Raw genomic sequence first — 115,343 nt, 5'->3', positions numbered from 1 at the left:
GAATCCTTTTCCTTTGAGCCTGTCATCAGACAGTGCGTACCCTGCACAGATTGAGACGAGAACGGTAAGCATAGCAAATGAAACAGAGTATAAAACAGAGTTTCCAAAACCTCGGATCATGGCCGGATTAGAAAGAATTTTTATATACCCTTCTAATGACCAGTCCGAAAGGTTGAATGATAATCCTTTACTGAGCAGAACTGATGGATCCATAAAAGATGCAATCACTACATAAATCAAAGGAAGTACAATGATAAGTACGGCCAGTGTCAGGAAGATCGCGTTCAGCACGACGATAAAGCGATCTAATCCGGAATGTTTAATGGGCATAGCTTGTTGCTCCTTTCTTAGTAAAGACCTTCGCCCTCATTCAGTTTCTTCACGGTGAAGTTAACGGTGACGAGCAAGACGATGTTGATGATAGAGTTAAACAACCCTACTGCGGCTGAATAAGCATAATCGCCCGACTGCAAACCAATTTTATAAACGTAAGTCGGAATGATTTCTGAGGTTGGCAAGTTCATCGCCGTTTGCATGAGATAGGCTTTTTCGAAACCAATGGACATAATCCCACCAGCTGCAAAGATAAATACGATAGCCATAATTGGACGAATGGTTGGCAAATCGATATGGCGTATTCTTTGTAGAAGATTAGCGCCGTCAAGATTGGCTGCATTATGTAACTCAGGATCGACATTAGCAAGTGCTGCTACATAAATAATGGATGCCCAACCGGCTCCGGTCCAAATATCAGAAAGAATGTAGATCGAACGGAAGTACTCCGGACGAGACATGAACATGATTGGTTCACCTGTAAGCCACGTAAAAAACTGGTTAATCGGTCCCGTTGGGGACAAGAAGATAAACAACATCCCGACCACAACGACAACAGAAATAAAGTTAGGTGCATACAAGAACAACTGAATGTTCTTTTTGACGCCTGCACGGCGAATTTGATTTAACATCAACGCAAGCAGGATTGGAATTGGAAAACTCAGAATTAATCCGAAAAAACTTAATTTAAGCGTATTCATAAAGATAACTTCGAAGTTGGGGGATGACAGGAATTTCTCGAAGTTGTACAAGCCTACCCATTCACTCCCCATAATCCCTTTGATTGGGCTGAAATCTTTAAAGGCGATAATCGCACCATACATAGGACCGTATTTAAAAATCAGGGTCAGGATCACAGCTGGTGCGAGCAAAATATAAAGAAAGTAGTATTTCTTTAGATAGTCTAGTAAGGAGCTCTTATGTTTGGTCACCATTGTTCTGTGTTCAGCTTCTATTAGGTTTTGCAATGCCTTTACCTCCGTTCTTATCAATGTTTATATCTTGATGCAGTAAGGGCTTTCAATTGGCTTATGTCCTGCTGCTTTTACAATTTACCAAACACTTAATCGTTCGTCAATACATTTTGTAAAAATATTTATGTGCATATGACAAAATATTTTGTTCATAAATGACGCTTTCTATTTTACAAAATTACAAATACAGCCAATTTAAATAGGATTGTATACTTTAAAGTCAACATATTCTCATTAAAACGAAAACAAAACTACTTTTTTTGCACACTTATCCGCCGATAAAATGTAAACTAAATTGTGCATTTGTAAATATAATATTGCTATTTTGAGTAAACTAATATACATTAAAGAGAGTTGGAATCATGCCAAACAGTACACTATTTGTGGCGAAGGTTAAGAACAAGAATATAGAGGTGAAATACATAGATGGCCAGGGAAAAAGTAACCATACAAGACATCGCGGATGCTTTAGGAATCTCCAGAAATACAGCTTCCAAAGCCTTAAATGGAACGAATGGTATACCTGATGAAACCAGAAACAAGGTTATAAAGAAAGCGATAGAGTTAAAATATAAACAATTTGCTTTTATGGACACCGAGAGTGTTCAACCAAGAAATTCTGGAAACATCGCTTTATTAACAGAAAACTTACCTAACACTTCCCACTTTGGATCGAAACTGATCAGTGGCATGGAGAAACGAATCAGTGCAGAAGGATATAATTTATCCATGCACATTATAAGAGACATTGATCAGGAGTCCTTGTCTCTTCCAAATAATTTTGATGTCGCCAATGTAGACGGAATTATTTGTATTGAGTTGTTCAATTCCGAATATAGTAAGCTGATTACAAGTCTAGGCATTCCAACTATTTTCATCGACTGCTCTGCCGATATCTGCTACCCTGAATTCCAAGCAGATGTACTTCTCATGGAAAATGAACACAGCACATATCAACTTACAAAAAAGTTAATTGATGGCGGTTACACATCACTGGGATTCATCGGAGACTATAATCACTGTAGGAGTTTTAATGAAAGATGGGTGGGCTTTAATCGCGCATTGATAGAATCTGGGATTCAGCTTGATCTCTCACAATGTATTCTCGATGACGATCGACTATTTTTTTCGAGTCCGGAGTGGGCAGATGCTAAGCTAAGCCAAATCAATCAGCTTCCTTCTGCTTTCGTGTGTGCTAACGATTATATTGCGGTTACCTTTATGAAGTCACTCAAAAATATGCTTTCCATTCCTAATGACCTCGTCATTTGTGGTTTTGATAATGGTCCTGAATCAAGCATTGTAGAACCCCATCTCACCACTGTTCATATTTATAGTAATCAGATGGGTGTCAAAGCAGCTGAAATGCTACTTTCCCGAATTCATGATCCGAAGCAACCCTATCAGGTTTCTCATATTTATACCAAACTCATCCTAAGAGAATCTACACCTAATATCAGTTGATGAATTTAAAAAGAACCCAAGCGATTAAAAATTCCGTCGCTGGGGTTCTTTTTTTTCGTTGAATTGTTCCAATTACAATTTCCTGTATTTATAATCCCACAATTAGTTCAAGGAAGGATTGTATTCTTCATAAGAAAGAACAATATGCTCACTTTTTAGCAGACAATGCTCTATGATCGCCTTACGTTTCGCTTTCAGGACAATTTGTTCAATATCAGCAAAACTGCAACCGGAAAGACGTTCGCATGTTTCCTCCAGCAGCCCAGCTTCACTTTCAAAGTCATTAATTAACAGTTCGACATATTGACGCCTACTTGATTCATCCGGGTTAGCATAAATCATTTTTGTATCAAACCTTCGCCAAATAGCTCTATCCAGTTCATTTTCTAGGTTCGTCGCTGCTACAAAAATGCTGTTGTCACCAAAATCATCGAGACATTGCAGCAGTGTATTCACCGCACGAGCCATTTCTTTAACCTCGTCATTACTCTCCCGTGTTCTTGCAATGGCATCAAACTCATCCAGGAAAAGAACACAAGGAGATGCTTTGGCATACTCAAATATTTTCCGGATATTACTTCCAGTCTCGCCCAAATGACTGTGAATAATTGCATCAAGTCGAACCAGGATAAGTGGAAGCTCCAGCATTTGAGCCATATAAAATGCCGTCAGTGTTTTCCCTGTGCCCGGTGGACCATACATAACCACTTTATTGGGAATTGGAACTCGATGCTCTTCAAATCTTTCCCTCATACCTAAGATTGTGATGAATTCTTCGACAATCTTTCGATTCATATCGGGTAGGATCAGATGTCTAACCTTTTTGGCACATTCTTTGGGTGTATAATAGGTACCCATATCAATCCCTTTTGCTCTGGGTAGACGTTGATTGGTGCTGCTTTTATTCATTATTTATTGAAGCTCCTTTAAAATGGTTATTTTCAAGAAATCCAAAAGATCCTTTCTGAATCCAGTTCAACCTGCTCTAATTGCCGCTCGAAGTTCTCGTGAGGAACGATAGAGTCCGCTTGTGACCATTCATTATCCACAAATCAATTCAAATACACATTGTTTTTATTCGTAATTATTACGATTTAAAATATCATACTTTCTTTTTGTTTATAATGTCAACCAGTAGCACAAAAAAGAGCCTTTATAATTCCAAGGCTCTTTTAGGGTATATCTATTAAATCGGCCATCCAGGCAAAGCAGAAGTTCCAGCATCTTGCCTTCACATATTGTAAGTCCTGGCTAGCTTGGACTTAGCTCTGAGCCGGGTGAATTCCTTAGTTACCAGGATTACCGTCCACACTACAACCACAGAATCAATTACAAGCGAACCCCAATATACTCCGGAGACGCCTAACCATCTTGGCAAAACAAGCATCACTGGCACATAAAAAACAAGTTGTCTGGTGATGCCGATAACGGCTGCCGGCTTCCCTTTATTAATCGCAGGGAAAAAGGTCATGGCCATAAAAATGAGCGACAATAACGGCAGAACCGCCATGTTCAACCGGAAATATAACATTTCGCTGGTCTTAAAGATTTGATCCGGCAGCATTAGCCCCAGAATGGAAGCCGGCGAGATCATGGAAATTATCCAGAAAGGCAAAGTCAGCAGCATGGAAACGAGGGTGAATATTTTATAGGCTTTGATGGCGCGCTCATACTGTTCTGCTCCAAAATTTATGCCGATGACTGGCTGCAAGGCGCGCATTAATCCGAATATCGGCGTCAACAGGAAGGTGAATACACGAAAAACCACTCCATAAAATGCAATATCTGCTGTAGTCCCGTATCTCGACAGTGCATTAAATACTACAACAGCCTGTACCAGATTCATAAAGTTCATAATGAAAGAGGACATTCCCAGACCAATTATGGATTTGATTGTGGCAGCATCCCGATAGATTGCAAAGACATTCGTTCGGAATGAGGCAAATCCTTTGCCAAAATAAATCCATCCCAGCAAGGTGTAGACCAGCATCCCGATATTTGTAGCCCAGGCAGCACCCTCTACTCCAAAATCCAGCCAGGCTACCAGAATATAATTGGACAATACATCAACTGCCAGTCCAATGCCCATTACCACGGCTGCCGATTTCATTTTCCCTTCGGCACGTACAATCATGTTGGCAGCCAGTCCATAAATCCAGAAAAATGAACCAATCACCGTAATTCTAAAATAGCTGTCTCCAAGAGCCAGAGTTTCCCCTTCTCCTCCCATGATTCGCACCAGCTGTGTAGAGAAAAGCAAACCCAATACCATATAGATAAGCGTTACAAGGATGGACAGATAATTAACATTCCCCATCAAACGCTTCTGCATTTCTTTGTCCTGCCTGCCGAGGGCTAAACTTAAAGCAGAACCGGCACCCACCCCAATCAAGGAGCCCAGTCCCAAGCTGATCTGGGTTAAAGGATAAGCTACCGATACCCCAGCCAGTGCTTCCTCTCCGACAAATCTTCCCACAAATACAGCGGCAATAACCGCATTTAAGCCATAGAGGACCATTGCGATGATAGCGGGCCATGATAACTGGACCATAATATTCCAAAGATTACCGTTGAGAATAAAATGCGTCTGCTTGTCTTTGCTGTTGTTTATCTGTGTTACTGTGTTCATAATATGAATTTTCTCTCCTTCTTTTGACTGAATATGCAAAGTCCTCGTTCAAAAATTATACGGGACTCCTTGCATTAACTAGTCTATAAGACATGTTGGCTAGCAACTACCGCAAAAAGGATTGTTTCTATCTCATATAGGATTTTATCTTTGAATTTATATAAATTCCTCCGGAATAGCCCCCTCTCATTTCCATTCCTATTAAAAAACTGCAGCAGGAGTGGTCGCGGCTCCGCAAGTTTCCGGTACATGGTCAATTTTGAATGCTAGGCAATCATTTAGTCCCCCCTACTAACTCAACAAAAAAAGCAACTTCCCAGTTGGCAAGTTGCTTTTAAAAAACTCTTTTGTGATAAAGTAACGATGAAAAAAAACGATTGAAGTCAAAAACCGACCTAATAAGCAGCGAACGGATCCGCATTATTCGAAAGGAACTGAGCCCATGTGAATTTGAATTCAGGACTGCCTACAACACTTTCTGCTATATCACCTGGAACAAAAAACACAGTGAATCCTGCATTAGTCAAGTAGAAGTTATCCAGGTATGCATTAGAATCTTTAGTTAACTTATTGAACAGGTCAATAGAGTAGATAGAAGACTCAGTACCTTTTTGGACTTGTTCTTGAAGTGATTTCTTAATAACCTGACTGTAATTGCTGTTGGATTTCAGCAAATCTCCCAGCTTCATTGTCGTACCATCCTGCAGAGAGTAAGTAAGACCTGTTTGTGAGCCGCCTCCATGAGCTCCGCCGAGGTATTGATAATTGGTAAGCAGGAAGCTAATCACTCCATTTTGATTGTAAGTCACCTTGTAGGCCAGTTCGAAATCGTATGTCGCTCCTTCCGCTGGAGCACCAGACTTAGCCAGTTGTTTTTCCGAGGCATCTAGAAACTTCTGTGCCTGAGCTTTCACCGCTTTATTAATTGCCGCTTCGGCATTTTGATTCGCAAGCTGCGATACAACTGGATATACGATATTGATGGTTACATCCTTATGGGAATTAGAAGACTGGAGTTTACCGGCAGTTATAGTCAGTTCATTCATTCCTGCATTCGTGATATTGACAGTACGGGTTTGTCCGTTCCATTGGGCCAAATATCCGAAAGGTTCAACCAAGGCTTGCACTGCAACAAAAGAAGTTCCTCCGATTACCTGAGCTTCATATCTTTGTCCCAGACCGCTTCCATTTAACTTTACAAGTGCACTGTCGATATCCAATGAATAATTTACAGTATTCTCTCCCAGGGTAAGCTCTACACTATGATTTTTGTTATCGTATTTAACAGCTGCGCCTAATGCTTGCGCTGCGTCTTTAAGCGGAATGAGTGTATTACCTAATGGGCTTAGGAAAGCCTGAGTCCCGATTGCTTTACCTTTAACCTGAACATTCACCCTTGAGGTTATTGTTGCAGTAGTGGATGCAGCATGAACTGATCCGACAGACACGGGTAAAGCCGCCGCTGTGCCAACTGCAGCCAGTGCTGCTGACAATAGAAGTACGGACATCCGCTTTTTAGTTGTGAATTTTTTAACTTGAGTTTCCATTTTTGAAGATCTCCTTTTAGTCATTTTCTTACTATCACACTATAATCCCGTCATTTCCCGGATGGTTTACAGTATTTTCAGAAAAAGATTACAATTTTTACATGGAATTCGCTAATCAATGATGCATTGAAACCATTAAGGCAAATCCAAAAAGTGTCCAGTCATTTAGCACATGCACTATAAACGATGTCCAAATGTTTTTAGTCTTAATGTATGGATAGAGCAGAACAATCCGTACAATGCCGATACCGAGAATGGCTTGTGCAATATTCCAATTATAAGTTGGTAAATGGTATGCGCCAAAAATAATGGATACTACAATCCACGCTAAGATAATCGCAGACTTTCTGTTCAGTTTAAGTTTTTTTACTCCTAAGTACAAAATGACTAAGAATGGAAGGATCGTTATTAATTCTTCTCCAAAAAGCATCGGGAGCATTGTCAGGAACGTCGTAATTGTATCGGAAAAATTACCATTGAATCCTTCACTCACTGGATTTGCACTAAAATTAAATAATTTCGTAATAATAAAACCAACACCATAGGTCACAATAAGATTTACAATGTACGTCCCAAGAATTAATATAATATCTTTAGCAACTAATTTTCTGAAAAGTAATGTCCACTGACTCCGTGCAACAAAGATAACTGCTGCTAATGGGAAAATCACATTTATAAAAGGATGTCCATAAGTACCTCCAAACCCAATAAGAAACAATGCAAAACCTGCAGCAACAGCTATCAGAAATATTAGGCTGGTTTTCAAATTTAGAGTAGGGGATTGCAGTTCACTGTAGAATGGAAAATCATCATTTTTACGCTCAAATCTAAAAAAATTACTTTTACTCATCATTAATCAAATCCTTCCTGAAAATAATGAAAAGCTATACTCTCTGAATACTAAAACCAATGATGCGGAGAATAGAAATACAGTCAGCTGTTTTTTGTACTATCACACTATACCCCCATTTTTTTCTGAAACATTTACAAAATTTTCAGAAAAAAATTACAATATTTACACAAGTTTTAAATAAACTGAAATTAATTCATCGCTTAATTTTGCAAATTCATGAAAATGTTTTAAAAAAATGAATCTATTTCAGAAATAATTATGTTGTTTTGATAAAATAGACAGGTAATAATAGAATAAACAGTTCCCTTGTTAAAAAACTAAAAAGCGAGGTTTACCAATGTTATGGACCTGAAGCTGTTAAAAAAAATTAAAACGATAAATTTCTTCACATTCTTCTTTTTTTGGACTGTCATCTTTTTTGCTCTTGCGGATAAGCCACCACCTGCTGGTTTCTATGGGCTTATTGCCCTATTATTAGTTTATGGTATTTTACTTATTATCTATTTAAATGATTTTATTGAAAGCTTGATTAAGAAGCGAAGAGGAGTTTTTCTACTCAATTTGTTATATTTCTCCTTGGGAGGTTTTGCTTTCAGTCTCATTCTTTCAATTATTGTCATTAATCTTGTTTCAAATGTAGAAAATGAAGGATATCTAATCTCGGCATTCAGTTCAACCGTAATAGGATTCCTTAACGGGTTATGTTTTTATTTTTTCAACAAGCTGCTTGTGAAGAGGTACAACCTAATGATTGAGCAGAACCGCTCTGAATAAATAAAAAAGCCGAATTAGCTAAAGAATGACGTATCGTCAAAAAGCAACTTATCCGCAGATAAGTTGCTTCTTTATCATGTTCGCCTTATAGAACTCATGATACAGCTTCGGAGCCAAGGATATCGATAAGTGCATCAGGATTTCGTTTTCAATACAATGACCAGTGTTATTTTGAAGTGGCATACAAGAAAATGATGAGGCTCTGTAATTTAACGGATGGGTGTACATTGGAGCTAATTTTTCAGTCCTGTCAACGTGATTCCTTCTACGAAATATTTTTGACCAATCAGATAAAAAATGACGCCCGGCGCAAAGGACATACACGTAGCCGCCATCGTAAGCGACCAGTCCTGCTTTAGTTGGCCTCTAAAGGCGGTTAGTCCCAAGGCTATCGTATACTTATCGCTTGAGTTTATGTAAATCATCTGTTGAAGTAGATCATTCCATAAACCAATAAAGATAAATAATGCGACGACGATCATCGCAGATTTAATGGCCGGCATAATAATGCTGAACAAAATGCGGTAATATCCAGCGCCATCGATCGTTGCTGCTTGATCAAGCTCTCTCGGAATAGACATGATAAACTGCCTAATCAAAAAGATATTAAAAGCCCCGCCACCACAGAAATAAGGCAAAATCAACGGCAGATAGCTGTCATGAATTCCTAAGCCTCTCGTCCACCCAATATATAGCGGAATAAGTGTAACCATGGCAGGTAGAAGCATCGAACCGACACAAAGAGCCCAAATCAATTTTTTGCCCCGAAAACGCAGTCTTGCAAAGGCATAACCGCATAAAGTCGCTGTAAAGGTTCCTGCCAAACAGGCGGGTACAATAATAATCATAGTATTCCATAAATATTTCCAAAACTTAAAGATCTCTAGCGTTTCTGCATAGTTTGAAAACAACCAATTTCCTGGCAGCAGTGAAGGCGGATATTGGTATATCTCGGCATTCGACATGAGCGACGTGCGAAATATCCACCAGATTGGAAAGAGCACGAGTATAGTAAAAAAAATAACAACGACAAACGAGATCAGGTTCATCCATTGATTATTACGTTTTTTGCTCTTTAATCTTCCGTATGAGGCTACACTCATTTGTCATCGCCTCCTTCATTAAAGATCCATAGGTTGGAGGTTTTGAATAATACACCAGTAAAGCCTGCAAGAATAACAAAAATAACGGCTGTTGTCGCACAAGCATACCCCAATTTATAATTTACAAAAGCTTGATCATACATCAGATAAGTTAAAAAGCGTGAAGAATTACCCGGGCCGCCATTCGTTAATGAAAGAGCCGGCGTAACAATTTGGAGATTGGCAATCAAGCTCATTAGCAAATTGTAAAAGATAATGGGCGACATGCACGGTAAAGTGATATGCAAGAATCGTTTCCATCCATTCGCACCATCCATTTCAGCCGCTTCATGGTAGACGACCGGAACATTTTGCAGCCCAGCTAAGAAAATAACAATTAAGTTACCTGACAGCCAAACCGAAATCAAGGATAGGGATGGAATGACATAGCTGGAATCCGCGATAAAAGAAACTTTGTTCAAACCCATCTCAGAGAGAATAAAGTTAAAAAATCCAAAATTAGCTTCGTATAACCAGGACCATCCTACATATATTGCGGCTGCCGGCAAAACGTACGGTACATAGAACACAGCCCGGAAAAACCCTCTTGCCGGAATTTTACGATTCAGTAGCATCGCAATAAAAAGTGAATAAATCATGCCTCCAACTACCGATAAGACGGCAAAGTAGACCGTAGCGATAATCGAATCTTTAATATAAGGATCAGTGGTAAATAGATTAATATAATTCTCGAAGCCAACAAATTTGGGGTCTGAAAGTCCCGTCCAATTCGTTAAGCTGATCCCGAGCACCCCAATAAGAGGTAGATACGTTAAAAAGATCAGCCCAATGAAGGCAGGGATCAATAATATATACGCGGCTCGTGCCTCACCTGCATGAATACGTGAACGACGTTTCGGAGATTTATTAATCATTTCCATCTCTATCTCCCCACCTGAAGATCATAATATGGCCGCCGCGTGTGTGAGCTTGGCAGCGGCCAGTCTTTTACGAACTTTACTAATTGCCTGAATGGGCTGCTTTCAACGCATCGAGATTTTTAGAAATAGCATCCTTAGCGGTCGTCTTTCCAGTCCATACATCCCCTAGAACCGACCCGAGCAAGGTGTTAAACTCTGTCGTATGATTCGTATAGAACCACGCTGCGGGCTTCACAGCAGGTGATTGCGCATAGTCGACTACTGCAGATTTATATTCGTCATAAACAGGGAAGTTAGGATTTTCGACCCATTTACGGGTAAGGGTCTCATCCGTGTACCACTTCTCCAGCGTCGGCATCCAGATCCCCGAGCTAATGAGGCCCCAGTTATTTTCTTCTGAGTTGTACCATTTCAGCCATTCCATCGCTTCTTTTGGATGCTTAGTCTGGGAGAAGACGACATTGGCGCCACCCGTGTTGAGGGTAACCTTTTCCTTCATGTAAGGCAATACTGCAACGCCATAGTTCAAGCCTTCATTCTTGGCCGTATTCAGACTAGTTCCCACGTTCCACGCACCGTTAGTAGCCATGGCAACAGTTCCCGCGATGATGGTTCGTTGAATGCCATCATCAGTCTGTCCGACAGACAACGGAGCAACATGATCCTTCAAGTAAAGATCTGCAACCTTCTGAATTCCCTCTATACTGGCGTCTTCTCCAATTCTCACCTCAGTCCCATCACCCGAATAGAACCCTCCACCATTACCAAGCGCCCAGGTCTCAAGCTGCCATGGTAAGTTTTCAACGGATGCGCCAAACTGTACGATACTCTGCTCATTAAAGCCACTCTCATCAGGATGTTTACCATTTTTATCAAGGGTCAGCTTCTTTGCTGTTGTTACAAATTCGTCCCATGTCCACGCTTTGTCTAAAGCGGCTGGGGGATAGGGTACATTGGCCGTGTCAAACATATCTTTGTTGTAATAGAGGAGTAAGATTTCATTGGCAGCCGCGTAGGCTACGGTTTTCCCTTGATATTTGTAGGCTAAGCTATCCAGTGGTTTGCTGTCGCTTCCTTCGTACATTGTATTTACATCATTCAGCATGCCTTGGGTAGACCACTGAACGACCCCATCTTCTCTGAGCATCCCTGTATCAGGCAATTGCTCTGCCGTAGCCATTGTATTCAGCTTAGTCATGTAGTTTTCCCAAGGAATTGCTTGTACTTCTACTTCAATTCTGTCTTGAGAAGCATTAAACTTATCCGCCACTCCCTGGGTTACATTTCCCTCTTCCGCACTTCCCCACATCGAATAGATAATCTTGACCTTCTCCTCAGGCTTGGAGGTTGCGTTCTCAGATGCTTTGGGTGCATCAGATGCCTTGGTTGCTGTGTTTGTCTCGTCTTTCGCGCAGCCAATGACACTTAACGCTAGTGCAGTTGAAAGAATACCTACCCCGAATGCTTTACCTACTTTCATTTCCCTCTCCCCCTTCATAATTACATAGATATGTCTAACCGTTTGACCCCTTAAGTTATTGAGTTAAACGTTTAGTACCAACTTTTTTAATAATTTCAACCTTTGCTTGGAATCCGCAATTTCGGCCAGCAGATACGACTTTTAATATCGTAAATATTTTCAAAAAGTGGTATAGAGTCTTCATGAACTTGGGATGTTTTAATGAAGTAAGCGCTTTATTATTATTGTGTCATGATTTTCTATTAGGGAAAATAGCATTTTTCAACCTGATTTTTAAAAATTCCAACCTTTAAAGAATCATCTTTTTCATAAAAACGGCAGAATCAGCTGAACCAAAATATTCAATTGCAGTAACGACAATAAGCAGAGCCGTCCTCCTACCCCAATGGTAGAAGCACTGCTCTGCCTATTTAGCATTTATACACATATGCTGCTGTATGCAACAACGCCTTTTTTCTCTTCTCGAAACATAACTGCGTGAGATTTCCAGCTCCTTAGCAAATTCCCGCTATGTTATCGAATTTCTTGAGGTTGTGGCCACGAACCGAGGTCAAGAATGAAGGCGTCTCTTATTCGTTCCCCATCGTGCTGATGTCGATGACAAACCGGTAACGGACATCTGAAGCAAGCACACGCTCCCAGGCTTCATCAATCCGGTCAGCAGAAATGACCTCGATTTCAGAAGCAATATTATGTTCAGCGCAGAAATTAAGCATTTCCTGCGTTTCACGGATTCCGCCAATCATCGATCCGGCAAACGAACGGCGGTGGCCGATCAGCGAGAATACGTTAACTGCCAATGGATCAGCGGGCGCACCAACATTGACTAATGTACCATCCAATGCCAGAAGTGAAAGATAGGCATCAATATTAATTTGTGCGCTTACTGTATTCACAATAAGATCGAATGAACCGGCAAGCTGCTTAAATGTCTCCGGATCGCTGGTCGCATAATAATGATCCGCTCCTAATTGCAATCCGTCTTCCTTCTTCTTCAGTGACTGTGATAACACAGTAACCTCAGCTCCCATGGCATGAGCAATCTTCACAGCCATGTGTCCAAGCCCGCCAAGACCCACTACAGCTACTTTTTTGCCGGGAGCGGCTCCCCAATGGCGCAGCGGTGAATAGGTGGTGATTCCTGCACACAAAAGCGGTGCAGCCGCGTCAAGCGGAATAGCATCAGGAATCCGGACCACGAAGTCTTCTGTTACAACGATGTGCGTGGAATATCCGCCCTGAGTATAGTGACCGTGCCGGTCGATAGCTCCATAGGTGCCCGTATTTCCACTCAGGCAATACTGCTCCTCACCTTTTTGGCAATTACTGCACTCTCCACAGGAGTCAACCATACAACCTACCCCTACACGATCGCCAACTGCGTACTTTGTAACTTCGGAACCGACCTGGCTGACAATACCGGCGATCTCATGCCCTGGAACAAGTGGATACTTAACCGGTCCCCACTCCCCGCGGGCTGTATGAATATCCGAGTGGCAAATGCCAGCGTATTTAATCTCAATAAGAACATCGTGCGGCTGCAGATTCCGGCGTTCAATTGTAGTTAGCTTGAACGGGCCTTCCTGACTGAATGTAGCACGTGCATTAACCTTTATCATAGTGAAACCTCTCTTCTAGTTAATATAAAAAACTGTAACGCCGACTTTACAAAACCTATGTTATTACTTAAAGTTAACTCTAAGTCAAGCACAAAATATAATTAAGACTGGAGATAGATGATGAAGACATACTCCATTAGTGAAGTTGCAGAATATTTTAATATGACATCACATACCCTGCGTTACTATGACAAGGAGGGGCTTTTGCCTTTTATAGAAAGAACCCCCAGCGGGAAACGCGTTTTCAAAGAAACGGATATGGATGCTTTAAAAGTAATTGAATGCCTGAAGTCATCCGGGATGCCGATTAAGGAAATAAAACATTTCATTGAGTGGTGCTCTGAAGGGGACTCCACCTTGCAGCAGAGATATGACATGTTCCTGGAGCGAAAAGCTTCCGTAGAAGCACAGATGGAAGAATTAAGAAAAACGATGGAAGTCATAGAACATAAATGCTTCTACTACAAGACCGCCTTGGATAGCGGCACGGAAGATGTTCATAAAAAAAATAACATTAAGAGTGCATTTACTCATTAAAAATGGACCTTCAAATTACAGTAAAGGCGGGGCAGATTGATCTGCCCCGCCTTTCTTAATTTGGACGCTTTTTTGCCAGCAGCTTCTCCGTAAAATTCACATCAAAAAAATGAATAATGGGTCCCAAACCAAGTGCGGACACTAGAGTTCCTAAGCCTATAACGCCTCCTGCCAGGAAGCAAATCAAAGCACAAAGAGCATCCGTAAACATCCGGTGCCAAAAATAAGATATTTTCGGGACGTTATCCCTCATAATCAGGGACAGGCTGTCGTAAGGAGCGACTCCCACAGCCGATGTCTGATACAGGGATACCCCAAAACTGCATACCACCACGCCAATCGCTACGACGACCACCCGCTGCCATAACAGCTGAGGTTCGCCTAACAGAGATAGCCAAGTACTATGAAAGAACGTAGCGATATACCCCAAAAAGATTGCGTTTACAAAAGTCCCTGCTCCAATATACCTTCGTCCGGTGATGAATTCGATTACAAACAATACCAGGTTCAGCAAGATCAGAAAATTTGCATATGTTATACCCACGCACTCTGCAAGTGCCATCACCATGCCGCTAAAGGGATCATTCCCCATGCCGGACAGCTTAAAAATACTAATTCCCATGCCCAGAAATACATTGCCGATAACCATAATAATCAATCTTTTTTTATCCACGTTATAAAGATAACCCTTCATATTGCCCATCCTATTTTTCATATTAAAATTGCACCTTACAACAACCACGTCATTATATCATATATTCTATTGTTTGACGGTTATCTTTATTGATAGTATTCAATGATTTGGATAAGCAGATCGGTCAGGACTATATTGTTTTGATGGGAACTGAAAAAAACAAAAGCAACCCGTCCGCAGATAAGTCGCCTTTGTAAAACTTTAGTGTTAACGGATCTAACTTATGACTTTAAGCTCAGCGCTTAGCCTTTTAAAAATGATGATAAAGCTTCATAAGAGTATATTTCATTCCACCGGGTTCTATAAGTTAATTTCAGACTTCTCTACTTCATGCCATTGAAAAAGCATTAACACAGGAGGAATATAAATTGGCTGGCCCCAGCAATAAATCAAATCAGGTGTCAAATTCGCAAGCCATAGCTCCCCATTCTCATCTAGTTGCATTCTCCACTTTCCGCTGGCAACAACTTTTTCCTGCTCCATAAGGAAACGAGCCTCATCATATGAAACTTCAATTCCTTTATTGCGCTCTATGAAATCAAGGGCAGCTTGGTAATTACGTTCTTGCTCTTCTTCTTTTTCTGCAGTAAAAGCTGAATCGTATACCTCTGAGAAATCTAAGCCCTTAAGGTCATGGAGTTCCACTAGTTGTTTAAATGCGTCCGTTACAAAAAATTGAACGATAGCTGTTTCCTTTATTTTGAACAGTCTATAATCAACACTATCAATTACATTTGTGGTGTTAAGCAAAAACAACATCAAATCAGGATGAGCCAAGGGAAGTGTTTCGTCTTCTTCCGCAACAATTGGCTATCCGTAAATATCTCGAAAAATCATTGTACTTCCCCTTATTCTTGGTGTGCATGATTCTGGGTTCTCCTCCTTTTTTTCTCTGTATGATTGTACTGACAATAAGGTACCAAAAAATCTCCATTCAAAGAGAAAATCACGCCATTGATTCCATCGGCTGGTTCGCCAATTATTGATATTATCCCAACACTACCCAAGCAATCTGTCACTTCTCATTATTTTATTTGTGTTCAAAACTCCCCGTTCTTTGCCAATGATAAGAGTAGAAGAGTCTCCATTGCCAGCCAGCTAGAGGCCGACTCTATCCACCCCTTCAGCAAATGGTTCAAACAAATGTCTGGCTATCCGCCAGGCAAGTTTCGCAGCCGCAGCAGGATGATTTAATATAGAAAACGGCGCTGCATCAGTGCAGCGCCGCTGTACCATTTTCAAGTTTGATCACAGCATCCAACCAACCTCCCTGTAGGCCCTCCAAAGCGCCTGAAAAGATTGCAACTGTGCCAGGTGTCATTTCGTACAACGTGTCTAGCAGCAGGAAACGAATCTCGATATCCATGCCATAGAGAGGCTCATCCAGCAGCAGAAACCATGGATCAGCAAGCATCGCCTGAGCAATCATAAGCCGTTGCTTGTTGCCGCCTGACAACCGCTGAATGGGCGTTTTCCACTCGGCAGTAAGCCCGAGCCGTTCACATAGCTCACGAGATCGTTCCTCAATGGTTGCCCGTGGCATCAGCTTCATCTCACCCACATAACGCATGTATGCCTCGACGTTCATATTGTCATAGTACGCTGTCTGCTGTGGCTTGTAGCCCAGATAAGACTTGAAAGCATTCCCTGACAACGTCACGCCATGAAGCTGATAGGTAATCAGGCCGCGTACAGGCTGGTATAGACCAGCTATCGCTTTGAGCAATGCTGTTTTCCCACTGCCATTGGCGCCCTCCAGACCATACCAGCCTGGCGGCAAAGCCAGATTCACATCCCCTAGCAGCAGGTGACCATTATCTGCAAGAAGTTCAACCGCGGTAAGTTTTAGCTCAGCTCCTCGCACCACCCTCCCTCCTATCCATATTGCTTGTAATAATGCCGATGGCGCAGCAAAATACTTGTTATAACACCCAGCGCTATTGCCAGACTAACAGCAACAAGCTTGCTTGCAAGCCAGTGTTCGGACCCGTATTCGCTGAACAATTGAAATACGCCAAGCCTCTCGCCAGCGGAAAACTGGATGACGCCCACTGCGAGGACAACCGCGGTACCAGGCCATGTCCCGAAACGTAGCATTGCAGCCAGCGCTGCAAAAGCGCTCAGGCAGATCGGCAGTAATAGATCTGTGATCAGTAAAGTAGTGTTAGATCCGAATTCACCGCTGGTACCCGTCATAACGAGTATTCCATAAAACAACAGCGCTAGAAGGAGGTCATATAGCAGTATGGTTCCTATTCTGGCTACCATAAGCTGTACGGGTGTAACAGGAAAGGTCGCCTCAACCTCACTCATTGGCGTATGCATGGATCGGAGTGAATAGGCCACACTGGCTACAGGAAGCAACAGAATCGTAAATAAAAATACATCCGGCTTGGCAGAGCTACTGAACCATTCACTTGCTACCAGCCCCTCAACGACTGCTCCTATGCCAATCATAAGCGCTGATGTAAGCCAAAACAGCCAATGCATCGTCCTTACCTGAGCTGCCATGCGTTGCATAAGCCTTACTGGTAAAGATATAGCGACAGTTGCTTGCCGCCCAGGCCTGTCATGTCTTGCCACTCGCTTGGAAGAGGGTACAGCAACCGCCCACTCAGGCTGTGTGGCATATGTGGCGGCAAGCGCCAGCAGAGATTCCGTCTGCTGGCCGCTGGGACCATCGACGGTATAGCGATCCAGTTGGCTGAATACGGCTCCGATCTGGTCATGCTCCCATCGATCCGCTGCTGCTTCACCCTTTTCCTCTAGTTGCCGCTGCTCTTGCAATTCCCTGTGCAGTTGACTGTCGCGACTAGCCTTATCGGCGCTACCGGCTCCGGATATGTAACTCATCCTGATCCTCCCCTTTCTGCAATGTATGGGCCAGTCGCCTGAACGCCCGATACAGCTTGGACTTGACCGTTCCAAGCGGCAGTTCCAGCAACTCGGCTATTTCATCCAGCTTGAGCTCCTCATAAAAACGCAAAATAACAATTTGACGCTCCTCCTCAGGCAAAGCGCCAAGGGCAGCAATGACTGCTTCACGCTCATATTGCTTGTCTAAAAAAGACGCTACCGTATCCTTACCGCCATCTGCCGCATCATACACTCCGGTATCCTTAGCCGCTACTTCATAACGATAAGCTCCGGACTTCCATACATCACGGCACAGGTTCGTCGCAATTCGATAAATCCATGGTCGAAACCGTTCAGGCAACCGACCAGCTTGCAAAGCCGTGAATACTCTGACAAAACACTCTTGCACCAAATCTTCTGCGAGCTGACGCTTGCTGGTCAGTCGGTATAAATACGCATAGATGGTCTGATGATACCGATAGACGAACAACTCCAGCACGGCTGTATTCCCTTGCTTGTATTGCTCGAGCAGTTGCTCATCCGTAACAACAGCCCTGCTGTTCACTTGACTCTCTCCTTTCTCGCTCAGCACTATTGCCTGCACACGAGCCAACCTCTGCCTTTCCCCAATAGAAGCATACAGCAGAAAAGCAGTATTCCAGCTGCTGCAAATAATGCGATAGCGTTATGCGATTTATCTGTGAACCGGCTCACCGGCCAGACGGCTTGAAATAAATAGTACCGATTGAGCGGCATACTGGACATAAAATACTCCAGCAGCCACACCGTTGCCCCCACTCCTAGCCCGACAGCCATATTGCGCCCTAGCAGACTGCCCAATGCCGCCAGACCGCCAAGGAACATATTCACACTGAGGCTATGTTTAATTATGTAAGCTAGTTGTGCCGTACTTAAAACGATCGCCCAGCGGTCAATTGCCCAAAGCAACGCTGCTTCATAGATAACTAGCAATAGCGCAGCGACCGCTCCTCGCTCGGCGAACACGAGTAATTGTGAATATGGATAGCTGAAATGATGGGCAAAAGTACCCTCACTGAAATCATCGGCGAACAAGGCAGCACTCAAGGCAATCGCAAGTAAAGGCAGCACAAATATAAAAGCCACTTTGACATGATAAAAACCAGGAGAGGGCATCATCATTGGCAGCATGAGGCAACCAGCTGCTATCAGCGCCGCAATAATAGCTATAGCTAGCAAGTAGCCGCCCCATAGGATGCGCCAAGCATATTTTGCACGGGACAAAAGAATGAGGGCAACCTTCATTGTCCTCCCTCCATTTTCCTTTGCAAATAGCCTCGCAGAAGCGCTTCCATTTGTTCATCACTGTCCTCGATTTGCTGCTCTGTGCCAATACTGTCATAGACAAGTTTGATGACATCGTAGACACTTTCAATACCGTACTGGCTGTATATGGTGTTCATAAGGTTATAAACCTGATTCGGTGTACCGTTCAAAAAATAGCTGCTAACAGGTTCGAACAGTCGATCTGGCAGTTCCCCTCCGATCAGCTTGAGCTCGTTATAAGCCTGAAAAAAGTTGTTCAGTGTAAATTGGGCGTTTAAATTTAACATTCTCGCATTTCTAATTTCTCTACGTTTGGCACTGTAATCTAGCCAGTATTGCCCCGTTCTCAGTTGGAAGTTCCCATTCTTCCCTCGCTCAATTTCCGACCCAAAATAACTTAACTCAGACAACTTAGACAAAAAGTGGATATCGCGAGCTTCCGGACCTCCAACTGATGCATCTACCATGCCAAGGGTGCTCATACTCACCATATTCAAACTATAATACGGATAATCGGCAAGTGCCATAGTAACCGTCTGGGGAAAACTCGTTGCAGCTTCTCCATCCAACTTTTTCAAAGTACGCGCCGCTTGGGCGTAATGCCTGGCTGCGAACTGTGCTGCTTCTTCGACAGAACGGGCAGGCAATTGACCAGATGCCAACAGACGCAACGTCTTGCCGTCTGCCGTCGCTTCTGCAAGTTGCAGATCGCCCCCAAATAATGTAAGTCCGCTTGCTTCATCCAGCTCCAGGCGCGTGATGGTCGCTCCCTTCTCTCCAGCCATCTTACTAGTAATGACAGAGGCGTTGGAGAACAGTTTCAAGCCACTTGGCCCTGTGATAGCAACTTCAAAGCCCGCCATAGGGCGCGGCAGTTGTGTGTCCAGAATATCTGTAGCGTGACGCCCCCATTCGTAGTGATCGGTAAGCAATTCCGATAGCCGGCTATTGCCGATAACAGGGTACCAGCCATAGAAAGCTGGCAGGAAAATCCTGTTATCGTCGACAACAGCGATCTGCTCCCATCTATCCCTGCTAGGAGCGACGGAATAATAATGCCGCCAATCATTTAGGGTACCTCTATATGTCATCTCGATCTCCAGATGCTCCCCTGGCATAACATCCGTTGCAGGCTTGATCCAAAGTACATCTGTAGCCTCTTCCCACTCATAGGCAGCAGCAGCACCGTTCACCTTCAGTTCCTGTACATCAAAGATATGTCGCAGCATGATTGGGAATCGCTCTAGTGTTGCCGCTTGTCCATTGCTTGCTTGCATCGTCGCCTGTATTTCTAACCCATGCCGCGGCAGTAATTCCAACTTCAGCTTGTAGCTGTTAATGTGTAGATCCTGGAACTTCATTCCGACAAGCAGATCTTTAATATGCGATACCGAGAGCGGATTGCTGGTATTCCCGTTTGTGTTAAGGGTGATCCGAGACATTTCCTCAATATCCGCCTCCGAATATTTACCCGCTGCAATTCCAGCAACGAGCAGTTGCTCCAATTCACGCTGTTGCGTGATATCATTGGCTGAAGTAAGACGTTCGCGATAGAAACGTTCATTGGCATCCGCAATATCTGCCCGTTCCTGCAGGTATCCGTACATCGCACTACCTGCCCATAACAATGCTGCACCTAGAATCAGCATCGTGGGATAGACAAGCCATGCCTTGACCCGTTCCCGCCTGCGTCTACATACTACAAGTAGAACAGTCATGACCATTCCTGCTGCTAAAGCTGCAACGATGCCGCGATGCAGCCAAAATGCCGGATCATATATAAATCCCCACATACGTGAGTAAGACTTACCAATATATTTAACTAGTGAATAATCGAACCAAATCTGCGTATGAGGGGGTAATGAAAAAGAAGGGCGATCGGTCTTAAAAAATTCCGGTAAAATAATTGCCAAGCTAAGCAACAGGACGAAGCTGATCAAGTAACTGTATCGCTTGCGGATAAGGATACCTACTAAGTAGGCAATTACAGTTGCAAATAACATCGGGATGGCAAAGGAAGCCAATACAGCAGAGGTATACCATTCACGCATTCCCCATGAGATGCCATCATTTACGACCAACCATACATAAGCCCCCATCGGCACGAGCGCAGCTGCTAACGGAAGGGTTACAGCACAGAGCAAGCGTGCAGCCTCCATTTCCCATGTTCGATACGGAAAGGTAGCCATCATGGTTGCTGTCTTCCATTCTTCATCCCGCCGTGCTATCGCTGTTGCCAGCAAAGGCAAAATAATGAGGGCTACAAGGCAATACACCTCAGAAATATCCATCACGTATACTGCACGATCCAATTTGGCATCGGTGGTCTGAAACATCAAATACAGGATGCCGACCACAGTTGCCAGCATTAGATACAAGCCTGGGCCACGCAGCAGTAGCTTGCACTCTGTTTTGTAATAGCGAATCAGGCTCATTGGCTATTCCCCGCTCTCATGACCGCGATATATCCGTCCTCAAGTCCTGCCTTTGCCTGGACTGCTCCAGGTAATGGGACAGAACTGGCAAGAACACGCGCCTCATAGCCGGCTCCTGAACGCTTTGCAGTCACGATGGCTGCAGTTTCTTTGAGCTCTGCAAGCTTCTCATCACCCACTTGGACCGTCCACACTTGTCCCTGCACACGCTGGAGCAATTGTTCTTGCGTACCGTGAAATACGATGCGCCCTCCGCTCATAATCGCCATACTCTTACAGTTATTATCAATATCGGCGACGACATGTGTAGACAGTAGCACAGTACGATCTTTACCCAGCTCAGTCAGCATATCACGAAATCGCATGCGTTCTTCGGGATCAAGCCCTGCCGTAGGCTCGTCCACAATAATGAACTGCGGATCACCTAGCAACGCCTGGGCAATACCGATGCGCTGCCGCATCCCGCCAGAATATTTGCCTATACGCACATGGCGCTTCTCCTCCAGATTGACTCGGCGCAACATTTCGGCTACTGCTTTCCTCCGGGCTTTTCCATTTGTAATGCCCTTCATGGACGCGACATAATCGAGATATTCTGCGCCTGTCAACTTGCGATATACGCCAAACTCTTGTGGCAGGTAGCCAAGCAAGCCACGAATTTCACGTTCATCCCGCCCAAGCTTGCAATGTCCAATTTGTACATCCCCTGATGTTTTCGGTATTACTGTTGCCAATATTTGCATCAATGTCGATTTTCCCGCCCCATTGGGACCGAGTAAGCCGAACATACCCGTACCCAATGTCAGGTTAATTCCGTTCAGTACTTGTTTACTGCCATATTTTTTGCACAATTGCTGGATAACTACATGCATCATTACCTGCCTCCATTCGTACTTGGCCAACTACCGTGCGCACGAGTAGATTGTCGAACAGTATAACGACACTCCCTTCTAAAAGTTTAAAAAACAGGTGATTTTTTAAAATAATAGTATCCTTGCGCTGCCAATATGACATTTGTTCGATGTGTCTACTACGACAAAAAAACCTCCAACCCCGTATATGCGGCTTCGGAAGTTATTCATTAACCTGCATTTCGCAGTTACTCTAAGTACAGAATCCCAAAATCACAGCTTCTATGAAATTCTGGTTTGTTCGAATGAACTTTGCTCCATGTTCCAAAGTGCGGATAAACCGTTTCATCGCCGCACTTGTAAAAGTTTCCTCTTATCCTTTTTCCCGGCACTGCCCGAAAATCCGAAAAATAAGATTGTACCCATGCCCATGAGATCGAAAAGCTTAATTCCCAATACGCTTCCCCTTTATCATTAATCTGATCCGTGGTGGATAGGACTTGGAAAAGTGCTGGATTGATAGTGATTGGGAAGCGATCATACCGATCCGCCCCTATCTGCAAGAGAATTGCGCCATTCGCATTAAATTCGAAATTCATATAGCGCTGGTCCGAATCCGGAGAAGGCTGAAAAAAGAACTCGATGCAGCTATCCTTATACACAGGATCATTCATGTTTCTATATGTTCGTATTGGATTCTGTTCGTAAACCTTAAACTGAAGCTTCAGATCCTCCTGACTGTAATTTAATCTTGCTGTAACGACCGGGTTATATCCTTTAAGCCATTGATACTGTTTAATGATCTGGAAATCTTCTGTAACTGAAACATCCGTCTGATTTATCAGGCGGGAAATCACTAAGGTTTCTAATTTTCTTTCCATGGTTCATTCCCTTCGGTTGGAAATCCCACTAGGCTAACACAGCAAAACAACCCTATTAATTAACTTGATTATTTAGACCCGCGACTTACCGGTTTTCCAATACGCAGTCTCGATCCCCGAAATTTCGCACGGCCGTCTGCCGTTACCTGTATTGGCGGATGATGGAACTGCACACTCTATATCCCCTCGGGCGCATCCCCCACTTCCCGATCGATGGTCAGATCCCCCCGTATCCGTTCTCCTGCAATGCGTCGAAATCTACCTTCACCTCGCCGAATGGAACCTCCCGGAATATGGCTCCGGAGCTTACTAGCCCTGCAATCCGTTGATGATCCAGCGGGTGGTACCCGACGGCACCGTATACATCCCTCAGTTCGACTGACTGATGTCGGCTGCCGTACTTTGCATGGGTCAATTTATTCCTCAGCAGGTGTACACCATGCACCGGTTCATCCCCTGTTACCATCACCATGTTGGTCAACCCTTATTTCGCGCAAGGTAACGTAATTCCTTCATGGATCGCCCGGTCGGCTAAGAGAGCGATCTCCATCGCCCGGCAAGCTTCCTCCATTGCCGGTATAGGGGGCAAGTTGTTCTCCAGCATGGACAGGAAATAGTCCAGCTGGGCACCCGTAGGCTTTACGGAGAAGTCCATATTGATCTGCCGGACCGCTCCTTTCTGGTAGTCTTCGACCTCGATCAGATTCCCCAGATGCTGATCCTCTCGCGGTCGTTCGTTCTTGTATATGATGCGAATCCGGCCTGCCGGTCCGATAAATTCCTTCCGGTTATCAGTCGGAAGCCCCTTGCCCCACCCTGTCTCAAAGTAGCCGATGGAGCCGTCCGACAGACGGAGGGTCATGAGTCCGTAATTGTAAGTATACGGCGGGACTTCTTCGTAGAGACGCTGCCCGATCCCATTGACGCTTACTACGTCCGCCCCTGTAGCCCAACGCATCACATCGATATAATGGACGCCGCAATCCACGATCGGCGAGACGTCCCGGAGCAGGGATAAGTGGGAAGCCCAATTTTTGGAGGGCTTCAATTGGGATAGCCGGATGACCAAAGGGAAGCCGATGGCGCCCTCCCGGATCATCTTCATAACCGCCTGGTACGTAGTGTTATGGCGAAGGATGTGACCGATCAGCACCTTGGTTTTAGCTCCACGGGCCAGCTTCATGAATTCCTGTGTTTCCCGTGCATTGCCCGCCATCGGCTTCTCGCATAGGATATGCTTCCCTGCAGCGAGACAATCTTTTGCGATCCCCAGATGGGAGGACGGGTACGTGGCGATAATGACCAGATCCACATCATCACGCTCTATCAAGACCCGGTAATCCGTGCTCCAACACTCAGCTCCGTATTGGCTTGCCACTAAGGAGGCCCTGTCCCGGTTCCAATCCGCCACGCCGATCAACCGGACCCGCACCTGTCGTGATATCGCGTCCAAGTGGAGAGAGCCCATATAACCGCAGCCTATCACGACCGCCCCGTACCTTTTCATGATGCATCCATCCTATCCTTCTCACTCGCGGAGGTTATTTTATGTTGATCCAAGCTCCTTGTTGGGAGAAACCGAAGTCTCCTTACAACGTCTAGTCTTCTTGGGCATTGATGATTTACCATTCTTCATGCATATACTTCTCTTACATTTGTACAATACCGGACTACTACAGAATAACCTGCATCTTGTTATGATACCTTGTCACCTTTATTATATAAGAATGATGGATATTTTTATTTAGCAAAGAAAGTTACTTTTTGCACGATTCCGTTATTCCTTCTAATTCTATGTAGGGGAGGGGCTCGGTTCATAGGTTCTTTCTTCTATCGCTTGCCGCAAGGTCTGCCATTTTTGTACGATGTATGCGGAACTTCAACCCTATAGATCGCCAATGCTGGGCGCACATAAAAAAGCAACTCCCTTTTTGCAAGTCGCTTTTAAAACACTCTATAGTGAATCTTAAGTTATTATCTACTATCCTCACCGCTTCGCCTTATAAAACTCATGATACAGCTTCAGAGCCAAGGATATCGATAAGTGTAATTTCATTACCTTCCTTGTCCGTCCCAATTGGATCATGCAGAGATACATCTTTACGAGTTTTCTTGAGCGAACGCAGGTGCAACAGGATTTCGTTTTCAATACAACGAGCAGCAAATGTGGCTAGTTTGGTTCCTTTGTTCGGACGATAGCTCTCAATAGCTTTTATCAGGCCGATGGTGCCGATGGAGATCAGATCCTCCATGTCTTCCCCAGTGTTATCGAATTTCTTGAGGTTGTGGACACGATACGATGTCAAAATCCACTTTCTTGATAGAAAAGCGTTGATAGAAGTATGAAGGTTTTACCGGATGGATGGCTCTTTTTTTGTTATTCATTGTCCTTTTTTTAATAGTCACTTCGTTTTCTTAAATTTTCACTTCATATCAACAACTTAACAGTTGAAAGACATGATATTTAACATAGTTTGAGCATGTTTACAGTCACATCCGGGAAAGAATTAGCTGTGTTACGATATATCTTATTACTCTAGAGGAGTATTAATAATGTCAACAACTTGCAAAAGAGGTGTGTAATTGAAACTTCCAACAATCCAATTCGGACATATTAAATCGAGAGTTCCTGTTATTCAAGGTGGAATGGGTGTAGGCATATCCTTAAGTGGACTAGCCGCTGCTGTAGCCAATGCAGGCGGGATCGGCACCATCTCTGGTACAGGGATCACTCCTGATGAGCTGAGAATGCATATTCGCAAAACAAGAGAACTCTCTAAAGGAAATGGCTACATCGGTGTGAATGTACTATTCGCAGTGAAGGACTTTGCCGAAAAAATGAAGATTGCTTTGGAGGAGAGGGTTGACTTTATTATTTCCGGAGCCGGAATTTCTAGAGATATTTATGCTTGGGGTAAAGAATATGGTACTCCTGTCGTAACTATTGTTTCATCCGCCAAATTAGCCCGAATTTCCGAAAGACTTGGTGCCTCCGCAGTCGTTGTGGAAGGGTTCGAAGCTGGAGGCCATTTAGGTACAGACAGATCCATGTTTGATATCCTTCCTGAAGTCTTAGAGGCCGTTTCGATTCCTGTTATTGCTGCGGGTGGAATTCTAACAGGGGATGATATCGCAAAAGCCCTTCGGATCGGCGCATCTGGTGTTCAAATGGGTACCCGTTTTGTGGCTAGCCTTGAGTGTGATGCTCCCTTAGCCTTCAAGCAAAAGTATGTAGATGCTCAGCAAGGAGATACTGTCCTAATCAAGTCTACTGTGGGTCTAGAAGGTAGAGCGATTCGGAATGAATTTACGGACCGGATCAGTGATGATGCCAAATTAAAGATAGTCAAATGCTATAATTGTCTAAAGGTTTGTTCACATCGCTTCTGTACAATGGAATCCCTGCTCACTTCCCTTAGAGGAGATGTTAAGAACGGATTGGTTTTTGCTGGGTCCAGAGTTCATGAGATTAAAGAGATTTTGTCCGTACAGCAGATTATCGACAATTTAATGGATGAGTATCAATGGGCATTGAACCCGACAACTTAAGGTTGTTATAAGATTCAAAAGCACGATTAACCACTTAAGCAAGCTTGGGATTTCCTAGCATAAGTGGTTTTTTTATTTCGCTTGATACTCAAATTTAGTTATATTTAATAAGCTTTTATGTTGTATTTAACTAAAGATTTCCGTACCTTTCTTTTTAATTGCAACAACAGCTAAATATCTTCACAGCCAAAATGCAATATGCCCAATCCCCAGGATAATCGCAAAAGATGACTGGATATATGTACTCTTCAGAGCACCACTTAACAATTTGCCCTCTCCCTTTCTCATGTATTTTTATGAGTTGGTTTAATACAAAAATTCGCTGAACTATATCTTCTCTAAAAAATTCTAATATGATCCTTGAAGCTTTCTATGTATGCCGGTTAACGGATACTACCTTGTGATTATGAGTTTACCGCTTAGCCTTATAAAACTCATGATAAAGCTTCATGAGCGCCCTCTTCTCTATCCTCGAAAAATAACTCCGCGAGATCCCCAACTCCTTAGCAATCTCCCGCTGTGTCCTCTCTTCTCCACCTGTATCCAGCCCAAACCTACCCACCACAACTTCTTTCTCCCGGTCATCCAGAATATCTAGGTTGCGATATATCTTACTCTTTTCGATCTTCAGATCGACTTCTTTAATGACATCATCAGCTTCAGAGCCAAGAATATCGATAAGTGTAATTTCATTACCTTCTTTGTCCGTCCCAATTGGATCATGCAGGGATACGTCTTTACGTGTTTTCTTGAGCGAACGCAGGTGCATCAGGATTTCGTTTTCAATACAACGTGCTGCAAATGTGGCTAGCTTTGTTCCTTTGTTTGGACGATAGCTCTCAATAGCTTTAATCAGGCCGATGGTGCCAATGGAGATCAGATCCTCCATGTCTTCCCCAGTGTTATCGAATTTCTTGAGGTTATGGACACGATGTGATGGCAAAAAATAAACCAATTACGATCGATTCTGATTCGAATTGGTTTCCTTTTGCATATTAAATTTAATTTGTAGTTTCCGATTGATTTTTTGTGTACATCCTGGTAATCCATTTAAATAACAATTACTTGATCAATCAACTCTAAGTGAGATATCAGATTATTCATACTTGCTAAATTGCGTCTAACAATATCCTCGGTTTCAATATGATAGCCACCGTTTTTCACACGTAGAACAATACATTCAATATTTAGCCGAACATCTGCTAATCCCGCATAAAACACAATAATTTCAAAGCCTTGTTCCTTTGCATCCCTCATCTGCCTTATAACGTTATCACCCGCTAAAATGGTTTCCACAATGAAATCCCACTTATTCCAGATACACTACCTGGCTATTCTTATGGCTTCTTTCCCAGCAGAAACTTTACTCTTTTCAGGATGCCCATTAGTGATCTTGCGGCTATGCATCTGGAATCATCAGTGATTCTGCTTTATGCCATGCTCCGATATAGAATCTTCCACTTTCATGAAATGAAAAACATAATATTCTCCGTTAATTTTAGCTGTTCCTTTTCTTTTTGATTTCGTCAAATTCACATAGAGATAAGTGAAATTCAAGGTTTTTGGTGATGCAGCCGGATGATGATACTCAATATCCTATAGATTCTCCAAAACCTATCATAAATTGTAATTTATTTAACGAAACAGTTTACATATACATTACACAGAATAATTAAAAGAGCCGTTTTTCCCTTTTTTCAAACTCAAAATATATTAAATTCATAATATTCATTGACTGAAACAAATACTAGTGTTATATTTCCTAACATTAAATAATAAAATACATACAGGAAAAGGAGATTACACACATGAATAAGTTCAAACGTCTACGTGAAACTAAAAGAGAGCATTCTGGTTCCACCCGATCTGAATATTCACCAGCAAAAAAAAATTGGAGTAAAAAGCAATTTATAGCTACTTCAATTGTGTTATCTGTTATTGCTACGAGTGTAATTCCGTTCCAAACAGCTGACGCTTTAACTAGAGTTACTTCAGAAAGTGGCACAGTATGGGAGATTCACGATGTTTTTGCTCCTAGCTTAGACACAGGAAGTTTACGTACAGTTGGTTCTACACAAGTACAAGGTTTCGGCAATATCTTTGTTAAAGTGTCCTCGCCTTCAGCTCCACTGATGAATGGTCAAATGATGCGTGGGTTTGACTTGAAATATGACGGCGTTAATAAGTTTACTTCGGCTCAATCTGTAAATCTAGGAAATGTAACTGTAACACGTGAGGTGTATGTGGATACTATTCATAATCGAACGAGATTCTTTGATACTTTCACTAATAAAAATGATGTGGCAATAAAAGTTGATGTATCATTCGGTGGCTCTTTAGGATATGGTACAACAACAAATGCTTCAGTAGTTAAGGCAACCTATTCAGGCGATCTAAAGGTAACTACAGATGATTCATGGATTGTTGTAGATAGTAGCGCCAAAAACAATAAGCCGCTAGGCGTTGCAGTGGGATCTCCAAAGCCGTTTGATAATGGATTAACCGGTCTAGGTAATCAGCAACAGGATCCATTCACAATACCCTTAGCTGAGTATGGAAATGAAGCGAATTTCTATGGGTTCATTAATTCACTAAATATTGGGCCGGGCGAATCGAAATCCCTAGTAAATTATGTACAAGTTGGAGAAGCTGGTGAAGAAGGGTTGAAAAATCTGGTTGCTATGCTAGATGGACTTAATAGTCTGCTGGATGTAACAGGATTAACAAACGCACAAATTCGGTCAATTAGCAACTGGGATATATCTGCTATAGAGGGACTTGATACTGGAGATCATCTGGTTATACCAAATGCTCCTGCACCTAAAGAATTAGTAACTTCATCGCCGTATGATGTTAAGAATAAATCAATTGCAGAAATGCAACAGGATATGATTACTGGCAAAACTACTTCTGTACAAATTACTCAAGCCTATTTAGATAGAATCAAGGTATACGATGAGGGACAATTGGGATTCCATGCATTCCTGCATGTATCTGAAACTGCGCTTAACCAAGCAAAAGCTGCTGACGATGCCCGTGCACAAGGTGTAAAAGGTGATTTATTGGGTATTCCAATTGCGATAAAAGATATTTATGATACAAAGGATATGCCTACTACCGGTGGCAGTAAAGCTCTTGAAGGCTGGCAGCCTGATTCTGATGCATTCCAAGTGAAAAAACTGCGGGAAGCTGGAGCTGTAATTATTGGTAAAGTAAATACTTCTGAGTTTGCTAACAGCGGAAGCTTTAGTGAAAGCGGTTGGCAGCAAACATGGAATGCACTCTATCCATCGAAAACATCTTTTGGCTCAAGCGGCGGGTCTGCAGTATCTGTTGCAGCTGATTTTGCAGCAGCAGCAATGGGATCGCAAACAGGGGTATCTCTCTATGCACCAACTACAGGCGCTAGCTTAAAAAGCTTCCGGGGTACAGACGGTATGGCAAGTACTACAGGTGTACTGCCACTCACTTGGGGACAAGATTATGCAGGTCCCATTGCTAAAACAGTAACTGACCTAGCCATTATATTGAATGCTACAACGGGTACGGACCCACAGGATATTTTCACAGTCACTGCTGATGCAGATCATAAGCGTCCAGTGGATTGGAAGGAATCTCTGGATGTTAATGCATTGAAAGGAAAGAAAATTGGATACATTCCTGCATCCTTTGTATCTGCATATGCTGATGATGATACTGGACAGGCAGTGATGGATAAGTTCTCAGAGCTTCAAGCAGCGGGTGCGACTATGGTTGAAATGTCAGCTGTACCATCAGGCCCTAGTCGTCCTTCAGGTATTAATGGATCTACTGAAGGTTGGGCACGTTATATTGAGCTTCATAAGGACTTCCCTTATATTGATGGAGCAAGTGTACTAGCTTCAGATAAAGTGCTTATCTATAATCAAAGAGGATATAGTACCCCAACTCGTATGACTGAACAGGCTGTACAAGATTACATTAAGTATAGAACTGACTATAAGGAAGTTATCAAAGGCTGGATGGACGCGAATGGTGTTGATGCTGTTGTTTATGCAGGTTTTATTAGCGACGTATATAACAATGACGCAGCAGCTTCTCAATTAAGTTCAGACCGTAACACAGGCGTATTAACCTCTACTATGGGTCTACCTACGGTAGTTGTTCCTGTAGGAACGAATGACAGCGGGTATTCTATCTCTATGCAACTGGTTGGTAGAGCATGGGACGATGCAAAAGTTTTAGGCATGAGCTACGCTCTTGAGCAACAAAGTCAAGCTAGACTACTTACAACATTTGCTCCAGCACTTCAATACGTTTCAAACTCTACTAATCCTGATCCAAACACAGATAATGGACCAACCCATCCAAATACCGGAGGAGGTACAGTGACACCTCCAGCAATAACAACGCCTATAGAAACACCGGCACCTGCAGAAACAATAACACCAGCAGATAAACCGAAAGTTGTTAGTTTTGTAGATACAATGAATCATTGGGCAAAAACAAGCATTGACGCACTAATTGCTAAGGGATTATTGACGGGGTATTCCGATGGAACATTCCGTCCAAATTCAGGTTTGACTCGTGCGGAAGCCATCAAGGTAATTGCAACGCACATGAAACTTGAAGGACAAGAAAGTAACTTTATAGATGTATCTCCAACTCATTGGGCGAATAAGTTTATTGGTGCAGCTGCTAGATCAGGCTTGATGAACGGATATAGTGACGGAAGCTTCCGTCCAGATGAGAAGATTAGTCGTGGTGAATTAGCGGCACTAATCACTCGAGCTTTTAAGCTAACAGGTACTGGAAACACATCATTCAAAGATGTTACAAGAAATGCATGGTATTATGATTCCATTGATGCACTCGCATCCAATAATATTATTACAGGATACGCAGACAGTACATTTAAGCCTGAAAAAGATATTACTAGAGCAGAGTTTGCAACAATTGTTTCCAGATTACTAGAGACTTACTAGAGACTACTAATTAAAAGAAATTCAATTAAAAATGACAGAGTACTCGAGTAACCACGTTTACAAGAAAGGCCATCCCGAAAGGGATGGCCTTATAACTTGCCGTTACAGATAGTGCGATGAACCGTATCATAAGTAGAACGAAAAGACTCTTTCCGGATTATGGAAAGACGGTCTCGTTTATAGCAGAAGTTCCCTCTGTAAGTCGTTTGTTCCTAGCGGGACTATCACTTTTTATGGCGGAAAAGTAGAGTTAGGGACTGTATGCTAGGGGACTAGCGGTCTATGAGGCGTCAGATCTTACGGTTGGTAATCACACTATTCCTTCAAGCTACAGCGGCGATAATCACTATAAAGATTCTACAAATAGTTGGCTACAAAACGTGAATAAAATATGGTCTCAAATCAGTATGAATATCTTACAATCTACTATGGTGGGGGCTCGGTCGATGTACAAGTCGGTACACTCGGCATGTCATCCCTACTCGATCTTACTCCATCCAGCGCCTAGAAAATTATTTGCTCATATAAACATTTTCATATTTATTTCCTCATTGAGTTCCTGGAGACATTTGAATATTCCTTCATGATTATCATGCTCTGAGATTCCTTGACACTCACTCCCCGACCCGAAGATCGGTTTCATCCGTATGAATCAGCGGTTTTCGTAACAAAGTGGAGCGAATCTCCCGTTTTGGCCGCTAGCACCTTTATGATATATTGTTATACTCTATGCGCTGGAACGCAAAAGAAGACAACTTCTACTGAAGGTGCTCCTAGAGTGTCGATAAAGTCCAATGAAATAGTTAGGGGAAGATGAGCTGCACGGGAATGACGGCATTCTTAGGTGAATATGTATTCTCTATCTGTTCAAGTAACAGCTTTACCGCTGTACGTGCCATTTCCTGTTCATCCTGCTGTACATAAGCTACGAATGAAAGATGTGGATTATCGAAAGATAGCAAATCGATATTTGAGTGATTGTTGAGACGGCTGATAGCGGCCGATGTAAGGCGTGCGGTTTCTTCGGTTAAGGAGAAAGCTGCCGAAATTCCACTATGCCCCTGCAAGAAGTCGCTTACATAGTCCAATGCTTGCTTACCGCGTAGAATGTCGAGAGGGATGTGACACCACAAGCTCTTGTCGATTGATATACCTCGATCTGTGTACGCCTTCTCGAAGCCGAGCGTGCGATCCTCGATGGCTGTATTGGCATTCTCAGGTGAGATGAGCGCAATCTGATGATGACCCTTGGATAGCAAATGAGAGACAGCCTTATACGCACCGCCGTAATTGTCTGATGTAATCGTGTATGTCTCAATGTTGCGCAGGTAGCGGTCGATGAACACACATGGGAATTTATCGAGCGACAGACGCAGTAGTGATTCGTTGTACTTCTCATCTTCTGTTGGAAAAACGATCAATCCCTTCACACCGAGCCCCGTTAGTGTACGAATGGCGTTCGATTCGATAGAGGAGGACTCTCGCGTGATGCTTAGTACCATGCTGAGGCCAGCTTCAGACAGGAATTGTTCCGTGTAGTCGACGAGCTTCTGAATGACACGGGTTACCATCGTCGGAATAATGAAGCCGATGAGCGGCAAGGACGACGCGCTGTGTGGAGATAATGGAGAATCAATGCTAGAAATATCAAGACTAGAAGAGACGAATGTGCCTTTGCCTTGTACGCGTATAATTAATCCTTCGTCAGCTAGCTGGGTTAAGGCGTTTTTGACGGTTATTTTACTTACTTTGAATTCGTCCATTAATTCTTGTTCAGAAGGGACGCGGTCCGTTGGCCGAAGCTGCCCAGATTTAATTTTCTGTACAATATCTTCTTGAATTTGCTTGTAGAGCACCAGCTTTTTCAAATAAGTACATCTCCCTTAAAATTTAATGATTTTTATAATCAATTGGTTATATAAAATATATTACGTATATATTATAATGCAATTTATAAAGCGCTTACAATACAGAATTAGGAAATTTATTACGAAGGTGTCTTTTCATTGAAAGGTTAGAATCATGTTAAGAAGGTTGGTAACGAGACGTATTGAAACCGCTTAAATTAACAGAAGTGACCAGTCACCCAGCATCTCAAATGAGTAACAAAAAAAGAGAAGATGACGAACAAATGAAAAAACGCATTACATTAATCTCCATCGTTACAATCCTTATGATGTCACTAGTTTTGTCGGCATGTAGTAAGTCTTCCAGTTCATCAACGGAAACACAGCAGTTAGGCGCTGATGCCGGTGAGAATGCAACAGAAATGTCATTTTGGACATTCGTAGATTTGCATGGCAAGCATTTGGATAAAATGCTGGGGTTATGGAACCAACAGAATCCAGACAAACAGATTAAGTTGAATGTAACGGTTATGCCTTACGATGATATGCACAACAAGCTCTTATTGGCAGTTACAAGTGGAAAAGGTGCTCCTGATATTGCGGATATCGAGCTTGGTCAGTTCCCTAAATTCTTGGAAGGGGACAACGTTCCACTGGAATCTTTGAATGATGTATTTGCACCATACAAAGACGTTGTCGTTCCCTCACGTGTCGATATTTACTCCAAAGCTGACCAGGTTTATGGCTTTGATTATCACGTAGGTGCTACGCTTGCTTTCTACAACACGGAAATTCTCGAACAAGCAGGTGTTGACTACAAGATGATCAAAACTTGGGAAGATTACAATCAAGCAGGTATCAAGGTTTATGAAAAGACTGGTAAGTACTTAGGTACTGCTGATACATCCGCTACGTGGCAAGCCTCGCTGTTACTTGCTCAGCAAAACGCTGATTTTACAGATGAAAATGGCAATCCAAAAGTTAACTCCCCTGAGATGATTAAAGCGTTTGAAATGTTAGTTGACCTGCAGAAGAATAATGTTATTCATACGATCCCAGGTGGACAACCCGACACAGAAGAAGCAAAAGGCGAATACAACAAAGGCAACTACGCAAGCGCATTGATGCCTGAGTGGTACATGTCCCGCTTTGTAAACGAAATGAAGGACCTTAAAGGTAAGTATGCAATTGCTCCATTGCCTGTATTCGAAGAAGGTAATCCTCGTTCCGTTGGCTTAGGCGGTACTGGCACAGTTGTTACTAAGACTGGTAAAGACGTTCAGTTGGCAAAAGAGTTTGTAGCTTTTGCTAAGCTTTCGAAAGAAGCTACTACTGAAATCTGGAATACACTTGGATTTGACCCAATCAATATGGAAGTATGGAAAGATGAGGCTGTAACGAAAAACCCTGATAACGAATACGTCCAGTATTTTAAAACAAATGCATTTGATACTTTGAATGAAATCAAAGACGAAATTAGAGCTATCAAATCCGTAAAAGCTTCACCGACGATCGGCAATGTGCTCAATACGGTTACTCTGAATGCGATCTTTGAAGATGGCCAAGACGTGAAGGAAGCTCTCGATGAAGCACAGGCAGCAATTGAACAAGAATTGAAATAAAAATAATAAGTAAATGGTTATGATTAAGCCTGTCGGCAAGAATGGTGCTCGGCAGGTTTAGTCATAGTCAAGGGAGAGTGGGATTATGATAAAGAAATTTGTATACTCTCAAAAGGTTGCACCTTATGTATTTGTGTTGCCATTCATAATCATATTCTTGATATTCTGGTCTTATCCACTTGTAAATTCATTCGTAATGAGTTTTCAAGATAGGATGTTGGGACAGGATCCAAAATGGGTTGGTGAAGCGAATTATTCGAAGTTATTCACAGATAAAGTGTTTTTGACGGCTATTAAAAATAGCGTTGTATACATGCTAGGAACCTTAGTGCTGTTAATCCCTTTCCCAATGTTATTTGCAGTTATGATAAACAGTAAGTTAATGCTGGGGAGGGAGTTTTTTAAATCTTCGTTCTTTCTTCCTGCATTGACATCTGTCGCAGTGGCGGGTACTATTTTTCGCCTAACATTCGGCGAAATGGATGGTTCATTAATGAACAGTTTTCTAGGTCTATTTGGTGTAGAGCCTACTAAATTCTTGAAAGATGCAGAATGGAGTATGGCTGCACTATTAATTCTTGCATGTTGGCGATGGACAGGTGTTAATATGCTGTACTATCTATCTGGTTTGAAAAACATTGACAATGATTATTATGAGGCTGCTTCAATTGACGGGGCATCTGCTTGGCAGAAGTTCAGATCGATTACAATGCCATTATTGAAGCCGACCACGATATATGTTACGACAATTAGTGTTTATGCAGGTTTGGCAATGTTTACCGAGAGCTTAATGATGTTTAACGGTAACAATTCACCGAAAAATATTGGCCTAACTATAGTCGGATATTTGTATAGACAAGGAATTGAGAAGAATAAGCTCGGTTACGCTGCAGCAGTTGGTATCGTTCTATTAGTCATTGCTATGATTATCAATTTAACGCAGTTGAAATTTAGTGGAATGTTCAAAAAGGAGGAGGATTAAAATGGACACTAGTCAGATGAAGAACAACGTAATTGCTAGAATAGTCATAATTAGTACCTTTATTATACTATTCGTTATAATTATGGTTCCATTCTATGCAGTGGCCCTCTCTTCCTTTAAACCAGGTGAAGCTTTAATAAGATATGGTCTTAACTTAAGTTTGAATTTTGAAATAATGAGTTTTGATAATTTTATCTATTTATTCACTGGACAACATGATTATTTTGTATGGTTTTGGAACAGTATGACGTTAACAATCATTCAGGTTGCTTTAACACTGTTTGTAAGCGCTTTTGTTGCATATGGTTTTGCAGCGTATGATTTCAAAGGTAAGAACTTCCTCTTTATATGTGTGTTGCTCATTATGATGGTGCCATTTGAAATATTGCTGGTTCCTTTGTACAGCTTAATAAATGATTTGCAAATGGTGAATAGCTATTCGGCAATCATTCTGCCGGGTATAGCTAATGCCGGGACGATATTCTTCTTTAGGCAATATCTCAGAAGCATACCAAAAGAAATTATTCAATCTGGGCGAGTTGATGGAGCAAACGAATATGCGATATATTTCAGAGTGATTATGCCGATTATGAAGCCTTCCTTTGCGGCAATGGCCATTCTGAATGGTATGAATAGCTGGAATAATCTATTGTGGCCATTCATGGTGTTGGGAGATCAAAATAAATATACACTGCCAATCGGTTTAAAAACATTGTTAACTCCTTATGGGAATAACTATGACCTTCTGATCGTGGGCTCCTTCTTCTCCATCATTCCAATCTTCATATTGTTTATCGCTTTCCAGAAATATTTCATTGATGGTATGACTGCGGGTGCTGTTAAAGGTTAGTATCTATTACTTATGAAATAGGTGATAAGATGGGAGTCCAACAAGAGGAGTTACGCGTCATTAAACCATTGATCGAGCAACGAGCTGATCCTTTTATATGCCGACATTCAGATGGTTATTATTATTTCGTGGCCTCGGTTCCAGAGTATAATCGGATTGAAATCCGTAGGGCACAGGACCTTGTAGGGCTTATTACATCAGCTCCTGTAGTGATCTGGAGAAAGAGAGAGACTGGCATTCTTAGTGCCAATATTTGGGCGCCAGAGCTGCATTTTATTGATGGAAAATGGTACGTATATTTCGCTGCCGCGCATACGTCGGAAACGACAGAAGGCTTGTTCGACCATCGGATGTATGTACTGGAGAATGAAAATGCAAATCCGCTCGAAGGCAGCTGGACGGAAAGAGGACAGGTTCGTACCGCTTGGGAAAGCTTCTCCCTCGATGCCACTACCTTTGAGCACAATGGTAGCCTCTATTACGTATGGGCACAAAAGGATCCGGAAATCGAAGGCAACTCTAATCTCTACATATCTAAAATGAGCAATCCGTGGACGTTGATTGGGGCGCAAACGATGATTACGATGCCCGAATATGACTGGGAGATCATCGGGTATAAAGTGAACGAAGGCGCGGCATTTGTTCGCAAAGATAATCGGGTATTCCTCACTTACTCTGCTAGCGCTACTGATTTCAATTATTGCATGGGCTTGCTTGAAGCCGATGCGGACTCGGATTTGCTCGATGCTGCCTCATGGCGCAAGTCGAAAGTACCGGTTCTCACGACGGATGAGAGCATCTCGATGTATGGTCCTGGTCATAATAGTTTCACGGTGTCAGAGACTGGCGAGAAGACGCTGTTTGTGTTCCACGCAAGAACGTATAAGCATATTGTAGGAGATCCGCTATACGATCCGAATCGCCATACATTTGTAGCGGAGCTGTTGTGGACGGATGACGGCAGACCTGATTTTCGCGGCTCTGTTGCGGCACTTGCACGTTCTGTACAATACGAATAGATCTGCAAGCGCTTCACAAAATTCTAAATGGATTTAGTTGACTTATGTCGTACATGGGGAAGCCTTTATAATTAGAAATAAAAACAAGTACCCATCCAATCGATGGGTACTTGTTTGCAATGCAATAGAAGTGATGAATTACGTAATGTTGTACTAACTATTTGGTGATCGGTATAGACGAAATAGTAATCATAGCATTACTGATTGGCTAAATGTGTTGCTACTGTCATGAGTGTCATGCTAAGTTAAAAACAATCTATTTCATGAAGCAATAATCAATACGATGTGGGTAGTACAGACATAATAGTGATGTGGACGGAATCCTGTAAATGGTTCAAGGAACAAATCAACATCTTATATTAATCGTGTTAACGTAAATATATGTATTGTATGAAAGTGGGTATACCTATTGGATTCGAAGCTAGCAGCATATATAACATTAGTTTGTACTTCGGCTGTTCTGAATTTGTCTATACTTGTCTTTACTTATTGGAGGAGACATTATTATACAAATATCGCTAATTTGTTCATGTGGAATACATTAACTTCAATGATTTATTGCTTTGGTTATGCCTTTAGCTTAACATCGACTTCGTTAGAACAGCTTAGATTTTGGAATATTGTACAGTATGCAGGGATGCCATTTTTCCCTCCGTTAGGATTAATGTTTGTCATGCAATATTTGGGTTATAAAATAACGAGAAAAAGAATAATCGCGCTACTTACAATGCCTTGTATTACTTTTCTCATCAATGTAACTAATGAATCCCATCATTTTTACTATAGAATATATGATATCCATTCGGTGCTCGGGGCTCCATATAGTGAGATTGAGTATGGGGCATGGTTTGCCGTACATAATATTTACATTTTCTGTTGTATGTTAGCTGCGCTCTTATTGCTGCTTTCACGCTGGAAGGAAACCGTTAGTGTATATCGATCTCAATTATTTGCCCTCATCTGCGGTCAACTGCTTCCAATAATGACTGCATTTTTATTATTCATAGGAGTGACACCCGATGGTATCGATCCTGTACCCATGGTTATTTGGTTTTCTTCTGTTTTGTACCTTTGGTCTATTACCTCCTCTCGAATGTTATCAATAATGCCAATTGCAAAGGAAACGATCTTTAATAGTATGAACGATGGTGTCATTGTGCTTAATGATACCTATCAATTAATCGAATATAATCAAGCTTGTAAAAGTATGTTTAGTGAATTGGATCGATCAACGTTAGGGCAGCCATTTGATCAAGTTTGGTATATGCTAACGGATCAATCATTCCCTGTTCAATTAGATACGATCTCAGATAAATTGAATGTTACGATTCATCAAGGTAATTATATATATCAGCTACGTATTTCTATGCTTCAACAATCTAATAATAACTCTGGCTTACTAATTATATTTACGGATATAACAGAGCTACATACATTACAACAAAAGTTAGAGCATCAAGCCTATTATGATGATCTTACACAAATATACAATCGTCGTGCCTTTTTCCAGAAAAGTGAGCAAAGCTTAATGAAAGCAAAGGGTGAATTATCATCCTTTGTGATTATTCTATTTGATATTGATTTTTTCAAAAAAGTGAACGACACTTATGGGCATCAAACCGGAGATCAAATGCTAGTACATGTGGCTCAAATATGTAAGGCTGAGATGGGAGAACATATACTATTTGCTAGATATGGTGGTGAAGAATTTGTACTCGCTTTACCTGGTTATACACTAGCGGAAGGGGAAAACTTCGCTAATCACCTTAGATTTTGCATTGAACAGAAGCCTCTAGTTGAAAATGAAAAATTGGTAACGATTACCTCTAGTTTTGGGGTATCCGTAACGACAGGAGCTGTGGAGGAAACAATCCATCAACTTCTTCATAAAGCTGATGAAGCACTTTATGCTGCCAAAAGAGCTGGTCGAAATCAAGTGCGGGTTTTTAATGAAAAGTACGAATATGTGGAATAGTACAGCAAATTAAAATAGAGGCGTACATCGGAGCCGTGCTTAGTTCAGTAACTTGGTGGATTGAGAGCAAAATGCCTATCAATCAAGAAGAAATATACTTATGAGTGACTGTTTCAACAGGATATAACAGTCAGTTATTCTGATATTGAAGGATCATATGCTAGTGATGCTATTAGGCAATTTACAGAAAGAGGAATTGTAAACGGTATAGGTATGAGAATTACCTGTATTTCGCTCTATAGATGTTACGGTGAACCGTATCATAAGTAGGGTGAACCCTATCCACACAAAAAACGACTCATCCTTAGACAAGTCGCTTTTCAAGTTTTATTATTAATGGATTATTACTGTGTAATTGTCATCAGTCCTACCGCTTCGCCTTATAAAACTCATGATACAGCTTCATGAGCGCCCTCTTCTCTATCCGCGAAACATAACTCCGCGAGATCCCCAACTCCTTAGCAATTTCCCGCTGTGTCCGCTCTTCTCCACCTGTATCCAATCCAAACCGCCCCACGACAACTTCTTTTTCCCGATCATCCAGAATATCTAGGTTGCGATATATCTTGCTCTTCTCGATCTTCAGATCTACTTCTTTAATGACATCATCAGCTTCGGAGCCAAGGATATCGATAAGTGTAATTTCATTACCTTCTTTGTCTGTCCCAATTGGATCATGCAGGGATACGTCTTTACGAGTTTTCTTCAAGGATCTTAGGTGCATCAGAATTTCGTTTTCAATACAACGTGCTGCAAATGTGGCTAGCTTTGTCCCTTTGTTCGGACGATAACTCTCAATAGCTTTAATCAGGCCGATGGTGCCGATGGAGATCAGATCCTCCATGTCTTCTCCGGTGTTATCGAATTTCTTCACTATATGGGCAACGAGCCGCAAATTATGCTCAATCAACAAATTGCGGGCCTTGGCATCTCCCTCAGCCATCATCCCTAAGTATCGGCTTTCCTCCTGCTCCGAGAGCGGTTGTGGAAATGCATTATTCCTTACGTATGATACCAGCAGCGTCAGTTCTTTGATCAGCAACGCAATCGTGCTTAAGAATCCAGGCAACTTGGCGACACCTCCCGCACTTGTACAATGAAACCGATCTGTTTGCCTTACGGGTTCATGGTCATCCTTATTGTATGTGGGCGTGCGCCTAGAAGTGCCTGTACGGGGGAAATTGTACAACCACAGAAATTTATTTTTCATACGAGAAATCAGTCATACTCTACTCATTCACTTGTCTTTTTAACACAACGTTGTTAGCGGTAATTCTCACTCTCTTCTGATAATAAATTCCGCTTCACTAGACGTAAGAACCTTAATGATGTCCTTGTCAAAAGCAACCTTCAAAATAGACTCTGGTGATTGTTCTATAATACCGCCGCACGAATCTCCCGACAGATCACCGTATACAGCCGAAGCCAGCCAGTGGATTCCAGGCTCAAGGAAAGTCGTCAGTGTAGGCAAAACAGTCCGGGGATGAAGCAGGTTTGTGTTGGCATTAGGCCAAATTAGCTCAGCCTTTTCGTAGCCGATCAAACCCTTGACTCCGCTTATTCCCCTTGCTGTAGATACTGCCGCGGTTGTAAGGCCGATCTGCTGTTCCACCCCCGCTTCCTGACCAAGCGCGAAGCCGCCCTCTGCGGCGTCCAACGGTCGTCCGGTCTCGATCCGGTGTATCCGAATATGCCAAGGCAGCCCAGCAACGATCCAGGTCCGAACCTCCACATTAGTCCATGGCTTCCAGACAGAGTGCAGCACATTGTCCACAATTCTTGACTCCATATTCCGCCGTCTGACCCGATACAAGTTGTCCCCGCTCTCACTTAGAGCGAGCATGGAATCAAATGCCCCTTGAGACAATCCCCATTCGGAGCGGGGTACACTGAACCCGAAGCCTGTTGAGTATACGAATTTCTCATACTTGGCAGACGTGTGGGTATGCTCATTCGTATATAGATGACCACTGTTGAAGGCAGCCACATGGCCGGAAGCAGGTTCGCGGACAATGACAAGATGCGCAGGCTTCTGGACTATAACTGCAGGAATATCCGGCAGCGGCAGTTCCTCTTCCTTCCAGAATGGATGCTCCGCGCTGAGAGCCAATGGCAGGAATGTCTTTAACGCCCAGTAGGGGGAACCGGGAGCGTTATAATTCTCCGCCATGACCAAGTTGGGGTAGGTATAACCAATCGTCAGAATGCCTCCGGCATCAAAGATCGGCTGGCTGAACCACCAGCGCAAATTGCGCAGTACTAATCCTTTGACCACACCTACAGGGAATCCTTCAACGCCTGCATAGACGAGGGCACCCCAGAAAGCAGACTGGGCAAAGCGGTAGGTTAAGCTCCTTCCATAAGGAAGGGCAGATCCGTCCGGAGCGAACCAGCCCAAGAATTCGGTGGCAAAAAGCCGGGCCCGTTCTTTGAACACCTGTGAACGTTCCGGATCCTCCTGTTCCATCAGCTTCGCGTACAGTAACGCATAGTAATGGATGGCAAAAGGAACATAATAATCGCTATGCCCGTTAATTCCATCACTGTACCAGCCATCACCCAGATAAAAATCATCCATTCGCTTCAGATTGTTCTCCAGCTGCTCCGCGTCGTAGGGGCGGCCGATTCTGCGGAATCCAACATTAACCAGCACGTTGAAGAACAGCCAGTTGCAGTCATAGCAAGGATGGGAATTAATCTGATTCAGCCAGCTGTACAATTGCTCCTGTTCCTTCTGGGTAAGTGGTGACCAGATCTGTCCAGGAATGGCGGCTAAGGCGAAACCGAAGACCGCCATCTCTACCAGACGCTGGTCATAATCTTGAACTTCACCCCAGTATTCTTCATGGGCAGGATCCGTGCCGTGGCGTATGCCATCCAGCACAGTATCCCAAAGCCCGCTTTCTCCACCTCCCATGAGCAGGGGCACTAAGCCCCACAATACCCGGGAGAAACCTTCCATTTCTGCAGTTACTGCTGGATAGCTCGCTCCTGTCCCGCCGATTGCCAGCCGTGCACCGCCTCTGCTGTAGAGCGGCCGAAGCGGATCTGTAAGCTGTTCAAGAGCAGAGACCAGATCCTCCCGGGTCTTCAGCGGATTAATAGCTATAGTAGTAGAAGCCTTCATGGTCTGCATCATATCCCCCCTATTCCCAGTAGAACGGTCCGGCTTCTTTCAGCCGAGCTAGCGCTTCTATATAGAAGAAATCGCCATAGATAAGCGGAACATCTATATTCCGATTCTCAGGATAGTTACTCGTACCATGAAGCAGCAATCCTTCTTCTTCTGCATTGTCCCAAGTTCCATAATTCCTATAAAGGGATTCTGTAATTCTTATAGCCCCGTTCCGATACACATGAGCCTCCAAGTCGTCAACCTGGCTAGCTAACAACAGCAAGCCACTCGCTGCGCAGGAACCAGCAGAGCTATCACGAATCTCGCCAACTTCACCGGGAGCACGGAAATCCCAATGTGGAACGTGATCTTCGGGCAGACGGGTCAAGAAGAAATGCGCGACCTGCTTGGATGCATTGAGGTAACTCTGTTTGCCCGTATGATGATAGGCCAATGACAGTCCGTAGAGCGCCCAGGCTGCCCCGCGCGACCAAGCCGACTCGGGCGCATAACCTTGCCCGCCAAGCTTTTCAACCACTTCGCCCGATTCCGGGTTGAATTTGACGATGTGATAAACCGAACCATCCGGCCGGATGAAGTGCTCCAGCACCGTATCCATATGCGCCTCAGCGACATGCCGATAACGTGGATCCCCTGTTACTTCGGAGGCCCAAAAAAGCAGGCTGGTATTCATGCAGCAATCGATAATGGCTACCCCGCTGTTATCCTCGCCTTCACTCCATGGATTCCAGGCCCGGATGTAGCGTCCTTTCAGATTGAAGCGGGCCGCCAGATAGTTGGCTGCCTTCAACGCCCGGACTCGTGATGCTTCTCTGCCCGTGAGCTTGTAGTTCGCAACACTGGTCAACAGCCACATAAAACCTAGGTCATGGTCCAGCTTCACATAACCATCTAGCACCTCGTCAAGACGTTCCTCACACTGCTCAGCAATCGCTTTCAAATCCTCATCACCACTCTCAGCATAGAGCTGCCAGAGCATTCCCGGCCAAAAGCCAGCCGTCCACCAGTTTGGTGCTTCAAGCACGTATTTGCCGCCTTGACTGGCATGGGGGAATTCTGCACCGATTCTCCGGCTGTTCGTTCTAGTCTTCTCCAAGGCTTTGCCCCAAGCCTCGTCTACCCAAGCTTGCTTTACTAATCTACTCATCTAAATCCCGCCTTTATTCGAATTAGCCTCTACCCTCTGATAGAGGACTTTTTATAAGCTCAGGTCCATCTTTTATAGAAATTGAAAAGTGAATGCCAGTTTGCCCACCGCGCCAAGCTGAAGCACATGGAAGTCCAGACTATACCAGAGCTTCTCCATGCCAAAATGATCCCGGTACATATGCACAGTAATCTCCAGCTCAACTTTCAGCGAATCGTATGTCACTTCAACGCCGCGAGCCGTAGTCCCCGGCAGCAGCAAGGTACCCGGATGAAGGAGCTTCGGCTCACGCCAGGTGACAAACCGCTCCGTCCAGCTCGCCGGAATTCCCGCATACCGGTAAGTGTCTGTCAGCTCCAGCCGTGGACATTCCTCTTTATGCCAGACGAACGAACGGATTAAGGACTGTAGTCCTGTTACCTGATACGCCTGTGTCAGATCCAATGTCAGCTCATCATTCTCCTCCGCCGATGCATGCAGCACTGTGGAGCTGAACGCCCGACCGGCCAGCTGATACTGGCCATCAATGATCGGCAGCGAATGGCCCTGCGATCCATTGCAGTCATACTGGTAACGGCCAGCCCCAAAATAATCAGCGGTATACTCTCCGCTTCCAAGATCGGATGCGTAGATCTCTCCCCGGCCGCTCAGAATGAAATGTCCCAGATCATTATGGTTATGCGGTTCAGCATTGTGCCCGCCCTTGGCTGCGAATCCGAATGAACCCGCCTCCGACACATAACGCGAGACAAGCCAAGCGGCATCAGGGAGATAATAGCTGGCGGCTTGCCAAGCTTCGTCCTCCTTGCCAGCCGTCGTCCAGATCAGATTGCGGAAAGCCGGTGCAAAGCGGCTGCAATGATCTTCAGTGTAAGGAGCGCGCAAAGCGGATGGGGGGCGTTCGACATCCGTACAGACTTCCGCCAGATAATGAGACAATCCCATATGTACTAGCACCTGAGGCACTGAATCAGAGAAATTGGCTACATGACTTCCGTCAATGAAACATTTTTGTTGGAAGCGCGCGATTTGCGCTACCTTCTCTTGGTTGAACCAGTCCAGTCTGCCTGCGCTTCTGGAACAGAGGAGATCGCTATAATAAGTGAAATAACCAAACCCATAATTCCAGTATCCAAGGCCTTCCAGACAGGCACCGTCCTCACCGAACCCTTCCAGGTAATACAACATGGCGCGCTCTGTCCTCAGCAGAATATCCGAAAGCATGGCTGGGTCCTCCACAGACAGCAAGGCAGCAGCCCCGATTGATCCCGCACAGACCGCTGCCCAATTATGCCGCGCTGTCTCCCAATCATAAGGACCATTTTCAAGAAATGGACGAAACAGTCTCCGCTCTACTTCATGGTGGATTCGGGATCTCAGAAGCTGCGAAAGTCGTTCCCCGAGCAAAAGTAAAACTTCACTTAAAGTAAATCCGGTCTCGGAAGAAAACAGATCAATATACCGGTTGATATCAGCTGCATTATGATCCGCTGGGAGGTGGGCCGGAAGACACCAGGTGTACTCATCGCATATAGCCCAGAGGATGTCCTCCAGCTTCTCCAGTACTTCCGGATGTTCCGGCTCCAGCAAAGCCAGAAATACATAAGTATTCAGCCTTCTTCTCCGTTCAAAATAAACCCGTTCATATTCCAGCCTCGAACCCGTACGCGAATAAATGGAAAATAACGTATACGACAGTTCAGGTATAGATTGCCCGTCCAGCCTTACCGCCTCCGCGCGGATCTCGCTGATATCTGCCTGTAGTACTCCTGATGATAACGCCCGTTTCCAAAAAGCAGCCGCATCCCCCTTTGGATAATACAAGCTCAGATCGACTGGCTTCATTTTATGCACTATTTCCAAAAGCATCTGTTTATTCATGCCTTTTTTCCTCCTTATAGGTCAGTCAGATCCGCGAAGCATCTTATTCATCACTAATATGGCTGAATACTTTTTATTCCAAGGCATGATCTCTCATAACATCCTCACCGGCTGCAATTTTTAGTGAAGTCCATTTCATCTCTTCCCCTGACCAGAATGGATCAGAAGGGAGCAGCCCCAGCGGGAGGAATACGGAGGCGCATAGATAAAGACTGCCTGTATTGATATAGCTCTCCGCAAGCTCCGGCTGATAACCGTATACCCCCGGACGTAGCCATCCGGACTCATCAAGCGTACCCGGATATTCCATAATTCGCGTAATCACAGCTGTCAAAGCGCAGCGTACCTGTGCAGGAGGCAATGCTTCCTCCAAAAAATGCTGCAGCGCCGCCTGCGACAGCAGTTGAAATGCCCCAAAACGATAAACGATCGAACGCCCGATAAAGGGATAGGTTCCATCCGGTGCAATGATCCGTTCGAGAACAGTAGCGTATCGCTGTGCCCGTTGTTGAATCAGCGGTTTCAATGCGGAATATTGCTCCGACTCCTGTTCAAAAAGTGCTACCACATCCACCAGCATCGGCTGAATAACAAAGCTGTTGTAATAATCCCAGTGAAAGTCCTTGCCATCCCCGTAAACTCCGTCGCCCTTATACCAATCCATGAACATATGGACCGCATAACCAACGCGCATCCGGTCATATTCAGGATCGCCGAGTATATACAAAGCGGCTTCCACCATCGCGCTGAACAGCAGCCAGTTGCTGCCGCTTGGCGCTGTCCGGCGTGTCTGCTTCAGCGCTGTTATTACATTTCCTTTGACCCGCGCACTCAGCTTGCCGGCAAGCTGCTTTGGCGCACGCACCAGCGCGTGTGCCAAGAATGCCGCATCAACCAGCGGTTGGCCTTCAGTCTTGAATTCCATATAGTCAGGTGAATTCGGATCAACAGCGGCATCAATGGCTTCCAGCATTAGCCCGGCATAACGGGCTCTAAACTGTTCTTCCTCACCCTCAAGTCCCTCTAGCTCAAGCCAAGGGGCCATTCCGCATGCCAATCTCGCAAAAGCCTCCAAATGGGCAAACTGGCTCCGGTCACTATGAAACTTAGTAGGCAACTGTTCCTTTAATTTCCGCTCAGCCAAAGCATTCAGCACAGGCCCCCCGATCAGCAGCATTGTATCCAGCCAGTATTTACGCTGTTCCTTCCCATTCATGCACAATTCCACCCTTTCAATTGCATCTAATCAGCTACAGCTACTTCTCTTGCCTAACGCCTGAATCTTGTTATATTGCGTAATCTTCTACTATAGTTTAGTGTTGTATTATTGCAATGTCTTTGCGAATAATGATGTTTTATTGCGTATATTGTGATCAATCTGAAAGGGGCAGTTCCAATGAAGCATGCCCAGTATTATGAGCCGTTCGATGGAGATATTCTGGCAGGTATCGGAAATTCGCCGATCTCACCTACCAGGGATTTCCACATCCATGACCACTATGAAATTTTCCTGTTCTTGGGCGGCAAGGTGAACGGTTTTGTAGATCAGTTCAGCTATCCCCTGCAGCGGGGCAATGTCCTGTTGTTCAACAATCACGAGATTCATAAAATCATCAATTTATCTCCGGAGCCCTATGAACGGTTGACAATCCATTTCAAAGCTCCACTTGTCTATCCCTTCTGTACCGCATCTACAAATCTGCTCGCTTGTTTCCAGAACCGCCAGCCCGGAGAGCATAATCTCGCGCAAATGGATGAACCGCTGATTGCAGAGTATACAGCCCTTGCTTCCCGCCTGATTGAGACATTAGAGAATCAGCAGTACGGGAGCGAAGTTCTGGCTCTGACCTACCTGGTTCAGATCCTCGTCCTCATCAATGAGCTGTACAGCCGCACCCGATCTACCGTGCCCAGCATCATTTCCTCACATATTCAATCAGCCATGAGCTATATCGACAACCACTTGCATCTAAATCTGTCACTGGAGCAAATCGCTGGAGAACTGAACGTCGATAAATATTATCTCAGCCATCTGTTCAAACAGCAGACAGGCGGAACCATCTACCGTTACGTCTTGCTCAAAAAAATTGCGTTATCCAAGCAGCTCTTGTCCGCCGGGAACTCCGTATCCGATACCTGCTATCTGTCCGGCTTTAACGATTATGCCAATTTCATCCGTACCTTCAAGAACATCACGGGCATTCCACCCGGAAAATATAGTAAAAGAAGCTGAGCTTTAAAACTCAAATTCAAGGATTTTTCAAAAAAAGATGCAATCGCTACTGCGGTGAATAGTTGGACTTCCGGCCGCTGTTTTCCTAAGCACTCCCCCGCCTCTCCAAATCTATAAAGAACCTGGCAGCCCGCTTAATGCAGCCTGCCAGGTTCTTTGAAATGCTACTTACAAATATCCCAGCAGATTGGAGATAACTTGCGCACCTTCGGCACGGGTCATCGTCTCTTGTGGCGCGAATTGCTTATTGCCGCGTCCCTTGATCAGTCCCGCCTGTTCGGCGATGTTTGCTGCGTTCTTCGCCCAGTCATGAACCCGGGAATAATCACTGAACGATCCTACAGCAGGTTCATTGGTCTCGCTTCCCTGCAAATATTCATAAGCACGAACGATCATCACAGCCATTTCCTCGCGGGTAATGCTCTGATCCGGGGCGAACGAATCCGCACTGCGTCCGAGCACGATACCCGTTCCGCTAACAGCTGCCACGGCTTCGGCATACCAGGCTTTGGAATCCACATCACCAAATGTTGCATGGCTTCCTGCCTTAAGCCCAAGCGCGCGTGCAATCATAGCAGCGAATTGTGCCCTAGTTACATCCCCTTGCGGATTAAACTCCGTACTGGAAATGCCTTCAATAATATGCTTCGCAGCCATGGTCTTAATCACATTGCTGGCCCAGCTGTCACTGCTGACATCTGTGAACAGCTTATCGTATTCCAGGACTGCATACTGGCTGAAATGCCGTATTTCAGCAGTCCATTTACCATTAGTCAACGTTCCGCCCATGAATTCAAGCGCACCATTTGCAGAAATATAGTAGCTGCCGAGCAAGCTTGTATTGGCATCCGGATCTACGTTGAACGTAAGTGTCAACGGTTTATCAAAAGCAGTTACCGTTACAGCAGTGCCGTTCGCAGCAACAACCTCCAAGCTGAAGTTAATCACATCACTCGCCGCAGATAAATGTACGGAACCATTAACAGCCGGATTATTGATTAACTGTTCCACAGCATCTCTGGATACCTTCACTGCTGAGAGCTTAATTTGCGCCCCCTCCGTTTGACCTCCAGTAGCTTTTTCTTGAATGCTCTTCAGCACTTCTGGGGTCAGATCGATAGCAACCTTACTCCAAGCCAGACGTAGAGTGTTCTCTCCGATGATTCCTGATAGTCCTGCTGGAAGCAGTACGGATTCTGTAGCTTCAGTAAGCTGAACCGTTATTACTCCTCCAACCGGTGCCGTGAAATCCTTTGGATCAAGAACCTTTTCGGTCTGCGGCAGCGGTGTTGGCGTTGGGGACGGGGTGACTGCTGGTGTCGGTGCTACCGTCCACACTGGTGCTTCCGTTGGCGCCGGCGTAGATGTTGCTGCTGTTGTTGGCTCCGGTTCCGGCGTCGATGTCGGTGTTGGTGTTGGTGTTGGTGTCACTACCGGAGGTTGCTCTGCTTCGCCCACTGTCACGGTTCTAGTCACTTCGATAGCCGCGTTGCCCGCCGCATCACTCACATTATAATGATAGGTGTAGATGCCTGCCGCCTTAGTGTCCAGTGCCAGCACATTCTCCTCATTCTTCGTAATCGTTGCTACAATGTGCTCCGTAATGTCGCCGTCACGGTCATCTACCGCTGTCGCTCCGGCATCCATATAGCTTGCGCCATTTTCCTGTTGAATGGACGGTTCACCAAGCAGTGTAATCACCGGCTTCATTACATCCGGATCAAGTGCAACGACTACTTTTCTTGTCACTTCTTCAGCCTCATTGCCCGCAGTATCGCTGACATTATAATGGAAGGTATAAATATCAGCTTTCGCTGTATCGAGAGCAGTCAACCCGTATACTTCACTGCTAACTGTTGTAGTTATACGGTCTGTAATATCACCATCCTTGTCATCATAAGCAGTCGCTCCTGCATCTGTATATTCAGAACCGATGTGCAAATTCACTATTGCATCACCTAACAGAGTAATCAAAGGCTGAACAGTATCCGGTTCCGGCAGCTTGATTGTTCCGCTCACCGAACTATCCGCTGTAGCCTCTCCCTTACTAAGTGATACCGTAAAGCTGAAGCTGCCGTTAGTCTCATCGGTTGCTTCTTGGAAGGAAGACAAGGTAATCTCACCGATCGTAACTCCGGTATCATTGAAACCGGGCAGAGCGCCTATCGTCTGCAGCAGCCAAGTCTGGACAGCTTCTTCGCTGTTTGCCGCTTCCTTCTGCACGCTGTATACCGCACCTTCTATGATACTCTTAGCCTCATTTACAGCCTGCTCATTAACAACACTGGCTTTATCTCTAGCTACAGCCACATAGCTGATCAATGCAGCCTGATTGCCTGAATACGTATTGTTTATTGAGTATTTCACAGTACCGCTCACCGGAAGCGTGAAGTCATAGTTAATCATAGCGCCATTAGGACCTGCGACGAAGCCGGTTCGGACCGGTTTGGTCACTTCTTTCCCTTCAGCGTCGATATAGCTAAGCGTAATATCCATCGTGCGGTTGGTGTTGTTCCACCAGTCCCGATGGAATGACGTAATCGTATATTTGCCTGCATTCAAAGGGAGCAGGTATACAAGTGGATTATTTTTTGTATCGGAACCATAAACACCTGTCTGACTTTTATCAGAGAGAACTACAGCGCCACCAAGCCCCTTGAGGAGGTACTTAGTACTGGTATGCCCCCATACGCCATTGCCTGTCGAAGGCTGATCCGCCTTGTTATTAAGCAAGCTGTCACCTACAAAATCCTTGATTAACGTATACGGCGGCGTGATACCGTCCACCGATACACCAGCATCGAGGAAGTATAAGAGCCCCTCCGGTACCACTTCCACATAACAAGTTGTTTTCAGATTTCCATAAGTGCCGGTTACAGCTACCCGTTCATACGGATTGTTGAAGCTGGCCGCATTTACATTCCACTTTACTGATACCAGCAATTTGGATCCGTCTGCCCGAGTGGCTTCCACCTTGTCTGGAAGATTCGGCAGTTTTCCGGCATAAGTAGCCAAATCCTGAGGAGCGACAAGCTCCCGTATATCTCCCGTAGTCAACTGGTTCTGGGCGGAGATCAGGCGTGCTTCAAGCTGAGTAACTCCTTCCTGATCCAATTTGTATAAAATAGGATTATCCAGTGCTTCCTGTGCAGCGCTCTGTGCATCTACGAAGAGCTGCCAGTCTCTGTCCGAATATTCATCCTGTTTGTTCATTTCTTTCGCGGCTGTTACCGCCGCCTGAAGAGCAGCAGTATCTACAGTACCGGTTACTTCCCCGGAAACAACCGCCACCGCGTCGACAACCAAGGTGCCGCTTACCACCTTTATCTGCACATGGTGCTGGCCATATTTAAGCCCGCGGAGTGCGTACGTCTGGTACAGCTCCTTGGAAGCTAATGTATCAGCCGATAGAGCAATAACTTTTCCGTCCACCGTTACCTCAAGCTTCGCCGATCCGTTATTCGCTCCTAGAATATCCAGTCCGGTGCCTTCAAACGTATATTCCATTGCAGCGTCTACAGCCTGGCTGGTAGAAAGAGAACGCTGGTAAATGTACATGCCCGCTCCATTTATATGGCTCCACGACCCGGTATATATCAGTTTAGGGTTCGGAGCAGCTGCCAGGTCATACATCTCAAGATTGTCTAGAAGCTCTGAATAATACGGCGTGTAGCCCTCAACCTTCTCCACCTTCAAATTATCGAAGCGGACGTGATAGTAGCCGCTGGCCAGATCTACCCGGCCGGACAATTCAGGAGTAGGGTCGGTATAGGAAGCCAGCTTCACCCCATCCAGATAGGCAGTCACTTTATCGCCTGCAACCTGAACGGCAATATTATGCCATGCGTCATATGCGGTATCGAATCCGTCGATCTTCACGCCGCCGGAACCGTTCGCGGCATTTCCGCTCGCAACTGCGCTATTGTTGACCAGCAGCTGCCAGCCGCCGTCGAACCAGAATTTCAGCACATACGGTGTACCGGTTATGGAGTGGGAACTGCCACCTCCCTGATAACGGGCGCCTATCGCAGCATAATTGGCTCCGCCCTGAGTATTGTTTGTTTCGAACGAAACATCAACACTGGCCTTGTAGTTCATCCACCGGTTGTCGCCGATGGCCGTTACGGGATCTCCGCTGTTCCATGTGCCGCCAAGCCCCATGGTTCCCGTGTCCAGCTGCTGCCGCAGGACATAATTGTCTGAACCGTCCGGAAGATAGGCCTCAAATGCCCCGTTGCGGTCATGGGTAAAACGCGGGATAACGCTTTGGGAACCGCCGCGGGATTTGATATAGCTCTGGGTACCCTCAGATTGACCGCCTGCACCAATCTTCACAACAGTCTGCTTGGAATAGTCAAAATCATCAGCGTACAGAATGTTGTCCCCAGTACTGTGTCCCGCTCCTGTAGTATCGGTATCTAGTACGGTACGCTCGCCTTCTACAGGCAACGGTGTATTATATTCTTCTTTGTCCTTGTTCTTCAAAGTAGACACAGTCACGGTCGAATACGGTTTAACCTTAACGGTATACACCCCGCTGCCATCAGCAGTGGCATCACCGAGATACTGCATATAATTGCTGTTGAACGCTTCTCCTGCATCAGCGGCACGGGTTTCCCATACTTCCATGGATGGATTACCCGTATAAGCCATATTGACTGTCTGCAGCTTGTAGATTTTGGAATACTCGCTATCGTTCACGATAACCGTAGAGAAATCTTTTTTATCAGGTGCTGCAAGGGTTATATAGCTAGGGGAACCGTTGCGGCCGCTGACCGGATTGGTGCCTGTCGCACCTGTAGAGCTGGCTTGAGGAACCGCTCGCCAGATCCCAGCAGTATTATCCTCGTTTTCCCAGCCTACATTCGCAAACCAGCTGTAATGCTGCAGAGTGACAAGACCCGCATCATAATGAATCCATCCCGACCACGGATCGCGCATGCTGACCAATTCCTTGAAGGAATATTGTCCGCCTTCATAAAAGGAACCAATGGCGGGCTGGTAAATAAAGTGTGTCCGGCGGGAGTTAACGAATCCTTTAATAATCGTGTTACTCATCTCCAGCGGACTGCCGACACCACCAATTCCTGTTCCTGCCACTGTAGGATCTTTCATATTGTTGTTGGGACGGAAAGAGGAATTACTGAAGGTAGACTGCGCCTCGCTGTTCCAAACCTCAATATCATATTGTTCTGCAAGTTTTTTGAAATTGCCTGCGCTGTCGTCGTCCGTGTTGTAGTGGTATCCAGCGATCGGCACGGCTTCCCGCAGAGAAGGATCACTCACCATACTGGCACCGAAACTGCCAATCCCGACTTCATCGGATATCACAGACTTGATCCGGTTGTACAGTTCCCGCTCTTCGGTGCTGTTGAAGCCTTCGCTGTCAGTCTTGACTCTCTCAGCGTACTGTTTGGTCCACGCCAAATCTGGAGCGTGCTCGTTGATATAAGGATTAACGTAATCGGCCATATAACCGTATTCACGATAAGCGGCCAGAATGGTTTTTTTGTACCAGGTATAGATTTTGTCGTTGTTATTCGCCCAGGCCGGAGCACTCCATCGCAGGATGCTCACTTTAAGATCAGGGTTCACTGCCTTGGCATCTGCGGCAAGCTGGAAGCCGGGATGCCGGGTAACATTTGCCTCTTCATCGGCCGTACGCATAGTCGCCGGGTCAGGTCCCGTGGAGTTATTGCGGTCATTGCCCATCTCGATTTTCACATGCGTCATGAGCGGATGTTCTCCACCAAACAAGATCTGTAGCATTTCTGCATAAGCCTCTGGATGCTCTGACTTATAGTCCATCAAAAGCGCACTGGTGCTGTTAGCGCTTAGTACGCCAAATCCCTTGAATGTGAGGCCGTTGACATTGTCAGCTTGGATATCGTTGCCGTCAAGCAGAACCTTGACCATAGAAGCTGCGCTCTGTGTAGCCTCTTCGATCTGTTTCTTGATTCCGCCCTTGGCAACGGCGAACCAGCTCAAAATAGGTTTTTCGTCAGCAACATAGGCGTAAGTCAACGTCATTGGACTACTAACGTCAATGTCTCCAGGAATGGTGAATTCGCCGGAAATTAGCTTAGTCACATTAGTGTTGAACTGGTCAAACAAGATCGTCTTGGTTGCCCCGATAGCATCCTTATACTCGATCTGAGGACGTATTACACGGGAGCGGCTGCCGTACCAATCATGGAAACCGCTGCTGAGCGTATAGGTTCCAGCTTCAAGCGCTTTTAATTTATACACGATATGATTGCTGGCAGGGTCGGCACGAAGTCCGACAGTCCATAGGGACGGATCGGTGGCTGGATCGGTAAGTCCCCCGTCTTTGGAATTCTTGACCTTGTTTACGGAATCATCAAATCCCCAGTCCGCCGTACCGCTGATATACTTCTGGTCGGGTGACTGGTTGAGCAAATCGCTGCCGCTCAGCGTGCGGACCGCTTCGTACAGCGGCGAGGAAGTAGGCCCGTTGCCTACGGAATCGCCCCCTCTGCCGCTATCCACAAAGTAAACCAACGGATTACTTGCGGGCGGAATAACTTCCACACTGGCTACGACCGGCCCCCCGTTTGCTGTACCGCTGACGGTCACGGCATCGTATGGCACGGCAAAGGTATCTGCTCCAATATTCCAGTTCACTGCTGTGCTCTGGCCTCCGATATCAATGCTGGCTGGCAGAGTAGTATCTGCAATTGTTGTAGCCCCCATATGGGCGGCAGCGTAGATAGAATTTACGGTAGCAGCAGAGGCTGCAGGCAGAGTGAATGCCGGAAACATCCCAACTACGAGCGCAGTAGTCATCGTTATTGAGAAAAGCCTTTTTCGAAAGTGCTCTCTGTTCATTCTCTTCTCCTCCTTTGATGGCCAATAATAAAAGAAAGCGTATTCATTTTATTATGAATAATTACTAGAGTTATACAGACCCCTTTGACTTATAAAAAAACCTGGCAGCCTATGAAGCATGCAACTGCCAGGTCAAATACGGTTCTAGCCCTTAATGCCCGATGCTGCAACACCTTGTACAAAGTACTTTTGCAGAGCCAGGAAAACAATTACAACCGGAATAATGGACACCACACTCGCGGCCATAATCAGGCCATATTCGGCGGAATATTGCGAGATGAACATTCTTAGTCCGATTTGGATAGTCTTGAGTTTCGTATCTGTCAGATAAATCATTGGCCCTAGGAAGTCATTCCAGGTAGCGACAAAGGTGAAGATCGTCAATGTAGACAAGGCTGGCTTGGACAACGGCAGCATGATTCGCGCCCAAATTCCATATTCGCTCAAGCCGTCAATACGGGCAGCCTCGCATAATTCATCCGGAACACCTTGATAGAACTGGCGCATCAGAAATACTCCAAATGCCGAGAATGCCTGCAGCAGTATGATTGCCAAATGCGTGTTGTTAAGTCCCATGTAACGCATCAGGATAAATTGCGGCACCATGTAAGCCTGCCAAGGGATCGCAATTGTTGCAATATATCCAAGGAATAGAATGTTTTTTCCCCGGAAATGCAGTTTGGAGAACGCGTACGCAGCAAAGCTGGAAGTCAGTAGTTGTAGAATCGTTACGATAATCGATAATTTCGCCGTATTGTAAATAAAACGGCCCAGCGGAATCCGTGTCCAGATATCCGCGAAATTCTCCCAGCGCGGATTCTGTGGAATCCACTGCATTGGGAAGGAAAACACATCTTTGTTCATCTTGAGTGAAGAAGACAACATCCATATATACGGAACCAGCATCGCCAGTACTGTCGCAAACAACAAAATATACACAAGAACCATAATGCTGATTCTAAGTCCTTTACTTTTACCAACCATATCTTTTGAATCCTCCTATTGTCCGTATTTCTTCTCGCCGCGGAACTGGACGATGGTGATGCCAAGTACCAGCAGAAACAATACAATGGCCATGGCGCTGGCATATCCGTAATCAAGCGAGCGGAACGCCGTATTATAGATTTGATACACCATAACCCTTGTAGAATCATTCAACTGGTTATCGGCGCCGGCAAATAGGTTGATAAAGATATCGTAGACTTTGAACGAATTGATGACTAGAATCATCAGAACAAAGAAAGAGGTAGGCGCCAGTTGAGGGACCGTCACATTGCGGAATCTTCTCCACGCGCCCGCACCATCAAGTTCAGCAGCCTCATACAATTCAGGGTTGATGCCCTGAAGACCTGCCAAGTAAATAACCATGTAATAACCCATATTTTTCCACACTGTAAACAGTATTACTGTGAACATCGCCCAGTGTTTATCCGCTGCCCAGCGGGGAAGATCCTCCAGCGGGATACCGGTAAGGGTATGCAGGATATTGTTGATCGGACCCATCGTAGGACTGAAGATAAAGTTCCATACGGCAGCAACGGCTACCAGGGATGCTACATAAGGGAAAAAGAATACGGTTCTCATGAAATTGCGGGCCATTATCTTCTGATTAAGCAGAATCGCCAGCGCCAGCGCGACAATCATGGTGAACGGTACTACGCCAATAGTGTAAACAATGGTATTCCATAATGCTTTGTGAAATGTTGTATCTCTGATCAACCGGGTGAAATTGTCCAGCCCGATAAACTTCATTGGATTGGCCCCGTCCCATTTCACAAAAGCAAGGATAAAGGCAAAAAACATAGGTACCAGTGTAAACAGGGCAAATCCGATAAAGTTCGGCGCAATGAAGCTGTAAGCTACCAGGTTTTCCCGGACACCTTTTGACAAATGACGTTTAGGGATCTTTTTTGTACCCAATATGGTTTCGTTCTGCATTCTTTCTCCTCCAAACCTTCTAAAACTTTCCCCACAAATCTATACTTTTTAATATAAAAGGCGGGCTTTCACCCGCCCTTAGAACCGGCTCTCTTAAGGTTAATTATTCAAGAGCTGCTGTACGCGAGCATTCATATCATCCAAACCTTCGTCAATCGAAGCATTTTTAGTCATAATATTGTCATGCGCTTCATTCAAAATAACTTCGATGTCTGCGCTCTTTTCATGCATAGGCATTTCCAGATAAGTCTTAACAGTAGTCAGTGCCGCTTTGCTGTTCTCATCCGTAGGGAAGCCCTCGATGGAAGTAATGGAATTGATAACTTCATCATTCTTAATCGCTGGAATGGTTCCGGTGGAAGCAATGACTTTAGCGCCTTCTTCACCAGTCACGAATTTCATGAAATCAAGTGCTGCTTCTTTATGTTTGGATTTCTGATTTACAGCTAGGGAAGTAATTGTACCCAGGGTTGTACCGGCTTCCACACCATCCGGATGAGGGTATTTCGCAATGCCCCAGTTAGCCGATTGGGACTCGCCACTCTTCACTTTCTCAATTTGTGTAGCGATAAACCAGCTGCCCATGTTCATAGTAGCAACGGAATTATTGTAGAATACGCCAGAATAGTGCGTACTTGAAGTCTTCAGTGTGGCGTAATCCATTACGATGCCGTCTTCCTGTTCTTTCAGGATCCGCTCATAGGTTGGTTTCAAGAAATCGTAGTTTCCGTCAACAACAGTGTTCTTGCCGTCCAGAATACCGAACAGTTGAACCGCACTACGCCAAGTATGGTAGTGAGCTCCGTACACTTTTTCAGAACCGCTGCCGGAAGTCATTTTTCTGGCCAACTCATCATATTGCTCGAATGTCATATCATTGCTTGGATATTCCACTCCTGCTTTGTCGAACAAATCTTTATTGTAGTAGAGAATCCAGAAATCGCTGCGGAAAGGAAGCGCATACACCTCATCGTTCACTTCGATTTGTTCTACAGTACCTCCATATACCGAAGGATCAATAGCGTTGCCACTCATAAAGCTTTTAAGCGGCTCCAGGTGATTCTGTTTCACAAGGTTCGAGTAGCCCGGAATATCTTTAATTGTAAGTACGTCCAGATCTGCGCCACCGGACAGTTGTGTGCTTAACATGGTCATATAGTCCGTCGACCCCAGATCGACATATTCGATTGTTACATTCGGATGCTCAGCTTTATAGGCATCGATTAGCGGCTTGTAGTAAGCGGTAGCTTCCCAATCCCACAAGGCCCATTTCAAAGTCACAGGCTCCTGGCTCGGTTCAGCGGAAGCGTTTGCAGAATTCCCCGTTGCTGGAGCTGTCGTTGCAGCAGCACCTTCGTTGTTGTTATTACCAGAACATCCAGCCAACAGACTCATGGAGAATACTGTGGCGAGGGTTATGCCATAGAATCTTTTCAGTTTCATTTAAATATCCCCTTTTCTTCTGATTGTGTAACTACGATCGGCTCTTCTGAGCTTAGTTCAAAGTTTATAGCTTTTTTCGCAAGAATGGCATGCATTATCAAACAAAGTTCATTCACTTTTCTGTGTTCTTCTTCCCTGCTCCGGTTCAAACCTGTAATTTTCTATCTAAAACATGTAAAATATTCAGCTTATGTACCTCCCCCTGTATCGGAACGCAGGAATATGCTATGGTATATGAAAACGCTTTATATGTTTTCACATTTTGTAGAGGAGTGTTAAATACGGTAAGAAAATCCACCATTAAAAGTCGCATTATTCTGCTCATGGCCGTATTCGCACTGCTGATAGCGTCGCTGTTGTCTTTTTTTAGCTATGAATTAATTACTTATTATCAGCGTAAAACAACCATCCAGGCGACCGAATTCAATCTGCAGCTGGTATCCCATATTATTGAACAGGATTTAATTGATCTGTCATCGCTGGCGATGACTTGCAGCACTAACTCTTCTACTAATACCCTGATTACAGACTACTTCAGCTCACCTAAGGCTAGCTCTAAGGAAGCAGTTAATGTATTCAACTCGATGCAGCAGGACTTCCTGAACAACCGCTCCAACAGCTATGCCCGCCGTCTGATTGTTACGGATAGCAACGGAAAGTTTCTGCAGGTGGATAAAACCGGCACCTCTGTTCCGCTTACCATACACAATATCGGTCAAATTACCGGCCTTAGCAATGATGCCGAGGAGAAATGGGACCGGGTGATCAAGGACCCGCTCTCCAACACGAACGGAATTCCTTTTGTTTTTCCTATTTACGGCAAAGGAGCTTCCCGCGTTGGAACAGTGTACCTGTTAGCGAATACCACTGTTATTACCGACAAGCTGAAAGGGTACTCCCTGCCGAAGAATTCCCGGCTGCTGCTGACGCTCGGCAATCATCATTATCAGCTCATCGGCGACCAGGTCATCGCCATTGCAGAGCCGTATGAACCGGTGGCCTATACCAATGATAAACCTGTCGGTCCGCAAACTGAGCTATCCATGGTCAAGCTCGAGGACGAGAAAGAGAGCCATATCGTGGTATCTTATCCCGTACGCAGCGGAGTCATTCTGTCACAGACTTTATCCAATGACCTGTTCGCTCCCAAGACAAATATATGGATTCTGGTTATGCTCGGCGTCTGTCTCCTGGTTATTGTCTTAAGCGCTATCATTACGCTGTATCTGACCCGTACCATCAGTCTTCCGGTGGAAAAACTGAAGAAGCGGATTGATAAGATCGCCCAGGGCAATTTCCTGCTGGACCGCAATATCGAATGGAACAGCGAGCTTGGCGATGTCGGCCGGGGCATTAACCGCCTGTCCCAAGATATCGTAGCGCTTATGGACAGCCGGCTCGCTGACGAGAAACAGAAGCAGGAGCTGGAATACCGGATGCTGCAGAGTCAGATCAATCCCCATTTCCTGTACAACACACTGAATTCGATCAAATGGATGGCTACAATTCAGAATGCTACCGGCATCGCGGAAATGACCACTTCACTATCCAGACTGCTGCGCAGCATCGCCAAAGACAACCGTAGACTAATGCCGTTGAAAGATGAGCTGAGCCTGCTGGATGATTATTTTCTAATTCAGAAATATCGCTATGGCAGTACGGTCTCTATGGTAAAGGAGATTGACAACGAGGAACTGCTAACCGGCCTAATTCCACGATTCACGCTTCAGCCCCTGGTCGAGAACGCCATCTTCCATGGCATTGAGCCCAAAGGCAGAGGAGAAATTCTCATTAAGGTGGCCAAAAGTGGATTCGCCGATATTCTAGTTACGATTGAAGACAACGGTATAGGGATGAAGGAAGAAGAAATCTCCACGATTCTGTCGAATCCAGGTAATGGAAGCAAAGAAATGCCCGAGAATATTGGACTCCGCAGCGTAAATGAACGTTTGCGCCTGGCATTTGGGGATAATTACGGTCTTTCGATTGAGAGTGAGTCGGGCCAATATACCCGGATGAAGATTCTTCTGCCGTTCCTGCAAAAGGAATAGAGTAGCATATCAAGCAAGGATGTGATGGAATTGATCAAGTTGTTAATTGCTGATGACGAGGCGCTGGTCTGTATCGGCTTGCAGTCCATGCTGAAGTGGGAGCAATATAATATAGAAATTGTCGGCATTGCACACAACGGGGCTCAAGAGGAAGAAATGATTGACACCCTTCGTCCTGACATCGTAATCAGCGATATAAAAATGCCAATTAAAAGCGGCTTAGAAGTTGCCAATGCGGTACGCAAAAAACACGGCCGGCTTCCGCTGTTCATCATCTTAACAAGCTACGAGGAATTCGAATACGCGCGTGGAGCGATTGAAGTGCAAGCCACAGATTATCTAGTGAAGCTAGAACTGACACCAGAGGCACTTGATGCCTCCATTCGGAAAGCAATTTCCCAGTTGGAGGCTTTTCAAACCCTAGACAGCTATCCCATGCTTGCTCATAGAGGCAATCTACAAGCTCAACGCGATAAATTTTTCATCCGCCTGTTCAATAACTTATTCGCAAATAAAAACCAGTACCTTTTGCAGAGAGATGATTTAAACCTTGAGCTCAAGGAACCTGCTTATCTAGTCTGCACTTGCCGTATTTTGGGGCCAGACAGTGTCCCGCCCCGCGGCGATAAAATGGTTGCTCTGTGCTCAAGTACCGTCCAAATGGCCAAAGATACGCTTACTTCCATAAGACCTTGTTATGTGAGCAGTCTGGACTTGCGCAATTTTGCTGTAACCCTGCCCGTCAACGGGACGGATTCACGGCAATGGATGCCTGAGATTGAAATGCTATTGACCCATATGGCCTCCATACTCCATAACTACTTCAATGTAAGGATCATCGGCGCGATCGGCTTTGCGGTCGAGGATCCTTATTTGCTGCGGGAAAGCTACCTCGCTGCGCGAAAAGCGCTTCCTGCTGCGGTTAAAGCACAGTCGTTTGTGTTTTTTGCCGAAGGAGAGTCGCTGGAGCAGGATCATCTGTTGTTTGATTTCTCCGAATTGCGTACAGAGATCCGCCGTGCTTTTGAAGAAATGGATACCCAAGCTTTATACGCCATTATCTCCAAAATGATCGAAATCTTCGACGGCCGGGCCGACCTGCTGGTTCCCGCCACTGATGCCGCCTGCAACATTCTGTACATGGCCACTTCACTGCTCGCAGACGGTGAGAACATTGTGGAACAAATTTTCGAAAATGAACCGGAGGGCTACCGGGCTATCTACCAGATGCATACGATTGAAGAGATCGCTGGCTGGCTGATCCAGTTCCGGGACGGTTGCTCAGACATCCTCTCTACCCGCAGACAAAGCTACAAGGAGCAGCTCGTCAAAAATGTCCAAGAGTATATTAAACGAAATCTCGGAACTAAGCTCTCGCTCAATCAAGTGGCTGATGTCTTCAATTTCAGTCCCAACTATCTGAGCCACCTTTTCTCCAAGGTTGCCAAGGTCAACTATGTGGAATATATCACGGAGATCAAAATCACGACAGCCAAAGAAATGATGGCACGTGGGGAAGGTCGCATCTACGAAATCTCACAGAAGCTGGGATATGAGAGTGCCTTCTATTTCAGTAAAGTTTTCAAAAAGGTCACCGGAATTTCCCCCAGGGAATACATGCAGCAACTTAAAGCAGATTCACCATCTGACCGAAGCCTCGGAGTGAACAACCGTTCTTGAGATCAAGAGATTATTAAGAATAATCCCACTTCGCAAAAATAAAGCCAATAAATCTGCAAGGAGCAGGCTCTGTTCCTTACAGATTTATTGGCTTGCCATCACCCTCAGCAGCATCCCTAAGTATCACCCTTATTCCTGCAATTTTTTTATTTTTATTTTTAAACTAGCAAAATGCTAATACTCCGGTCTTTCTGCCCTAAAAGTCTACCAAAAAACCGCTTACGAGACACTTTCTCAGCTATTAAGACTGCTGTTCCCATATTGACTTTTCAACATATAGTAATTAAAATAAACAACGCACACTAAATATAGTATAGATACGATTTTTCAGAATTTATAGCTTATCCATTCAGTTTTCATACTATTTTCAATAGTTTTTAATATTTACAGGGGGACAGACACCATGCTAGTCGCGTATGATTCAAAAACAGGAAATGTCAGACGCTTCATCAGCAAACTTAAGTTGCCGGCTGTGCAGATTGAGGAGCATATGACGATTGATGAGCCCTATGTGCTTATTACATATACCACCGGCTTTGGACAGATTCCAGAAAAGGTGTCTACTTTCTTGAAGAACAATAATGCCAATCTGAAGGGCATCGCCGCCAGCGGCAATAAGAACTGGGGCGAGCTGTTCGCGCACAGCGCGGACTTGATTGCAGATCGGTATAACGTGCCCGTTATCGGTAAATTTGAGTTATCGGGTACATTTGGCGATGTAGAACGGATTAAACAGGAGGTGAGCCGGGTTGCGGCATATTGAATTAAACAACATGTTGATGAAGAGAGACGAAAGTGGCTTCTTTCAGCTAGACAAAGATCTTGAGGCAGTAGCCGAATTTATGCGGGATGTAGAGCGGCGGAGTCTGGTTTTTGCGAATACAAAAGCCAAGGTTGATTATATGATTGAACAGGATTTCTACGAGAATTTTTATGAACAGTACAGCACGGCGGAAATTGAAGAAGTCTACCAGATTACCCACGCCTACAACTTCAGTTTTCCATCTTATATGGCAGCTTCGAAATTCTACACGGATTACGCTGTAAAAACCAATGACCGCAAACAATATCTGGAGCATTACCCGGACCGTGTGGCGGCAGTCGCCCTTCACCTGGGACGCGGCAATGCCGATACTGCGGGGGTACTTGCCCGTTCGATGATGGAACAGCGCCTGCAACCTGCGACACCAACCTTCTTAAATGCCGGTAAGAGCCGGCGTGGTGAGCTCGTCTCCTGCTTCCTAATCGAAATGGACGACTCGCTCAATTCCATCAACTATGTGCTGAATACCTGCATGCAGTTGTCGAAGATCGGTGGCGGTGTGGCCGTTAACCTATCCAAGCTACGCTCCCGTGGTGAAACTATCAAGGGTGTTGAGGATGCTGCGAAGGGAATTATACCTGTACTTAAGCTGATGGAAGACGGCTTCTCCTATGCAGATCAGATGGGTCAACGTAAAGGATCAGGAGCAGCCTATTACAATATTTTTGGCTGGGACGTTCTGGAATTCCTCGACAGCAAGAAAATCAACGCCGACGAAAAAACAAGACTCAAAACCCTGTCCATCGGCCTGATTATTCCAAACCGCTTCTATAAGCTGGCGAAGGACAATGAAGCGCTGCATGTATTTGCTCCTTACAGTGTGTACAAAGCCTACGGCACGCATCTCGACGATATGGATCTGGATGACATGTATGATAAGCTGCTGGCCGATCCACGTGTCAAAAAGAAGAAAGCTATGAGCGCACGGGATATGCTGACCAAAATTGCCATGATCCAGCTGGAATCTGGCTATCCATATATCATGAACAAGAGCAATGCCAATGCGGCCCATGCCCTGAAAAACGTCGGTCAGATCAAAATGTCCAACCTTTGTACTGAAATCTTTCAGCTGCAGGAGACCTCAGAGATTGCCGACTACGGACAGGAGAGTACAATCCGCCGCGATGTAAGCTGCAATCTGGCTTCCTTGAACATTGTTAACGTGATGGAACATGGCAAAATCCGTGAATCCGTACATGAGGGCATGATCGCCCTGACCGCTGTTAGCGATATGACCAGTATTTCCAATGCCCCAGGCGTAGCCAAAGCAAACAAGGAAATGCACTCTGTCGGTCTTGGCGTCATGAATCTGCACGGCTATCTGGCTAAGAACAACATTGCTTATGAAAGCGAGCAGGCCCGCGATTTTGCCCGGACCTTCTTTATGACCATGAATTTCCACTCGCTGGAGAAAAGCATGGAAATCGCTGCCGCCACGGGCCGATCTTTCCATGGATTTGAGGCTTCTGATTATGCTACGGGAGCTTATTTTGAGCGTTACCTGACTACCGATTACCGTCCAGCTACCCCAAGGGTACAAGAGTTATTCGGAGATATTTATATCCCATCCCCAGCAGACTGGGAACAATTGCGGGATGCGGTAAAAACAAATGGCCTATACCATGCTTACCGTTTGGCGATTGCGCCAACGGCCAGCATTTCCTATATCCAAAACGCCACTTCAAGCGTTATGCCGATTGTTGAGCAGATTGAGACTCGGACTTATGCTAATTCAACTACTTATTATCCGATGCCGTACCTGCGGCCGGACAATGTGTTTTTCTATAAATCGGCTTACCAGATGGACCAGTTCAAGGTAATCGATCTGATCGCGGAAATTCAGCCCCATATCGACCAGGGTATCTCGACCGTTCTGCATGTTAACAGTGATGTTTCCACCAGAGAACTGGCCCGCTCCTACCTGTATGCGGCGCATAAAGGCTTGAAGTCGCTGTATTACACCCGGACCAAAAAGCTGTCCGTCGAGGAATGCCTCACCTGCTCGATCTAAAAGGAAGGCTATAGCCGCAGAAAAGGAGATTGCAATATTATGACCGCTATCCAAGCCGTTAACTGGAACCGTCCCGACGACGATTTCTCATTGATGTTCTGGAATCAGAACATTATGCAATTCTGGACGGACGATGAAATTCCATTATCCGATGATAAAATGTCCTGGCTCACACTCAGTGAGCAAGAAAAGGACTCCTATATGAAGGTGCTGGGCGGCCTGACACTGCTGGATACGATTCAAGGCGGAGTCGGAATGCCACAGATTATGGAGCATGTCGAAGGCCTTCAACGCAAAGCCGTACTGGGCTTCATGGGTATGATGGAACAAATTCACGCCAAATCGTACAGCAGTATTTTCACCACTTTGTCCTCTACAGAGGAGATCGACAGTGTATTCCGCTGGGTAGAAGAGAACCCCTTCCTCCAGTTCAAAGCGGAGACCATCTCACAATATTACAAAAACATAGACTCACCAAAAGACCTGTACCTCGCCATGGCAGCCTCCGTGCTGCTCGAGAGCTACTTGTTCTACAGTGGTTTCTTCTATCCCCTATATCTGGCTGGGCAGGGCAAAATGACTTGCAGCGGTGAGATCATCGACCTTATTCTACGGGATGAGAGCATCCATGGGGTATATGTCGGCGTGCTGGCACAGGAGATCTTTGACGGGCTCCCAGAAGACGAGCAACGCGAACTTCACCATACGCTGGTAGAATTGCTTCGACTGCTGCATGAGAATGAAGAGCGTTATACCGAGCAGATCTATGCCCCTATCGGATTGGTGGACGAGGTTAAGACTTTTCTAAGATACAATGCCAATAAAGCGATGATGAATCTGGGCCATGATCCGCTATTTGACGAGGAAGAGATCAACCCGATTGTTCAGAACGGGATCAGCACCCACACCAAGCAGCATGACTTCTTCTCGAAGAAAGGCAACGGATATGTCCGGGCGCTTAATGTGGAGCCACTGAAGGATGAAGATTTTCAATTTTAAATATAGATAAAACAAAAAGTGCGGAGAAAGCTCTCCGCACTTTTTGCTAACTCTATTTATTAGATTATTGCAATTTTTTCAGTACTGTTCTAGCTTCTTCATAGGTATCGTAAGCATCAGCAAAATCTCTGCCAAAAATACGTTTCAATTGCATTTTCCAAATTGGGTTTTTAGTTACATAAGCCCATCCTGCTTGGCCAGCTGCTTTCGCCATCTCACCTGTTGGAGCCAACATTGCTGCAACTTCAGGGGAAAGTACACTTGCAGATTCAGTTACATCAGTTGTACCTGTAAATTTAGGACTAACAAGCTTCATGATATTCTCAAAATCTTTCAAGTATCCTGGAACATCCTCAGCAGAAAAATCGATAGATACTACATCGATGTGGTTTTCACTTTTGTTGTATTTAATTGTGTATGACATAATTGTATTCCTCCAAGTTTTAATAGTTATTTTTTAATAATAGAAAGTAATGTATGTAACTCCAACAGACAAAAAATTTCTGCCCAGGCTTTTCAGTAACTTCTACTTTTGGCAACTGGGTTTGGAACAAACTGCCTTGTTTAAATGATGCCATATCGTTACAATCAATAGTTAATGACATCTATTTCCTGTATCGTTTTATTGCAACATCCTTTCTAATATATTTTAACTCATACCTATTACCTATATTATTATCGACAAATTTCTTTTTTTATTTATATTAAAATACAAATTTCTACAAATTCCAACATATCCATGGTTATATTTGCCTTAATTTCATTCACACTTGTGTAATTCCGTTATCGTTTAGAAACAACTAAAAAAGGCTCTGCGTGCGCCTTCCAACTCCAGTCCATTCATCCTATAGGATATTCGAACAGGAATACGCCGCAAAGCCTTCGATACTAGATGCTTATATAAGTAAATTAATCCGTCTAATTACTTAGTTGCGGAGTAGCCCCCGTCAATCACATGTGCTGTACCTGTAATAAATGAAGCCTCATCACTTAGAAGGAAACATGCAAAAGCAGCTACTTCCTCAGGCGTACCATATCTGCCCAAAGCCGTTCCAGAAGCGATAAGAGATTGAAGCATCTCTACATCATCAGACAACAACTTTTCGTATCTGTTCATGGTTGGTGTAGGAATAGGACCAGGGCAAATAGCATTTACTCTGATATTACGGTGACCCACTTCTTTAGCAACCGATTTAGTCATGCCCACAATGGCGTGTTTACTTGCTGAATAAGCTGCATCATTTGCCATCCCAATAAAAATACCATGCAAGGAGGAACAGTTTAGAACGGAAGCACCGGATTTCATATGTGGTAATGCATAATGCAACATGTAGAATTGGCCATTAAGATTTGTCTGAATCACCTTTTGAAACAATATCGGATCATATTCTGTAACATCCGCATTATCTCCTGTAATTGCTGAGTTATTATAAAGGCAATCAATCTTTCCATAAGCTGCTAAGGTTTGATCTACGATATTTTTGCAGTCTGCTTCAACTGAAACGTCTGACCGCACAAACAGCGCTTCTCCACCTAAAGCTTTGATTTCTTCGACTGTGTTAGCGCCAGCATCTGATCGATTGGCAACTACTACAGTACCACCCTCTCTTGCTACTCTCAATGCTGTAGCTTTTCCGATTCCGGTACCAGCACCCGTAATAATAACTACTTTGTTTTCAAATCTGTTGCTACTCATTATGCGCACCACTTTCTTATGTCTTTTTCAGGAAGAGGATTTGAACCTCATAGACCCTAATGTCACCTGATACAATGTGGATTGGAACATTTTTGCAGAAAAATCGACAAAATTATCCTCTATATGACAACTTTATTGTATTTAATTGTATATAGCAATCAATATTTTAATCTACTTTTCCAACAATTGAGAATTTGGTTTTGATCGTCATAAAAAATACACCCCTTAGAATTTCATCAGATAAACCAGAAGTTTTATCCAATGTTATTCTAAGAGGTGTAATAAACCTCTACCTAACTCCACGAACTGGGACGTCGATTCGAACTTGACCTCCACTCGTCAGGGGAGAATTGCTAATATGCAGACTACCCTGATGCTGCCTGACAATGGTGTCGGCAATGTAAAGTCCCAATCCATAGTGACTTTTGGAGGTACGGCTACTGTCCCCTTGATAAAACTGCTTAACTGCTGATTGGAGTCCCTCACTTGTAAATCCTGATCCACTGTCTGTTACCGTTATACTCCACCGATCTTGTTTTGCCTCAACCTGCAAATAAATCACACTCTCATACGGGGAATACTCTACCGCATTAGCGAGTACATTCATCATAGCCCGATGAAGTAGCTCATCGTCAATCAACACCTCATGGGGCAGATTATTGTCCTGGTGAAATTCTATCTGAAGACGCTTAGGGACAACCAACGCATCTAACTGCATACGAATTTGCTGGATAAAGGCATCCGTTGCAACCCATTTAGAGCGGGGAGAAATTTGTTTTCTTGTATTAGAAATCTCAATGAGTGTTGCCATGTATTGTTCGATTTGATCTGCATTTTTGGAAATATACCCTATATATTCTTGCTGATTCTCTGCTAAATCTGAGTCTATCAGCAAATCTGCATTTCCTTGAATAATCGTAAGAGGAGTCTTAATGTCGTGGGCAAGCGCAGAAATCTGCTCTTTTTTCATTTGTTCCAGATTCCATTGCTGTTCTAGCGACTTTTTCAATTCCTCTCTCAGCTGTTCCAGGGATGATAGCACCTCATCAATTTCACTGACCCCAGAATACACGACAGTAAAATCCAAATTCTTAGCTTCAATGTGATGTGCAGCTTCCTGCAAGGAAGCCATTTTTTGACTCAGTCTTCGAGCGAAAAATCCAGAAATCAGAATAACTTCCAGTAACATCAGAACTACAAAAAACAGCAATAGCGTTAATTGCGGATTAGGCAGCGTGTTATGCAGAAAATTTGAGGTGAACTGCGGTACAATTGCATATTGCAGTACGATAACCTCATGCTCCCGCTCAATCACATCGGTGCAGTTTGTACCCATGAGATTGCAACTGCTTTGATTCTTCTGCAATATATCTAGAGCACGTTCTTTAGGAATATTTCCTGAAATATAGTTCTTTTGCTGATCCAATACCGCATATTCCGCTCCCCAAGGGATCATTTCTTCCGTAATTTGTGGCGCACGCTGCAAAACATCCCAAGACTTTGCAATGGATTGCTCGGTATGGTTTGCTGGAACAATCATTCCATACTGCATTAAGAGAGTAAATACCCCTAAACACAGAAATGCCAATAATAGAGTACACGCACCTAATGATAATAAATATTGAATGAAGACTGTACGGAGCCGTATTCGTTTCACACCCATTTGTAACCTATCCCCCAAACGGTTTCAATCGGTGAAACCTCCCTCGCACTCAGCTTACTGCGGATATTTTTCACATGTTCTGTAATAGTTGAGCTATCGCTTTCTCTGTCATAGCCATAAACCGATTCATAAATTTGTTCTTTGGAAAAAACCTGACCTTTATTTCTAGCAAGAAATTCACATATCTGATATTCACTTTTAGTGAGATTTATTTTCTCTTTATCAACAAAAATCTCCTTTGCCGAGAGATTGAATTTCACTCCAGATGCGCTTAACATATGATTTTTCCCTCGATTTTCACGCCGCAAATGAGCGTTCACCCGAGCCTTCAACTCGCCTGCGCGAAAAGGCTTCACGATATAGTCATCTGCACCTACACTAAGTCCAAACATAATATCCGTTTCCATTGATTTAGCTGTAAGAAACAGAATCGGACAGTCTACGATATCCCTGATTTGAGTACAGAGCTCAAAACCATCGATATCTGGCATCATCACGTCCAACAGGATTAAATCAAATGTCGAGTACTCATTCAAAGGCATATGTCGTGCACTTGTTTTTATCGTAACCCTATGGTGATCTTTGCTAAGAATATTATTTACTAGCGCCAAAATATCAGGTTCATCATCTATTATTAAAATATTAGCCAGTGACCTCACTCCTATTTATTCATATGATTTCCTACCCTGAAAGTAATAAAACCATATCAAGCCTAACACTGCCATTACCATTGTACTAATAAGTATAGCAGGTACGGAATGAAGAAGTTGCAGCTTCAATACTTCCGTTTCAATGAGCCCGTTGGGTTGTGCATAAAATAAGGGAAGTTGAATCATCCGCATCGACCAGGCCCACGGTATGTATAACCACACTTTATCTCCTACAATTGTTCCACCTACGATGGCTGCAATTAGCGTACCTGCACTACCCACCGTTAGAGAAAGTCCCATGCCTCCAGCATAACTTAAGATGAGATGAAAGATCATTAAGATTAGAGCAGTGCCTACTACCCAACAAGCTCCTTGCCAGAATATTAGATATTGTATCCGCTCTATATGCAAAATTTTTTTCATGCCCAGTATTAGAATTGATGTTGAACCGAATACGATCCATATCATCGCCAAGATTATGAACCCTAGTTTTCTTATATAACACTTCGGACGTGAAAGAGCACTTAATAGATTATAGAATCCCCCTGCCCCCTCCTCTAAACCACTCATTAAAGCAGAGAATAATCCTATCCCAACAGGCAACCCAAAGGCTAGTAATGAAAAATAACCATCATAGATGTGAAGCTGATCCGCACGCTGTGAAAAATACCAAAGTACCATCATCGGATATAGAACAGGAACAAGGAATATCAACCAACGAATTGCAGTGTGCTTAGTCATCAACCATTCAGCTTGTAATAGTCGGAGTATCACCATCTCTATCGCACCTCTCTTCTACTAAACCAGCAGCTAGTTAAGGTGAGGGTTACCAAAAAGAATACAAGCGACACCACAATTCCAGGTAAAATAACCGAAGAGTCTCTTAGAGCATCCTGTGCTGAAAGAGCCACACCATTGGGACGCACACCAACAATCGGACACATTAACCTTAAAGCCCAACTCCACGGAACATAAATCCATGAAGGTTGATCCGCTGCTAGTACACTCACAATCATCCCAAACAGACCTGCAAGAATAGATACTACCGCCCCAAATTGTTCGGCTAAGAATAGATAGATTGGAATCATCCCCAAAGAGGTCAACCAAACAACAATAGCGGCTGTTGTAATTTCAGATAAGGGTGCTGCACCCAAAGGAAACAAAAGACCAGATAGGTACATTACTGCAATAAGGAGCAGCGAAGACAGCAGCAAATAATATGACACCACAATTATTTTACTGAGCCAAAGTTTAGCGATACTAATTCCGTGACTGCTTAAGCTACGGTACCCTCCAGCCTTACGATCCTTGTTATTCGATAGTGTAGACAACAAAGCAGATCCTATGGTCATGAATAACAGCGGCCACCAATTAAATACCATTTCCATAAAATAGTGGTCTTCCGTTTGCAGGTTCTGTTGTGTGAAAAATGAAAATAGAAGAAAAAACAGTGGCACCACGACAATCAATTTTCGCGAAAATGTTCGTTTGAATTTAAGATTTTCGGATAAAAGATAGTGGATCATCTTGTTACCTCCTGTCTGTTCCGAGTCACGACTTCCATGAACAATTCCTCCAAATCATCACCAGGATATATTGCATTCTGATACCCTAGAACACCATTACTAATGATCCCAATATGATCGGCAATTTGCTCCACCTCATGAAGAATATGACTCGATAAGATGACGGTAATCCCTTGTGCAGGAAATGAGCGTATAAGCTCACGTAATTCCTGAATCCCAATCGGATCAAGCCCATTTGTCGGTTCATCCAGAATCAAGAGTCTAGGTTGATTTAACAAGGCGATCGCAATCCCGAGACGTTGCTTCATGCCCATAGAGAATTGTCCAACTCTTTTTTTGCCTGTTGTTGTTAAATCAACAATTTCAAGAACTTCCCGAATCCGAGAATCCGGTAAGTTTAATATTGTCGTATGTACCTTCAAATTTTGGGCAGCAGTCAAATTCCCGTAAAGTGGCGGGGACTCAATCAGCGCTCCAATGTGTAGTAAATCCTTACGTGTCCATGGATGACCGTCAAATAAAATTTGTCCTGACGTCGCTCGAAGAATCCCTGTTATCATTTTTAGAGTCGTCGATTTACCTGCGCCGTTTGGGCCTAGCAGTCCATAAATCGAATTAGTTTTTACGGTTATGCTGATATCGCTAACCGCACGCTGCCCCCTGAAACTCTTGGATAAATTATTAGTTTGTAAAATATACTCTCCCATCCTACATCATCCTCTCATTTGCTATACGTTGATCATATATAGCAAATCTAAGGACTTTATAAGGTTTTACTGAGCTCAAATTATAAGGAATTATAACGAGCATAAAAAAAGCTCGGTTCAAATTTAACATTGAACCGAGCCTGTTGAATTTTTATCATCATGCTCTGCGAATTGTAAATTCAAAATCCATATCTAAGGATGGATTGATTTGATATTCATCAAGAACTGGAGCTCCCCAGCTGTCATCCCCGCCTACACCCATTTGACGTCCAGCAATGGTAACAACGGTATAGTGGACGTTTGGCAGCTCATAATGATGTGTCGCATTCTCCAGCTCCATTGCCGAGTAAGGCGAGATATTGGCTTCAACAGGGGCTGTAGCTGGTGCCGATATTATAATGCCTTGGCCATAATCGTTCTTAATCGATACTTCGCGCACACCTGTGCGGTTGCCCGATTCCTGCGGCACCAAATAGGACGACACATTGTCCACCGCATGATTCTGGAAGCGACACAATCTCGCCCCACACGCACGGTCGATATAATTTTCTTCCGGCCCATTTGCATACCAATTCAGCTGGTGATAATCCGCTGGCACCTTAAAGCTTAAAGCGAAGATCGGAAGCTTTGGTAAACCCGCTGCTCCATGGTAGCTTGATTTCACCTGTATGCTTCCATCGGAGAACACTGTGTAAGTTACACTTACACGTACCTCCTCTGATACACTAAGCTTATACACGTAAGTCACCGTCGCACGGTCTTTCTCCTCCACGAGTTCGAAGCTTAACGTTCTACGGGTCAAGCTTGCTGCATACCAAGGGGAAGAGTCGAAATGCATTCCTGCCCCCTTGTCATTGTCTGTCATTGCTCTCCAGAAGAGCGGTGCGGGCGGTGAAGAGATCATTTCCTGCCCTGAATATTTAACAGAAATTAATGTACCCGCCTGCTTTGAGAACATTACGGAGAAGTCGCGACCATGTACGCCAATATTCACATCTCCTTCAACCACGCGAAAATCATTCACGACAGATGTTATCTTAGCATCTGTTAAAGACTCCTCGGCTGACGTATTTGCCACTTGAAAAACATGCTGGCCAAAAGCGATTTCATAACCGCTATTCGCCCATAATGAATTTTCCTTCAGGACAAGTGAAACATCCAAGCTATACTCGCCAGGCTGATTCTTAATATCAGGTTGATCCACTTGTACATATTTTTCCTCGCCCGGATTAACCTGAGCGAATACAGTTCCACGCTGGATGACCCTACCCTCATAGTTCAGAGCGTATTGTAATTCATAAGCATCCAAGCCCACAAATAAGTTTTCATTTCTGATTGTAAAACCCTGACTGTCCGGGAGCAGCTTGACGTTCTGATACAGAAATTTCACTTCCTGCATTTTTGGCGACCATCTCCGATCCGCATACACAATTCCGTTACCGGAGAAGTTGTAATCGGTTGAACGGTCATCAAAGTCTCCTCCATAAGCCATGAAGGGCTTACCGTATCGATCATTTTTTATAATCACCTGATCCATATAATCCCAGATAAATCCACCCTGATACATTGGATACTTCTGTTCTAGCTCTGTGTATTTATGCAGTCCCCCGACGGAATTACCCATCGCATGCATGTATTCACAGCTAATATATGGCTTTAACGGATCTTCTGTTAAATATCTTTCAATATCTGCCGCTTTCGCATACATGCGGCTTTCCATATCGCTCGAATCATCATATTCACGGTTATGGAACACCCCTTCATAATGAACCAAACGAGTAGGATCCTTCTCTCGAAAATAATTGGCTACGTTCAAAATTACTTCTCCTGCAAAAGATTCGTTCCCACAGGACCAAATTAGAATGGAGGGATGGTTTTTGTCTCTCTCTACCATGGAAATCGCACGATCCATCACGATATCCTGCCATTCAGGCTTATTGCCGGGGATGTTCCAAGACGGCTCAATGGCCCCCATTTTCTGCCATGATCCATGCGACTCTAAATTCATCTCGTCAATGACATAGACTCCGTATTCATCACACAACTCATACCAGAGTGTCATATTCGGATAGTGCGAGGTCCGCACAGCGTTGATGTTCGCCTGCTTTAAGGTTTTTATGTCCCACAGCATATCTTCTTTTGTAATGCTGCGTCCAAAGCGCGGATTAAACTCATGTCGGTTGACACCTTTAAATACAATACGTTTGCCGTTTAAGTGCATAATCTTATCTATCATTTCGAATTTCCGAAAACCAATTTTTTGCGGCACAACTTCTACAAGATCCCCGGATGCGTTGTAAACAGAGACGTAAAGGGTATACAGATTAGGAGCTTCAGCGCTCCACAGCTGCACCTTTGTTGCCGCAAGCGTAAGCGAAAGGGAATCTCCTGAAACTTCACTTTCAGTACTAGCCACAAGATTACCTGCTCTATCCTTAAGCTCAAGGAGCACTTTTGAGGCAGACTTACCTATCAATTGCATGACAGTCGTCAGCGTTCCTTGCTCAAACTTTTCATCCAAATCGGTTTGAACATGGAGATCCCGCACATGAACATCCGGCACGGTGTATAGATACACCTCACGAAAGATTCCCGAAAAGCGCCAGAAGTCCTGATCCTCCAACCAACTCCCCGTGCTGCGCTGATAGACTTCGACCGCCAGCTTATTTTCACCTTCCGTCAAGTACGATGTTAAATCAAATTCACTCGGTGTAAAGCTATCTTCGCTATAGCCAACAAATTCCCCGTTTAGCCATATATAAAAAGCCGATTCAACTCCTTGAAAAGAAATATACACCGGACGTTGCTCCCAGCCCGCAGGAACTTCAAAATATTTGACATAGCTGCCTACAGGATTGTGGTCCTCAGAGATCATTGGAGGTCTAAGATGCTCATGACCGTCCCATGGGTACATCGTATTCACGTACTGAGGCTGCCCATAACCCTGAAGTTGGATATGACCGGGAACTTTAATATCCTTCCAGCCTCTGCAAGACACGTTCTCCTTATAAAAATGAACCTGTCGTTCCATGGCATTTTGGGCATAGCTAAATTTCCAGCTGCCGTTCAGGCTGTGGCGCCAGGGCATTTCTCCAAGCGCTTCGGCTTCATTTTTCGTTTGGTAATATCGATGGTCAGAATGCGCGTGCACTCTGCCTATTGCATAAATGGAAGGGTCTGATAACCATTCCAGACTTGGAGTGAGGTTTCGTTCAACCTGCTGCTTCATCTATATTTCCTCCTCTATTCATAACATGATCGCTAACTTATTTAACCGAACCCGTCATCCCAGCTACAAATTGCTTTTGCATCATGAAGAACACTAGTGCTGTCGGCAAGGTTGTAATGACAATCGCAGACATGATCAGACCATAGTCAGGGGCATAACCTGAGCCTAGATTCGAGATAAGAAGAGGCACAGTCATATTTTCTGGTGATTGCAATACGATCAAAGGCCACAGATAATTGTTCCAGCTGTTTAAAAATGTGATAATCGCTGCGGCAGCGTAAGTTGATTTCATCGTTGGCATATAAATGCGGAAGAACAAACCAAATTCCGAAAGACCATCGATGCGCCCAGCCTCCATCATATCCTTAGGAAACATTTTTGTACTTTGACGAAAGAAGAAAATTAGAAATGCTGTTGTAAATGTCGGAAGAATGACCGCCGATGCTGTATCGATGCCCAGAAAAGGCACTACACTAGATACTTTTGCGAACATTTGAAATAGAGGTACCATGATCGCCGCAAATGGAATCATCATTGAAGCAAGTAAAATATTGAATACGATATCTTTACTCCGGCTGCGGTACATTTCAAAACCATATCCAGCCGCCGATGCGACTAGCAGTGAAAGCACAGTAGTCACCACAGAGATTTTTGCAGAGTTCCAGAGAGCCTGCCACATATCCACTGAACTAAATAGATTGTTTATATTTTTCACTAAATGTGCACCCGGCAACAATGTTCCTTTGGTTACATCAACCGACTGGTTCGTGGCGCTTATAACCATCCAGATAAATGGAAAGATAGAGATCAGCGCAGCGATGATTAGAAAAACGTAAGTAAACATGCGTTTGGTTTTCATTATCTCTTATCCCCTCCTACTTTGTTCTGAATAAGCGTCAGAATGAGCACCATTACAACAATCGAATAGGAGACGGTTGCAGCGTATCCAAAGTTAGGTGTGTATTCAAAGGAAAGGTTATAAATATATTGGGAAATCGACATGGTTGCATTGCCGGGTCCACCTTTCGTGATGTTAACCACCTCGTCAAACAACTGAAGGGTACCAATGGTCGATGTGATCGTCGTGAACAAGATAATCGGCTTCAATAGGGGAATTGTAATTTTGAAAAATTGTGTAAATGCACTCGCACCATCTATATGAGCAGCCTCATATATTGATTTGTCGACATTTTGCAGTGAGGACAAATAGAAAATCATATTATAGCCAGTAAAGCGCCAAGTGATAGCGATAATGATAGTGACTTTGGCCCAGAAGGGGTCAGTAATCCATTGAATCGGTTCGCTGATTAGATGCAGATTCACCAGAAATTTATTGACGATACCTTCGGCTCCAAACATGTACTTGAAAACAACGGAGTAGGCTACAAGTGAAGTTACCGTTGGCAGAAATATGGCCGTTCTGAAAAACCCTTTAAATTTCAGTCTTTCGTCATTTAGCAGCACAGCGATAAAGAGCGCCAGCACCAGCATAACTGGGACCTGAATAATCAAATAAATAAAAGTGTTTTTGACGGCTGTAAGGAAAGTGGTGTCGCTAAACAGCCGAATATAATTATCAAGGCCGGTAAAATGAAGATTATTGCCCCTACCTGTCTTGAAGGATAGAATTAAGGCTTGAATCATTGGATAGAAATAGAAAATACTGATCATAATTACCGGCACAATAACGAATAACCAACCTGTCAGCTGGATCTGCCGTTGACCCTTAGAGCTTTTATGTCTTTGAGAGCTTAGCCCTGGCTTTACATTTTCCACTCCACTTCACACCCTTCTGTCTGATTTATTAGAGATGAAAGCCCCTGCTACCCATCCTTCTGTAGAAATCCAATTTACAGGAGAAGTAGAAGCAAGGGCTTAGATTGTACAGCCTAAGTGTGATTAGCGAACTTGGGTATCTGCTTGCTTCTGGGCATCTTTCAGAACAGTATCTACATCTTTTCCACCAAGATAAGATTGCACTGCTACAACCATAATGTCCTCTATTGCGTAAGTGTTCATGCCGTAGTTGACGTTAGGAATTTGCTCGGTCCATGCCGCAAAATCTGATACAACCTTTTGACCTTTGAAAAATTCATCCGCTGCTGAATAAGCTTCTCCGCTTGCCGCAGCTTTTAAAGTGCCGATAACACCAACTTTTGTATTCAACGTCTGATACAAATCAGCATCAGAAGCAAATGTTTTTGCAAGGAACTCCGCAGCGGCTTCTTTACCATCTACATTCATTACATACCAGGAGCTGCCCCCAAGGTTAGATGCATGGACGGAGCCTGCTGTTGCTGCCAGCTTAGGAAGTGGAGCTACTGCCCACTTACCGGATTGGGAAGCTTCGGCTTTAATTGAAGGGGTAATCCAGTTACCCGTCGGCACGGTTGCCACTTCACCACTATTAAATGCGCCTACAAATTGGCTCCAGTCTGAGTTAACTTTCACGATGCCGGAATCCATCATTTCTTTGTACAATACAAGTGCCTCTTTTAAAGCAGCGTTGTCTGCAATGGTCGGAGTCTGACCGTCTTCACCTGTATACCATGCACCCGCCGATTGAATCATGACCCGGATAAGTCCAAGATCATTGGGATCCAGTGTGATCATGCTTTTGCCGGTTTTTTCTTTTACAGCTTTACCGATCTCGATATATTGCTTCCAGTCGATATCCTGTAGTGCATCCAGGCTGTAGCCAGCTTGCTCAAGATAGTCTGTCCGTACATACATTCCAGTCACACCAGAATCAAACGGAACACCGTATTGCTTGCCGTCAACACTGGTCGGGCCAATCTTATAATCCGCAAAATCAGCGGCTTTTACAACATCAGTCAATTCATAAAAGGAATCCGGATACGCTTGTAAAAAGCTTTGCGCACGGTAATCCTCGATCAATACAATGTTAGGAAGACCCTTCGTAGATCCAGAGTTCAGCCCTGTGTTCAGCTTTTGCACGATATCAGCCTGCGCGTTCTCTACGACGTTTACCGTTATGTCTGGATTGACTTTCGCATAAGCTTCTTTGGCAACATTCATGGCTGCAATGTTAAACGCTGGGTCCCAAGCCCAAACTGTGATTTCTTGTGGCTTACTGCTACCTTCGCTTCCGGAGTTGCCCGTTTCGTTTTTCGTTCCACCTGAGGAACATGCCGAAAGTAGAACCACACTAGCCAGCATCACGGATAATAATTTTTTCACTTCGTAACCCCCTTGTTAATCTGTAAAATAATAAAGATGGAAGCGTTTTCTCTGCTACAATTCCATATTATCATTTTGTATTCGCTTTCTTTGGCATTATCTTTGTTAGCTTTGGTGTTATTATTGGATTCTATTTTCACTCTGAGATCGACTCTGGTACTAATTTTAGATTTTTGTAAATTTTTTAGCTTTTTAACAATGGAAGCGTAATTATAATCTTCGTACCTTCATTTCGTTTGCTTGTGATGTTAATACCGTAACTCTCTCCATACAACAATTTGATTCTGTCATCAACATTCCGTATACCGATCCCAGAGAACAATTGGCGTTTGTGCTTCGAGGCTGGCAACTGTTCTTCTTTCAGAAAATTAGGATCAAGGTCCATCCCGTCACCATTATCTACAACTTCGCATACAAGCTGATCTTCCTGAACGGCGATCATGATTAGAATTCTTCCCTCATCTTTAAGATTGAATGCATGAAAGAACGCATTTTCGATAAAAGGCTGCAGAATTAGCTTTGGCATATGATAATCCAAGCTTTCAGGCTCCACAAAATAATTCACGCGGATCTTCTCGCCATACCTTACATGATTGATATATACATAATGCTTCAGCGATTCTAATTCCTGACTAACAGGTATAGTGGATTGAACATCACTGACAGTATTTTGCAGGAGTGAGATTAGCGAATTTATCGTGCCAGCTGCTTTTTCCTTGTTGCCCTGTTGCACCAGAAATTTGATAGAAGCCAGTGTATTGTATAAAAAATGGGGATTGATCTGCATTTGAAGGGCGGCCAGCTCCGCATTACGCTGCTGCTTCTGGGTCTCCATCAACCGATCAACATAATCATGTAGTGAATCAAGCATAAAATTAAAGGCATTGCCTAGCTCCTTAACTTCATAACTACTAGTGGCGACATCCACGTGGTTATCGAATCCTCCCTTAGGAATACTCGACATCTGTTCAACGAGTACACGCAGGGACTTCGTCATTTTCCTTGTAATTAAAAATACAATAATAAGCGAAATGGCTACGATAGCCATGATCGTCAACGACACTGCTTTGGCATTAACCATCTGCCCGGTCACAGCTTTCTTATCGATCAGATTCACCAAATAAACATCAAATTCAGGCAAGTATTCTGAGAATACTACCCGTTCATTCCCCATCACATAGACAGATTCTCCATTGTCTCCTGTGCTCTGTTCATCAACTACTTCTTGAAGCAGCTGTTGATCGTTCAGCCCAATCAGCTCTGTCCTGTTGCTGGATACGATTTGCCCTTTTGCATTCAGCAACACAACATCATTACCTTCACTCGTAAAATTGGCATAGAAGGCCTTGAAATCGCTATCACGAATTGCAATGTACATAGTGCCATAGATACTGCCGGTCGAATGATCAAATAGAGCTTTAGAAGCCACTAACATGATCTCTTTCTTATGGGTTTGACCATCCTCTTTTTGATAAAGCTGGTACAGAATTTGCTGCGGATGAGCCACTGTCGCTTTCGTAATCGGGTGGTTCTTCAATTCTTCAGCAGTAGCAGACCAATACCAAGGGTCAGTTGAGTAACTTCTGCCATTCGCACCTACAATCATAATCCCCACATCAAAAGCACTGAGGTTGGAGCGGACTGCCCGCATGCTTTCTGTCATCTGGTAGGTTTTGATAGCGAGTGTCAATGAATCCGTCTCTCCCCCAGACAAATAGCTGCGGATGGCACCTTTCTGAGCTGTCATTGTAGCACCCGTAGCTACAACGTTGTTGTAGGACTCCAAGTTTGTCTTCATCTGATTTAGTAGTTTGCCATTCGTTATGCTGAAGGTCTTTAAGAATAAATTTTCTGACATACGGATGGTAATAGACAAAGTCAGCAGGGATACAGCAACAATGCTTATGAGGGTCACAAGAAAAAGCTTGAGAAATAGGCCCTGCTTTCTAATCTTGTTAATGATAGTTCCAATCATGGTCGCTCTACGTCCCGTCTTCGGTACTGGCTCGGAGAAATACCAGCCTGTTTCTTAAACACTTTAGTAAAATAACTCTGATCCGAATACCCCACACTAGCGCTGATATCAGAAATTGTTTTTTCCGTCGTCACGAGTAACTCCATGGCTTTCTCCAACCGGACCTTGTTCAAATATTCATTAAATCCTTCACCATTCTGAGCAGTGAAATGGCTCGATAAATAAGAAGCGTTGAAATGAAACTGCCGCGCAACCCCAGTCAACGTGATGGGATCAGCGTAATGAGTCTGAATGTATTCAAGCAATCGGGTCATATTGGGATTGATCGTTAGGTTCGTCTCACCAATCGCACGTTCAGCTTCGCGAATAAAGGCTTCAGCAACAGCGATTGCGTCTCCGGCATACATCGCTTCATCTATTTTTCGAAAGAAGTCGTATTTGGATGCCTCCAAGCCTCCAGTCTCGTACTTCATTTTTCCAAGTGTGGTCGTTACGTTAAATATGAAATTCCCCAATAACGATTTGAATTCGAAAATATCGGTCCGATAATCCATCGAACGGAGATGAACATATTCCAGAAATCCAGTAAATGCCTTCTGGTATTGCTTACGTTTCAGTTGTTCCATTAATTCGCCCATATCATATTCCTGATAGGCTCTTGGAAGGCTGGGCAAATGATCGTTTTCAATTAAGCTTCGATCCGGCAAGTAGAAACTGTATCGTGTAAGCTTTAAATAATTGTCTCGATAAATCTCTCCCAGCTTATTAAAATCCGTAAAGCTTTGGCTGATAACGAAATGTGTTTCTCTCGCCCAATGATCCATTTCCGAGACCAGATATCGAAGCTCTATAACAAGCTCGTCCCACTGTTCCGGGTTTGCATTAAGCAAATAAATAACTGAATCATTGACAAACTTCAACCGAATAAACACTGTATCACCCAAAGGGAGCGTACTAAGCCCTTTTTCTATTTTCTGTGTGAAAGTTAACCTATCCCCAGAATCTTTAATATGTCTCATATCCGCTCCGAAGAAAGCGAATAGTGGGTGTGGAAACTTCGCATGAAGCAAAGCAGGTTCAAGCCCAGACTCATATCCGGTCATAAGCTTCTCGATAACTAGCAAAATTTGCTTTTCACCAGGATCCGTTCCTTGATCGGACATCTCCATCCCTACCAATTTAGCAGTGGTTTTATTTAGGATGGATAACAAATAGTCAGCTTCCAGCTTTGGCTTTAGAATGTAGTCCGCTACCCCACTTTGAAATGTGGATCGAACATAATCGTATTCACTGAAACTACTTAAGACGATTACTTCAATATGAGGGTATTTCTCCTTAACAATCTTAACCAGTTTCTCTCCGCCCATTATTGGCATAACAATATCTGTAATGATGATATGGGGACTGACCTCATCCATCATATTTAGTGCTTCAAGACCGTTAGCAGCCTCACCAACAATTCGATACCCTTCATTTTCCCAATCCAAAAGATGTTTGATTCCTTGTCTTACAAGCATCTCGTCATCAACAATCATAATTTTGAATATTGGTTTCATTTCTTCCCCCTTGTAACCGTTTTCTTTCCATTTGTTAGTATACAATACATCCAACAAGGAGCAAGCTTCTAGACAAGTAAAGCCGTAAGCTTACTTAAAAATTGTTCATTCCAAATCATATGCCCCGCCGACAAATATGGTCAACCTCTCATTTTTCATTCCATGAAATATTCTTAAATTTAAGGAAATAACTTCTAGCGGATACAACAAAAAAAGCTGCGATAATTGCAGCTTTTTTGTTAATGAAACAATAATCCAAATAAATTATTTATTGGCTTATAGATAAAAATAATAAGAAACAGCGGACTGGGGATGTTCAATTTTAACAACGAGCAGAAGGTCGCACCTAGACCCAAAATCCAAAAAATAAAATATACGCTAAGATCACGCACTCGGCGCTTTCGCATTAATTTAGGCAAATCAAGTGCCATACAACCTACAGCAATCACCGAGAATAACAGTACTAGCATCTGACTTCACTCCTTGATTTTTTCAAGAAAAGAATTATCTGTGAGACCCACGCGGTTAATAACTGCTGAGGCTTTGTAATGGATGGGCAATGATTTAAGGTAATCGTCACCCTTTTGTTGCTGCAGCTTTGCCCAAGCTTTAGGGCTGGCATGGTAGATCGATTGTCCGAATCCCATAATATCAACATTGAAACGATCATTTACATGCTCCACAGTTTTTTGCATCCGCTCTATAATCCGCTCCTCTGTTTCCTTTTCCAAACGTTTTATAGTACTTTCCGATTCCAAATTTTCTACACTTTGCACTTCTTCAATATTGCAAAGCGTCTTAACACTAAGGTAAATATGCGGCTCCCCATTAATGATTTTCACTTTGCGTTTAGTTGTAGCCTGGATCGCTTCGATTACAATGGGCTTTCCGTCTTCCCCTGCGATCGGGCCAGAATGTGCGGTTACCTTATCGTTAATATAATTGTAACCAATCGTTTCTCCCTCGGTTAGCCAACCGATCAACTTGTCTTTTTTGAATACAGCTACAGTATGGTATTCCAATCTTGCCTTAGGCATTGTTCGCTCTACATTGCTTTTGTCCTCTCCATCTTTGGGATCGCCTATAATTTTCACTCCGGTTAGCACAGGATTCTCGCCTTCAGACAATAAATTCTCAATAAAATCATCCAGTGTAACAGCGACTGTTTTTGCTGAATCTTTATAAGAATTATCCAAGGAACTAAATAATTTGTTCGCTGGTAATTTATCCATAGGTGTAAGGACATTCAAGACATTGCTGGCGGTTGTATCTCTGGCAACCATAACGTAGAAATCCATCCGGGGTTCCCGACTTCTTTTAAATACATCGAGTATCTCACCCACTCCGGTGCGGGCAAGCTCCTCCCCAATCACCAACACCCGGATATGACCGAGATAACTTGACCTAGAGCTATCCAGATTCAGCTTACGCAGCGCATCATAAAACGTAGGTACAGTAAATTTATATACAACCACTGGGACTCCACTGCCTCCCCCTCCTCCATTCGTTTGGGAGGAAATCGCAGATGGAATAACGACCTGCATCGAAACGGTATAACCTTTTTCTGCCTTGTCAATCCCTATCCCCAAGACAAAAGCTATCTCATTCAGCTCATTTCTTTCCCAACAGCCGCTTAGCACTAACGTAAATTGGAGGGCTATCATTAATCGAAGAACGCCTCTAACTAATTTTTTATTCATTTTGTTGGTTCCTTATCACTGGATGTGCTTTGACGAAACAGGTTCTGCGTCTTATTCTCAGCAGGCCTTGTCTTTAAAAACGGCCACGGAAAGCGAAAAATAGAGTCTTTTAAATCTTTGGAATTATACGGTCCGAGCGGACTCATATAAGGCATTCCGAAAGAACGCAGACTCGACAAATGCAATACGATGATGAAAATACCGAAGAGAATTCCATATAATCCGATAAATCCGGCCAAAGCTATAAGCACAAAACGGATCATCCGCGCAGCAATAGACATTCCTGTCTCCGGAATAACAAAACTAGAAATGGCTGTTAGCGATACAATAATGACCATTGCGGATGAAATAAAACCCGCTGCTACCGCGGCTTGTCCTATCACCAGCGTTCCGACAATGGAAATCGCCTGACCAATATTTTTGGGTATCCGCACCCCGGCCTCCCGCAAAATCTCATAAGTCATTTCCATGATCAGCGCCTCAACAAAAGCAGGAAAAGGAACACTCTCCCGCTGGGCAGCTAAACTGATTACAAGATTGGTCGGTATCATCTCCTGGTGATAGGTAGTAATCGCAACATACAATGAAGGGGCAAGCAAAGTAATAAAAAATGAAATAAAACGAACTAATCTCAGCAATGTTCCAATATCGGCCCTTTGGTAATAATCCTCAGCTGACTGGAAAAATGCCACAAAAAATGTGGGCACAAGCAGTACAAAAGGAGTTCCATCAACAAGAATGGCCACTTTTCCTTCCAAAATACCCGCTGCAATCGTATCTGGACGATCACTGTTGTATACGGTAGGAAAAGGTGTAACTGCCGTCTCTTGAATAAACTCTTCAATATATCCACTCTCGAGAATACTGTCCGTATCTATTTTATTCAGACGGCGCTTTACCTCTTGTACCAGTTCCTTATTCGCGATGTTACTTAGATACATAATGGATACGCTGGTTTGAGTCACCCTTCCGATCTGAACGGTTTCCAGCCATAAATGGCTATCTTTGATTTTTCGCCGAACCAGTGCCGTATTCGTCCGTAAATTCTCAGTGAATCCTTCCATTGGACCCCGAACAACCGACTGTGAGCTAGGCTCCCCTACATTACGATCTTCCCAGCCTGGTAAGCCGATCCGCAGAGCGCTGGATAACCCGTCAAGCAGCAGCATTATATTACCGGACAATAAATGATGAATAAATTGGCTGTAATCGTCAATGACGGCTATATCGCCGGCTATTAATATCTGTTTCTTAATCATCTCAAACTTCTGCTCGGGAGAAAGCCCCCTCAGCTGTTCATAAGGAATGTGTTCCTGCAAGGAATACAAAATTGAATTATGCAGCACCTGAGTATCCACAAGACCATCTATGTAAACCAAAGAAATATGAGTGTTTTCTTCTATCTGCAACTCTTTTATGACTACATCAGAGCTTTCACCCATCAATTGGTACAAATTAGCAATATTAACTTCCAACCGGCTTGATAATGTACCAATCTCCGTATCTTTCATGATGCAACCTCCACTTCTCCATTGATAGATGAGTATAGTTTGATGTTAATTATGATAATTATTCCTTCGGATTAAAAAATCGGAATGGCATAATTCTGGTAACTACAACCATACTAAAACTAGTCCAATAAATTTGAGGGGGTATATGAGTTTGGAGAAAGATCGAATTAGTACCAATCAAATGATTATACTCGGGCTATTCACATTTATTGGGGATATGGCGCTTGTGTATCCGGCGTTAATGATATCAGGAGCGAAACAAGATGCATGGATTGCTGCTTTGATTAGTATTCCCTTGGGTCTAGTGACCATAAAACTGCTACTCTGCTTAGCAGACCTTGAGCCGAACAAGAATATTATCGAGCTTAGCCTACAAATTTTAGGGAAATGGATCGGATCTGCTGTAGCCTTGTTCTATTTAGTGTTCTTCCTGATTGCCGCCGCCACTTACATAAGAGAAATTGAAGATTTCATGTGTACACAGATTTACGAGAAAACACCCGGTGGGGTTATTCGTTTCATGGCCATTTTCCTGCTGGTATATGGGGTACGACTTGGCCTAGAAACCTTGGGCCGGGCAGCTCAGCTTTTTTTCCCTTTATTTGCAGTTTTTTTAATCGGTCTGCTGCTCCTGCTGACCCCCGATGTCAAAATGGAACGTTTATACCCCATCTTGAACACACCAGTACCGGACATGCTTCATACTTTGATGTATGGTGTTTTTTATCCTTTTGGCGAATTGTGCGTGTTTCTAATGATATATCCTTATGCTCAGAAAAATAGTAAAACAAGCCGGGATATTTTCATAGCCTTGATCATCGGAGCTCTGGGCCTTAACCTCATCTTATTGTTTTCCCTTACCGTTCTAGGTGTTTACGCTTCTGAACATCAATTTTATGCCGCTTATATTCTTGCTCAAAAAATTAATATTGCTAATTCTCTGCAACGTATTGAAGCGCTTATGGCTACAGCATGGATTATCAGCACGTACTTCAAAACAGCAGTTTATTACTATGCTTTAACCTTAGGTACAGCCCAATTATTTAAACTCAAAAGCCACCGTCCTCTGATCATCCCCACTGGATTTTTGTTATTCGGTATGTCACAGCTGATTGCCAAAGACATCATTTTCTATGTGAAGGAGATCCCCGCCTACTGGGTAGATTGGGATTTCACCTGTGCATTTGTTCTGCCGCTTATGTTGCTAATTGTGTATCAATTTAAGAAACGCCACGCTTCTAAGGTTTAAACGACACTAGATTGTGAATAAGTGAAATTAAGATTGTAGATACGAATCCCGCTTAATGATCTAATTACGCTCCGCTAAAATAATTGGGGAATTTCTCCCTGAAATTCACAAAGTGAATATTCCGCCGCCCAACCTAATGGCATAGAATACTTTGTGTGCGTAGCCCATAGTCTATTGGCTAAAGCAAGAATCCGCTTATAGACTATTTACTAAAAAAGAAGCTGCCTCATAAGTAGTATTCACTACTTTTGAGACAGCCTCTTTGTTCATAAGTTTCTTGTATGAAGTAACTCTATTCCTTCTTATCCAAAGAAAACGACGATGGAGTTACATCACTGACAGGTTCTTTTGCCACTTCAAAAGTGGATCCGCAGGCCGGACAAAAGCGTGCCTCGATCGCCACATTCCCACCGCATGCTTTGCAATGCTTTACATCGGACAACTCAGCTATTTGCTGAAGGTTCGTCTCAATCTCCGCCTTCAATTCGAGAATACGATTGATATTAGTCTCGATTTGCTCACTTGGCAGTGGTCCTGCACCTTGAGTTACGGCTTCAAATAACAGTTTGCCCATGACCTGATACTGCTGGTCAATATCATTTTGCTTACCGTTATTTTGCAGCTTCAACCGGTTAATCTCCACCACTGTTTTTGCTTTATTCCCAGCCTCGCTTACCCCTGCTTTTACTTTGTTAAAAAAACTCATATTCAGCCCCCAATTCCGTAGTAGTCATATATAAGCATATTTCGACACCGCCAGAAGTATTCCTTTCTTTATTGTACCTAACTTCGTCCATGGTTTGTAGCCTATAACCGATTTACTAACCCTTTCCCCGCCTTCCTGCGGGAACGAACCTCGACTCAGGTCTGGTATACAAAACCGCCTCCAGGCCGTTTTTTCGCATGCAAAAAGACATTAGAATGAGTACATAAGCAAACGGGTTGCAGGATTCAATAACAATCACACCCATACGAGAGGAAGAAAACAATAAATGAAAAAATTATATCGTTCCCAAAGTGATCAGAAGATAAGTGGTTTGTGCGGAGGTCTTGCTCGTTGGTCTGGTATTGATGCTACAGTAATCCGGCTTGTTGCTGTTGCCGCAGCATTGTTCAGCTTCGGAACTGTACTTATCTTCTACGTCATCGCTAGTATCATCGTTCCTAAAGAACCTTTTAACAGCTTTTCAGATGGACATGATTTCTATTAATTAATCGTCGTTTAATACAAGCCAGCCCTAATATAGCCATAAAAAAGGAGAGATAGAACATGAGTCTATTAAAAAGAATTTCCACAATTACTAAAGCAGCCCTACACGAAGGTCTAAATAAATTAGAAAACCCGGTATTGCTGACAGGTCAGTATTTACGTGATCTTGAAAATGATATTGCTAAGGCGGAACGCAATGAGCGTGATCTGCAAGTTACAGCAAGTGTGTTGGAACGCCGCAAGCAAGAATATACTCAGTTAGTAGAGCAAAGTGAAGCCGAAGCCGTTCAAGCAGTTGAGCAAGGAAATGAAGAAAGAGCTCGCCTGGCACTCATAGCCAAGTTACGGTACGTGGAACAGCTGGAAGAGTCCATAAATAGTCAAGTACAAACTAAGCAATCCCTGGCAGAGCTTGAGATCAATATCGCTAGAGCTAAAGAAGAGCGTGAACATCTCAAAGCGAAAAGAACTGAGCTTATCGCTCGCGCTCAACAAGCCACAGAAACACTCCACTCAGCTCCACGTAGTTCTACGAAAGGTCTAAATGTAGGATCAGCTTCGCAAGGCTTCGAACGTATGGAAGAGAAGATTTTCGAGTGGGAAGCATTGGCGGAAAACTCCAAAAATAAATTCAATACAGGTACAGGAATAAGTCCTTCCATCGATCCTAACCTGCGTAGCGCTGTTGACATCGAAATCGAGCGAATCCGCAACCGTAAAACTAACACTGAAGTAAACACTGAGAAAAAATAAATAGGACAATAAACCCCTTATTACTCAGCTATTGTGCTGAATAAGGGGTTTGTTTTTTACTTCTTTTCATCCCGCGAATCCATTTTTTCGTTTCCGGATCCACGCGATAAGACTCCGTGATTTTCTGCAAAGCCTTGTTGTAAGTGAAATCATCTAAGCTGTTGTTTCTCAAATAACTCATCGTAGGCTCTGGCAATTTCACATAACAAATCGAAAGCGCCCAAGAAACCGCCATTTTTACATAATAGCCTTCATGACTGACCTTATCGAGCAATGGTAAAATCCGGCTGATATACGTTTCTTCAATAAAGAAATTAAGCAGCATTACCACAGCAAATCGGATCTCATATTCTTTATCTGATGATAAGTACGGCATTATAAACTCCCATACCCGTTCTTTATTCTTTACGGTAAACTTCAGGCTTGTGCAAAAGCTATCGCATACCGACCAGTTATCGATTCTGGGAATAAAGTCAGCGATATAACGTAGGATTTCTTCAAGATCTGTCTTCACGTAGCCAAGCACCATACCTTGCAGCATCACTTCTTCAAAATAATCTGTCTCGGCATGCTCCAAATAGGCTCTCCAATCACCCTTTGCAATGATTTTGGCAAGCTTGCGCAGTTCCGGTAGCCTGACGCCTATAACATTATCTATCGTCGGAATTAAGGCCGCAGAAAACTTTTGGTAGTCCACATCTGCCAAATTCAATAGCTGTTCTCTTATTGTTTTTTCCATAGTAGTACTCCTTACCCGTCCATTATTCAAATGAAATTTCCCATAAATATATAGAAGCCACAGAACCCAAAGGAGAATAGTTTAGCCGGTATTGTTCAAATTGATCTTTGGTAAGCTTATCAAGTCCATACAGCTTCATCATCCCCCGACGAATCGCAATATCTCCCCAGCTGACTACATCCCGTCGTTCCATAGAATGGATTAACATCATTTCTGCCGTCCACTTGCCAATGCCCTTTAACGTCATAAGTTTTTGTATAACCTCTTGATCTGATAACCCAAGCAATTCCTCCAGCTTAAAATCACCCTGAGCGACCAAATTGGAAATCTCATGGATACATAGTGCTTTTTTCATCGTCATCCCACAGCTTTGAATCTCATCCGCCGTATGTAAGGCTAACTGCTGCGGAGTGATGTCTCCGAACTGAGCCAACATTCTGTTCCAAATGGTCCGAACCGCTTTTACTGAAATAAGCTGTCCTACTATAGCATAGATAAGCGCAGTAAAAAGATCCGGTATAATTACACGTTCCACCCTGCCCATCCGTGCCATAGCTGCGCCAAGTACTGGATCCACACTTCGGAGATAATCTATGTCTTCTTGCCCATAATCAAAAAACTTAGTAATTACGCTGCTCAAAGTGTTTCCTCCCGTATCTGATAGGGATGACCCTAATCCTAATATACAATACCTATTTGGCAGTGTACGGATTGTTGAATAGAATAGCAAGATAGCGAAACTAAAAAAGCCATAATACCTCCTAAGATAGGTGGTTATGGCCTATAGTAACGCACAGGCTTATTCATTTTCAGTAATGTATTTTTATGTTCGCAGGATTCTTTTTTCTTTCGCTGCGCTTAGCCACAAGGGGAATTCATTCAGCAGCTGATCATATAGATCTTCATCAGTCACCTTTTCAATGTTGTCCAGATGAATAAAATTGGCGTTATCCACCAAACGGCCCTTCATCGTATCAAGTTGCTTCAATACTTCAAAATCCGAGTTACCGATTCCGACAAACTGCCAGAAAATCGGTTGGACCGAAGCAGCCATAATCACATTTTTAGTGGATTTCACTACACCACCATCGTTAATAAATATGATAAATACTGGTATAGAATCGGGTTCTTCCTCCGTATATTTTTTAATGATATCCTCCATTACTGGCGGTTCATTATTGCGGCCAAACTTATGAATGGTACGATTATTTAAAATATGTGTAAACACATATCTTCCTAATTCCTGCTCTGTCACAGGTGGCAGCCGGCTAAACTCCGTATCGTACACCCAAACATCTAACGATTGGTTATCATCAAATTTGCAGGCAACGGCTAATATACGCTCAACTACTTCTTGAACGGTTCCATTATTATAAAGATTTCTCATAGATCCTGTAATATCCAGGACAACGCCTACCCTTGCAATGACTCCTGTCAGATTCTTTTTTTCTAAGGTAATCTGAACAATTTTTTTACGTAAATCAATAGAGGACAGTACATTCTTCTCTTCATAACGGATCGTCTCTAAAGGCAGGGATAACTCAGCTGTGGCCGCTACCTCAGGGTTCCCTTCCTCTTCTTCAATAACGAGCCCATAGTTTGTACATAACGCAGCCAATCCTCCCTCAAAGCCACTACCAATAGCACTGAATTTCCACTCTGGGCCATAGCGATATAGCTCTCCAACCACAATAGCTGTCTCCGTCGACAGGTCAGAGCCATACTCGAAAACGAATAATTCCTCACCGCTAGCAGCATCCACTAAGCGTAGATAAGGAGAGGTTACTTGCTTCATAGAGTGTCCTAATTTTTCTCCTTCATAGATCGTTAAAGTTAAAGCTATTCTAGTAATATCCTTAGGAAGTTGAGAAAATGTAATGGCGATAGCTTCTTTATCCCCTTGTTGTAAGACAGAATGAGTTACAGCTTCGTCTATAGACAACGGATTACCATAAAAGATAAAGTTCTCATCGCGTTCGCAACGGTTCTGTTCTGACAGTAAAAAAGCAGCAGAGTCTATGCCAATTCTAGTATCAGCAGTCATCCACCCAAATTTCAGCAAAAGCTTGTTCACGTTTCTCCCTTTCGTAATATCCACCTTTTGCCCCTTTATAAGCCGCACTCTATCATCTCCTTATTTTTACTGAACAGCTCATTGTGATTCACTAGATTGTATTTATCATTTTACTACTTTAATATGAAACGTATATATGATAGATAAGGAGCTTTACGAATGGACTTTATAGCAATTGACTTTGAGACCGCGAACTCCAGTCGATCCAGCGCATGTGCCTTGGGACTTGTGGAAGTTAAAGCTGGAAATATAACCGCAGAGCATTCTTGGCTAATTGACCCGCAGCAGCGGTTTGATGGCATGAACATTTCGATACACGGCATCACGCCATCAATGGTAATCGGGCAACCTACTTTTCAAGAGCTGTGGCCCACCGTTGAACCGTTACTACACGGACAAATCGTCGTGGCGCATAATGCTGCTTTTGATATGAGTGTCCTGCGTTATTGTCTCGATGGAATGTCCCTGAGCTACCCAAGCTTTCAATACTTATGTACCTATTTATTAGGCAAAAAAATGCTGCCCGACCTGCATTCCCATAAACTTAATGTAGTTTCCGAGTTTTTCGGCATTACGCTAAAGCACCATGATGCCTTGGATGACGCACGCGCAGCCGCTGCAATTCTAGTAAAACTTATGGAGCAGGAGGAGCACTATGATCCTCTATTGCTCTCTGCCAGTCAAGGATATACTAGCGGAACGATGTTTGCCGGCGGGTATACCCCATTTTCCACTCGCGCGAAAAAGCCTGCTAAGAAACAAGGCACTAAACATAAACCCTCCATTTATAGCAGCCGCGCCACTTTGTCCAAATAACCAAAGAACATCAAAAACCCCCAACCAGCTGCTTTCTGCTGATTGGGGGTTTGGTTTTACAGGGTATCTCTTAAATCTTCAAACGATACACAGCCTTATTCTCTAGACCTCTGATGAACGGTGTCCATTCCTCGGTCTCCGGTGTGGTGTCCAAGGCATCCTCCACCATTTGCAGCTTCGCATCCATCGCATCGATATGATGCAGAGCGACTGCCTCAGCTGTCTGTGGCTGAACAGGACTACCCCATTCGCCCAAATTATGATGTGACAATACGAGATGCTGTAACGCCATAACCTTTTCCGAATTCAAATCAATATCTAAACGGATAGCCGCTTCCGTGATCCAGTTAGACGCCATCGAGATATGGCCAATCAACTTGCCCTGAACGCTGTATTCCGAGACAATCCCAAGCTGGGAGACCATCTCCTCCGGCTTCGCGATATCATGCAGAATGATTCCTGCCTTCATTAGATCTGGATTCAAGAACGGACGCTGCTTGCACAGAAAATCACCAATCTCCAGCATACGCACCATATGATAAGCAAGTCCGGCAAAATAAGCATGATGATGTGTTTTGGCTGCCGGATAATGCATCAATTTCTCTTCCACTTTACCCACACAAAAAGAGACAATCGAAGCAATTTCCGGATCTGAAATACTTGCCATAACCCCTTTAATCGTATGAATAAGGTCTACTGGACGAATTGGGGCAGAACGGATGAAATCCGTAAGTGCAACACCATCCTCATCGTTAACCAACCTGATTTTAGTAATTTTTATTTGTAATTTCTCACGATAAGTATGAGCAATCCCGCGTACCTTCACAAGCGCCATAGGAAAAAAAGTTTCTTTATCGGTTGTGCTGGCATCCCAATATTTCGCAGATAATTGTCCAGTGGAATCCCCCAGAACGATGTCAAAATAATCTTTTGGAGGAGTGCCGTTCGTTTGTTTAATTGCCAGCTCTCTTAAAAGATAAAAGCCAACAAATTCATCTTGTGGAGCGAGCTGTTTAATTTGTGTCATGTTGGAGCCTCCTATTAATAACAGGCTTTTGGCCTGCTCTCTATATTAAACTTTAGACACTCACCTCCAAAATCCCTTTAAATCACTATACGATCTATTTTCATATTTATGTACAAGCCAAGAATATTTGAAAAAGGAGGCTACTCCCCGGCCATATTCTGGCACTGGAATATCCTCCTTTTATTATAAAACGATAATTATTTACCAGCCGATTCAAGCGCTGATTTAATAGCTTCTACCGCTTTAGCGGATATTTCTTTCTCTGCATCATTTTTTCCGAAGGCTGCTGGACGGTAACCATATTTGTGCAGGCTGTATCCGGTCGATGTCGACTCGATTTCACCTTTCACTGCCAGCTCCGCGTCCGTTAACTGATTGATTGTTCTTACACTTCCGTTTTTATCCAAATAATAAACAAGCATTTTGACAGGAACACCGTACTCTACATTCACCATAACATTTACAAGCTTATCGGCACTTACACCAATGAAGATTCCATCGAAATAAGCCGCTTTATTAGCTTCTACAACCTCAGCTTTTCCGTATGCTCTATCCACCGCAGTCTTCAAAGCCACGCTGCTGCTGGTTGCACCAGACACAGCATCTACTTCCTGCACACCTTCTCTAGTCCCTGCTGCGAGGAAGCTAGCCGTCAACTGAGGAATTGCTTTTACCACCTCAGGGTAAGCAGCGTTCCCTCTATCTACAAGGTTCATTCCTACACGGTACAAGGCTACATTTACGATTTTGCCGTTACGCAGGGTAACGTCTGCTCTGTTCGTTCCTTTATCATAAGCATCACCAAATGCAGTAAAGGTTCCGTCTTTATAGGTTCCTTGGACTTTGGATGCATTGTTCAAAGCATCTGTCAGTGCTGCTTTAGCTGCTGCCGACAATGCTTCTTGGCCTGTAATATCGGCCATTTGCACACCTTTTTCTAACAGCCCGGATGTGAGTGTAGCTACCCATCCTTTTTGTTCTGCACTCAGTTTATCGTCAGCAATCAGCTTGCCGTCAGCTCCAAACAGACTTACTTTAATGCCTGTTACCGCATCTGCATCAACATCAACTAGCAGCAGTACTTTTGATTGGTTATCTACTCCGGCAAATTTGCCGTCAAAATATTGACCTTCAGCAGGAACCTTCAGCGCTTTCTCAAATGCTCTTTCTACAGCTTGGTTCCAGCTGTGACTGCTTTCCGTAGCTCCGGAAATTCCGTCAACCTTTTCATCATAGTTAGCGATATATGAACCATTCGCTAGCAGCTTAGCTGTCATAGGAGCATTTGCTTTTACTACTTCCGCATAAGCTGTTGCCCCTCTGTCAATCAGGTTGTTGCCAAGTCTAAACAGCTTCACATCAACCAACTTACCGTTGCGAATCACGATGTCGGCTCTTTCAACGCCAACACTTCTTGCCGTACCATAAGAGGAATAGAATCCGTCTACATAAGCAGATGTATTGTTGATTATTGCATTCTGCTCAGCATCCCAGAAAGCGTTAATCGCTGCTATAAAGTCGGCTTCAAGACCTGCAACAGGCTGTGCCTCTGTTCCTTTGGCCAGCAAGGCTGGAGCTATAGCTGCAACCGCTGCCGCTTGCTCAGCTGTGTAAGCTTTCTCCTCAATGAAATCACCAGCGCTGTTCATAGGATACACTTTAACATCTGTAAGCTTGTTGGATTCGTAGGTCGCGAATACAGAATATTTACCTGTAGGATCTACGCCCATATGAACTCCATCAAAGTAAACGGCATTTGTATCTTTCACTGTCAGAGCTCTTTCAAACGCTCTATCTACAGACAATTTCCAGCCATTACTGGAGCGGGTAGCTCCCGAAACAGCATCAACTGCCGCTGCTCCATCTCTTGTTTTGCCAAGCAATCTATCCTTCATCAATCCATAAGCTTGCCATAAAGCACTATAATTGTTACGAGCATCTCTATCAATCAGCTTAGGACTGGTTCTCAAAAGCTCAATGCTAGTAATTTTACCATCTTTAATTTCGATCTTGGCACCTTCCGTGCCTTTGGAGTATGCATCGCCATAAGCTACGTAAACTCCATCTTGGTATACGTTTTCATTAACTGTAACAGGCTTTGCTGTAGCCACAGGCTTAACAGTTTCCGCCGGTACTACTGTCGCTGCTGGTGCAGCGGTTGCTTTTGGGGTTGCTACTGGTGCTGCTGTAGCTTTTGGGGTTGCTGCTGGTTTGGCTGTTGCCTTTGGTGTTGCTGTTGGTTTTGCCGTTGGCTTTGGCGTTGCTGTTGGTTTTGCCGTTGGCTTTGGTGTTGCTACTGGTTTTGCCGTTGCTTTTGGTGTTGCTGCTGGTTTTGCCGTGGGTTTTGCTGTTGGTTTTGCTGCCGGTGCATCCGCTTCTTCGGAGGCTGCCGATACTGCATCCACCTTCAAGTTTACAGCAGGCACATTAAGTGTGTAAGCAAACGGCGCTAACAATATAGCCGCGCTAACCGTTAAAGAAATTAGTTTTTTCAATGAAAATTCTCCTTTACCAAACCCCAGTGATATGTAGCTTTTTGTTAACCAAACCTTTTTCCTACGATGCCCCTTCTCTTCTTATGAAGCATAACTTCTCTCTTCATAAGAACTCATCCCCCCTCTCATGCCTTTACACGCTCGATTTTCAATAAAAAATAGCTTGAATCTATTTCATTTCTTCCTTTTAACACAAAGCTGTATAAAAGGTGAAATAATTCACATGAGTTACTATAAAAACACTTACACCCGTTTTCCATCAATTTCTGGTTTGATACTACCAGACCTTTCTGCGGTTCTTCTGTATCGAAAATCACACACCCTATAAGAAACATCACTATTTGCGATTAAATTTAATTTATACGCGCAAAGTGATCTCAATAACTGTGCATTCAAGGCTAGCTATGCTATTTTAGAACGATCTCTTATATGGGAAAGGAGTTCTGTGCTTTGAGCAAACAGCCACCTATTGGAGTTATACTCGCCCAAATCGGTACCCCTACTGCACCAACTGCAAAAGCTGTACGGCCTTATCTGAAACGTTTTTTATCAGATCGCCGAATCATAGATTATTCTCCTCTGCTGTGGCAGCCTTTGCTGCGAGGTGTCATTCTGCGTTCACGTCCACGCCGGTCCGCTGAGCTGTACAGTCAAATATGGACAACCGAAGGATCACCATTGCTCTTTCACTCTTTAGCTCAGCAATCTGGATTACAAGAACTGCTGGGTCCACGGTATCAGGTAGAGCTTGGATTGGCTTATAGCGAACCCAGCATGGAGCAAGCGATGGCGAAATTCGACACCGCCGGAGTTACCCGAATTATCATTGTGCCGCTGTTTCCGCAATATTCGTCCACGACTACCGCGTCCGTATTCGATCAGGCCAGCTTTGCAGCCTTAGGTCGCCAAAGCTCCACTGGACCTGTAACTAAACGTCTGATTCCGGCTCTAAGATTTATTGATGCCTACTATAATGAGCCCGGTTATATTTCAGCCTTGAAGTCACACCTACTGCGTCAAATGGAGATTCTGAGCAAAGAACCTGATTATTTTGTACTGACCTTCCATGGGATTCCCAAACGGTATGCGGATACCGGCGATCCCTACCCGCAGCAATGTATGGAAACCGCGCATCTTCTTGCTTCTGCTATGAATTGGGAGCCCGAACGCTGGCAGCTTAGTTTTCAATCACGTTTCGGACGAGAAGAATGGGTAGGACCCTCTACTGCGGATGTTCTGGGAGAGCTTGCCGGACGAGGAATACGTAAGCCTCTGATTTTTTCACCGGGTCTTGTGACCGATTGTCTGGAAACGCTGCATGAGCTAGCCATAGAAGGACGAGAACAATTCGAGGCTGGTGGAGGACAAGCAGAGGAATTTATGGCAATCCCCTGTTTGAATGACCATGAGGATTGGCTTGATTTTTTGGCTGAACATGTAGAAAAAAACGCCCAAGGATGGTAAATCAAAAAAAACCGTCTTGTCCACAGATCATTTCTGTTGCAGACAAGACGGTTATCTATATCAATTGTTAAGCATGAAGAATCGAAAGGATACTTATGCTGTAAGCTGCTTATATTTCGTAGTCAGTTCATGGAACCACTGCTTGTCCTGCAAGGTCAACGCAAAATCAATCAGCTCGGCAATCTCACTCGGCTGTAAATCTGCTGAGTCATTAAAGGATACTTCAGCCGTAGCTGTAGCTGCGCCATTCCCATCCTCTGCGTAATCATAAGAAAAACATAACTTAATGTCACTTTCCAGAAATTCATTACGAAGGAAATATAATACCTCACACATTAACACAGGTCTAACATGATCATCAAAGACACATTCCATAACCTTTGCCCAATATTGCTGGTTGTTGAGGTGTAACTTATCATTAGTTAAGAGATATTTCTCACCCTGAAAATCGGTGACAAATCTCAGTTCAAGCGGCTTCATCTTAAAAATAGTAGCAATTTGCTTCATGCTAATATTCAAAATATCTTGCGTTTCTAGTCTGATCATCTCTCCATGCACCTCGTCCCTCTTAGTTGGGTTATTCGAAACCTGCCATTATCTATAATTCTTTATATGCCATTAATGTAAAATTAACTCCATTAATTCACTTTAATTTTATCTAATTTAACATTATTATCGTCACCTGACTATGCTTTATTTATATTTTTTTAGGATTTCGCTCAGAAAAATGTTTCATTCTCTAAAAATCTGTTTAATATTATTGTTCATTACAATAAGATGTATAAAGATTACGCAACATGTGAAGCTTTTGCTTTCTTATATTTAAACAAAAAAACTGTTCTGAAGGGTCATTACGACCTCAGAACAGTTTTTTGCATTAGGATTATACTTCAGTTAATTTACTTAAACAAACAATGGCACTAACTGTATTCCCTCGGGTGAAATCCGTACGAGTCCTTTATCTGTGATACGTAACGTTGGGATAACCGCCAAAGCAAGCAGCGATAAAGTCATAAACGCGTAATTCAAAGTACAGCCGGCATCATACAACGCTTTGCTGATCGCAGCTGATTTCTCAGCAGCAATTTCAAATGGCTCTGTAGACATTAGGCCTGCAATGGCCAACGGGAATAACGTTTCTCCACTAGATGTAATTACGGCGACCCCACCCTGAGCGTCCGCCACCGCGTTCGCAGCTTTGGCCATTAGCTCATTATCATTGCCGATGACGAGTACATTATGACTATCATGAGCAACAGTCATTGCGATAGCAGCCGGTTCTTTAAAACCGATGCCTTCCACAACAGCCACTGATTTATTTCCTGTTCCTTTATGCCGTTCGAGTACAGCGATTTTACACAGACCCTCTACAGCATTTACATCCAGCTGCCCTGCTACTACAGGTACCGAAACCATACGTTCAATGGTCTCCACATGATTTTCTCTTACTTTAATAACTCTTGTAGTAAGTTCACCTGTTTCAATTGGAGCCGCGATAATAAAATCTTCGGCGGTAGGACGCTGTGGCAAATGAACCGAAGCCAAAACTTCCTCTGGATATGAGAATTTAGCAAGCTCTGCCGTCATCACACCGTTTTCGGCAACGACTACACCAGCAGCAATCGTAAGTACCACGTGAACATCGGCCAAATTCCCGTCCAGCAGAATAATATCCGCAAAAGAACCTGGAGTAATAGATCCGATATCCTGAGACAACCCAAAACGCTCTGCCGTATTAATAGTTGCCATTTGGAAGGCTGTTACTGGCTTCACGCCTTGAGCAATCGCATGGCGAACAACGAAATCCATATGACCTTCATCCCGTAACGATTCCGAGCTGCGGTCGTCAGTTACCAGCATCATGCGACGCGGGTCAAGTCCACGCTCTGTATGAGCGGTGATGGTCTTGGCAACATCATGCCAAGCCGAGCCCCGGCGCATTTTGGCATACATCCCCAGTCGAACGCGCTCAATCACATCGTCTGCTGTAACACACTCATGATCACCAGTCACCCCTGCCGCAGCATACACTGGCAGTCTCCAGTCGCTGGAAGGCCATGTGAAATGACCGTCAACAAATCTACCTGCCCGCAGCGTAGCTTGAATCTCTCCAAGCATTTTCTCATCGCCGTAAACAACGCCAGGGAAATTCATCACTTCGCCCAGAGCAATCACATCTTTGCCCCACGTAAAAGCTTCGGCAACTTCTTCAGGACCAATTGAGGCACCCGTTGTCTCGAATTCCGCACCTGCCGCAGGCACACAAGAAGCCACCTGCATGTAAGCAGCTAACGGCGTCCCCCGCATCTCATCCAGCATCAATTGAATACCCTTCAGCCCGAATACATTAGCAATCTCATGTGCATCAAAGAAACCACCTGTTGTGCCAAGCGGCAGAACAGCGCGGGAAAATTCAGTAACGGTTAGCTGGGTGCTCTCAATATGGCAGTGGCCATCGAGCAATCCCGGAGCTATATACTTGCCGTTCGCATCAATAACTTGCGTTCCTTCGCCAATCATATGTGTCACATCTTTACCAACATAAGCAATTCGTCCACCTTGAACACCAACAGACATTCCTTCTAGAATTTCACCAGAGCATACGTTGACCAGCTTTCCACCTGTAATTACCAGTGTTGCCGGTTTATCGCCTCTTGCCGTAGCCACAAGCTCAGGGACACAATCCGCTAAAGGCTTTCTTGTAAAAGTTGTCATCTTCATCTCTCCCCCGTTAGTATCCAAGTGTTGTCTTGATGTAGTGAATAGATCCGTAATCATAGAGGATTGCCTAACTATTAAGCCTAGGATAATATAGTTGCGCAGGTCTGTATTTGTAAGAAAAAACGGCTCAATCATCCCTGTAGATGATAGCCGTTTACTTATTCCCAAAGATTGTCCGAACCATCCGGACAAGCCCCTGTTTTTACTCTCCCGCCATCCGCTCTATTCCAACGATTATCTTACTTTTGCCTCATATACGTCAAGTGCTGCCTGAACCCCAAACCCGCAAGGCCCCTTAAATCCATGACGCTGTAATGCGGCTTCCAGCGCTCCAAGCAGCCGCAACACGTTATTCTCACGACAGCTAAAACCCATCGTACCGATGCGCCAGATCCTTCCCTTTAACGGTCCAAAAGAACTGGCAATTTCAATTCCGAACCGCCCCAGCAGCAGCGAACGGACAGCTTCCCCATCTATCCCCTCAGGGATCAGCACACAGGTAACAACAGTAAGCTTGCAGGAAGGATCCCCGTATAGTTCTAAACCCATAGCTGTTAATCCAGCTACAAGTGCTTTTTCATGGAGGATATGTCTGGCGAATCGGGCATCCAGCCCTTCTTCAAGGGTAAGCCGCAAGCCCTCCCGCAGTGCATAAAGCATTGAGGTCATCTCTGTATGATGATTGAGACGTTGTGGACTCCAGTAATCCTGAAGCATGCTGAGATCGAAATAATTACTGCGGACAAAAGATAAGTCACCTGGCTGGACATCACTTGCTCTAATCCCGCGTTCTACTCGTTTTCGGGTCATGAGCTTAGCTTCAGCACGATCATTATACGTTATCGGTGCCATTCCGGAAGGGACGGACAGGCATTTCTGTGTACCGCCAACGACGGCATCCAACATCCAAGCATCTGTCTCGACAGGAATGCCCCCAATGGTTGCAACTGCATCGACTATGAATAAAGTATCCATCCGGCGGCAAGCTCTACCAATTTCCGCGAGTGGCTGCACACGTCCTGTAGAGGTCTCCCCGTGAACCATTGCCACCACATGTGGCTTAAAAGTCTCCATAGCTGCTATCACTTCATCCGGCTCAAACACACTCCCCCATGGCTTTTCCAACACGAACACCTCAGCGCCACATCTTTCAGCAATCTCATGCAATAGATGTCCGAAGCGGCCAAAGATCGGAATCAGCACACGCTCACCCGGCAGGATCAAACTAACCATCACAGCTTCAATTCCAGAACGGGAGGTACCATCGATAGGGTAAGCCCATGAATTACGAGTAGCAAACAGCTCCCGCAGCATTTCCATCGTTTCATTCATAATAGAGGTGAACTCTGGATCAAACTGACCCAGCACCGGAAAAGACATCGCCCGCAGTACACGCGGATCTACCTCGACCGGACCCGGAGTCATAATACAGCGTTGGGACGGCGACAAATCTTCATAACGCTTCATGATGATCCTCCCTTAAAAGTTCGGCGAACTCTTTTTAATAAGCTAACTCATATAACATCGCAGTCAGAACCTCAAGCCCAGCAACGAGCTGCTCAGGGGAAGTATACTCTTCCGGAGAATGGCTGATCCCAGCTCGGCTTGGCGCAAATATCATCGCAGTAGGGCAACGCGGCGCAAACAGCTGGGCGTCATGTCCCGCTCCACTTACCATCATGCGGTACGTCTTCCCCTGTTGGCGGCAGATATTTTCCAGCATTGCAGATAGCTTCATATCCATAGGCGCAGGGACTGTATTGAGCACGGATGTAACCTCAAGAGTCACCCCACGTTTAACAGCAATTTCATTACATTCCGCAAGAAGCTTCTCACAGAAACGTTCCAGTTCGTCCTCTTCACTATGGCGGATATCTAGTGTAAAAAGAACCTCACCCGGGATCACATTTGGCGTATTCGGATACACCTCAAGCTTACCCGAGGTTGCTACAAGAGGTTCACCAGTAGTTTTAGCAGCACTTTCAAGCACGTACAGCATTTCAACCGCACTAGCCAGTGCATCCTGCCGCATAAACATCGGTGTCGTGCCTGCATGATTAGCAATACCACTGACCTTGACCACATATCGTCTCTGGCCAACAATCCCCTGAACTACGCCTATCTGAGTGTCCGTCTTCTCCAGAATAATCCCCTGCTCGATGTGCAGTTCTACAAAAGCACCAATATCATTTCTGACTCCAGTCCGCTTAGAAGCTTCCTCCTCCGTTATGTCCTGTAAGAAGCTGGATTCCGTCATTGCTGCCTGTAATGTCACTCCCTCTGCATCCATACAGGTCTCGGCCTCGCTTCCGTCATACCTTTCCGTGACATGGCCCGAACCCCAATAAGCAAGCGGAAATCGGCTCCCCTCTTCTTCACAAAAAGATACGACCTCAAGCGTCCGCTGCGGCTGGCCAAAGTTCCTCTGCAAATCTTGAAGCGCAATCATAGCCGCAGCGATTCCATAGGCACCATCATATTTTCCGCCATTGACTACAGTATCGATATGCGATCCGGTTAAAATAACCTTTTGCTGCGGATTGCATCCACTCAATCGTCCATATACATTGCCAACCTTGTCTATGGAAACTTCTAAGCCGAACCCAGCCATTTTTTCCCGCAAAAAAATCTGCGCCCGGCTCCATTCCTCCGTATATAGCAGTCTAGTAACTCCTGGCCCAGGTGTGCTGAATGCCGCCAGCTCCTCCAGCAGCTCCAGCAGTTTCTGAGTCGATGCTTGAACTCTGCAATCATTCATAGGCTGTACTGCTCCTTCCTAATTCGCAGCCACTGTCCACCTCCCTCACTGATCACTCCTTCTTCAGAGGTATAGATCACATTCCCGCGACAGATCGTAGCAACTACCTTGCAGGATAAAGTTCTTCCGATGTAGGGGCTGTGCTTGTGGCGATACAATAAATCCTCCGCAGTCAGCGTATAGGTTGTGCTTGGATTCATCAGAACTAGATCGGCATCTAGACCTAGAGCTATAGCGCCTTTGCGATGCTCTATTCCAAAACGTTTTGCGGGTTGCCCTGCAAGCAGACTGGAAATTAATGTAACATCCAAACCCCGCACATTCACGCCTTCATGGAACATAAGCTCCAGACTGCTCTGCGCACCCGAGATCCCACCCCAAGCTGCAAAAAAAGACAAGTCCGGCTTCACCTTCAATTCCGTTGGACAGGGGGAATGATCCGAAGCAATCAGATCGATTTTGCCTTGGGCCAGCATCTCCCATAACTTCTCCTGCTCCACCGCACTTCGCAGCGGAGGCGCACACTTCGCCACAGGGCCTAAAGCCTTCATATCATTTTCAGTGAGGACCAGATAATGGGGACAGGTTTCGGCCGAAACGTCCAGACCTCGAAGCTTAGCTTCATAGATTTTCTCAATGGCAGCAGCCGTGCTAATATGAACAAAATGCAACCGGCAGCCCGTACGTTCACTGTACAGCAGCGCCCTGGACACTGCCTCCAGCTCTGCTTCAGCAGGGCGGCAAGCCGCAAAATCACAGGCACTGCTTCTGCCATTTCGCACTGCATCTGCGGTCAACACCGCCGTGATAGCCTCACTTTCTGCATGCAGCGCCAGAATCCCGCCCAGAGAAGCGATTCGCTGCATCCCTTGATAGAGTGTATCCTCATCCACTTCACGGAATCTGCCTTCGCCCTCCCCTCCAGGATTGGAGAGAAAGGCTTTAAACCCAGTGACGCCAGCGGCTGCCAAAACTTCTAAATCATCCAGATTGCCGGGAACGAGCCCACCCCACAGCACATAATCAACGGCAGAGTTTCCAGCCGCAGCATCTACCTTTTGACGAAGCGCAGCCTCGTTCACAGTAGGTGGATTGCCGTTAAGCGGCATATCTGCATAGGTTGTGCAGCCGCCAGCTGCCAATGCCGCAGAACCGCTGCGAAAGCCTTCCCAATGTCCAAACGTTGGTTCATTAAAGTGGACATGCATATCAATCATACCGGGGAGCACATAGATCCCCTCTGCGTCGATGACTTTGGTTAGCGGCGCAAGCGAAAGTTCCTCTCCAAGTGCGACAATCTTACCCTCTGATACTGCAATATCCAGCTTGAGTACCTGATCGGGCAGCACTACATTCCCGTTCTTAATCACAAGTTCATAGGATTCCTTCATGAGCTGCCACCTCCTCCGGTCGTCAACTTTCTCTTAACTTCCCCGATACGTACTATATCCACCAGGTGCTACTAGCAAAGGTACATGGTAGTGTTGCATGGAGCTCTCTATATGAAAGCGAATAGGTATCTGTTCTAGAAAAAAAGGCATCTCACGTTGAGTGTCTGCTGACGCTTTGGCATCCGCTCTACGGTAGTAATCGCCAACCATAAACAGCAGCTCGTAACATCCAGACTCCATTTCGTTTCCCTCCAGCAGCGGAGCATCCAGCCTCCCGTCACTGTTCGTGACTTCTTCACACAGAAGCTTGCTCATCCCATCCGTAAGCTTCCAGAGCTGAAGCGTCAGACCTGTAGCAGGAATCCCCCGCGACAGATCCAGCACATGGGTGGTAAGACGCCCGCTCATTACGCTATCTCTCCGGCCAGATCTGCACGGCTGACAGAAAAGCCCTGAAAGCCATAGGGTGGACGAGGTTCGGTGAAGACTCCACCTTTAGTTTCTTCAGGCTCAACAATGGTTTCCCAAGTCCGGTTATTGGACTCAAATGAAACGGTAGCCAGCTGAGGAAAACGGGACAATACGCGCAGCCCAATTTGATAAATCAACGATTGGATTGATGGACTGTTCAGCTCATGAAAAGCGTTATGGGCGATATCGCGAACCTGCTCCGCAGCCACATATTGGCCGAGATCTCCATCCAGAGCATGCTCAACACCACTGTAGGTCCAGTTAATATTCAGAAAAATATAAAGCGGACGGTCAAAGCTCTCCGGCAATGTTGTGTACTCATCACGGACGAATCCATAAAACGAGCTTCCACTCACTTTTATCAGCTGTAAATCCTTCAATCGGCATTCATGAGCGATAACCTCAGTCCCATTCTCTCCACGTTTTATAGTTAACGAAGCCGAATAAGATTCATTATTGGAGTGACGCAGTACTAAATGACTCTGTTTAAGCCCCTCAACCCCGAGCACCATCACCTGTTCAAAAGGTAACCGGTCTGCGGAAACTGAAACTGCGGTGACATGATCGTATTTATCGAGAAAACGGCTGCTTAGAAGCTGCAGTAGCCCCTCCGTTGTGCTTCCAGTGTAGTCCGCGGTATTGCGCAGGATAAAATTTTTCATAGAATCGGTAGCAACAACCATGGAATTATCCCCCTCTGAAAAAGAAGGAAGAAACGCTTCGCCCGTGACCGCGAATGTAATATTATGTGCGAATATAATGTTGTCGCAGCCCGTGAAGGAAGATTCGGGAACGGGGGTAACGGCCAGCGGTTTAGCATAGGTACGATAAGTTAGCACATCACTTTTTCCATAAAACATTGTACGTCCGTTAATTGGTTCCAGCATGGCTGACACCCTCCCCGTTTATGATCAATGAATGAATGAATAATTAAATAATTAAATCACTTAGGCGAAATCTCGTAATTGTACCGACTTCAGAAAAGGCTTGAACCCATTCCTCCTGAGGGGAACGCTCTACTCGCACTCCAATGGCGCTGATAATGTCATCTTTGTTTTTGCCACGAACAGCTAGAATAAAAGGGAAATGAAATTTGTCCGTATACTTTCGATTCAGATCATTTAATAGATTGAACTCTTCCGTTGTTAACCGATCCAGTCCAGCTCCCTGCTGCTCTGAGGCAGACAAAGCCGTAACTTGAAGCCTAGTCGCCAAATCCGGGTGAGCTTTTAATAGTCCCTCCATTCGGCTCCGGTCAGCACTCAGTACGGTCTGCATCATTGTGCTGTGCAAATGCTCTAAAGAATGGAACGGAATCTGCTTATAAGCCTCCTCTGCTACCCACGGTGAATGTTCAAAAATGCCGCCTAGATGCTTCACAAAATCCGTTATACTCATGGCATTTATCTCTTCCAACGCAAACCTGCCTTCAGAAACGACCATCCACTCAACCTCCAATAGCTTTGTTAACAGCTCGTAAAATACCACCGTACCCCGTACAGCGACAAATGTTACCCGATAAAGCTTCTTCCACTTCAGCCTGAGTAGGATGCGGGTTCTCTTCCAGCAGAGCAACCACCGAGATGACCATCCCTGGTGTGCAATAACCGCATTGGAACCCCCCCTCTTCTAAAAAAGCCCGCTGAACGGGATGCAGGCCTACTTCACTAAGACCCTCAATCGTTGTAATTTCCGCACCTGAGCATTGATAGGCCATGACCAGACATGAATTCACTGGACGTCCATCCACCAGCACCATACATGCCCCGCAGCGGCCAATCTCACAAGAACGTTTTGTGCCGGTCAGCTCCAAATCTTCACGAATGACCTTTAAAAGCCGGCGGGAGGGTGGAAGCTCCGTGGATATCGCTTTACCATTGAGATTGCAATTAAAGGTGAACCTTTCTTCTGCAAAAGCTTCCTCAGACGATAAGGGGTCAAGGTTATCTTCATCTAGATTGTGATCTGAATTATGGCTCGGCATGGATGTTCACCACCTTTTGTGGAATAAACGGTGTAGACTGCAGCCATTCGGGATCAATGGGCAGCTTGGTTACCCGCTTCCCTACAGCCTGAAATATGGCTGACACGACTGCCGGAGCTAAATTGACGGAACCCACCTCTCCAATGCCGCGAGGACCGTACGTGTCATGATCCGGCAAATCCTCTATCGGCTGCACCTGAATGCTGCCATTCATGTCGGCAATGGTCGGCACCAAATAGGTGTCTAAATTTTTGGTGACATAGCTGCCGCCTGACATCACAGCATCCTCTGACAAAGTGAAGCCTACCGCCATACTGCTGCCACCTTCGATCTGTCCAAGATAACCTTGCGGATTAGCCACCGGTCCCGCCGCTACCGCATGATATTGGTCCAGTACACGAACACGTCCTGTAAGCAGATTAACTTCCACACGGACCGCGATTGCGGAATAGGTGTATAGGAAATGTGCCCCCACTCTTTTAAAGGGTGTGGTTGGATAAGTAAACTTTGTATTACAGACAATGGGTTCTGAAATATGCTGTGCCAAGTCCTTGTAAGTCAGAAGCAGACCGCCGTCTTTTAGCCAAATGCCGCCAGGGCCGAGCTTCATTTCATAGTTATCCAGCTCTGGCTTTATCATCGCAGCTGCCTGCAGCACTCGAGCGGTGAAGTCTGGACGCAGCCGTTTTAAGGCCATCCACATCATGCTGGTTGATCGGGAAGCCGTACTAGATCCGCTATCGGGCACAACATCCGTATCGCCAATGACGATGCTTAGATCCTCTGCCGCCAAGCCAAACTGTTCAATCAGCATTTGTTCCATTGTTGCGATTAACCCCTGACCAAACTCCTCGTAACCAAACACCGCCTCAATTTTGCCCTCTAGCGTCAAAGAGAGCCTGCCACCCGCCGGATCGGGAATACCATAGCCAAGTCCTGCACCATGCATAGCTATAGCAGCACCCGTTCCAGTTACGATCCAAGGTTCCACAACACCTGAATCACTGTCTGTAGATGCGGCCTCAGTCATAAGAGGCGAACCCGCCAGCGCTTCCCACACCTGAAAGGCACCATCGGTCTGAGCAATTTCCTGACCCAGTGGCCCCAGATCTCCATATTTACGCAAATTGCGGCGGCGCATTTCCCACGGATCGATCTGCAATCGCTCAGCCAACCGATCGATTTGTCCCTCCAAAGCGAAAATCGCCTGATTGCCGCCAAAACCGCGAAATTCACCAGATACACCGTTATTGGTATATACAGCAAAACCCTTCACATCCACATGATCGATGATATAGGGGCCCATCACATGTTCTGTCGCGAAGTTGAGCACCTCCGCCCCCAGTGTTGCGTAAGCTCCCGTATCCGAAATAATTCTGACCTGATGTGCCCTGATGATTCCTTCGGGGTCGCAGCCAGTTTTCATGGTGATTTTCATGGGATGGCGTTTTAGTCCTGCACGTACCGATTCAGCTCTCGAATTATGCAGTCTTACCGGACGGAGTGTCCGCAAGGCGAGCAGCGCTCCATACGGCTGTACATTCAGCTCGTCTTTTCCTCCAAAGGACCCGCCGATAGGACTCGAGATGACGCGAATATCTTCTTGAGGAATAGCCAGAATTCTGGATAGCTGCAGGCGATCCATCAACCCATGTTGTGAAGCTGAATATACGGTAAGCCGTCCGTTATCCTCTGGGATAAACAGTCCACCTTCAGTCTCCATATAAGTGTGCATTTGGCGTGGTGTATAATAAGTCTCCTCTACCACATGACAGCAATCCGTAAATACCGCTTCCGGCTCCCCTTTCCGATATTCCGTATGATGAAGCACGTTTCCCTCGGCATGCAGCAGAATTGCGTCCTTTTTCATCGCCTCTTCCGGGTTCTCGAGTAAGGGTAGAAGCTCATAATCCACTTCGATAAGAGATAAGGCGTATTCCGCAATTTCGTCCGTCTCTGCCGCGACTGCCGCAATCGCATCGCCAGTGTAACGCACACGGTCACTGCAAAATACCGGTTGATGCGGCAAAGCTATGCCAAAGCCGTTAAGTCCGGGCACATCCTCATAAGTAATTACAGCGTGTACACCAGGGACTTCAACGGCCTTCTCAATGCGTATGGACAAAATACGAGCATGTGCCTGCTCACTGCGGAGCACGCGGCCGATCAACATTCCTTCTGCCCTCATGTCGGTCAAATACTGCAGCTTACCGGATACCTTGCCCTCTCCATCGGGTCGTGTACGCCAGCGGCTACCGCTGGATTCCTTATTCAGCAGCATTTTCCCTCTCTCCTTTCGTCGGGTTATTCACCTCTTAACTCCGTATATTCATAGCCTTCCACAGCTCAGATACAACCAAATTCCCAGCAGTCTTTTTCTTGTAAAGTTCTGTTGCAAAGGGATCACTATACGTCTCAAAGCTGTTCTCAACCTCTTCATATAAAGAAGCCAACAGCTCCTCTGTATACCTCACACCTTCAAGCATAACTTCAGCTCTACTTAGTCGCTGCGGCCGCCCAGAGCCCCCACCTGCGGCGATACGCACCTCACGGAAACGGAGTTCCTCATCGATTGATGCTGAGATTGCTACCGTTACAAGTGAAGGGGTGAACACTTCCCTGCGGCCAACCTTACGAAAAATTTCTAGCCTATCCGTTAACGGACTCTCTAAGCGAGTAGGTGAGATGCGAATCTCAGCCACAAGATCTGCCGCAGGTTTTATCCCGCTCCAGTGATTGTTTAGCCACTCTATCAAAGGTAGTGCCGTCATAAATTTGCCGTCAAAGGAGATTAACTCCGCGTCATAGACCAGTAACGCAGGTAGAATATCTCCGAAGCCAGAAGCGATATTGCCCCCGAGCGTGGCAAGATTACGCACCGACGGAGCCGCTATGCAACGTGCAGCCTCTTGCAGCGCAGGAGCCACGGCCTGCAAATGCTCATTACTGCGGCACTGGGAGAGTGGAACAAGAGCGCCCAGAGATAAGTGAAATTCCGTTAAGGTAATGTCGCCGAGATTTGTGATTTGCCGAAGATCAATCAGCTGTTTGGGCATATGATCCGTTCCATTTTCCCACCCTGTTCTCAGCAATGTTCCTCCTGCGACATATCGGGAACTGTCTCCAAACGCCGTTTTTCTCTCCCAAGCTTCGTGCAGGCTGTGGGGTTGAATTACTTCAGGTAGTCTTCCATCCTCTTCCCGTATAACTCCCATACACTCCGCCTCCCTTTTTGAGTACCAGATTGCCGCTTCCCTTCTCGTATAGCCTGCCTTAAAACCTTTGTTCCCGAATATAAGGAACTCCGAGCGCCTCCGGTGTACCGGATGGTTTGTTGCGATTGCGGTACCCCAGGTACATCAGGACCAGAATGGTCACAAGGTACGGAATCATTTTGAGAAAATAGGGCGGAACTGCACTGCCCAGCAATTGAATGCGGAAGCCAAGTGAATCCAATGCCCCAAAAAAGTAAGCGCAGAACAAGGCGCGCAGCGGATTCCATCTGGCAAAAATCACTAGCCCTACCGCAATCCAGCCTCGACCGGCTGTCAGCCCTTCATTCCAGGTTGGCGCATAGGCCAATACCATATCCGCTCCGGCCAGACCGATGAGAGCAGCACCGGTGATCACATAGCTGTAGCGGATAAGCTGCACACGGATCCCCATCACATCTGCGGTAGCCGGACTGTCTCCGACTGCCCGCAAATGCAGGCCCCATGAAGTGCGGTGAATTAGCAGATGCAGAGCAAGCACTAGCAGCAGGCTGAACCAGGTTAGGTAGTCCATGTTGCCGAATATTTTTCCGATGAACGGTACATTTTCCAGCCAAGCCAGATGCAGCTTAGGGGAGGTTCCCGGCAAAGGAATGCCGCTGATCGGTTTACCAAGATAAGCGCTCAACCCACTGCCGAACAAGGTCATCGCAAGACCGGACATCGTTTGATTCGCCCGCAAGGTCACACAGAGAAAAGAATGCAGCAAACCAAGCACAGCCGTTACAGCTACGGTAGCCAGCAGAGCCAGCAACAGGTTTCCGGAGCGAATATACACGATACAAGTGGTGACCGCCCCCATCAGCATCAGACCTTCAGCCCCAAGCTGTATAATGCCGGCTCGTTCATTTAGAATGCCTCCCAGCGTAGCCAGCAGCAGCGGGGTCCCTGCGGAAATAGCGGCAATAAGTAGCTGTGTTGTAAAATCCATCGTCTATCTCCCCCCTTTCAGCTGAACCCGGCTACGGCGAATGCGGAAACGATAGATCATATCGCCAGCAATCAAGAAAAACAGGATGGAGCCCTGCAGCATTTCTGATATCGATGAGGGCAGCCCGATGGTTTGAACACTATATCCGCCAACAATTAAGCCACCGAATAAAATAGAAGTAACGATTAGACCGAGTGGATTCAATTTGGCCAACCAAGCCACAATAATGGCGGTGTATCCATAACCCGGTGAAATGCCTTGCATCAGCTTGTGTGTAACACCGGAGACCTCCGCCATGCCAGCGATCCCGGCGAGCCCCCCACTGATCAGCATGACGATAATAATATGGCGCTTGATAGGAATCCCCGCGTATCTGGCTGCAACAGGATTGGCCCCGATCAGACGGAGCTCGTAACCCCACTTGGTAAAACGAATCATTAAGTAATAAATCACAACGGCGATAAGTCCAAATAACAATCCAATATGCAATCTTGTACTTCCGAGAACAGGCAGCGACTGAGCCGCAGTAAACATAGGTGATCCCGGGAAATTAAAACCTTTAGGATCTTTCCAAGGTCCGAATACCACGTAATCGAGCGCCAATAGGGCAACATAATTCAGCATTAATGAAGTGATTAGCTCATTCACTCCAAAATGCGTCCGCGGAATAGCAGTCAATAGTCCCCAAAGCGCACCCGCGGCAATCCCGAACAGCAGCATTAAGCTCAGGGACCAGAATGAAGGTAAGTCAGGAAAATAAATCGTGACCGCTGTGGCCGCCATAGCCCCAACGGTTAACTGGCCTTCTGCTCCAATATTCCATACCGAAATGCGGTAAGCCACAGCAATCCCAAGCCCACATAGAAGTAGCGGGATCGCTTTAACCATCGTTTCCGTGAGCCCATACGCAGTGCCAAATGCGCCACGGAACATTTTTTCATAGACCAGCACCGGATTCATACCATTCGCCGCAATAAATAGGGCACACAACAATAGCGCTAAAACTATAGATACAATAGGTGTCCACCAAGGAGAACGGATGCGGCTGGCATCGTATTCGAAACGTAGAGAGAATCGTTTTCCGGAGTGGGAGGAGAGGGGTTCCAGTACTGCTGCTGCGGTATTTCTTCCATTCTCCGGGCTCATACGGCGCTCTCCTCTCTATTATGAATACCAGCCATTAGTAGTCCGATGCTCTCTCGATTCGCTTCCTCATGTGTACTCTCACCAATAATTGAGCCGTTATAGATCACTAGAATCCGGTCGGACAACTGAAGCAATTCATCTAAATCCTCCGAAATTAACAACACGCCACTACCTGAACCACGCAGCTCCATAAGAAGGTCGTGAACACCAGCCGTGGCACCTACATCCAGCCCTTGTGTCGGATGAACGGCGACCATTAGCTTAGGCCGATGACTGATTTCACGTGCAAATAGCAGCTTCTGCTGATTACCACCTGACAACTGTTGTACTGGCGTCTCCAGCTCAGGTGTCTTGACGTTAAAGCGCTGGACCAGCTCCTGTGACCACAAACGGTTCTTCGCGGACTTCAAGAAACCAAATTTGGAGTGCTCCTCTGAGCGGTAAGACTTAAACAAAAGATTATCCACCGATCCGAGGCGTCCAGCTAAACCGCTCTTCATCCGGTTCTCCGGCACGTGGGAGATTCCTGAATCAATTGCCCCTCTAACCGAAGCCGATTTCACCGTCTTTCCATCAAACGTGATTTCACCACTTTTCCAGCCTCTAAGACCTGTTAACACTTCAGCCAGTTCCTTTTGTCCATTGCCAGCTACCCCAGCTACGCCTACAATCTCCCCTTTACATACGTTCAGAGAGAAGTGATCCAGTGCTTTTCGCCCGTGATCGGCATATACGTCCACATCTTTCACTTCTAATAAAGAATCCCCTTCAGTGGCTTCCCGTTCTTGACGGGTGATGGTTACTTCCTTGCCCACCATCAGACGAGCCAGCTCCAGTTCATCTGTATCTGCCGTGGTCAGTGTGGCGATCATTTTCCCTTTGCGCATGACGGAAATCCGATCGGAGGACGCCATAACCTCTTTCATTTTATGAGTAGTCATAATGACCGTTTTTCCTGCCTGCTTCATGACCCGCAGCGTTTCAAATAGCTGTTCCACCTCTCCCGGGGTCAATACAGAGGTTGGTTCATCCAGAATAATAATGTCAGCCCCGCGATACAGCGTCTTAACGATTTCAACACGCTGCTGCTCACCCACGGACAACTGCCAGATCGGGCGATCCACCGGGAAATTCAGTCCAAACCGTTCCGCTAATGCCTCGATCTCCTCGCGTTTGTTCTTCATCCACTTACGGCCGCGCCAGAAAGACGACTTTTCGCCAAGCACGATATTTTCTGCTGCTGTGAGGCTTTGGACCAGCCTAAAGTTCTGAAACACCATACCTACACCCAGCTGCGCAGCATCTTTAGGAGAACGGATCTGAGCACCTTTCCCATGAATGAAGATTTCTCCTTCATCTGCTCTGTACACCCCTGACAGCATGCTCATCACCGTGCTCTTCCCGGCCCCATTCTCCCCAAGCAACGCATGAATCTCACCCGCATTTGCCGAAAAGTCGACTTGATCACTGGCGGTTACCGAGCCGAATTTTTTCACAATCCCCCGCATTTCAACTGAAGTTCCCCGCATGGCCTGAACCCCTCCTTCCTTCAAGTTGTAGTACGGGTGGGGAAGTTTCCGCTTAACGGAACCCGCCCCACCCATAGATTGTGCACATCTTATTCCCTATTTTTAAACATTATTGCGGGATAGTTCCTTCCACACCTTTTACGAGCCAGTTCATGCCCAGCACTTCCTCCAAGGTCAGCTTCTGACCCTCCTGAACCTTCACATTCCCTTGATTATCTGAGATCGGACCTGTGAAAACCTCAAGCTCACCACTGATAATTTTGGCTTTGGCGTCTTCGACAAGCTTTTTCACATCATTTGGGATCTTGTTCCCGAAAGGAGCCAGCTCCACCATACCGTCAGCCATATCACCAGAATATTGCTCGCTCTTCCAGGTTCCATCCATAACTGCCTGCACAGCTTTTACGTAATACGGCCCCCAATTCCATACCGGGTTCGTCAAATAATTGTCCGGAGCGTATTTGCTCATATCCGAGTCATTTCCCCCGGCAAAAGCCCCTCGTTCAGCAGCAGCCTGCAGGGTTGCAGGTGAATCCTGATAGGCCAAAAGCACATCCGCACCCTTATCCAGCAAGCTGATTGCCGCTTGACGTTCAGTCGTCGGGTCATACCATGTATTCGTCCATACCACATTCACCTTTACATCAGGATTGACACTTTGTGCTCCAAGGGTAAAAGCATTCAAGTTATAGATCACTTCGCTGATCGGAAAAGCGCCCACATAACCCAGCTGATTATTTTTGGTCATTTTCCCTGCCGCTATGCCGCTCAGATAGCTGGCCTGATAGTTTTTCCCGAAGTAGGTCCCCATGTTCTCTGCGGTTTTGTAACCCGAAGCATGCAGGAACTTCACGTTGGGAAATTTGCCCGCTACATTTAATGTAAAATCCATATATCCGAAGCTCGTTGTAAACACGATGTCGTGTGATTGCGCAAGCTCTGTGATGATTCGTTCGGCGTCAGCACTTTCAGGGACATTTTCTACAAAGTCAGCTTTAATCCCCAGCTCCTTCTCCATATACAGCCGTCCTTGATCATGTTGGTACGTGTAGCCGCCATCCCCTGGAGGTCCGATATAAACAAAAGCAACCGTCGGTTTCTTTGCAGCCGGTTCTGTTGTTGCAGTTGCCTCTGTTGCCGCTGTAGTTGTCGCTGGTGCCTCCGTTGCATTTGTAGAAGTATTATTATTGCTGCCACACCCCACCAAAGCCACCGTCATTAGAACCATTAATGCAAGACAAGATGTTATGAACTGACCCCTTTTTTTCATAATTCTCCTCCTCCAAATCATCTCTCATCATGGCTGCAACCATTAATGTACTTCTACTATACTTAGAGGTGGCCTTGGCGTAAATTTATATAACATACGTTTGTATAGGAATATAAGAATCAGAACTTTTTTTGTGTGCAATGCACTAATTGGTTTTCGGAAGGTGAGTTACGTGTCATATTATATGACCGAAGGTGGAAAAGGAACACTATTTTAGATTACTTTTCAGATTACTTTCCAGACTATTCTTTACTTCACTTTCCATTTCTCAGAATCCATTGCTCCTGAATCTCACCAAAATCTTCTTTTGTATCTGCGTCCATGAAATAATGGGCAGACTCAGATTCCAGAACAATCCCCTTATAATCAGGTGAA

At 44.7% G+C, this 115,343-nt stretch carries 92 protein-coding genes and 2 pseudogenes (2 of these 94 running past the window's edge); 20 read left to right on the top strand and 74 right to left on the bottom strand.

The features are described 5' to 3' along the window. On the bottom strand, positions 1–330 hold the beginning of the coding sequence (locus NST94_RS07045; RefSeq protein ID WP_036675818.1) for a carbohydrate ABC transporter permease. The gene continues 552 nt to the left of window position 1, outside the view; 330 of the gene's 882 nt are visible here — the first part of the coding sequence; it begins with the start codon at positions 328–330; the stop codon falls past the left edge of the window. A 17-nt stretch (positions 331–347) separates the two neighbouring features. Beyond that, complete coding sequence (locus tag NST94_RS07040; protein ID WP_339282132.1) at positions 348–1,268, bottom strand: ABC transporter permease subunit; 921 nt, start codon at positions 1,266–1,268, stop codon at positions 348–350. A gap of 465 nt (positions 1,269–1,733) precedes the next feature. On the opposite strand from NST94_RS07040, the gene NST94_RS07035 reads away from it, so the two are divergent. After that, entirely contained in the window at positions 1,734–2,771 is a 1,038-nt protein-coding gene (locus tag NST94_RS07035) for a LacI family DNA-binding transcriptional regulator (protein WP_076185350.1), read from the top strand. A 102-nt stretch (positions 2,772–2,873) separates the two neighbouring features. Here NST94_RS07035 and NST94_RS07030 read toward each other — a convergent pair whose 3' ends face one another. From NST94_RS07030 to NST94_RS06995, 8 genes are all read right to left on the bottom strand, one after another. Then, positions 2,874–3,680 (bottom strand): ATP-binding protein, encoded by an 807-nt coding sequence (locus NST94_RS07030; RefSeq protein ID WP_179086319.1) that lies wholly within the window; start codon positions 3,678–3,680, stop codon positions 2,874–2,876. Between the two features lie 322 nt (positions 3,681–4,002). Further along, a complete protein-coding gene (locus NST94_RS07025) occupies positions 4,003–5,400 on the bottom strand; it encodes an MATE family efflux transporter (protein ID WP_339281816.1) in 1,398 nt (465 codons plus the stop codon). A 395-nt stretch (positions 5,401–5,795) separates the two neighbouring features. Beyond that, a complete protein-coding gene (locus NST94_RS07020; protein WP_076282275.1) occupies positions 5,796–6,947 on the bottom strand; it encodes a DUF4163 domain-containing protein in 1,152 nt (383 codons plus the stop codon). A gap of 115 nt (positions 6,948–7,062) precedes the next feature. Then, the gene (locus tag NST94_RS07015; protein ID WP_076276587.1) at positions 7,063–7,800 is read right to left on the bottom strand and encodes a CPBP family intramembrane glutamic endopeptidase; all 738 of its coding nucleotides are present in this window, start codon (positions 7,798–7,800) and stop codon (positions 7,063–7,065) included. Positions 7,801–8,807: 1,007 nt separating this feature from the next. Then, the gene (locus tag NST94_RS07010) at positions 8,808–9,677 is read right to left on the bottom strand and encodes a carbohydrate ABC transporter permease (protein WP_076125340.1); all 870 of its coding nucleotides are present in this window, start codon (positions 9,675–9,677) and stop codon (positions 8,808–8,810) included. After that, positions 9,674–10,597, bottom strand: coding sequence for a sugar ABC transporter permease (locus NST94_RS07005; RefSeq protein WP_076125342.1), 924 nt, complete (start codon positions 10,595–10,597; stop codon positions 9,674–9,676). The genes NST94_RS07010 and NST94_RS07005 overlap by 4 nt, the downstream gene beginning before the upstream one ends. A gap of 79 nt (positions 10,598–10,676) precedes the next feature. After that, positions 10,677–12,077: a sugar ABC transporter substrate-binding protein gene (locus NST94_RS07000; RefSeq protein WP_076302146.1), complete on the bottom strand. Its 1,401-nt coding sequence runs from the start codon at positions 12,075–12,077 to the stop codon at positions 10,677–10,679. Between the two features lie 569 nt (positions 12,078–12,646). Continuing rightward, entirely contained in the window at positions 12,647–13,696 is a 1,050-nt protein-coding gene (locus NST94_RS06995) for an NAD(P)-dependent alcohol dehydrogenase (RefSeq protein WP_076185356.1), read from the bottom strand. 120 nt (positions 13,697–13,816) lie between these two features. Between NST94_RS06995 and NST94_RS06990 the strand changes: the two genes are divergently transcribed. Next, positions 13,817–14,233: a MerR family transcriptional regulator gene (locus tag NST94_RS06990; protein ID WP_036675831.1), complete on the top strand. Its 417-nt coding sequence runs from the start codon at positions 13,817–13,819 to the stop codon at positions 14,231–14,233. A gap of 55 nt (positions 14,234–14,288) precedes the next feature. Here the strand turns inward: NST94_RS06990 and NST94_RS06985 are convergent, their stop codons facing one another. From NST94_RS06985 to NST94_RS06925, 13 genes and pseudogenes are all read right to left on the bottom strand, one after another. Continuing rightward, on the bottom strand, positions 14,289–14,948 hold the full coding sequence (locus NST94_RS06985; RefSeq protein ID WP_248547753.1) for a hypothetical protein: 660 nt from the start codon (positions 14,946–14,948) through the stop codon (positions 14,289–14,291). Positions 14,949–15,227: 279 nt separating this feature from the next. Beyond that, positions 15,228–15,704, bottom strand: coding sequence for a hypothetical protein (locus tag NST94_RS06980; protein ID WP_076141168.1), 477 nt, complete (start codon positions 15,702–15,704; stop codon positions 15,228–15,230). Positions 15,705–16,140: 436 nt separating this feature from the next. Beyond that, positions 16,141–16,791: an ATP-binding cassette domain-containing protein gene (locus tag NST94_RS06975; RefSeq protein WP_076302147.1), complete on the bottom strand. Its 651-nt coding sequence runs from the start codon at positions 16,789–16,791 to the stop codon at positions 16,141–16,143. Between the two features lie 11 nt (positions 16,792–16,802). Then, entirely contained in the window at positions 16,803–17,780 is a 978-nt protein-coding gene (locus tag NST94_RS06970) for a hypothetical protein (RefSeq protein WP_076302148.1), read from the bottom strand. Then, positions 17,755–18,348 carry an RNA polymerase sigma factor gene (locus tag NST94_RS06965; protein WP_076125358.1) on the bottom strand — a complete coding sequence of 198 codons (594 nt, stop codon included), beginning with the start codon at positions 18,346–18,348 and terminating at the stop codon, positions 17,755–17,757. Before NST94_RS06965 ends, NST94_RS06970 begins: the two co-directional genes overlap by 26 nt. A 26-nt stretch (positions 18,349–18,374) precedes the next feature. After that, positions 18,375–19,067: a hypothetical protein gene (locus NST94_RS06960; protein WP_076302149.1), complete on the bottom strand. Its 693-nt coding sequence runs from the start codon at positions 19,065–19,067 to the stop codon at positions 18,375–18,377. Continuing rightward, a complete protein-coding gene (locus NST94_RS06955) occupies positions 19,064–21,523 on the bottom strand; it encodes a hypothetical protein (protein ID WP_076302150.1) in 2,460 nt (819 codons plus the stop codon). The genes NST94_RS06960 and NST94_RS06955 overlap by 4 nt, the downstream gene beginning before the upstream one ends. Next, complete coding sequence (locus NST94_RS06950) at positions 21,520–22,398, bottom strand: ABC transporter ATP-binding protein (protein WP_249267678.1); 879 nt, start codon at positions 22,396–22,398, stop codon at positions 21,520–21,522. Before NST94_RS06950 ends, NST94_RS06955 begins: the two co-directional genes overlap by 4 nt. 224 nt (positions 22,399–22,622) lie before the next feature. Beyond that, positions 22,623–23,255 carry a carbohydrate-binding family 9-like protein gene (locus tag NST94_RS06945; RefSeq protein ID WP_076125364.1) on the bottom strand — a complete coding sequence of 211 codons (633 nt, stop codon included), beginning with the start codon at positions 23,253–23,255 and terminating at the stop codon, positions 22,623–22,625. A 217-nt stretch (positions 23,256–23,472) separates the two neighbouring features. Further along, the gene (locus NST94_RS06940; RefSeq protein ID WP_143766440.1) at positions 23,473–23,700 is read right to left on the bottom strand and encodes a hypothetical protein; all 228 of its coding nucleotides are present in this window, start codon (positions 23,698–23,700) and stop codon (positions 23,473–23,475) included. A gap of 39 nt (positions 23,701–23,739) precedes the next feature. Beyond that, positions 23,740–24,687 (bottom strand): Gfo/Idh/MocA family oxidoreductase, encoded by a 948-nt coding sequence (locus NST94_RS06935; protein WP_256719255.1) that lies wholly within the window; start codon positions 24,685–24,687, stop codon positions 23,740–23,742. After that, positions 24,611–24,769 carry a hypothetical protein gene (locus NST94_RS06930; protein ID WP_248547758.1) on the bottom strand — a complete coding sequence of 53 codons (159 nt, stop codon included), beginning with the start codon at positions 24,767–24,769 and terminating at the stop codon, positions 24,611–24,613. The genes NST94_RS06935 and NST94_RS06930 overlap by 77 nt, the downstream gene beginning before the upstream one ends. A 498-nt stretch (positions 24,770–25,267) precedes the next feature. Then, positions 25,268–25,591: pseudogene (locus NST94_RS06925) on the bottom strand (sigma factor); the annotation flags it as partial. Between the two features lie 247 nt (positions 25,592–25,838). On the opposite strand from NST94_RS06925, the gene NST94_RS06920 reads away from it, so the two are divergent. Further along, positions 25,839–26,804: a nitronate monooxygenase gene (locus NST94_RS06920; RefSeq protein WP_076302152.1), complete on the top strand. Its 966-nt coding sequence runs from the start codon at positions 25,839–25,841 to the stop codon at positions 26,802–26,804. Positions 26,805–27,216: 412 nt separating this feature from the next. Here the strand turns inward: NST94_RS06920 and sigK (NST94_RS06915) are convergent, their stop codons facing one another. Together sigK (NST94_RS06915) and NST94_RS06910 are read right to left on the bottom strand one after the other, a co-directional pair. After that, positions 27,217–27,759: an RNA polymerase sporulation sigma factor SigK gene (gene sigK, locus NST94_RS06915; protein WP_076302153.1), complete on the bottom strand. Its 543-nt coding sequence runs from the start codon at positions 27,757–27,759 to the stop codon at positions 27,217–27,219. Between the two features lie 95 nt (positions 27,760–27,854). Next, positions 27,855–28,100: a hypothetical protein gene (locus NST94_RS06910; protein ID WP_076302154.1), complete on the bottom strand. Its 246-nt coding sequence runs from the start codon at positions 28,098–28,100 to the stop codon at positions 27,855–27,857. A 512-nt stretch (positions 28,101–28,612) separates the two neighbouring features. Between NST94_RS06910 and NST94_RS06905 the strand changes: the two genes are divergently transcribed. Beyond that, positions 28,613–31,768: an amidase family protein gene (locus tag NST94_RS06905; protein WP_081383299.1), complete on the top strand. Its 3,156-nt coding sequence runs from the start codon at positions 28,613–28,615 to the stop codon at positions 31,766–31,768. Positions 31,769–32,571: 803 nt separating this feature from the next. Here NST94_RS06905 and NST94_RS06900 read toward each other — a convergent pair. After that, positions 32,572–33,636: a GntR family transcriptional regulator gene (locus NST94_RS06900; protein ID WP_076302155.1), complete on the bottom strand. Its 1,065-nt coding sequence runs from the start codon at positions 33,634–33,636 to the stop codon at positions 32,572–32,574. Positions 33,637–33,899: 263 nt separating this feature from the next. Here NST94_RS06900 and NST94_RS06895 point away from each other — a divergent pair, with 263 nt between their 5' ends. From NST94_RS06895 to NST94_RS06875, 5 genes are all read left to right on the top strand, one after another. After that, positions 33,900–35,237, top strand: a complete 1,338-nt coding sequence (locus NST94_RS06895) for an extracellular solute-binding protein (RefSeq protein WP_042185834.1) — start codon at positions 33,900–33,902, stop codon at positions 35,235–35,237. Between the two features lie 85 nt (positions 35,238–35,322). Further along, positions 35,323–36,219 (top strand): sugar ABC transporter permease, encoded by an 897-nt coding sequence (locus NST94_RS06890; RefSeq protein WP_042185833.1) that lies wholly within the window; start codon positions 35,323–35,325, stop codon positions 36,217–36,219. A gap of 16 nt (positions 36,220–36,235) precedes the next feature. Next, positions 36,236–37,069, top strand: coding sequence for a carbohydrate ABC transporter permease (locus NST94_RS06885; protein WP_076125501.1), 834 nt, complete (start codon positions 36,236–36,238; stop codon positions 37,067–37,069). 29 nt (positions 37,070–37,098) lie between these two features. Then, complete coding sequence (locus NST94_RS06880; RefSeq protein ID WP_076125375.1) at positions 37,099–38,088, top strand: family 43 glycosylhydrolase; 990 nt, start codon at positions 37,099–37,101, stop codon at positions 38,086–38,088. A 409-nt stretch (positions 38,089–38,497) separates the two neighbouring features. Then, positions 38,498–40,063 carry a histidine kinase N-terminal 7TM domain-containing protein gene (locus NST94_RS06875; RefSeq protein WP_076125377.1) on the top strand — a complete coding sequence of 522 codons (1,566 nt, stop codon included), beginning with the start codon at positions 38,498–38,500 and terminating at the stop codon, positions 40,061–40,063. A 367-nt stretch (positions 40,064–40,430) separates the two neighbouring features. On the opposite strand, the gene sigK (NST94_RS06870) is transcribed toward NST94_RS06875, so the two are convergent. From sigK (NST94_RS06870) to NST94_RS06850, 5 genes are all read right to left on the bottom strand, one after another. Beyond that, complete coding sequence (gene sigK, locus NST94_RS06870) at positions 40,431–41,132, bottom strand: RNA polymerase sporulation sigma factor SigK (RefSeq protein ID WP_036675850.1); 702 nt, start codon at positions 41,130–41,132, stop codon at positions 40,431–40,433. A 207-nt stretch (positions 41,133–41,339) separates the two neighbouring features. After that, positions 41,340–43,190, bottom strand: coding sequence for a DUF2264 domain-containing protein (locus NST94_RS06865; RefSeq protein ID WP_339282131.1), 1,851 nt, complete (start codon positions 43,188–43,190; stop codon positions 41,340–41,342). 19 nt (positions 43,191–43,209) lie between these two features. Further along, on the bottom strand, positions 43,210–44,346 hold the full coding sequence (locus NST94_RS06860) for a glycoside hydrolase family 88 protein (RefSeq protein ID WP_339281815.1): 1,137 nt from the start codon (positions 44,344–44,346) through the stop codon (positions 43,210–43,212). Positions 44,347–44,418: 72 nt separating this feature from the next. After that, complete coding sequence (locus NST94_RS06855; RefSeq protein WP_339281814.1) at positions 44,419–46,227, bottom strand: hypothetical protein; 1,809 nt, start codon at positions 46,225–46,227, stop codon at positions 44,419–44,421. A 73-nt stretch (positions 46,228–46,300) separates the two neighbouring features. Further along, entirely contained in the window at positions 46,301–47,443 is a 1,143-nt protein-coding gene (locus NST94_RS06850) for a DUF2264 domain-containing protein (protein WP_339281813.1), read from the bottom strand. Between the two features lie 180 nt (positions 47,444–47,623). Between NST94_RS06850 and NST94_RS06845 the strand changes: the two genes are divergently transcribed. Next, positions 47,624–48,460 carry an AraC family transcriptional regulator gene (locus NST94_RS06845; protein ID WP_339281812.1) on the top strand — a complete coding sequence of 279 codons (837 nt, stop codon included), beginning with the start codon at positions 47,624–47,626 and terminating at the stop codon, positions 48,458–48,460. A 168-nt stretch (positions 48,461–48,628) separates the two neighbouring features. Here NST94_RS06845 and NST94_RS06840 read toward each other — a convergent pair whose 3' ends face one another. The 4 genes from NST94_RS06840 to NST94_RS06825 all read right to left on the bottom strand — a co-directional run bounded on the left by NST94_RS06840 (position 48,629) and on the right by NST94_RS06825 (position 58,690). Further along, a complete protein-coding gene (locus NST94_RS06840; RefSeq protein ID WP_143766441.1) occupies positions 48,629–55,309 on the bottom strand; it encodes an S-layer homology domain-containing protein in 6,681 nt (2,226 codons plus the stop codon). Positions 55,310–55,453: 144 nt separating this feature from the next. Next, positions 55,454–56,293 carry a carbohydrate ABC transporter permease gene (locus tag NST94_RS06835; protein ID WP_081383301.1) on the bottom strand — a complete coding sequence of 280 codons (840 nt, stop codon included), beginning with the start codon at positions 56,291–56,293 and terminating at the stop codon, positions 55,454–55,456. A gap of 15 nt (positions 56,294–56,308) precedes the next feature. Further along, positions 56,309–57,247 (bottom strand): sugar ABC transporter permease, encoded by a 939-nt coding sequence (locus NST94_RS06830; protein WP_036675858.1) that lies wholly within the window; start codon positions 57,245–57,247, stop codon positions 56,309–56,311. Between the two features lie 99 nt (positions 57,248–57,346). Continuing rightward, positions 57,347–58,690: a sugar ABC transporter substrate-binding protein gene (locus tag NST94_RS06825; RefSeq protein ID WP_036675860.1), complete on the bottom strand. Its 1,344-nt coding sequence runs from the start codon at positions 58,688–58,690 to the stop codon at positions 57,347–57,349. 323 nt (positions 58,691–59,013) lie between these two features. On the opposite strand from NST94_RS06825, the gene NST94_RS06820 reads away from it, so the two are divergent. The 5 genes from NST94_RS06820 to nrdF all read left to right on the top strand — a co-directional run bounded on the left by NST94_RS06820 (position 59,014) and on the right by nrdF (position 66,254). Then, positions 59,014–60,741 (top strand): sensor histidine kinase, encoded by a 1,728-nt coding sequence (locus NST94_RS06820; protein WP_256716669.1) that lies wholly within the window; start codon positions 59,014–59,016, stop codon positions 60,739–60,741. Between the two features lie 30 nt (positions 60,742–60,771). After that, the gene (locus tag NST94_RS06815) at positions 60,772–62,421 is read left to right on the top strand and encodes a helix-turn-helix domain-containing protein (RefSeq protein ID WP_076185377.1); all 1,650 of its coding nucleotides are present in this window, start codon (positions 60,772–60,774) and stop codon (positions 62,419–62,421) included. Positions 62,422–62,824: 403 nt separating this feature from the next. Next, positions 62,825–63,184 carry a class Ib ribonucleoside-diphosphate reductase assembly flavoprotein NrdI gene (gene nrdI / locus NST94_RS06810; RefSeq protein WP_036675861.1) on the top strand — a complete coding sequence of 120 codons (360 nt, stop codon included), beginning with the start codon at positions 62,825–62,827 and terminating at the stop codon, positions 63,182–63,184. Continuing rightward, the gene (nrdE, locus tag NST94_RS06805) at positions 63,171–65,255 is read left to right on the top strand and encodes a class 1b ribonucleoside-diphosphate reductase subunit alpha (protein WP_339172188.1); all 2,085 of its coding nucleotides are present in this window, start codon (positions 63,171–63,173) and stop codon (positions 65,253–65,255) included. The genes nrdI and nrdE overlap by 14 nt, the downstream gene beginning before the upstream one ends. Before the next feature lie 39 nt (positions 65,256–65,294). Then, the gene (gene nrdF, locus NST94_RS06800; RefSeq protein ID WP_076099522.1) at positions 65,295–66,254 is read left to right on the top strand and encodes a class 1b ribonucleoside-diphosphate reductase subunit beta; all 960 of its coding nucleotides are present in this window, start codon (positions 65,295–65,297) and stop codon (positions 66,252–66,254) included. Positions 66,255–66,318: 64 nt separating this feature from the next. Here the strand turns inward: nrdF and NST94_RS06795 are convergent, their stop codons facing one another. The 16 genes from NST94_RS06795 to NST94_RS06720 form a co-directional block, all read right to left on the bottom strand. Next, positions 66,319–66,678 carry a hypothetical protein gene (locus NST94_RS06795; protein ID WP_036675871.1) on the bottom strand — a complete coding sequence of 120 codons (360 nt, stop codon included), beginning with the start codon at positions 66,676–66,678 and terminating at the stop codon, positions 66,319–66,321. Between the two features lie 498 nt (positions 66,679–67,176). Continuing rightward, on the bottom strand, positions 67,177–67,950 hold the full coding sequence (locus NST94_RS06790; RefSeq protein ID WP_036675873.1) for an SDR family NAD(P)-dependent oxidoreductase: 774 nt from the start codon (positions 67,948–67,950) through the stop codon (positions 67,177–67,179). A gap of 289 nt (positions 67,951–68,239) precedes the next feature. After that, the gene (locus tag NST94_RS06785) at positions 68,240–69,490 is read right to left on the bottom strand and encodes a HAMP domain-containing sensor histidine kinase (protein ID WP_339281811.1); all 1,251 of its coding nucleotides are present in this window, start codon (positions 69,488–69,490) and stop codon (positions 68,240–68,242) included. 113 nt (positions 69,491–69,603) lie between these two features. After that, a complete protein-coding gene (locus NST94_RS06780; protein WP_339248754.1) occupies positions 69,604–70,263 on the bottom strand; it encodes a response regulator transcription factor in 660 nt (219 codons plus the stop codon). A gap of 15 nt (positions 70,264–70,278) precedes the next feature. Next, positions 70,279–71,040: a lantibiotic immunity ABC transporter MutG family permease subunit gene (locus tag NST94_RS06775; RefSeq protein WP_339281810.1), complete on the bottom strand. Its 762-nt coding sequence runs from the start codon at positions 71,038–71,040 to the stop codon at positions 70,279–70,281. A 2-nt stretch (positions 71,041–71,042) separates the two neighbouring features. After that, on the bottom strand, positions 71,043–71,789 hold the full coding sequence (locus NST94_RS06770) for a lantibiotic immunity ABC transporter MutE/EpiE family permease subunit (protein ID WP_248547802.1): 747 nt from the start codon (positions 71,787–71,789) through the stop codon (positions 71,043–71,045). Continuing rightward, on the bottom strand, positions 71,786–72,496 hold the full coding sequence (locus NST94_RS06765) for a lantibiotic protection ABC transporter ATP-binding protein (protein ID WP_339281809.1): 711 nt from the start codon (positions 72,494–72,496) through the stop codon (positions 71,786–71,788). Before NST94_RS06765 ends, NST94_RS06770 begins: the two co-directional genes overlap by 4 nt. Before the next feature lie 157 nt (positions 72,497–72,653). Continuing rightward, the gene (locus NST94_RS06760) at positions 72,654–75,725 is read right to left on the bottom strand and encodes a glycoside hydrolase family 2 TIM barrel-domain containing protein (protein ID WP_339281808.1); all 3,072 of its coding nucleotides are present in this window, start codon (positions 75,723–75,725) and stop codon (positions 72,654–72,656) included. A 37-nt stretch (positions 75,726–75,762) separates the two neighbouring features. Beyond that, complete coding sequence (locus tag NST94_RS06755) at positions 75,763–76,584, bottom strand: carbohydrate ABC transporter permease (RefSeq protein WP_076185385.1); 822 nt, start codon at positions 76,582–76,584, stop codon at positions 75,763–75,765. Then, positions 76,584–77,396, bottom strand: a complete 813-nt coding sequence (locus NST94_RS06750; protein WP_232061505.1) for a sugar ABC transporter permease — start codon at positions 77,394–77,396, stop codon at positions 76,584–76,586. Before NST94_RS06750 ends, NST94_RS06755 begins: the two co-directional genes overlap by 1 nt. A 228-nt stretch (positions 77,397–77,624) precedes the next feature. Beyond that, a complete protein-coding gene (locus NST94_RS06745; RefSeq protein WP_076125404.1) occupies positions 77,625–78,926 on the bottom strand; it encodes an extracellular solute-binding protein in 1,302 nt (433 codons plus the stop codon). A gap of 184 nt (positions 78,927–79,110) precedes the next feature. After that, on the bottom strand, positions 79,111–80,901 hold the full coding sequence (locus tag NST94_RS06740) for a sensor histidine kinase (protein WP_076125406.1): 1,791 nt from the start codon (positions 80,899–80,901) through the stop codon (positions 79,111–79,113). Further along, the gene (locus NST94_RS06735; protein ID WP_339172178.1) at positions 80,898–82,457 is read right to left on the bottom strand and encodes a helix-turn-helix domain-containing protein; all 1,560 of its coding nucleotides are present in this window, start codon (positions 82,455–82,457) and stop codon (positions 80,898–80,900) included. Before NST94_RS06735 ends, NST94_RS06740 begins: the two co-directional genes overlap by 4 nt. Positions 82,458–82,696: 239 nt before the next feature. Then, positions 82,697–82,927, bottom strand: a complete 231-nt coding sequence (locus NST94_RS06730) for a hypothetical protein (RefSeq protein WP_076125408.1) — start codon at positions 82,925–82,927, stop codon at positions 82,697–82,699. Positions 82,928–82,933: 6 nt separating this feature from the next. Next, positions 82,934–84,157, bottom strand: a complete 1,224-nt coding sequence (locus NST94_RS06725; RefSeq protein ID WP_076125410.1) for a Ger(x)C family spore germination protein — start codon at positions 84,155–84,157, stop codon at positions 82,934–82,936. After that, on the bottom strand, positions 84,154–85,668 hold the full coding sequence (locus NST94_RS06720; RefSeq protein WP_339281807.1) for a spore germination protein: 1,515 nt from the start codon (positions 85,666–85,668) through the stop codon (positions 84,154–84,156). The genes NST94_RS06725 and NST94_RS06720 overlap by 4 nt, the downstream gene beginning before the upstream one ends. A gap of 145 nt (positions 85,669–85,813) precedes the next feature. Between NST94_RS06720 and NST94_RS06715 the strand changes: the two genes are divergently transcribed. Beyond that, a complete protein-coding gene (locus tag NST94_RS06715; protein WP_339281806.1) occupies positions 85,814–86,917 on the top strand; it encodes an endospore germination permease in 1,104 nt (367 codons plus the stop codon). 292 nt (positions 86,918–87,209) lie between these two features. Here the strand turns inward: NST94_RS06715 and NST94_RS06710 are convergent, their stop codons facing one another. Continuing rightward, positions 87,210–87,623: a zinc ribbon domain-containing protein gene (locus NST94_RS06710; protein WP_076125416.1), complete on the bottom strand. Its 414-nt coding sequence runs from the start codon at positions 87,621–87,623 to the stop codon at positions 87,210–87,212. Between the two features lie 286 nt (positions 87,624–87,909). On the opposite strand from NST94_RS06710, the gene NST94_RS06705 reads away from it, so the two are divergent. Together NST94_RS06705 and NST94_RS06700 are read left to right on the top strand one after the other, a co-directional pair. Further along, entirely contained in the window at positions 87,910–88,128 is a 219-nt protein-coding gene (locus NST94_RS06705) for a PspC domain-containing protein (protein ID WP_038569266.1), read from the top strand. A 59-nt stretch (positions 88,129–88,187) separates the two neighbouring features. Further along, positions 88,188–88,880, top strand: coding sequence for a PspA/IM30 family protein (locus NST94_RS06700; protein ID WP_076136267.1), 693 nt, complete (start codon positions 88,188–88,190; stop codon positions 88,878–88,880). A 28-nt stretch (positions 88,881–88,908) separates the two neighbouring features. Here the strand turns inward: NST94_RS06700 and NST94_RS06695 are convergent, their stop codons facing one another. From NST94_RS06695 to NST94_RS06680, 4 genes and pseudogenes are all read right to left on the bottom strand, one after another. Next, positions 88,909–89,619 carry a DNA alkylation repair protein gene (locus NST94_RS06695; protein WP_076192961.1) on the bottom strand — a complete coding sequence of 237 codons (711 nt, stop codon included), beginning with the start codon at positions 89,617–89,619 and terminating at the stop codon, positions 88,909–88,911. A 22-nt stretch (positions 89,620–89,641) separates the two neighbouring features. After that, a complete protein-coding gene (locus NST94_RS06690) occupies positions 89,642–90,259 on the bottom strand; it encodes a DNA-3-methyladenine glycosylase 2 family protein (RefSeq protein ID WP_339281805.1) in 618 nt (205 codons plus the stop codon). Positions 90,260–90,442: 183 nt separating this feature from the next. Beyond that, on the bottom strand, positions 90,443–91,114 hold the full coding sequence (locus NST94_RS06685; RefSeq protein WP_339282130.1) for a VWA domain-containing protein: 672 nt from the start codon (positions 91,112–91,114) through the stop codon (positions 90,443–90,445). Positions 91,115–91,225: 111 nt separating this feature from the next. Further along, positions 91,226–91,741 (bottom strand): annotated as a pseudogene (locus NST94_RS06680) (TerD family protein); the annotation flags it as partial. A gap of 111 nt (positions 91,742–91,852) precedes the next feature. Between NST94_RS06680 and NST94_RS06675 the strand changes: the two are divergent. Next, entirely contained in the window at positions 91,853–92,509 is a 657-nt protein-coding gene (locus NST94_RS06675) for a 3'-5' exonuclease (RefSeq protein ID WP_339281804.1), read from the top strand. A 70-nt stretch (positions 92,510–92,579) separates the two neighbouring features. On the opposite strand, the gene NST94_RS06670 is transcribed toward NST94_RS06675, so the two are convergent. Next, positions 92,580–93,536: an HD domain-containing protein gene (locus tag NST94_RS06670; protein WP_036680004.1), complete on the bottom strand. Its 957-nt coding sequence runs from the start codon at positions 93,534–93,536 to the stop codon at positions 92,580–92,582. A gap of 197 nt (positions 93,537–93,733) precedes the next feature. Further along, positions 93,734–96,031, bottom strand: coding sequence for an FMN-binding protein (locus tag NST94_RS06665; RefSeq protein WP_076185392.1), 2,298 nt, complete (start codon positions 96,029–96,031; stop codon positions 93,734–93,736). A 450-nt stretch (positions 96,032–96,481) separates the two neighbouring features. On the opposite strand from NST94_RS06665, the gene hemH reads away from it, so the two are divergent. Continuing rightward, positions 96,482–97,495, top strand: a complete 1,014-nt coding sequence (gene hemH / locus NST94_RS06660) for a ferrochelatase (RefSeq protein ID WP_175617361.1) — start codon at positions 96,482–96,484, stop codon at positions 97,493–97,495. Between the two features lie 93 nt (positions 97,496–97,588). Here the strand turns inward: hemH and NST94_RS06655 are convergent, their stop codons facing one another. The 16 genes from NST94_RS06655 to NST94_RS06580 form a co-directional block, all read right to left on the bottom strand. Continuing rightward, positions 97,589–98,041, bottom strand: a complete 453-nt coding sequence (locus NST94_RS06655; protein ID WP_076125508.1) for an IDEAL domain-containing protein — start codon at positions 98,039–98,041, stop codon at positions 97,589–97,591. 357 nt (positions 98,042–98,398) lie between these two features. Beyond that, the gene (locus tag NST94_RS06650) at positions 98,399–100,216 is read right to left on the bottom strand and encodes an adenine deaminase C-terminal domain-containing protein (RefSeq protein ID WP_339248753.1); all 1,818 of its coding nucleotides are present in this window, start codon (positions 100,214–100,216) and stop codon (positions 98,399–98,401) included. Between the two features lie 234 nt (positions 100,217–100,450). Continuing rightward, on the bottom strand, positions 100,451–101,683 hold the full coding sequence (locus tag NST94_RS06645) for an alanine--glyoxylate aminotransferase family protein (RefSeq protein WP_339281803.1): 1,233 nt from the start codon (positions 101,681–101,683) through the stop codon (positions 100,451–100,453). Between the two features lie 34 nt (positions 101,684–101,717). Next, positions 101,718–102,974, bottom strand: coding sequence for a M20 family metallo-hydrolase (locus NST94_RS06640; protein ID WP_076305465.1), 1,257 nt, complete (start codon positions 102,972–102,974; stop codon positions 101,718–101,720). Then, positions 102,971–104,365, bottom strand: coding sequence for an allantoinase (locus NST94_RS06635; RefSeq protein WP_339281802.1), 1,395 nt, complete (start codon positions 104,363–104,365; stop codon positions 102,971–102,973). Before NST94_RS06635 ends, NST94_RS06640 begins: the two co-directional genes overlap by 4 nt. Positions 104,366–104,398: 33 nt before the next feature. Then, positions 104,399–104,773 carry a hydroxyisourate hydrolase gene (gene uraH / locus NST94_RS06630; RefSeq protein ID WP_076125436.1) on the bottom strand — a complete coding sequence of 125 codons (375 nt, stop codon included), beginning with the start codon at positions 104,771–104,773 and terminating at the stop codon, positions 104,399–104,401. Further along, positions 104,773–105,723, bottom strand: a complete 951-nt coding sequence (gene pucL / locus NST94_RS06625) for a factor-independent urate hydroxylase (RefSeq protein WP_339281801.1) — start codon at positions 105,721–105,723, stop codon at positions 104,773–104,775. Before pucL ends, uraH begins: the two co-directional genes overlap by 1 nt. Before the next feature lie 43 nt (positions 105,724–105,766). After that, complete coding sequence (gene uraD, locus NST94_RS06620) at positions 105,767–106,279, bottom strand: 2-oxo-4-hydroxy-4-carboxy-5-ureidoimidazoline decarboxylase (protein WP_076286310.1); 513 nt, start codon at positions 106,277–106,279, stop codon at positions 105,767–105,769. A 4-nt stretch (positions 106,280–106,283) separates the two neighbouring features. After that, the gene (locus NST94_RS06615; protein WP_339281800.1) at positions 106,284–106,820 is read right to left on the bottom strand and encodes a (2Fe-2S)-binding protein; all 537 of its coding nucleotides are present in this window, start codon (positions 106,818–106,820) and stop codon (positions 106,284–106,286) included. After that, the gene (pucD, locus tag NST94_RS06610) at positions 106,807–109,101 is read right to left on the bottom strand and encodes a xanthine dehydrogenase subunit D (protein WP_339281799.1); all 2,295 of its coding nucleotides are present in this window, start codon (positions 109,099–109,101) and stop codon (positions 106,807–106,809) included. Before pucD ends, NST94_RS06615 begins: the two co-directional genes overlap by 14 nt. Before the next feature lie 34 nt (positions 109,102–109,135). After that, complete coding sequence (locus tag NST94_RS06605) at positions 109,136–110,035, bottom strand: FAD binding domain-containing protein (RefSeq protein WP_076125444.1); 900 nt, start codon at positions 110,033–110,035, stop codon at positions 109,136–109,138. 58 nt (positions 110,036–110,093) lie between these two features. Then, on the bottom strand, positions 110,094–111,023 hold the full coding sequence (locus tag NST94_RS06600; protein ID WP_042185778.1) for an ABC transporter permease: 930 nt from the start codon (positions 111,021–111,023) through the stop codon (positions 110,094–110,096). Positions 111,024–111,026: 3 nt separating this feature from the next. Next, complete coding sequence (locus NST94_RS06595) at positions 111,027–112,169, bottom strand: ABC transporter permease (protein WP_339247119.1); 1,143 nt, start codon at positions 112,167–112,169, stop codon at positions 111,027–111,029. Then, the gene (locus NST94_RS06590; RefSeq protein ID WP_076185401.1) at positions 112,166–113,698 is read right to left on the bottom strand and encodes an ABC transporter ATP-binding protein; all 1,533 of its coding nucleotides are present in this window, start codon (positions 113,696–113,698) and stop codon (positions 112,166–112,168) included. The genes NST94_RS06595 and NST94_RS06590 overlap by 4 nt, the downstream gene beginning before the upstream one ends. 109 nt (positions 113,699–113,807) lie before the next feature. After that, positions 113,808–114,968, bottom strand: coding sequence for a BMP family ABC transporter substrate-binding protein (locus tag NST94_RS06585; protein WP_339281798.1), 1,161 nt, complete (start codon positions 114,966–114,968; stop codon positions 113,808–113,810). 254 nt (positions 114,969–115,222) lie between these two features. Beyond that, positions 115,223–115,343, bottom strand: the 3' portion of a protein-coding gene (locus tag NST94_RS06580; RefSeq protein ID WP_339281797.1) for an NTP transferase domain-containing protein. It continues 458 nt past the right edge of the window; only the last 121 of its 579 coding nucleotides appear in the window; its start codon lies off the right edge, out of view; its stop codon occupies positions 115,223–115,225.

It is taken from the genome of Paenibacillus sp. FSL H8-0282, from assembly GCF_037963825.1.
GTDB classification, from domain to species: domain Bacteria; phylum Bacillota; class Bacilli; order Paenibacillales; family Paenibacillaceae; genus Paenibacillus_AQ; species Paenibacillus_AQ odorifer.
Note: the sequence above shows the minus strand (reverse complement) of the source record. Positions and strands in the feature narration are given on the sequence as shown.

Coding starts and splice junctions, on each gene's coding strand:
- NST94_RS06850 (WP_339281813.1), bottom strand. CDS start 47,443: ATGAATGGGAAGGAACAGCGTAAATACTGGCTGGATACAATGCTGCTG.
- NST94_RS06845 (WP_339281812.1), top strand. CDS start 47,624: ATGAAGCATGCCCAGTATTATGAGCCGTTCGATGGAGATATTCTGGCA.
- NST94_RS06720 (WP_339281807.1), bottom strand. CDS start 85,668: ATGAAAGATACGGAGATTGGTACATTATCAAGCCGGTTGGAAGTTAAT.
- NST94_RS06945 (WP_076125364.1), bottom strand. CDS start 23,255: ATGGAAAGAAAATTAGAAACCTTAGTGATTTCCCGCCTGATAAATCAG.
- NST94_RS06600 (WP_042185778.1), bottom strand. CDS start 111,023: ATGGATTTTACAACACAGCTACTTATTGCCGCTATTTCCGCAGGGACC.
- NST94_RS06790 (WP_036675873.1), bottom strand. CDS start 67,950: ATGAGTAGCAACAGATTTGAAAACAAAGTAGTTATTATTACGGGTGCT.
- NST94_RS06930 (WP_248547758.1), bottom strand. CDS start 24,769: ATGCATCATGAAAAGGTACGGGGCGGTCGTGATAGGCTGCGGTTATAT.
- NST94_RS07020 (WP_076282275.1), bottom strand. CDS start 6,947: ATGGAAACTCAAGTTAAAAAATTCACAACTAAAAAGCGGATGTCCGTA.
- NST94_RS06855 (WP_339281814.1), bottom strand. CDS start 46,227: ATGAATAAACAGATGCTTTTGGAAATAGTGCATAAAATGAAGCCAGTC.
- nrdF (WP_076099522.1), top strand. CDS start 65,295: ATGACCGCTATCCAAGCCGTTAACTGGAACCGTCCCGACGACGATTTC.
- NST94_RS06825 (WP_036675860.1), bottom strand. CDS start 58,690: ATGAAACTGAAAAGATTCTATGGCATAACCCTCGCCACAGTATTCTCC.
- NST94_RS06595 (WP_339247119.1), bottom strand. CDS start 112,169: ATGAGCCCGGAGAATGGAAGAAATACCGCAGCAGCAGTACTGGAACCC.
- NST94_RS06960 (WP_076302149.1), bottom strand. CDS start 19,067: ATGAAGGTTGCCCTCATTCTTTTGTCCCGTGCAAAATATGCTTGGCGC.
- NST94_RS06955 (WP_076302150.1), bottom strand. CDS start 21,523: ATGAGCCTGATTCGCTATTACAAAACAGAGTGCAAGCTACTGCTGCGT.
- NST94_RS06590 (WP_076185401.1), bottom strand. CDS start 113,698: ATGCGGGGAACTTCAGTTGAAATGCGGGGGATTGTGAAAAAATTCGGC.
- NST94_RS06655 (WP_076125508.1), bottom strand. CDS start 98,041: ATGATCAGACTAGAAACGCAAGATATTTTGAATATTAGCATGAAGCAA.
- NST94_RS06640 (WP_076305465.1), bottom strand. CDS start 102,974: ATGAATGATTGCAGAGTTCAAGCATCGACTCAGAAACTGCTGGAGCTG.
- NST94_RS07000 (WP_076302146.1), bottom strand. CDS start 12,077: ATGAAAGTAGGTAAAGCATTCGGGGTAGGTATTCTTTCAACTGCACTA.
- NST94_RS06950 (WP_249267678.1), bottom strand. CDS start 22,398: ATGATGCATGTAGTTATCCAGCAATTGTGCAAAAAATATGGCAGTAAA.
- NST94_RS06865 (WP_339282131.1), bottom strand. CDS start 43,190: ATGAAGGCTTCTACTACTATAGCTATTAATCCGCTGAAGACCCGGGAG.
- NST94_RS06830 (WP_036675858.1), bottom strand. CDS start 57,247: ATGCAGAACGAAACCATATTGGGTACAAAAAAGATCCCTAAACGTCAT.
- NST94_RS06725 (WP_076125410.1), bottom strand. CDS start 84,157: ATGAATAAAAAATTAGTTAGAGGCGTTCTTCGATTAATGATAGCCCTC.
- NST94_RS06740 (WP_076125406.1), bottom strand. CDS start 80,901: ATGATTGGAACTATCATTAACAAGATTAGAAAGCAGGGCCTATTTCTC.
- pucD (WP_339281799.1), bottom strand. CDS start 109,101: ATGCTGCTGAATAAGGAATCCAGCGGTAGCCGCTGGCGTACACGACCC.
- NST94_RS07005 (WP_076125342.1), bottom strand. CDS start 10,597: ATGGAAATGATTAATAAATCTCCGAAACGTCGTTCACGTATTCATGCA.
- NST94_RS06995 (WP_076185356.1), bottom strand. CDS start 13,696: ATGATAAAGGTTAATGCACGTGCTACATTCAGTCAGGAAGGCCCGTTC.
- NST94_RS06735 (WP_339172178.1), bottom strand. CDS start 82,457: ATGAAACCAATATTCAAAATTATGATTGTTGATGACGAGATGCTTGTA.
- NST94_RS07015 (WP_076276587.1), bottom strand. CDS start 7,800: ATGATGAGTAAAAGTAATTTTTTTAGATTTGAGCGTAAAAATGATGAT.
- NST94_RS06715 (WP_339281806.1), top strand. CDS start 85,814: ATGAGTTTGGAGAAAGATCGAATTAGTACCAATCAAATGATTATACTC.
- nrdI (WP_036675861.1), top strand. CDS start 62,825: ATGCTAGTCGCGTATGATTCAAAAACAGGAAATGTCAGACGCTTCATC.
- NST94_RS06670 (WP_036680004.1), bottom strand. CDS start 93,536: ATGACACAAATTAAACAGCTCGCTCCACAAGATGAATTTGTTGGCTTT.
- uraH (WP_076125436.1), bottom strand. CDS start 104,773: ATGAGCGGGCGTCTTACCACCCATGTGCTGGATCTGTCGCGGGGGATT.
- NST94_RS06785 (WP_339281811.1), bottom strand. CDS start 69,490: ATGATTGTTCCAGCAAACCATACCGAGCAATCCATTGCAAAGTCTTGG.
- NST94_RS06985 (WP_248547753.1), bottom strand. CDS start 14,948: ATGAAAAATAGGATGGGCAATATGAAGGGTTATCTTTATAACGTGGAT.
- NST94_RS06585 (WP_339281798.1), bottom strand. CDS start 114,968: ATGAAAAAAAGGGGTCAGTTCATAACATCTTGTCTTGCATTAATGGTT.
- NST94_RS06675 (WP_339281804.1), top strand. CDS start 91,853: ATGGACTTTATAGCAATTGACTTTGAGACCGCGAACTCCAGTCGATCC.
- NST94_RS06840 (WP_143766441.1), bottom strand. CDS start 55,309: ATGAACAGAGAGCACTTTCGAAAAAGGCTTTTCTCAATAACGATGACT.
- NST94_RS06770 (WP_248547802.1), bottom strand. CDS start 71,789: ATGATCCACTATCTTTTATCCGAAAATCTTAAATTCAAACGAACATTT.
- NST94_RS07010 (WP_076125340.1), bottom strand. CDS start 9,677: ATGAGTGTAGCCTCATACGGAAGATTAAAGAGCAAAAAACGTAATAAT.
- NST94_RS07025 (WP_339281816.1), bottom strand. CDS start 5,400: ATGAACACAGTAACACAGATAAACAACAGCAAAGACAAGCAGACGCAT.
- NST94_RS07030 (WP_179086319.1), bottom strand. CDS start 3,680: ATGAATAAAAGCAGCACCAATCAACGTCTACCCAGAGCAAAAGGGATT.
- NST94_RS06700 (WP_076136267.1), top strand. CDS start 88,188: ATGAGTCTATTAAAAAGAATTTCCACAATTACTAAAGCAGCCCTACAC.
- NST94_RS06635 (WP_339281802.1), bottom strand. CDS start 104,365: ATGAAGGAATCCTATGAACTTGTGATTAAGAACGGGAATGTAGTGCTG.
- NST94_RS06705 (WP_038569266.1), top strand. CDS start 87,910: ATGAAAAAATTATATCGTTCCCAAAGTGATCAGAAGATAAGTGGTTTG.
- NST94_RS06880 (WP_076125375.1), top strand. CDS start 37,099: ATGGGAGTCCAACAAGAGGAGTTACGCGTCATTAAACCATTGATCGAG.
- NST94_RS06760 (WP_339281808.1), bottom strand. CDS start 75,725: ATGAAGCAGCAGGTTGAACGAAACCTCACTCCAAGTCTGGAATGGTTA.
- uraD (WP_076286310.1), bottom strand. CDS start 106,279: ATGGTCGTTTCTGAAGGCAGGTTTGCGTTGGAAGAGATAAATGCCATG.
- NST94_RS06755 (WP_076185385.1), bottom strand. CDS start 76,584: ATGAAAACCAAACGCATGTTTACTTACGTTTTTCTAATCATCGCTGCG.
- NST94_RS06835 (WP_081383301.1), bottom strand. CDS start 56,293: ATGGTTGGTAAAAGTAAAGGACTTAGAATCAGCATTATGGTTCTTGTG.
- NST94_RS06860 (WP_339281815.1), bottom strand. CDS start 44,346: ATGAGTAGATTAGTAAAGCAAGCTTGGGTAGACGAGGCTTGGGGCAAA.
- NST94_RS06820 (WP_256716669.1), top strand. CDS start 59,014: ATGGCCGTATTCGCACTGCTGATAGCGTCGCTGTTGTCTTTTTTTAGC.
- NST94_RS06890 (WP_042185833.1), top strand. CDS start 35,323: ATGATAAAGAAATTTGTATACTCTCAAAAGGTTGCACCTTATGTATTT.
- NST94_RS06885 (WP_076125501.1), top strand. CDS start 36,236: ATGAAGAACAACGTAATTGCTAGAATAGTCATAATTAGTACCTTTATT.
- NST94_RS06895 (WP_042185834.1), top strand. CDS start 33,900: ATGAAAAAACGCATTACATTAATCTCCATCGTTACAATCCTTATGATG.
- NST94_RS06650 (WP_339248753.1), bottom strand. CDS start 100,216: ATGAAGATGACAACTTTTACAAGAAAGCCTTTAGCGGATTGTGTCCCT.
- NST94_RS06990 (WP_036675831.1), top strand. CDS start 13,817: ATGAAGACATACTCCATTAGTGAAGTTGCAGAATATTTTAATATGACA.
- NST94_RS06795 (WP_036675871.1), bottom strand. CDS start 66,678: ATGTCATACACAATTAAATACAACAAAAGTGAAAACCACATCGATGTA.
- pucL (WP_339281801.1), bottom strand. CDS start 105,723: ATGCTGGAACCAATTAACGGACGTACAATGTTTTATGGAAAAAGTGAT.
- NST94_RS06605 (WP_076125444.1), bottom strand. CDS start 110,035: ATGGGAGTTATACGGGAAGAGGATGGAAGACTACCTGAAGTAATTCAA.
- NST94_RS06615 (WP_339281800.1), bottom strand. CDS start 106,820: ATGCCGAGCCATAATTCAGATCACAATCTAGATGAAGATAACCTTGAC.
- NST94_RS06970 (WP_076302148.1), bottom strand. CDS start 17,780: ATGAGTTACATATCCGGAGCCGGTAGCGCCGATAAGGCTAGTCGCGAC.
- NST94_RS06765 (WP_339281809.1), bottom strand. CDS start 72,496: ATGGGAGAGTATATTTTACAAACTAATAATTTATCCAAGAGTTTCAGG.
- NST94_RS06750 (WP_232061505.1), bottom strand. CDS start 77,396: ATGATCAGTATTTTCTATTTCTATCCAATGATTCAAGCCTTAATTCTA.
- NST94_RS06730 (WP_076125408.1), bottom strand. CDS start 82,927: ATGCTAGTACTGTTATTCTCGGTGATTGCTGTAGGTTGTATGGCACTT.
- NST94_RS07040 (WP_339282132.1), bottom strand. CDS start 1,268: ATGGTGACCAAACATAAGAGCTCCTTACTAGACTATCTAAAGAAATAC.
- NST94_RS06710 (WP_076125416.1), bottom strand. CDS start 87,623: ATGAGTTTTTTTAACAAAGTAAAAGCAGGGGTAAGCGAGGCTGGGAAT.
- NST94_RS07035 (WP_076185350.1), top strand. CDS start 1,734: ATGGCCAGGGAAAAAGTAACCATACAAGACATCGCGGATGCTTTAGGA.
- NST94_RS06695 (WP_076192961.1), bottom strand. CDS start 89,619: ATGGAAAAAACAATAAGAGAACAGCTATTGAATTTGGCAGATGTGGAC.
- NST94_RS06645 (WP_339281803.1), bottom strand. CDS start 101,683: ATGAAGCGTTATGAAGATTTGTCGCCGTCCCAACGCTGTATTATGACT.
- NST94_RS06905 (WP_081383299.1), top strand. CDS start 28,613: ATGAATAAGTTCAAACGTCTACGTGAAACTAAAAGAGAGCATTCTGGT.
- NST94_RS06775 (WP_339281810.1), bottom strand. CDS start 71,040: ATGGTGATACTCCGACTATTACAAGCTGAATGGTTGATGACTAAGCAC.